Origin of the sequence: Longispora fulva (genome assembly GCF_015751905.1) — a bacterium.
Lineage (GTDB): Bacteria > Actinomycetota > Actinomycetes > Mycobacteriales > Micromonosporaceae > Longispora > Longispora fulva.
On sequence record NZ_JADOUF010000001.1, the window covers coordinates 8,168,338 to 8,283,680 of the forward strand.

The 115,343-nt window shown below is 72.7% G+C and carries 103 protein-coding genes and 1 pseudogene (2 of these 104 only partly in view); 65 read left to right on the forward strand and 39 right to left on the reverse strand.

Going from position 1 to position 115,343, the window contains the following annotated elements:
* A protein-coding gene (locus IW245_RS37855) for a GDSL-type esterase/lipase family protein (RefSeq protein WP_231399072.1) crosses the window boundary here: on the reverse strand, positions 1–463 show its start. 668 nt of this gene lie to the left of the window's left edge; only the first 463 of its 1,131 coding nucleotides appear in the window; its start codon is at positions 461–463; its stop codon lies beyond the left edge, outside the window.
* A gap of 176 nt (positions 464–639) precedes the next feature.
* Here IW245_RS37855 and sigK point away from each other — a divergent pair, with 176 nt between their 5' ends.
* The 5 genes from sigK to IW245_RS37880 all read left to right on the forward strand — a co-directional run bounded on the left by sigK (position 640) and on the right by IW245_RS37880 (position 6,883).
* Positions 640–1,242, forward strand: coding sequence for an ECF RNA polymerase sigma factor SigK (gene sigK / locus IW245_RS37860; RefSeq protein WP_307788949.1), 603 nt, complete (start codon positions 640–642; stop codon positions 1,240–1,242).
* Entirely contained in the window at positions 1,239–1,973 is a 735-nt protein-coding gene (locus IW245_RS37865) for an anti-sigma factor (RefSeq protein ID WP_197007859.1), read from the forward strand. Before sigK ends, IW245_RS37865 begins: the two co-directional genes overlap by 4 nt.
* Before the next feature lie 168 nt (positions 1,974–2,141).
* Positions 2,142–3,542 carry a molybdopterin-dependent oxidoreductase gene (locus tag IW245_RS37870; RefSeq protein WP_443673929.1) on the forward strand — a complete coding sequence of 467 codons (1,401 nt, stop codon included), beginning with the start codon at positions 2,142–2,144 and terminating at the stop codon, positions 3,540–3,542.
* Between the two features lie 14 nt (positions 3,543–3,556).
* Positions 3,557–4,168, forward strand: a complete 612-nt coding sequence (locus IW245_RS37875; RefSeq protein WP_197007860.1) for a fasciclin domain-containing protein — start codon at positions 3,557–3,559, stop codon at positions 4,166–4,168.
* Positions 4,169–4,408: 240 nt separating this feature from the next.
* Positions 4,409–6,883, forward strand: coding sequence for a collagenase (locus IW245_RS37880; RefSeq protein WP_197007861.1), 2,475 nt, complete (start codon positions 4,409–4,411; stop codon positions 6,881–6,883).
* Between the two features lie 75 nt (positions 6,884–6,958).
* Here the strand turns inward: IW245_RS37880 and IW245_RS37885 are convergent, their stop codons facing one another.
* Both IW245_RS37885 and IW245_RS37890 read right to left on the reverse strand, forming a co-directional pair.
* Complete coding sequence (locus IW245_RS37885) at positions 6,959–7,480, reverse strand: flavoprotein (RefSeq protein WP_197007862.1); 522 nt, start codon at positions 7,478–7,480, stop codon at positions 6,959–6,961.
* Positions 7,477–8,745, reverse strand: coding sequence for a helix-turn-helix domain-containing protein (locus IW245_RS37890; protein WP_197007863.1), 1,269 nt, complete (start codon positions 8,743–8,745; stop codon positions 7,477–7,479). Before IW245_RS37890 ends, IW245_RS37885 begins: the two co-directional genes overlap by 4 nt.
* A 144-nt stretch (positions 8,746–8,889) precedes the next feature.
* On the opposite strand from IW245_RS37890, the gene IW245_RS37895 reads away from it, so the two are divergent.
* Positions 8,890–9,084 (forward strand): hypothetical protein, encoded by a 195-nt coding sequence (locus IW245_RS37895; RefSeq protein ID WP_197007864.1) that lies wholly within the window; start codon positions 8,890–8,892, stop codon positions 9,082–9,084.
* A 96-nt stretch (positions 9,085–9,180) separates the two neighbouring features.
* Here the strand turns inward: IW245_RS37895 and IW245_RS37900 are convergent, their stop codons facing one another.
* Positions 9,181–9,555, reverse strand: a complete 375-nt coding sequence (locus IW245_RS37900) for an FKBP-type peptidyl-prolyl cis-trans isomerase (protein WP_197007865.1) — start codon at positions 9,553–9,555, stop codon at positions 9,181–9,183.
* 221 nt (positions 9,556–9,776) lie between these two features.
* On the opposite strand from IW245_RS37900, the gene IW245_RS37905 reads away from it, so the two are divergent.
* The 6 genes from IW245_RS37905 (at position 9,777) to IW245_RS37930 (ending at position 14,669) form a co-directional block, all read left to right on the forward strand.
* Entirely contained in the window at positions 9,777–10,454 is a 678-nt protein-coding gene (locus IW245_RS37905) for a response regulator (protein WP_197007866.1), read from the forward strand.
* The gene (locus IW245_RS37910; protein WP_197007867.1) at positions 10,451–11,851 is read left to right on the forward strand and encodes an ATP-binding protein; all 1,401 of its coding nucleotides are present in this window, start codon (positions 10,451–10,453) and stop codon (positions 11,849–11,851) included. The genes IW245_RS37905 and IW245_RS37910 overlap by 4 nt, the downstream gene beginning before the upstream one ends.
* Entirely contained in the window at positions 11,848–12,339 is a 492-nt protein-coding gene (locus IW245_RS37915; protein WP_197007868.1) for a hypothetical protein, read from the forward strand. The genes IW245_RS37910 and IW245_RS37915 overlap by 4 nt, the downstream gene beginning before the upstream one ends.
* Before the next feature lie 218 nt (positions 12,340–12,557).
* On the forward strand, positions 12,558–13,202 hold the full coding sequence (locus IW245_RS37920; protein WP_197007869.1) for a phosphatase PAP2 family protein: 645 nt from the start codon (positions 12,558–12,560) through the stop codon (positions 13,200–13,202).
* Between the two features lie 203 nt (positions 13,203–13,405).
* Entirely contained in the window at positions 13,406–13,978 is a 573-nt protein-coding gene (locus tag IW245_RS37925; RefSeq protein ID WP_197007870.1) for a GNAT family N-acetyltransferase, read from the forward strand.
* Between the two features lie 82 nt (positions 13,979–14,060).
* Complete coding sequence (locus tag IW245_RS37930) at positions 14,061–14,669, forward strand: LysE family translocator (RefSeq protein WP_197007871.1); 609 nt, start codon at positions 14,061–14,063, stop codon at positions 14,667–14,669.
* A gap of 273 nt (positions 14,670–14,942) precedes the next feature.
* Here the strand turns inward: IW245_RS37930 and IW245_RS42515 are convergent, their stop codons facing one another.
* Entirely contained in the window at positions 14,943–16,073 is a 1,131-nt protein-coding gene (locus IW245_RS42515) for a thioredoxin family protein (protein ID WP_197007872.1), read from the reverse strand.
* Between the two features lie 464 nt (positions 16,074–16,537).
* Between IW245_RS42515 and IW245_RS42770 the strand changes: the two genes are divergently transcribed.
* Together IW245_RS42770 and IW245_RS37940 are read left to right on the forward strand one after the other, a co-directional pair.
* Positions 16,538–16,837, forward strand: a complete 300-nt coding sequence (locus tag IW245_RS42770) for a class I SAM-dependent methyltransferase (protein ID WP_372445293.1) — start codon at positions 16,538–16,540, stop codon at positions 16,835–16,837.
* A gap of 295 nt (positions 16,838–17,132) precedes the next feature.
* A complete protein-coding gene (locus IW245_RS37940; RefSeq protein ID WP_197007873.1) occupies positions 17,133–17,813 on the forward strand; it encodes a DUF4230 domain-containing protein in 681 nt (226 codons plus the stop codon).
* An 87-nt stretch (positions 17,814–17,900) separates the two neighbouring features.
* Here IW245_RS37940 and IW245_RS37945 read toward each other — a convergent pair whose 3' ends face one another.
* The 5 genes from IW245_RS37945 to IW245_RS37965 are packed head-to-tail and all read right to left on the reverse strand — an operon-like array spanning position 17,901 to position 24,925.
* Positions 17,901–19,967: an MGH1-like glycoside hydrolase domain-containing protein gene (locus IW245_RS37945; RefSeq protein ID WP_197007874.1), complete on the reverse strand. Its 2,067-nt coding sequence runs from the start codon at positions 19,965–19,967 to the stop codon at positions 17,901–17,903.
* Positions 19,968–20,011: 44 nt separating this feature from the next.
* Positions 20,012–21,976, reverse strand: a complete 1,965-nt coding sequence (locus IW245_RS37950) for a beta-galactosidase (RefSeq protein WP_197007875.1) — start codon at positions 21,974–21,976, stop codon at positions 20,012–20,014.
* Entirely contained in the window at positions 21,973–22,779 is an 807-nt protein-coding gene (locus IW245_RS41295) for a carbohydrate ABC transporter permease (RefSeq protein ID WP_197007876.1), read from the reverse strand. Before IW245_RS41295 ends, IW245_RS37950 begins: the two co-directional genes overlap by 4 nt.
* Positions 22,776–23,615: a carbohydrate ABC transporter permease gene (locus tag IW245_RS37960; RefSeq protein WP_197007877.1), complete on the reverse strand. Its 840-nt coding sequence runs from the start codon at positions 23,613–23,615 to the stop codon at positions 22,776–22,778. Before IW245_RS37960 ends, IW245_RS41295 begins: the two co-directional genes overlap by 4 nt.
* The gene (locus tag IW245_RS37965; RefSeq protein WP_197007878.1) at positions 23,612–24,925 is read right to left on the reverse strand and encodes an ABC transporter substrate-binding protein; all 1,314 of its coding nucleotides are present in this window, start codon (positions 24,923–24,925) and stop codon (positions 23,612–23,614) included. Before IW245_RS37965 ends, IW245_RS37960 begins: the two co-directional genes overlap by 4 nt.
* Before the next feature lie 101 nt (positions 24,926–25,026).
* Here IW245_RS37965 and gcvPA point away from each other — a divergent pair, with 101 nt between their 5' ends.
* From gcvPA to add, 6 genes are all read left to right on the forward strand, one after another.
* On the forward strand, positions 25,027–26,325 hold the full coding sequence (gene gcvPA / locus IW245_RS37970) for an aminomethyl-transferring glycine dehydrogenase subunit GcvPA (RefSeq protein ID WP_197007879.1): 1,299 nt from the start codon (positions 25,027–25,029) through the stop codon (positions 26,323–26,325).
* Complete coding sequence (gene gcvPB / locus IW245_RS37975; RefSeq protein WP_197007880.1) at positions 26,322–27,917, forward strand: aminomethyl-transferring glycine dehydrogenase subunit GcvPB; 1,596 nt, start codon at positions 26,322–26,324, stop codon at positions 27,915–27,917. The genes gcvPA and gcvPB overlap by 4 nt, the downstream gene beginning before the upstream one ends.
* Positions 27,918–28,002: 85 nt before the next feature.
* Positions 28,003–29,526 (forward strand): ATP-NAD kinase family protein, encoded by a 1,524-nt coding sequence (locus IW245_RS42870; RefSeq protein ID WP_504739618.1) that lies wholly within the window; start codon positions 28,003–28,005, stop codon positions 29,524–29,526.
* Between the two features lie 54 nt (positions 29,527–29,580).
* Entirely contained in the window at positions 29,581–30,321 is a 741-nt protein-coding gene (locus tag IW245_RS37985) for an SDR family NAD(P)-dependent oxidoreductase (protein WP_231399075.1), read from the forward strand.
* Positions 30,322–30,363: 42 nt separating this feature from the next.
* Positions 30,364–31,164, forward strand: coding sequence for a GntR family transcriptional regulator (locus IW245_RS37990; RefSeq protein ID WP_197007882.1), 801 nt, complete (start codon positions 30,364–30,366; stop codon positions 31,162–31,164).
* Positions 31,165–31,624: 460 nt separating this feature from the next.
* Complete coding sequence (add, locus tag IW245_RS37995) at positions 31,625–32,578, forward strand: adenosine deaminase (RefSeq protein WP_233472976.1); 954 nt, start codon at positions 31,625–31,627, stop codon at positions 32,576–32,578.
* A 159-nt stretch (positions 32,579–32,737) separates the two neighbouring features.
* Here add and IW245_RS41305 read toward each other — a convergent pair whose 3' ends face one another.
* Positions 32,738–33,535 (reverse strand): phosphotransferase, encoded by a 798-nt coding sequence (locus tag IW245_RS41305; protein ID WP_231399076.1) that lies wholly within the window; start codon positions 33,533–33,535, stop codon positions 32,738–32,740.
* Positions 33,536–33,745: 210 nt separating this feature from the next.
* Between IW245_RS41305 and IW245_RS38005 the strand changes: the two genes are divergently transcribed.
* On the forward strand, positions 33,746–34,762 hold the full coding sequence (locus tag IW245_RS38005; RefSeq protein ID WP_233472975.1) for an aldo/keto reductase: 1,017 nt from the start codon (positions 33,746–33,748) through the stop codon (positions 34,760–34,762).
* A 198-nt stretch (positions 34,763–34,960) separates the two neighbouring features.
* On the opposite strand, the gene IW245_RS38010 is transcribed toward IW245_RS38005, so the two are convergent.
* Complete coding sequence (locus IW245_RS38010; protein ID WP_197007884.1) at positions 34,961–35,632, reverse strand: GNAT family N-acetyltransferase; 672 nt, start codon at positions 35,630–35,632, stop codon at positions 34,961–34,963.
* 70 nt (positions 35,633–35,702) lie between these two features.
* Between IW245_RS38010 and IW245_RS38015 the strand changes: the two genes are divergently transcribed.
* From IW245_RS38015 to IW245_RS38030, 4 genes are all read left to right on the forward strand, one after another.
* The gene (locus IW245_RS38015) at positions 35,703–36,098 is read left to right on the forward strand and encodes a hypothetical protein (protein ID WP_197007885.1); all 396 of its coding nucleotides are present in this window, start codon (positions 35,703–35,705) and stop codon (positions 36,096–36,098) included.
* Positions 36,095–38,575: an AAA family ATPase gene (locus tag IW245_RS38020; protein WP_197007886.1), complete on the forward strand. Its 2,481-nt coding sequence runs from the start codon at positions 36,095–36,097 to the stop codon at positions 38,573–38,575. Before IW245_RS38015 ends, IW245_RS38020 begins: the two co-directional genes overlap by 4 nt.
* 63 nt (positions 38,576–38,638) lie before the next feature.
* Positions 38,639–39,001, forward strand: a complete 363-nt coding sequence (locus IW245_RS38025) for a hypothetical protein (protein WP_197007887.1) — start codon at positions 38,639–38,641, stop codon at positions 38,999–39,001.
* Positions 39,002–39,011: 10 nt separating this feature from the next.
* Positions 39,012–40,094 (forward strand): S-(hydroxymethyl)mycothiol dehydrogenase, encoded by a 1,083-nt coding sequence (locus tag IW245_RS38030; protein ID WP_197007888.1) that lies wholly within the window; start codon positions 39,012–39,014, stop codon positions 40,092–40,094.
* Positions 40,095–40,243: 149 nt separating this feature from the next.
* Here the strand turns inward: IW245_RS38030 and IW245_RS38035 are convergent, their stop codons facing one another.
* The 8 genes from IW245_RS38035 to IW245_RS38070 all read right to left on the reverse strand — a co-directional run bounded on the left by IW245_RS38035 (position 40,244) and on the right by IW245_RS38070 (position 50,201).
* Positions 40,244–40,450 carry a hypothetical protein gene (locus IW245_RS38035; RefSeq protein WP_197007889.1) on the reverse strand — a complete coding sequence of 69 codons (207 nt, stop codon included), beginning with the start codon at positions 40,448–40,450 and terminating at the stop codon, positions 40,244–40,246.
* Entirely contained in the window at positions 40,450–41,022 is a 573-nt protein-coding gene (locus tag IW245_RS38040; RefSeq protein ID WP_197007890.1) for a hypothetical protein, read from the reverse strand. Before IW245_RS38040 ends, IW245_RS38035 begins: the two co-directional genes overlap by 1 nt.
* 103 nt (positions 41,023–41,125) lie before the next feature.
* On the reverse strand, positions 41,126–42,421 hold the full coding sequence (locus tag IW245_RS41310) for a uroporphyrinogen-III synthase (protein WP_233472974.1): 1,296 nt from the start codon (positions 42,419–42,421) through the stop codon (positions 41,126–41,128).
* Between the two features lie 211 nt (positions 42,422–42,632).
* On the reverse strand, positions 42,633–42,983 hold the full coding sequence (nirD, locus tag IW245_RS38050) for a nitrite reductase small subunit NirD (RefSeq protein ID WP_197008916.1): 351 nt from the start codon (positions 42,981–42,983) through the stop codon (positions 42,633–42,635).
* 37 nt (positions 42,984–43,020) lie between these two features.
* On the reverse strand, positions 43,021–45,384 hold the full coding sequence (nirB, locus tag IW245_RS38055; RefSeq protein ID WP_231400790.1) for a nitrite reductase large subunit NirB: 2,364 nt from the start codon (positions 45,382–45,384) through the stop codon (positions 43,021–43,023).
* Between the two features lie 29 nt (positions 45,385–45,413).
* A complete protein-coding gene (locus IW245_RS38060) occupies positions 45,414–46,811 on the reverse strand; it encodes an FAD-dependent oxidoreductase (RefSeq protein ID WP_197007891.1) in 1,398 nt (465 codons plus the stop codon).
* The gene (locus IW245_RS38065; RefSeq protein WP_197007892.1) at positions 46,808–48,808 is read right to left on the reverse strand and encodes a molybdopterin oxidoreductase family protein; all 2,001 of its coding nucleotides are present in this window, start codon (positions 48,806–48,808) and stop codon (positions 46,808–46,810) included. The genes IW245_RS38060 and IW245_RS38065 overlap by 4 nt, the downstream gene beginning before the upstream one ends.
* Before the next feature lie 79 nt (positions 48,809–48,887).
* Positions 48,888–50,201: an MFS transporter gene (locus IW245_RS38070; protein WP_197007893.1), complete on the reverse strand. Its 1,314-nt coding sequence runs from the start codon at positions 50,199–50,201 to the stop codon at positions 48,888–48,890.
* A gap of 216 nt (positions 50,202–50,417) precedes the next feature.
* Here IW245_RS38070 and IW245_RS38075 point away from each other — a divergent pair, with 216 nt between their 5' ends.
* On the forward strand, positions 50,418–52,295 hold the full coding sequence (locus IW245_RS38075) for an ATP-dependent nuclease (protein WP_197007894.1): 1,878 nt from the start codon (positions 50,418–50,420) through the stop codon (positions 52,293–52,295).
* Between the two features lie 232 nt (positions 52,296–52,527).
* Positions 52,528–53,826: a citrate synthase gene (locus IW245_RS38080; protein WP_197007895.1), complete on the forward strand. Its 1,299-nt coding sequence runs from the start codon at positions 52,528–52,530 to the stop codon at positions 53,824–53,826.
* Positions 53,827–53,870: 44 nt separating this feature from the next.
* Here the strand turns inward: IW245_RS38080 and IW245_RS38085 are convergent, their stop codons facing one another.
* The 4 genes from IW245_RS38085 to IW245_RS38100 form a co-directional block, all read right to left on the reverse strand.
* Entirely contained in the window at positions 53,871–54,119 is a 249-nt protein-coding gene (locus IW245_RS38085) for a LysR family transcriptional regulator (protein WP_197007896.1), read from the reverse strand.
* Positions 54,116–55,081: a LysR family transcriptional regulator gene (locus tag IW245_RS38090; RefSeq protein ID WP_197007897.1), complete on the reverse strand. Its 966-nt coding sequence runs from the start codon at positions 55,079–55,081 to the stop codon at positions 54,116–54,118. The genes IW245_RS38085 and IW245_RS38090 overlap by 4 nt, the downstream gene beginning before the upstream one ends.
* A gap of 134 nt (positions 55,082–55,215) precedes the next feature.
* Positions 55,216–55,953: a S1 family peptidase gene (locus tag IW245_RS38095; protein WP_197007898.1), complete on the reverse strand. Its 738-nt coding sequence runs from the start codon at positions 55,951–55,953 to the stop codon at positions 55,216–55,218.
* A gap of 122 nt (positions 55,954–56,075) precedes the next feature.
* Positions 56,076–56,765, reverse strand: a complete 690-nt coding sequence (locus IW245_RS38100) for a TetR/AcrR family transcriptional regulator (RefSeq protein WP_197007899.1) — start codon at positions 56,763–56,765, stop codon at positions 56,076–56,078.
* A gap of 69 nt (positions 56,766–56,834) precedes the next feature.
* Between IW245_RS38100 and IW245_RS38105 the strand changes: the two genes are divergently transcribed.
* From IW245_RS38105 to IW245_RS38155, 11 genes are all read left to right on the forward strand, one after another.
* On the forward strand, positions 56,835–57,572 hold the full coding sequence (locus tag IW245_RS38105) for an SDR family oxidoreductase (RefSeq protein ID WP_197007900.1): 738 nt from the start codon (positions 56,835–56,837) through the stop codon (positions 57,570–57,572).
* The gene (locus tag IW245_RS38110) at positions 57,569–58,321 is read left to right on the forward strand and encodes an SDR family oxidoreductase (protein ID WP_197007901.1); all 753 of its coding nucleotides are present in this window, start codon (positions 57,569–57,571) and stop codon (positions 58,319–58,321) included. The genes IW245_RS38105 and IW245_RS38110 overlap by 4 nt, the downstream gene beginning before the upstream one ends.
* Positions 58,318–58,794 (forward strand): MaoC family dehydratase, encoded by a 477-nt coding sequence (locus IW245_RS38115; RefSeq protein ID WP_197007902.1) that lies wholly within the window; start codon positions 58,318–58,320, stop codon positions 58,792–58,794. Before IW245_RS38110 ends, IW245_RS38115 begins: the two co-directional genes overlap by 4 nt.
* A complete protein-coding gene (locus tag IW245_RS38120) occupies positions 58,791–59,627 on the forward strand; it encodes an SDR family NAD(P)-dependent oxidoreductase (RefSeq protein WP_197007903.1) in 837 nt (278 codons plus the stop codon). The genes IW245_RS38115 and IW245_RS38120 overlap by 4 nt, the downstream gene beginning before the upstream one ends.
* Complete coding sequence (locus IW245_RS38125) at positions 59,624–60,598, forward strand: NADPH:quinone oxidoreductase family protein (RefSeq protein ID WP_197007904.1); 975 nt, start codon at positions 59,624–59,626, stop codon at positions 60,596–60,598. The genes IW245_RS38120 and IW245_RS38125 overlap by 4 nt, the downstream gene beginning before the upstream one ends.
* The gene (locus IW245_RS38130; RefSeq protein WP_197007905.1) at positions 60,595–61,629 is read left to right on the forward strand and encodes a phosphotransferase family protein; all 1,035 of its coding nucleotides are present in this window, start codon (positions 60,595–60,597) and stop codon (positions 61,627–61,629) included. The genes IW245_RS38125 and IW245_RS38130 overlap by 4 nt, the downstream gene beginning before the upstream one ends.
* Positions 61,630–62,811: an acyl-CoA dehydrogenase family protein gene (locus IW245_RS38135; RefSeq protein ID WP_197007906.1), complete on the forward strand. Its 1,182-nt coding sequence runs from the start codon at positions 61,630–61,632 to the stop codon at positions 62,809–62,811.
* The gene (locus tag IW245_RS38140) at positions 62,808–63,455 is read left to right on the forward strand and encodes an HAD family hydrolase (RefSeq protein WP_197007907.1); all 648 of its coding nucleotides are present in this window, start codon (positions 62,808–62,810) and stop codon (positions 63,453–63,455) included. The genes IW245_RS38135 and IW245_RS38140 overlap by 4 nt, the downstream gene beginning before the upstream one ends.
* On the forward strand, positions 63,452–65,239 hold the full coding sequence (locus IW245_RS38145) for an acyl-CoA dehydrogenase (RefSeq protein ID WP_197007908.1): 1,788 nt from the start codon (positions 63,452–63,454) through the stop codon (positions 65,237–65,239). The genes IW245_RS38140 and IW245_RS38145 overlap by 4 nt, the downstream gene beginning before the upstream one ends.
* A gap of 151 nt (positions 65,240–65,390) precedes the next feature.
* A complete protein-coding gene (locus tag IW245_RS38150; protein WP_197007909.1) occupies positions 65,391–66,341 on the forward strand; it encodes a glycoside hydrolase family 18 protein in 951 nt (316 codons plus the stop codon).
* 156 nt (positions 66,342–66,497) lie between these two features.
* Positions 66,498–66,923 carry a hypothetical protein gene (locus IW245_RS38155; protein WP_197007910.1) on the forward strand — a complete coding sequence of 142 codons (426 nt, stop codon included), beginning with the start codon at positions 66,498–66,500 and terminating at the stop codon, positions 66,921–66,923.
* Positions 66,924–66,981: 58 nt separating this feature from the next.
* Here the strand turns inward: IW245_RS38155 and IW245_RS38160 are convergent, their stop codons facing one another.
* Positions 66,982–67,302: a DMT family transporter gene (locus tag IW245_RS38160; protein ID WP_197007911.1), complete on the reverse strand. Its 321-nt coding sequence runs from the start codon at positions 67,300–67,302 to the stop codon at positions 66,982–66,984.
* A complete protein-coding gene (locus tag IW245_RS38165) occupies positions 67,299–67,958 on the reverse strand; it encodes an FMN-dependent NADH-azoreductase (protein WP_197007912.1) in 660 nt (219 codons plus the stop codon). The genes IW245_RS38160 and IW245_RS38165 overlap by 4 nt, the downstream gene beginning before the upstream one ends.
* An 89-nt stretch (positions 67,959–68,047) precedes the next feature.
* On the opposite strand from IW245_RS38165, the gene IW245_RS38170 reads away from it, so the two are divergent.
* From IW245_RS38170 to rnhA, 7 genes are all read left to right on the forward strand, one after another.
* Positions 68,048–68,638 carry a helix-turn-helix domain-containing protein gene (locus IW245_RS38170; protein ID WP_233472973.1) on the forward strand — a complete coding sequence of 197 codons (591 nt, stop codon included), beginning with the start codon at positions 68,048–68,050 and terminating at the stop codon, positions 68,636–68,638.
* 170 nt (positions 68,639–68,808) lie between these two features.
* A complete protein-coding gene (locus IW245_RS38175; protein ID WP_231399077.1) occupies positions 68,809–70,377 on the forward strand; it encodes a methionine--tRNA ligase in 1,569 nt (522 codons plus the stop codon).
* 142 nt (positions 70,378–70,519) lie between these two features.
* The gene (locus tag IW245_RS42520) at positions 70,520–71,014 is read left to right on the forward strand and encodes a MarR family winged helix-turn-helix transcriptional regulator (RefSeq protein ID WP_197007914.1); all 495 of its coding nucleotides are present in this window, start codon (positions 70,520–70,522) and stop codon (positions 71,012–71,014) included.
* A 117-nt stretch (positions 71,015–71,131) separates the two neighbouring features.
* A complete protein-coding gene (locus tag IW245_RS38185) occupies positions 71,132–71,734 on the forward strand; it encodes a DsbA family protein (RefSeq protein WP_197007915.1) in 603 nt (200 codons plus the stop codon).
* 52 nt (positions 71,735–71,786) lie between these two features.
* Positions 71,787–72,593 carry an MBL fold metallo-hydrolase gene (locus IW245_RS38190; protein ID WP_197007916.1) on the forward strand — a complete coding sequence of 269 codons (807 nt, stop codon included), beginning with the start codon at positions 71,787–71,789 and terminating at the stop codon, positions 72,591–72,593.
* Positions 72,584–72,988, forward strand: coding sequence for a nuclear transport factor 2 family protein (locus IW245_RS38195; RefSeq protein WP_197007917.1), 405 nt, complete (start codon positions 72,584–72,586; stop codon positions 72,986–72,988). Before IW245_RS38190 ends, IW245_RS38195 begins: the two co-directional genes overlap by 10 nt.
* A gap of 56 nt (positions 72,989–73,044) precedes the next feature.
* Complete coding sequence (gene rnhA, locus IW245_RS38200) at positions 73,045–73,611, forward strand: ribonuclease HI (RefSeq protein ID WP_197007918.1); 567 nt, start codon at positions 73,045–73,047, stop codon at positions 73,609–73,611.
* Between the two features lie 75 nt (positions 73,612–73,686).
* Here rnhA and IW245_RS38205 read toward each other — a convergent pair whose 3' ends face one another.
* Together IW245_RS38205 and pabB are read right to left on the reverse strand one after the other, a co-directional pair.
* Complete coding sequence (locus IW245_RS38205) at positions 73,687–74,325, reverse strand: 3'-5' exonuclease (protein ID WP_197007919.1); 639 nt, start codon at positions 74,323–74,325, stop codon at positions 73,687–73,689.
* Positions 74,326–74,427: 102 nt separating this feature from the next.
* The gene (gene pabB / locus IW245_RS38210) at positions 74,428–76,494 is read right to left on the reverse strand and encodes an aminodeoxychorismate synthase component I (RefSeq protein ID WP_197007920.1); all 2,067 of its coding nucleotides are present in this window, start codon (positions 76,492–76,494) and stop codon (positions 74,428–74,430) included.
* Positions 76,495–76,814: 320 nt separating this feature from the next.
* Between pabB and IW245_RS38215 the strand changes: the two genes are divergently transcribed.
* The 12 genes and pseudogenes from IW245_RS38215 (at position 76,815) to IW245_RS38270 (ending at position 86,320) form a co-directional block, all read left to right on the forward strand.
* The gene (locus tag IW245_RS38215) at positions 76,815–78,173 is read left to right on the forward strand and encodes a class I adenylate-forming enzyme family protein (protein ID WP_197007921.1); all 1,359 of its coding nucleotides are present in this window, start codon (positions 76,815–76,817) and stop codon (positions 78,171–78,173) included.
* A gap of 38 nt (positions 78,174–78,211) precedes the next feature.
* Positions 78,212–78,484: an acyl carrier protein gene (locus IW245_RS38220; protein ID WP_197007922.1), complete on the forward strand. Its 273-nt coding sequence runs from the start codon at positions 78,212–78,214 to the stop codon at positions 78,482–78,484.
* Entirely contained in the window at positions 78,484–78,723 is a 240-nt protein-coding gene (locus IW245_RS38225; protein WP_231400796.1) for a hypothetical protein, read from the forward strand. The genes IW245_RS38220 and IW245_RS38225 overlap by 1 nt, the downstream gene beginning before the upstream one ends.
* Before the next feature lie 193 nt (positions 78,724–78,916).
* The gene (locus IW245_RS38230; protein ID WP_197008917.1) at positions 78,917–79,951 is read left to right on the forward strand and encodes a beta-ketoacyl-[acyl-carrier-protein] synthase family protein; all 1,035 of its coding nucleotides are present in this window, start codon (positions 78,917–78,919) and stop codon (positions 79,949–79,951) included.
* Complete coding sequence (locus IW245_RS38235; RefSeq protein ID WP_197007924.1) at positions 79,948–80,448, forward strand: beta-ketoacyl-[acyl-carrier-protein] synthase family protein; 501 nt, start codon at positions 79,948–79,950, stop codon at positions 80,446–80,448. Before IW245_RS38230 ends, IW245_RS38235 begins: the two co-directional genes overlap by 4 nt.
* On the forward strand, positions 80,445–82,148 hold the full coding sequence (locus IW245_RS38240; protein ID WP_197007925.1) for a class I adenylate-forming enzyme family protein: 1,704 nt from the start codon (positions 80,445–80,447) through the stop codon (positions 82,146–82,148). Before IW245_RS38235 ends, IW245_RS38240 begins: the two co-directional genes overlap by 4 nt.
* On the forward strand, positions 82,145–83,398 hold the full coding sequence (locus IW245_RS38245; protein WP_197007926.1) for a beta-ketoacyl-[acyl-carrier-protein] synthase family protein: 1,254 nt from the start codon (positions 82,145–82,147) through the stop codon (positions 83,396–83,398). Before IW245_RS38240 ends, IW245_RS38245 begins: the two co-directional genes overlap by 4 nt.
* A complete protein-coding gene (locus tag IW245_RS38250; RefSeq protein ID WP_197007927.1) occupies positions 83,388–83,951 on the forward strand; it encodes a hypothetical protein in 564 nt (187 codons plus the stop codon). Before IW245_RS38245 ends, IW245_RS38250 begins: the two co-directional genes overlap by 11 nt.
* On the forward strand, positions 83,944–84,546 hold the full coding sequence (locus IW245_RS38255) for a mycothiol-dependent nitroreductase Rv2466c family protein (RefSeq protein ID WP_197007928.1): 603 nt from the start codon (positions 83,944–83,946) through the stop codon (positions 84,544–84,546). Before IW245_RS38250 ends, IW245_RS38255 begins: the two co-directional genes overlap by 8 nt.
* The gene (locus IW245_RS41925; protein WP_197007929.1) at positions 84,543–85,346 is read left to right on the forward strand and encodes a methyltransferase domain-containing protein; all 804 of its coding nucleotides are present in this window, start codon (positions 84,543–84,545) and stop codon (positions 85,344–85,346) included. Before IW245_RS38255 ends, IW245_RS41925 begins: the two co-directional genes overlap by 4 nt.
* A 70-nt stretch (positions 85,347–85,416) precedes the next feature.
* Positions 85,417–85,521: pseudogene (locus IW245_RS41325) on the forward strand (DALR anticodon-binding domain-containing protein); the annotation flags it as partial.
* A 19-nt stretch (positions 85,522–85,540) separates the two neighbouring features.
* Positions 85,541–86,320 carry a class I SAM-dependent methyltransferase gene (locus tag IW245_RS38270; protein ID WP_197007930.1) on the forward strand — a complete coding sequence of 260 codons (780 nt, stop codon included), beginning with the start codon at positions 85,541–85,543 and terminating at the stop codon, positions 86,318–86,320.
* On the opposite strand, the gene IW245_RS38275 is transcribed toward IW245_RS38270, so the two are convergent.
* From IW245_RS38275 to IW245_RS38300, 6 genes are all read right to left on the reverse strand, one after another.
* On the reverse strand, positions 86,243–87,130 hold the full coding sequence (locus tag IW245_RS38275) for a hypothetical protein (RefSeq protein WP_197007931.1): 888 nt from the start codon (positions 87,128–87,130) through the stop codon (positions 86,243–86,245). The two genes, IW245_RS38270 and IW245_RS38275, sit on opposite strands and share 78 nt — an antisense overlap.
* A 19-nt stretch (positions 87,131–87,149) precedes the next feature.
* Entirely contained in the window at positions 87,150–89,669 is a 2,520-nt protein-coding gene (locus tag IW245_RS38280; protein WP_197007932.1) for a polynucleotide kinase-phosphatase, read from the reverse strand.
* Positions 89,666–91,087, reverse strand: a complete 1,422-nt coding sequence (locus tag IW245_RS38285; protein WP_197007933.1) for a 3' terminal RNA ribose 2'-O-methyltransferase Hen1 — start codon at positions 91,085–91,087, stop codon at positions 89,666–89,668. Before IW245_RS38285 ends, IW245_RS38280 begins: the two co-directional genes overlap by 4 nt.
* A 64-nt stretch (positions 91,088–91,151) precedes the next feature.
* The gene (locus IW245_RS38290; protein WP_197007934.1) at positions 91,152–91,655 is read right to left on the reverse strand and encodes a hypothetical protein; all 504 of its coding nucleotides are present in this window, start codon (positions 91,653–91,655) and stop codon (positions 91,152–91,154) included.
* Positions 91,652–93,310: an alpha/beta hydrolase gene (locus IW245_RS38295; RefSeq protein WP_197007935.1), complete on the reverse strand. Its 1,659-nt coding sequence runs from the start codon at positions 93,308–93,310 to the stop codon at positions 91,652–91,654. Before IW245_RS38295 ends, IW245_RS38290 begins: the two co-directional genes overlap by 4 nt.
* 5 nt (positions 93,311–93,315) lie before the next feature.
* Positions 93,316–93,642, reverse strand: a complete 327-nt coding sequence (locus IW245_RS38300; RefSeq protein ID WP_197007936.1) for a hypothetical protein — start codon at positions 93,640–93,642, stop codon at positions 93,316–93,318.
* Between the two features lie 213 nt (positions 93,643–93,855).
* On the opposite strand from IW245_RS38300, the gene IW245_RS38305 reads away from it, so the two are divergent.
* From IW245_RS38305 to IW245_RS38320, 4 genes are all read left to right on the forward strand, one after another.
* Positions 93,856–94,212 carry a hypothetical protein gene (locus IW245_RS38305; protein WP_197007937.1) on the forward strand — a complete coding sequence of 119 codons (357 nt, stop codon included), beginning with the start codon at positions 93,856–93,858 and terminating at the stop codon, positions 94,210–94,212.
* A 4-nt stretch (positions 94,213–94,216) separates the two neighbouring features.
* Positions 94,217–95,593, forward strand: a complete 1,377-nt coding sequence (locus IW245_RS38310; protein ID WP_197007938.1) for a hypothetical protein — start codon at positions 94,217–94,219, stop codon at positions 95,591–95,593.
* Complete coding sequence (locus IW245_RS38315) at positions 95,586–96,710, forward strand: S8 family serine peptidase (protein WP_197007939.1); 1,125 nt, start codon at positions 95,586–95,588, stop codon at positions 96,708–96,710. The genes IW245_RS38310 and IW245_RS38315 overlap by 8 nt, the downstream gene beginning before the upstream one ends.
* A 101-nt stretch (positions 96,711–96,811) precedes the next feature.
* On the forward strand, positions 96,812–98,389 hold the full coding sequence (locus tag IW245_RS38320) for a GGDEF domain-containing protein (RefSeq protein ID WP_197007940.1): 1,578 nt from the start codon (positions 96,812–96,814) through the stop codon (positions 98,387–98,389).
* A gap of 63 nt (positions 98,390–98,452) precedes the next feature.
* Here the strand turns inward: IW245_RS38320 and IW245_RS38325 are convergent, their stop codons facing one another.
* Positions 98,453–99,475 carry an NADPH:quinone reductase gene (locus tag IW245_RS38325; RefSeq protein WP_197007941.1) on the reverse strand — a complete coding sequence of 341 codons (1,023 nt, stop codon included), beginning with the start codon at positions 99,473–99,475 and terminating at the stop codon, positions 98,453–98,455.
* Between the two features lie 517 nt (positions 99,476–99,992).
* Between IW245_RS38325 and IW245_RS38330 the strand changes: the two genes are divergently transcribed.
* Both IW245_RS38330 and IW245_RS38335 read left to right on the forward strand, forming a co-directional pair.
* Entirely contained in the window at positions 99,993–100,784 is a 792-nt protein-coding gene (locus IW245_RS38330) for an arylamine N-acetyltransferase family protein (RefSeq protein WP_197007942.1), read from the forward strand.
* Between the two features lie 43 nt (positions 100,785–100,827).
* Positions 100,828–102,105 carry a phthiocerol/phthiodiolone dimycocerosyl transferase family protein gene (locus IW245_RS38335; protein WP_197007943.1) on the forward strand — a complete coding sequence of 426 codons (1,278 nt, stop codon included), beginning with the start codon at positions 100,828–100,830 and terminating at the stop codon, positions 102,103–102,105.
* 43 nt (positions 102,106–102,148) lie between these two features.
* Here IW245_RS38335 and IW245_RS38340 read toward each other — a convergent pair whose 3' ends face one another.
* The 4 genes from IW245_RS38340 to IW245_RS38355 all read right to left on the reverse strand — a co-directional run bounded on the left by IW245_RS38340 (position 102,149) and on the right by IW245_RS38355 (position 107,895).
* Positions 102,149–103,369 (reverse strand): cytochrome P450, encoded by a 1,221-nt coding sequence (locus IW245_RS38340; protein ID WP_197007944.1) that lies wholly within the window; start codon positions 103,367–103,369, stop codon positions 102,149–102,151.
* Positions 103,362–105,017, reverse strand: a complete 1,656-nt coding sequence (locus tag IW245_RS38345; protein WP_197007945.1) for a class I adenylate-forming enzyme family protein — start codon at positions 105,015–105,017, stop codon at positions 103,362–103,364. Before IW245_RS38345 ends, IW245_RS38340 begins: the two co-directional genes overlap by 8 nt.
* Positions 105,018–105,070: 53 nt before the next feature.
* The gene (locus IW245_RS38350) at positions 105,071–106,648 is read right to left on the reverse strand and encodes a class I adenylate-forming enzyme family protein (RefSeq protein WP_197007946.1); all 1,578 of its coding nucleotides are present in this window, start codon (positions 106,646–106,648) and stop codon (positions 105,071–105,073) included.
* A 251-nt stretch (positions 106,649–106,899) separates the two neighbouring features.
* Entirely contained in the window at positions 106,900–107,895 is a 996-nt protein-coding gene (locus IW245_RS38355; RefSeq protein WP_231400802.1) for an acetamidase/formamidase family protein, read from the reverse strand.
* Positions 107,896–108,106: 211 nt separating this feature from the next.
* Between IW245_RS38355 and IW245_RS38360 the strand changes: the two genes are divergently transcribed.
* Positions 108,107–108,742 (forward strand): NADPH-dependent FMN reductase, encoded by a 636-nt coding sequence (locus IW245_RS38360; protein ID WP_197007948.1) that lies wholly within the window; start codon positions 108,107–108,109, stop codon positions 108,740–108,742.
* Positions 108,743–109,035: 293 nt separating this feature from the next.
* Positions 109,036–115,343, forward strand: partial view of a type I polyketide synthase gene (locus IW245_RS38365; RefSeq protein ID WP_197007949.1) — the start only. 9,823 nt of this gene lie beyond the right edge of the window; the window shows 6,308 of its 16,131 coding nt (coding positions 1–6,308); the start codon lies at positions 109,036–109,038; its stop codon lies off the right edge, out of view.

Sequence of the window (115,343 nt, forward strand, 5' to 3'; positions counted from 1 at the left end):
GGGACAGCACGATGACCTTGACCCTGTTCGCGCCGGCCACGGTCGCCAACTGGTCGATCTGCGGGGCCTCGCCCTTGAACGGCACCCCGCCCATCGCCGCCGGCAGCACGTTGGCGGAGGTTGCCCCCGAGCACGCCAGGTTGACGAGCCGGTCGGTGCCCAGCGACGCGCCCGACAGCGGGGACACGTCGGAACGGTGGCAGCCGGAGGAGTAGGTGGGGCCGTACACCCGGGTGGGGTCGACGGTCGAGCCGTTCCACGCCCGGTCGGTGCCGGCCGAGCTGCCGCCGACCGTGTCGGTGTTGCCGAGCCACCGCCCAGCCTCGCCGGAGATGTAACTGTCGCCGAGCGCCACGGCGACCGTGGGCTGGGCCCCGCCGGGCTGTGCCGCCCCCGCCGCCGGTGCGTAGCCGATGATCGAGGCCGCCGTGGCGAGCGCGATCACCAGTGCCTTTCCTCTCATCCGTGCCTCCCTGTCCGAGTCGACCGGTGGCTACCGGCCGGTAGCCAGAGCGTGGCGGAACCGGAACCGGCCGGACAACGGATCGACGGCAGGCAGTATGTGAGGGCATACCAATCCGGTACCGGCGCGGCTCCGAATCCCAGGTGTCGGACCGGATCGAACCGTGGAGGGCCGTGGTGGAAGGCGACAGCGCGCGAACCCCGCATCTGAGGGCCGCGCCCCCGCCCGACGGGTCACCGTCGGCCGACGAGCTGCTGGTCCTGGTGGCCCGCGGCGACGAGAACGCGTTCGGCGCGCTCTACGAACAGGTGTCGGCCAAGGTGTACGGCCTGTGCCTGCGGGTCGTCCGCGACCCGGCCCAGGCCGAGGAGGTCGCCCAGGAGGCGCTCGTCGAGGTCTGGCGGACGGCGAGCCGGTTCGACCCGGCGCGCGGGGCGGCGACGAGCTGGGTGCTGACCCTGGCGCACCGCCGGGCCGTGGACCGGGTCCGCTCGGCCCAGGCGGCGTCCGAGCGGGACCGGCGGGCGGCGGCGACCGCGACGGTGGCGCCGTACGACGAGGTGGCCGAGGAGGTGGCCGGCAACCTGGAACGCCAGGCCGTCCGGCGCTGTCTGAAGCGGCTCACGGAGCTGCAGAACGAGGCCATCGGGTTGGCCTACTACGGCGGGTACACCTACCGGCAGGTCTCCGATCTGCTCGGCATCGGCCTGCCAACGGTGAAGACGAGGATCCGGGACGGACTCATCCGGCTACGGGACTGCCTGGAGGTGACCGGATGAACACGACCGACGTGCACACCCTCGTCGGGGCCTACGTGCTCGACGCCGTCGACGACCTGGAACGCGCCGCCGTGGAGCGGCACCTGGCCGGTTGTGCCGAGTGCACGACCGAGGTGGCGGAGCTGAGGGCCACCGCGGCGCGGCTGGGCAGCGCCGCGGCAGCCCCGCCACCGCCCGGCCTGCGCGAGCGGGTGCTGGCCGAGGCGCACCGGACCCGGCAGCTCGCCCCCGCCGCCCGCCACGCCGAGCCGGTGTCGAGCCCGGCCGTGGTGCGCCGGTGGCGGGCCTGGACCGCGGCGGCGGTCGCCGCGGCCGTGATCGCCGTCGGGGTGGGCACGACGACCTACGTCGTGCAGGAGCGGCGGGTGTCCAGCGAGCGGCAGCAGGCGGCCGACATCCGGGCCGTGCTCGCCGCGCCCGACGCGCGGGTGATCCTCGCGGACGTCGCGGGCGGCGGCCGGGTCTCGGTGATCAAGTCGGACCAGCGGGGCGAGGCGGTGGTCGTGATGACCGACCTGCCGGAGGTCGACAAGCAGAAGGCCTACCAGTTGTGGACGATCGTCGGCTCGCAGGCCACGGCGTCCAACGTGATGGCGGGCGGCGAGCGTTCCGGGGTGACCCTCCTGAAGGGACTGTCGTCGGTGGACGCTCTGGGCCTGACCCGGGAGCCGGCTGGCGGCTCGAAGGAGCCGACGAAGCCGGTGCTGGCGGCGGTGCCGATCCGCCGTTAGACACCCGACGAGGATGGGCGACCTGCACAGGTCGCCCATCTTTTTTGGGGAAACACCCATCCTTCTGGTACTTGGCCCCGAATCATCCACGTGAGAGTGAAACTGACCGGGGCGTTGGCCGGAGTGGGATGCGCGGCCCTCGCGCTCGGAGTGGCGGAGCTGGTCTCCCTGCTCACCGGGCCCCGCAGCAGCCCCCTGGTCGCCGTCGGCGGCGCGGTCGTGGACGCCACCCCGGAGTGGGCGAAGGAGTTCGCGATCCGGACGTTCGGCCAGAACGACAAGCTCGCGCTTCTCGCCGGCACCGGCACGTTCCTCCTCCTCTTCTCCGTCGTCCTGGGCGTGGTGGCCGTACGCAGGCCCCGGCTCGGGTACGCGGGCCTGGCGCTGTTCGGCCTGCTGGGGCTGGCCGCGGCCGTCACCCGGCCCGGCGCGGGACCGGCCGCGGCACTCCCGACCCTGCTCGGGGTCGCCGCGGCCGGGATCGCCCTCCGGCTGATCCTGCGGGCACCCGCGCCGACCGGCCCGGGCCGCGACGTCGACCGCCGGGGCGTGCTGCTCGCCTTCGGGGCGGCGGCGCTGACCGGCGGGGCCGGCTTCACCCTGGCCCGGCGCGACTCGGCGGTGCCGAAGGTGACGCTGCCGAAGCCGGTGTCCCCGGCGGCGACGGCCACCGACCTGGGCATCCCCGAGCTGTCCACCTTCGTGACGTCCAACCGGGACTTCTACCGGGTCGACACCGCGCTCGTGGTGCCCCGGCTCAACCCCGACACCTACCGGCTGAGGATCAAGGGCCGGGTGGGCAAGGCGATGACCCTGAGCTACCAGGACCTGCTCGACCGGCCGCTGGTGGAGCGCGAGATCACCCTGACCTGCGTGTCCAACGAGGTCGGCGGGGAGCTTGCGGGCACGGCGCGCTGGCTCGGCGTACCCGTCGCGGAGTTGTTGCGCGAAGCGGCGCCGCAGCCCGGCGCGGACCAGGTGGTCAGCAGATCCTCGGACGGTTGGACCGCCGGCACTCCGACCAGCGTCCTGCTGGACGGCCGCGACGCGCTGCTCGCGGTGGGCATGAACGGCCAGCCGCTGCCCCTGGAGCACGGCTTCCCGGTCCGGATGATCGTGCCGGGACTCTACGGCTACGTCTCCGCGACCAAGTGGCTGACCGAACTGGAGCTGTCCACGTTCGCCGACTTCGACCCCTACTGGGTGCGGCGCGGCTGGGCGAAGCAGGCTCCGATCAAGACGTTCTCCCGGATCGACACGCCCCGGCCGCTGTCCCGCCCGAAGTCCGGGATGGTCACGGTCGCCGGGGTGGCCTGGGCGCAGCACCGGGGCGTCGACCGGGTGGAGGTACGCGTCGACGGTGGCGCGTGGCACGAAGCGACGTTGGGTGCGGTCGTGTCGACCGATACCTGGCGGCAGTGGGTGTGGCGTTGGGAAGCCACCCCGGGTCGGCACACGCTCGAGGTCCGGGCGACCGACCACACCGGGGCTGTCCAGCCCGAGGAGCGGCGACCGCCGTTCCCGGACGGGGCGACCGGTTGGCACTCGGTGGTAGTCACCGCCGGTTAACTCAGGGAGAGATCATGTTTCGCAAGTTCGTGATGGCGGCTGCCCTCGTACCGCTCGCCATCGGCATGGCGGCCTGTTCCAAGGACGACTCGTCGAGTTCGGCTCCGACCCCGGCGCCGGCGGCGGCCACCTCCGCTCCGGCCATGGCGAACGGCCCGTTCGGCGCGGCGTGCACCGCGGTGCCGAAGGACGGCGCCGGCAGCTTCGACGGGATGGCCAAGGACCCGGTCGCGACAGCGGCCAGCAACAACCCGGTGCTGTCCACTCTCGTCGCCGCCGTCAAGGCCGCCGGTCTGGTGGACACCCTCAACGGGGCCAAGGGCATCACCGTGTTCGCGCCGACCAACGACGCGTTCGCCAAGATCCCGAAGGCGGACCTCGACGCCGTGCTCGCCGACAAGGACAAGCTCACCAAGATCCTGACCTACCACGTGGTCGGACAGACCGTCACGCCGAGCCAGCTCGGCACCGCCGGCCCGTTCAAGACCCTGCAGGGCGGCACCGTGGCGGCCAGTGGCAGCGGCGCGGACTACATGGTCGGCGGGACTGCGAAGGTGGTCTGCGGCAACGTGCAGACCGCGAACGCGACCGTCTACATCATCGACACGGTGCTGATGCCGATGTAAGTGCCATGTTAGAGATGGCATTTCCAGGACTGTAATTTCCGGATTAGTGGCGACAACGGCCGGGGCTTTTGCCCCGGCCGTTTTGCTGTCCGTAGCCGGGTGTTCACCCATCGAATTGACAGGCATCGAGTTCTTGCCGGCGTCAGTAAGGTATGACACTCTTCACCTCACGCCTCACTGTCCCTGAGGCGTACCGGGCAACACGCGCCCGGGCCCCGCTATCTCCACAGAGGAGTGGTGATGCGAAAACCCCTCGCCATCTTGTGTACCGCCGCCGCGTTGGCCCTGACGGGAGGCGTGGCCTCCCCGGCCTCCGCCGCCCCCACGGCCCCGGCCCCGGTGACCGGAGGCCCCTCGGTCCCCGGCGTCAGCGCACTGACGCCGGCCCACGAGCAGACCAGCTCGCTCCCGCCGAACCTGCTGCCCCCGCAGTCCTCGGCGGAGAACACCCGGACCGACAAGAGCACACCGGCCCCGCGCGGGCTCGCCGCGGCGGCCGCCGCCTCGTGCACCCCGGCCGACTTCGCCTCGAAGACCGGAGCAGCACTCGTCACGTTCGTGAAGTCCTCGACGGTGAGCTGCGTGAACACGCTGTTCACCCTGCCGGAGGCCAACGCCAACGCCGTGTTCCGCGAGGCCCAGATGGCCACGGTCGCCACCGCGCTCCGCGACACCGGCTACCCCGGTGACAACTCGGCGAGCACCCTGCAGCTGGTGATGTTCCTCCGCGCCGGCTACTACATCCAGTACGGCTACCCGGGCACCGTCGGCAGCTACGGCACCGCGCTGCAGACCGCCATCCGGGGCGGCCTGGACGCGTTCTTCGCCAGCTCGCACATGATGGACGTCAACGACGCGCACGGGCAGACCCTGTCCGAGGTGATGATCCTGGTCGACAGCGCCGACGAGCAGGCCCGCTACCTGCCCGTGGTCCAGCGGGTGCTCAACGGCTACAACAGCGGCTACGACGCCTTCTACTACATGAAGGCCTCGGTCAACAACGCGTTCACGCCGCTGTTCCGGGGGCACTACCACCCGGAGTTCCTGGCGGCCGTCGTGGCGGACCCGAGCATCATCGACACGCTCAACTCCTTCGCAATGAACCACCTGGACCTGCTCGGCACGGACCGGTCGTACCTGACCTCCAACGCCGGCCGGGAACTGTCCCGGTTCGTCCAGTACCCGGCGCTGCAGGCCAAGGTGCGTCCCCTGATGAAGGGGCTGCTCGCCGCCACCTCGATGACCGGCCCGACGGCCCGACTGTGGGTCGGCGTCGCCGAGATGGCCGACTACTTCGACAAGGCCCAGTGCGCGTACTACGACGTGTGCGACCTGGCCACGAAGCTCGGCGCCGCCGCGCTGCCCATCACCCACCAGTGCGACCCCGGGCACACGATCCGCGCCCAGTCGATGACGGCCGCCGAACTCGCCGCGACCTGCACCAGCGTGCAGAACCAGGACGCGTACTTCCACAGCGTCGTCGCCGACAACGGTCCGGTCGCCAATGACAACAACACGAACATCCAGATCAACGTGTTCGACAGCTCCACGGACTACCAGACCTACGCCGGCGCGATCTTCGGGATCAGCACCGACAACGGCGGCATGTACCTCGAGGGCAACCCGGCGGCAGCCGGCAACCAGCCGCGCTTCATCGCCTACGAGGCCGAGTGGCTGCGCCCCACGTTCGCGATCTGGAACCTCAACCACGAGTACACCCACTACCTCGACGGCCGGTTCGACACCTACGGCGACTTCACCGCCGGCACCTCGGTGCCGAACATCTGGTGGATCGAGGGCTTCGCGGAGTACATCTCCTACAGCTACCGTGGCGTGGACTACGCCGCGGCGATCACCGAGGCGGGCAACCACACCTACAACCTGAGCACGCTGTGGCAGACCACCTACGACAACACCAACACCAACCGCACCTACCACTGGGGCTACCTGGCGGTGCGCTACATGCTGGAGAAGCACCGCGCCGACGTGCTGAACATGCTCGCCAAGTTCCGCACCGGTGACTACGCCGGCGGGTACGCCGTCTACAACACCGGCATCGGCACCAGCTACGACGCCGACTTCAACACCTGGCTCACCGCGTGCAACACCGGCGCCTGCTCCGGCACCCCGGTGCCGAACGTGCCGCCGACCGCGGCGTTCGACACGGCGGTCACCGGCCTGAACGTCGCCTTCACCGACCGGTCAGGAGACGCCGACGGCTCCATCGCGTCGCGGTCCTGGAACTTCGGCGACGGCAGCAGCTCGACCGCTGCGAACCCGACGCACGGCTACGCTGCCTCCGGCACGTACACGATCACGCTCACCGTCACCGACAACAAGGGCGCGACGGCCAGCGTGAACAAGACCGTGAGCGTGGTGGGCACCCCCGAGTGCACCGACCCCGACACCCGGGCGTTGGCCAAGGGGTGCCAGCGGAGCAACCTCTCCGCCAGCCAGGGCGGCCTGGTGTACTTCTTCGTGTATCTGCCGGCCGGCACCACCACCCTGACCATCACGACCAGCGGTGGCACGGGCAACGCCGACCTGTACTACAACTCAGGCGCGTGGGCGACGCGACAGGTCTACAGCGCCCGCTCCACCAACGCCGGCAACAGCGAGACCCTGACCGTGCGCAACTCCTCGGCCGGGTACCGCTACGTCAGCCTGTACGGCGCCTCGGCGTTCAGCGGGGTGAACATCAGCACGACGTACTGACGGAACCGACGCCGGCCCTTCCTGCCCCGACCGGGCGGGGAGGGCCGGCTCCCGTTCCGCGGGTGGCCCGAGGCGTCACCGCTCCAGGGCCGCGTCGTCGACCGCCCGCAGCGCCGCGTCCCACGGGAACTCCACCGCCGCACCCGCGCCCCGGAGGTGCGCCGGATCCGCGAGCAGCACCCGCGCCCCCTCAGCCCTGAGTGCCGCGACCGCACGGCGAAACGGGGCTCTGCCGGCCAGGACGGCATTCACGAAAGGCACGATCACGACGGGTACGTCACCCACGCACTCCGCGAGAACACCCGACGCGTAGGTGTCCGCGATCCCGGCGGCCAGCTTGTTGACGGTGTTGAACGTGGCCGGCGCGACAACGACGGCGTCGGCGGGAGCCTCTGATGTCCGGGGCGTGCCGGCCGCGCGGTAGGCGGACCGGACCGGGTGGCCGGTCTGGCGCTCCAGGGCCGGGATGTCGACGAACGACACGGCGTTCGGGGTGCAGATCACCCGGCAGGTCCAGCCTTCGGCGTGGGCGAGGGTGATGAGGGTGCCGACGTCGGAGGCCGGGCCGGCGGCGCACACCACGACGAGGAGTATCACGGACCGACCCCCAGCCGCTCGGCCAGCTGGCGACTCCGCGACCGGAGGCTCCAAGGCGCTGTGGCCGCGAGTTCACCGACCATGATGTGGACCGAGGTCCGGTGTCGGACCTCTTCGGGCGCGATCCGCTCGGCCGTGCGGACCGCCTCGTACGCGCGATGGTGCTTGCCCCATTGGAGATACGCGCGCGCGACGTCCAGCCACAGGGCCGCTCTCCGCTCCACCAACGGAAGGCCGTCGATCCTGATGGAGCGCGCGTGTTCGATGGCAGCCCCCGCGTCACCCAGGCTCACCGCCACGCTCACCCGGTGCTGGAGCACGTTGGTCGGTCCGAACGAGGTCCAGTGCAGATTCCCGTCCTGTCCGACCAGGTGCGCCGCTACGGCGGCCTCCTCCAGGAGCTGGAACGCTGTGCTTCGGTCCTCGTCGCGGGCGGCCGCCGTCGCACCGCGAAGGACGAGAGCACCAAGGACGGAGAGCTGCCGCGCGGGAGCGTCTCTCGGCATCGGATTGCCGAGAGCGCCCAGCACGACGTGCTTGGCCGCGCGATGGTGCCCGTCGGACATCAACGCATGGGTGAGGGCACGCTTGCTGGCCAGGGAAGCGACCCGCTGACCGCTGCGCTCCGCGGCCACGAGGCTCCGGTCAGCGGCGACCATCGCGAGTCCTGACGCGCCCAGCTTGATGAGGACGCTGGTCGTGAGCTGGTAAGCGTCTGCTGCGAGCGCCCACAGGTCCCCGTCGTCGTGGCGTGACGGGAGCGCCTCCAACAGGGCCGGCAGGCTCTCTACGACCTGTGCGTATCGACACGCCTGGTAGTGGCGCTTCGCGGTGGCCGTCCGTGCGTGCAGGACAAGCGGATCAGTCTCGGACGGAGGGCTGGTCGCCGTCGCCGAGCTCGGATGGAGCGCCGCGACGAAGGGCGTGAGCTCGGGTGCAGATTGTACGTCTGTCGGATCGGGGTATGGGCGTTCCACCGACGCGAGGCCGAGCGCGTGGCGGGCGGGCGCGGGGAGGCCAAGCCCACCCGCGATCCGCTCCAGAAGGTCGATGTCGCGGACCGTACGGTGGCCCGCCATGTAGGCGCTGACATCGGGTTGAGTGAGTCCTGCGGCGATCGCGATCCGCGCCTGGCTCGCGCCCAACTGGCGTCGCAACAGGTGGAACACGGCGCCGAGGTCGCGATCGGACAGGGCCGCGCGAGCGTCGGGCTGGTCCCAGAACTCTTCCGGGATCACCAGTGGCGACATTCTGTGCTCTGCCATCCGCCCAGCGTAGCCATATGGGCCGACTGTATAGACCTGTTGGATTCCCGCGGCCTGGTGTCGAGCTGGACTCTGGTGACAGCGCCACCGGTCGGAGGATTCCGCGCCCCGGCCGGTGGCTGCCCGGCCTGGAGGAGGGGAACAGTGACGTTCCATGTCGTCAGAACGCGCAGAGCCAGGGACTGCGCAGAACGTGAGCAGGTTCTGGAGGTGTCCAGCCACGCCGACCTTCAGGCGGCGATGCACGTGTTCCACATGTGGCGGCGCGCTCACGAGGGGGCGATCGCGGTCGGGGACCAGCAGGTGATGGTCGTGACCCGGGAGCGGGGTGTGTCGTAGCCGGTGTTTCGCCGGTGGAGACCGGGGTCGGTGTCCCGGTACCCGGATGATGGTTGTGGGTTGGCCGGACCCGGGGTGGGTCCGGCCGTCCCGGTGTTACTGGAGGCCGAGCAGGTCCACCACGAAGATCAGGGTCTCGCCCGGCTTGATCGCGCCGCCGGCGCCCCGGTCGCCGTAGCCCAGGTGCGCCGGGATGGTCAGCTTGCGCCGCCCGCCGACCTTCATGCCCTGCACGCCCTGGTCCCAGCCCGCGATGACCCGGCCGGCGCCCAGCGGGAACTGGAACGGCGAGCCGCGGTTCCACGACGCGTCGAACTCCTCGCCCGTGGAGAAGGCCACGCCCACGTAGTGCACGATCGCCTGGTGACCGGCCTTCGCCTCGTCGCCGTCCCCGACGACGAGGTCGACGATCTCCAGGTCCGCCGGGGCCGCGCCCTCGGGGAACTCAATTACCGGCTTTGTCAGACTCATGCGTTCGATCTTAGGCACGGCTCCGGTAGGGGTGCCCCGGTGGTCCGGCGAGCCGTGACCGAACCATGACACTCCGGCGACGCGGCGGGGAAGATCGGCCGCCAGGCTGGGGGGATGGGGCTGGTGCCGGGTGATCGGTCACGCGGTGTGACCAGGGTGTCGATCGGCACCCTGCCGTTCGACACTTCGATGGGGCCCGGGGGCGTGCGATAGTGGATGCCATGCCCCGGGTCCTGTTGATCGAAGACGACCCGGCCGTCCGTGAGGGTCTCCAGTTGGCGCTGCGCCGGCAGGGACATCTGCTGCGTACGGCCGGTACCGGTGAACAGGGTCTCGATTTGCTTCGGGCGGAGATGCCCGACATCGTGATCCTTGACCTGATGTTGCCGGGTATCGACGGTTTCGAGGTGTGTCGTCGGATCAGGGCGGCCGGGGACGTGCCGATCGTGATGCTCACCGCGCGTAACGACGACATGGACGTGGTCGCGGGCCTGGAGGCCGGGGCCGACGACTACGTGATCAAGCCCGTGCAACCCCGGGTGCTCGACGCGCGGATCCGCGCCGTCCTCCGCCGGATCGGCGCCGAGCGCTCCGAGCAGGAGCGACACGGCGACCTGGTCCTCGACCGGGCCGCGTTAACGGTCACCCGGGCCGGCGAGGCCGTCAGCCTGGCCCCCACCGAGCTGCGGCTTCTGCTCGAACTGTCGCGGGCCCCCGGTCGGGTGCTCAGCCGGCAACAGCTCCTGGAAGCCGTCTGGGAGCACGACTACCTGGGCGACTCCCGGCTCGTGGACGCGTGCGTGCAGCGGCTCCGGCTCAAGATCGAGGACGACCAGTCCACCCCGGTGTACGTGCAGACGGTGCGCGGCTTCGGCTACCGCTTCGGCCCCGTCCCGTGAGGCTCGGTCTCCGACCCCGGCTGATCCTCGCGTTCGTCCTGCTGGGCGTCGTCAGCGCCCTGGCGACCGCCGGGGCCAGCTACGTCGAGGCCCGCACGATCATCCTGCGCAACGCCCAGGACCCGGCGGTCACGGCGCTGACCACCCGGGTCGCCAACCTCGCCGGCGGCCTCAGCCTGCCGCCCACCCAGCAGCAGCTCAACGACCTGTCCACGGCCCTGATGAGCACCGACGCCTCCGTCGTCGCCGTGTTCGGCGACCTGCGCTCGGACACCGGCATGGAACTCGACGCGTTCTCGCCCGAGCTGCGCGCCGCCGTGCACGACGGCACCGACGCGGTGTGGCAACGCCAGGTCCGCGACAACGTGCCGGAGCTGGCCATCGGGGTGCCCCTGCTGCTCCAGGGTTCCGACAGCCAGACCAGACCCTCAGGCCTCGAGGTGTACGCGCTGCAGAGTCTCCAGGCCGAGAAGGCCAGCATCGAACGCCTCGCCACCGCCGCGTGGCTGACCGGCGCCCCGGCCCTGGTCCTCGCCGTCGGCCTGGCGCTGCTCGCCGCCCAGGGCGTCCTCAGCCCGGTCCGCCGGCTCGGCCAGGCCACCCGGCGCTGGGGCTCCGGCGACTTCGGCGCCCGGCTGGAGGTCAAGGGCTCCGACGAACTGGCCGACCTGTCCAAGACGTTCAACGACAGCGCCGACGCCGTCGAACACCACGTGGACGAGCTGCGCCGGATGGAGTCCGACGCCCGCCGGTTCGTCGCGGACGTGTCCCACGAGCTGCGTACCCCGCTGGCGGCGATGACCGCCGTCACCGACGTCCTCGACGAGGAGGCCGAACACCTCACCGGGGACGCCGCCGCAGCCGCCCGGTTGGTCAGCCAGGAGACCCGCAAACTCAACCGGCTGGTCAACGACCTGATCGAGGTGTCGCGGTTCGACTCCGGCACCGCCGGCCTCGTCCTCGACGACGTCGACCTCGCCCCGGCCGTCACCGCCACCCTGCGCGCCCGGGGCTGGACCGACCGGGTCGAGACCGACCTGCCCGAGGGCGTCGTGACCCGGCTCGACCCCCGCCGTCTCGACGTGATCATCGCGAACCTGGTCGGCAACGCCCTCCGGCACGGCGGCCCGCCCGTCCGGGTCCGGCTCCGGGCCACCGAGTCGTTCGTGGTCCTCGAGGTGTCCGACAGCGGGTCCGGGCTCCCCCCGGAGGTGCTCCCGCACGTCTTCGACCGGTTCTACAAGGCCGACACCGCCCGGACCAGGTCCGACGGCAGCGGGCTAGGGCTCGCCATCGCCTGGGAGAACGCCCGCCTGCACGACGGCCGGCTGGAGGCGACCAACGGCCCCGACGGCGGCGCGGTGTTCACCCTCCGGCTGCCGAGGAGGCACCGGTGAGACGGGCGGTCGTGCTGGTCCTGACCCTCGCGGCGCTCGCGGCGCTCGCGGGGTGCGGGGTGCGGCCCAGCGGGGTGGTACGGGCGGGGGAGGCGCCGCGGAAGTACACGACCGAGGTCACCGCGCTGTACTTCCAGATGCACGGGCTCCTGGCGCGGACCGAGCGGATCGATCCCAAGGCACTCAACGTGAGCCAGAAGGTGGACCTGTTGCTCGCCGGTCCGAACCCCGCGGAGCGCGGCCAGGGCTACGAGACCGCCCTGCCGGCGACGTCCGGCGGCGGAGTGCAGGTGGTCAGGGTCGCCCCGCACCGGTACGAGCTGAGAATGAACACCCCCGTGGCCACCCTGTCCGCGACGGCCCTCGACCAGCTGGTCTGCACGGTGCTGGCCGGGGAGGCGGCTGAGCACGCGATGGCCGTGGGGTCGGTGGTGGCCGTGGTCGGCACCGCCGGGCGGCGCGAGGACCGGGGCTGTCCGGTCGTGTGACCTGTCGGGGCTGCGTCCGGGGTGCTGTGGTGCGGCCCCCGGTGTGGGGGCCGGCTGTGCGGAGTGAGGCGGCGGGCTAGGCGGCGCGGAGCATGGCGTGTGCGGCGCGGAGTGTGGCTTGTGCGGTGTGGATCTGTGGTGACGTGGTGCGCTGGCTGTGACACGACGGTGACAATGCGCGGACGCGGGCGGGACATCCGTCACGCACCGTGGTGCGCATGCTGGTCGACACGAGAGCCGCCACCCACTCCGCGCCCCACCGCCCGGCCTCCGTGGGCTGGCACCTCGCCGGCGCGTTCAGCTGCCTGGCCGGCGCTGCGGCGACGTACGTCCTCGCCGTGTGGACCCCCCTGGGACAGGGCACGGAGAACCGGAACCTGAGCCAGGCCCAGGGCACCGGCGACGGCATGTGGGCCTGGGACCTGCTGGCCCGGTTCGGCTCACCGACCACCCTGGCGGGGCTCGTCGTGCTGATCCTGCTCGTCGGGTTCGCCGCCCGCCGGTTCTGGGCCGGGATGGCCGGCGTGGGGGTGGTCGCCGCCGCGCTCCTCGTGACGAGGTTCCTGAAGGAGGCACTGCCCCGCCCGCTCCTCGTGTACTCCGAGGCCGCCGGCGAGCACAACAGCTTCCCGAGCGGGCACGTCACCGTGGCCGCCGGACTGGTCCTCGCGCTGGTCCTGGCCCTGCCCGCCCGGGCTCGACCGTGGGCGCTGATCCCCGGGGGCGTGGCGGTGGCGGCGGTCGCGGCGGCGACCGTGATCGCCGGGTGGCACCGGCCGAGTGACACGGTCGGCGGCGCCCTGATCGCCGGCGCGGCGTACTGCGTCGCGGCGGCGGCGCTGCGGGCGTACGGCCGGAGGTGAGGGGCGTGGTGACGGTCGGTGGCACGAGGGTGTTGTGACCGGCTGTGGTGGTCAGTCACTGCTGGCGGCCGGCCGTCCCGGCTCCGGCCCTGGCTCGGGATCAGTGGTCCAGGCCTCGGTCCGGGTCTCAGTCCGGTCCCCGTCCCGGTCGGGGTCCGCGAAACGCGGGTGCGGCGGGGGCCGCGGCCTGCGAGGGTGATCGGATGTCAGCTGATCCCGACGAGTACCGGCCCGAGGACGAGCGGTCCTGGCTGCGGTGCCGGGTGTTGTCGTTCCTGGACACCGACTACTACGACGACGTCGTCACGTCGAAGTCGAACAGCGACGCGGCCGTCCAACTGGTCGTCCGACACTGCGGCGAGGTCGTCGGGCTGCTCGACGCCACCGTCGACGGGGCCGCGGCGACTGTGGAGTGCCTCGCGGTGCACCCCGACCACCGGGGCTGCGGCATCGCCGGTGCGCTGCTCGACGCGGCCCTGTCGAGACTCGCCGCGCTCGGCGCGCGCCGGGTCGACGCGTGGACCAGGGAGGACGCCCCGGCCCTGGTCTGGTACGCCGCGCAGGGTTTCCGCGAGACGACGCGCTACCTGCACGTGTACGCCAGCGCGTACACGGGGGACCTCGGTGGACCGCTCGCGGACACCGTGCGGTCGGCGTCCGGGTTGACTCCGATGGGGCTGTTCGCCCACGCGCCCGTCGAACGTGAAGCCGAACTTCGCGAGAGATACCGCCGGGTGTACGTGTGCCGACGCTTCGAGCGTGACATCTCCGGGTAGCGCCCGGCCCGGTCGCGGACCGAGTTGGGGTGTGGGCGGGGCCACAGGTGACACATGGACCGATGCGGGGCAAGCTGGCCCTATGCTCACCTCGCTCGCGTCCTTCGCCCTCGTCGCCGGGCTGCTCACGCTGATGCCGGGCCTCGACACGGCCCTCGTGCTGCGGACAGCCGTGGCCCAGGGCCGGGCCGCGGCGTTCGCCACGGCGCTGGGCATCAATGTCGGCGCGCTGATCTGGGGTGCCGCCGCGGCCGTCGGGGTGTCGGCGCTACTGGCGGCGTCACAGCTCGCGTACACCGTGTTGCGGTTCGTCGGGGCCGGGTACCTGGTGTGGCTCGGGGTCGGGATGCTGCGGCGCAGGGGGACTCCGGACCTGACGCCGCCCGCGCCGAACGTGCGCCGCGCCTGGGTGCGGGGGCTGACCACCAACCTGCTGAACCCGAAGATCGGCGCGTTCTACGTGGCGATGCTGCCCCAGTTCATCCCGGCCGAGTCGTCACACCTGGCCATGGGGCTGCTGCTGGCGCTCGTGCACGACCTCGAGGGCATGGCGTGGTTCACGGTACTGATCTGCGGCGCGCACGCCGTGCGCGGCTGGCTCGGCCGGCGGGCGGTGCGTCGGGCGTTGGACCGCGTGACGGGGGCGGCGCTGATCGGGTTCGGCGCGAAGCTCGCACTGATGGACCACTGACGCGGGGCGCCTCGCCCGGCCCGGGGCCGGATGTGCCGATCGCCGGATGACCCTCGGCGGGTCGCCCAGGCGCAGGTGGCCCCCAACAGCGCGGCCCCCAGCCTCTGGCGGGGTGGGGTCGGGATGCGCCGACAGCTGGTCGAGGAACGCCAGCCCGTCGACGACCTCCAGATGCGCGAACCCCACCGGTGGGTCGCCGGACACGAGAACGGCGTGCGCCGCCGCGAAGGATGAGGCCGGCACCGACGGCGGGAGCGGCATGTGCCGAAATGCCTATCTCCATCGTGGATGGCTGGCGAGCGCCGCCGTGATCCGGTCGTGCAGCGCCGCCCGGCCGTGCGCCCCGGGCAGGCGGAGCAGCTCACGGTCGCCGTCGAGAAGGAGCACGGTGGGCACGGAGCGGATCGCGTACCGGTCCGCGACGTCCGGCTCGTCCTCCACGTCCACGTGCACCGGACTCACCCGGTCCGCGAACGCGACCGCGACCTGGCCGAACACCGGACCGTACTGCCGACACGGATGGCACCACGGCGCGTGGAAGTAGACCAGCGCCGGCCTGGGGTCGCCCAGCGCGCCGGCCAGGTCCGCGCCGACCACCGGGTCGAGGTCCGTGGCGGCCATCAGCTCCTCGACGATCAGCCCAGGGCACCGTTCCCGCAGCGCGGCCACAGCCGCCGGGCTCAGCGGGCTGCGTTCGCCGTCGGGATCGGTGACCGTGAGATGCCGCAACGGGGGTACCAGCTGGGGAATCGACTCCAGCACCGAATCGTCCCAGGGCCCGATGAGGTACAGGATCCGCAGCGCCGGAGCGCCCACCAGCCCGTCGAGCGCCGCGGCCGTCAGGGCGCCGGAGGTGCCCAGCACGAGCCGGTCCAACCGGGGCAGGGTGGCCAGCGCGGCCAACCCGCGACCCGTGATCCGGTCGCCCGACACGTTGACCGCCACGACCTGGTCCTCGCCGGCCATCGCCAGCAGAGTGTCGTCGGTGAGCAACCCCGCGGCCAGGGTCAGCTCCGCCGGCAGCGGACGGGCCAGCCTTGCCATCACCGCGTCGGTGAGGCCCTCGCTGTACAACGCGAGGGTCTCCAGGTCCGGCACCACAGGCACCGCCCAGTCGGTGAACGTCCCGAACAGCATCAGCGAGCCGAGTCCGCGCAGGTCACCCAGGGTCGACAGATGCTCGTCCGTGACCTCCCCCGCGACGAGCTCGTCGAGCGAACCGGCCGGGAGATCGACCAACGCCGCCAGGTACTCGCCATCTGTGTCGAGAGTGACCCGCCAGCCGGCCGGCACCTCGACGACGCCCCTGGCGGGGGTCTCCCGCTGCTCGCCCTCGGGGGAGTCCAGGTAGAGGGTGCCCACGGGGCGGTCGGCGGGAAAGGTCAACCGACGAGGATCAGCCACAGGATCATCGTGCCACGCGGGGTGGACGATCGTGGATGATCCGGGGGTGAGTGAGTACACGGGCGGACGGGGAGTGCCATGGGCGGGATCGGGCGGCGGGACGGGGTGGCGGCGACCTGGCGCCGGATGCCCTGCGGCGGGACCCCGGGGTAGCGGGATCGTCGGACGGTGCGGGGCCTGGGACGTCGGACGCGTCGCCGGATCGCGCGGGGCGATGGGGCTCCGCCCGTGGGCTCCTTCGACCGTGCGGCCGACAACTACCGGCATGGCCGCCCCGACGACCCGCCCCGGGTGTACGAGCTGCACAGAGCACACGGCCTCGGCCCCGGATGCGGGACGTTGGAGGTCGGCACCGGCACCGGCCAGGCCACCCGTGAACGCCTCGCCCACGGCGCCACCGTCACCGCGGTCGAACCAGGCCCCAGCCTGGCCGCTCTGCTCCGCGCCGACCTGGTCGGCCCGCGTTGCGGGTACTCGACGCTGCGATCGAGCACGTGGACCTGCCCGCCGAGGCCTTCGATCTCGCCGTGTGCGCCACCGCGTTCCACTGCCTGGATCCGGCCGTCGCCGTACCGGTGTTCGCGCGTGCGCTGCGCCCTGCGGCACCCTGGCGGTGTGATGGACCGTGTTCAGGGACCCCGAGCGGCCCACGGCGTTCCGCACGGACGTCGGCGCGCTGCACGACCGGTACCTGCCCGGTTCGGTCGTGCCGACGGGGGAGACGCCACGGCCGCTGCGGATCCGGGAGCGGGTGGCCGAGCTGACCGCCAGCGGGGAGTTCGGGGCGGTGGACGTCGAGGTGATCCGCCGGGAGCACCCGTTGACGGCGGCGGGCACGGCGGCTGTTCGGCACGTTTCCGAACATCCGGGACTTGGCGGTGCGGCGGCGGGAGGAGTTCCTGGGCGCGATCGCGGGACTGGTGGAGAAGTCGGGTGGGGTGGTCGCCGAAGAATGGCGCTCCGGCCGCGTGCGGGGAGGACCCCGTCGGGGTATGAACGAGTCCGACGACGCGCCGGCCCCACAGCCCGGCACGTCCACCGTGGCGGAAGGTGCCCGACATGCCGAACACCTCGAACACCCCAGGTCCCGAACCGCGACGACGTCGGAGGGGCATGGCCGTCGCCGTCGTCGCGCTGGTCGCCATCGTGGCCGTCGTGGCCGCTACCAGCCTGTTCGGGCTGCTCCCCGGTTCGTTCAACCCGTTCGGAGAGCGGAGGACCGACCGGAGCCAGCCCGTCGTTCTGCGTTCGGTGCAGGACCTCAGCCGGTTCGTGGCCGCCGCCGGCAACTATGAACTCGTCGTCGACCTCGAGACCGAGGCGAAGAACATCCCCTCCTTCCTGTACGGCGGCCGCACCCTCTTCGTCGCCGCCGGCACGGTGGACGCCTATGTCGAGTTCGGTGGACTCCACGGGGACGCCGTCCGAGTGTCGGCCGACGGCAAGAGCGTCATCGTCACGCTGCCGCAGCCGGTGATGGGCAAGCCCAACATCGACCACACCCGCAGCTACGTGTACGCCGAGCAGCGCGGCCTGGTCAACCGCCTCAAGGACTTCGGCAGCGGTGACGCGAACCGTACCCAACAGCTCTACCTCCTCGCGGAACAGAAGATCAGTGCGGTGGCCAACGACGGCACGCTGGCCGAGCGGGCCCGGACGAACGCCCGGTCCACGTTGACGGGGTTGTTGCGGTCGTTGGGTTTCGTGACGGTGACGGTGGAGTTCGTGCCGGCTTCGTGAGGCCCGGGCTGGAGCGGGGTCCCGAGCCGCCCTCGGCCGCCGCAGCCCGGTCCGTTGAGGCCGCCGCCCAGGCCTTCCAGGCCGGTGTCAGGCGCGCACCAACCGGAGCAGCAGTGCCGCCGACCAGCTGAAGTTCGGGGCGTTGAGCCGGGCCCCGGTCAGCGGCTGGTAGTTCTCGTGGATCGGGGTGTCTCCGAGCAGCCCGTCGGCGTTGCGCAGCAGCTTGTCCCGGACGGCGGTGGCGTCGGCGGTGAAACCGGACCTCCGGAGACCCTCGATCGCGAAGTACGCCTGGTCGAGCCACACCGGGCCCCTCCAGTACGCCGCCGGGTCGAAGAACGGGCTGTCGGCCGCCACGGTCGGACACGGTACGTGGGTGCCGAACGCGCCGGGGTCGAGGAGGGTCGCCCGGACCGCGAGTGCCTGGGCGGGGGAGGCGATCCCGGCCCACACCGGGATGACGCCCTCGATGCCCTTGCCCCGCTCGACGAGGAGCCGGCCGGTGTCGAGCGCCACGTCGTAGAACCAACCGGTGGCCGGGTCGAACATCCGGTCCCGGACATAGGCGCCGACGAGGGCCGACGTGTCCTGGTATGGCTCGCGGAGCACCTTGGCGATCTTCGCGAGGTACGTCTTCTCCGCGAACAGGTACGCGTTGAGGTCCACCGACTCCTGGTCGATCGACCAGCCGGCCCCGCCGTTGGAGCGCACGGCCGCCGCGTCGAACCGGGGCGCGTTGTCCATCCCGGACTCCCAGGCCGCGGCCTCGATCACCGCGCCGTCGGAGTCGTTGGCCGGGTCGATCGTCGCCCCGTACTCGCAGATGCCGTTGCCGTCGTGGTCCCGGGCCGTGTACCACCACTGGTGGTAGGCGACCAGGCGCGGGAAGAGGCGGCGGAGGAAGTCCTTGTCGCCACCAGCCGAGTACACCTCCCAGGCGGCCCAGGCCGCGAGCGGGGGCTTGGTGTTGCGCTCGTTCCAGTTGCCGCCGCCGTGCGCCGGGTCGTTGTAGAAGATGCAGTCGGGGATCATGCCGTCGGCGCGCTGGTAGTCGAACAGGGCCTCGATCACGGAGCCGGCGAGTGCGGGTGAGAAGGCCGCGACGCCGACGGCCTGCTTCCACGAGTCCCAGGACCACATGCCGTTGAACCAGACGTAGGAGATCGACGGGGTGATCCCGCCGTGCCGGAGCGCGCCGGCCGCGCTGCGCCAGTTCGTCACGAGGGTCCCGATCGCCTTGACGGCGAGCCGGCGGTGTTCGGGGGCCACGCCCTCGAGTCCGCAGCGCAGGTAGGTGGCCCAGCGACGGTCGGTGGCCGCGGCGAGGCTGCCCGGCTTGCGCAGCGCCTCGGCGATCGTGCCGGCGTCCCGGTCGTCGGCCGTGAACGAGTAGGTCTCCGTCCAGGTCAGGGGCCGCTCGCCGTTCGGGGACACGCTCAGCGGCGTGGTCATGGTCGTCCGGTAGGAGTCACCGTCGACGGTCGTGGTCACCGGCGCGGCGTGCCGGACCTCGAACCGCTGGGTCGGCGTGGACAGGAACTTCCACACCTCCCTCACCTCGGTGAACTCGACGGCCACCCCGGTGCCCGTCGCCCGGAGTCGCGGCGCGGACCGGATCGGCTCCGTCTCGTGCCGTAACAGGGTGCCCGACCAGGACACGGCCACCCGGCGGACCTTCGCGCTCTCGTTGCGGACACTGGCCTGCACGAGTGCCGTGCGGCCGGAGACGAACCGCAGTTCCAGGGTGACGGTGAGCCCGTCGCCGGTGGAGGAGACCTGCCGGAGGAGGCCGGGCAGCGAGTCGGCGGAGACCAGCGTCAGTGGGACCGGCGCGCCGGTGGTGGTGTCGGTCAACGTGAGACGACTGAACACCTGGGACAGCCACCACGGGTACTCCTCGGCGATGTACAGCGGGCCGGAGAACCCGCCGGCGACCCCGAGGCCGTACCCGTGCCACGAGCCGCTGTCGGCGAACACGTTCAGCGGGTTGTCACCCGGTGGCCGGGCGGTGGTGGGCAGACCGCGCAGGTCGAGCACGTTGCGGAACTCGTCCGTGGGGGCTGATGTCGCCGTCGGGGTGGCCGACGCGACTCCGGGGAGGGCGACGGCGGCCGTGGTGGCCAGGCCCGCCGCGACGAAGGTTCTCCTGCGCATGAAAACTCCAGACTGGTCGACCATGCCGACGCGTTGAGGGGGGATTACGGGGCGAGCACTGCGGCGTCCGAGCCGGCCAGGTGCAGGGTGCCGTCGACGCGTCGATCGGTGAGCAGGTCGTGTCCGGTGACGTCGATGGTCACCGGGTCGGGGGTGTGGTTGAGGACGAAGAGGAAGTCGCCGCGCCGGCACAGCTCGACCCCGGGCGGGGCCGTGACCGGACCGTGGTCGGGGCCGACCAGGGGCACGGCGGCGGCCTCGAGTATCGGGCGGAACACGCTGTCGAGCCCGTCGGCCCCGAGGTGGGTGGAGATGTACCACGCGGTGCCCGCGCCGAACCGGTTCCGGGTGATCGCGGGCCGGCCCGCGAGCGGCGCGTCGAGGTAACTGGCCTCGACCTGCGCCGTGGTGGTGCTGAGCCACTCCCGCCACAGGGTGACCGGGTAGCGGCCGTCGAGGCTCACGTCCGAGGACTCGCCGGCCGGCAGTGGCCAGAACTCGTCGATGGCGACGCCCAGCAGTTCGCGGAGCGCACCGGGATACCCTCCGGGGTGCAGGTGGTCGTTGGCGTCGACCAGCCCGGAGAAGAACCCGACCACGAGTCGACCGCCGCCGGCCACGTAGGACTCGAGGTTGGCGCGGGTCGTGTCGGTGACCAGGTAGAGGTTGGGCGCGAGCACCAGCTTGTACGACGCCAGGTCCGCGTCCACGGGCACGAAGTCGACGGCGATGTTCCTGTTCCACAGCGGCTCGTACCACGCCCGGACCAGCTCCCGCCAGCGCAGCAACTGGGAAGGGTGCTCGTCGAGCTCCAGGGCCCACCAGGAGTCCCAGTCGAGCACGATCGCGACGTGCGCCGTGCTCCTCGCGCCCACCACCGGGGCCAGGCGGGTCAGCTCGCGGCCGAACGCCACGGTCCGCTGGTACCCCCGGGACGTCTCCCCGCCGTGCGGGAGCATCGCGGAGTGCCACTTCTCCGCGCCGGCCACCGAGGCGCGCCACTGGAAGTGCAGCACCCCGTCGGCGCCCCGGGCGATGGCCTGCAGGCTCCCCAGCCGGTACTGCGCGTCGGTCTTGGGCATGTTCACCTCGCGCCAGCTCACCGCTGACGGGGCCTGTTCGAGGAGGAGCCACGGCTGGCCGCCGCGCAGGGAACGCATCAGGTCGTAGTTCATCGCTGCTGTGACGTGCGCGGCGGGGTCGGCCGGGTCCGGGTACGCGTCGTCGGAGACCACGTCCTCCTCGGCGGCCCACTTCCAGTAGTCGAGGTCGCGCATCATCGACATGAAGTTCGTGGTGACCGGCACGCCGGGCGGCAGGACGGCCCGCTCGGCCCGGTAACACTCCAGCAGCGCGTCCGAGCAGAACCGCCGCCAGTCCAGGCGCTGAGTCGGGTTCGTCGGTCCGGGTGCCGCCCGGGGCGCCTCGATCTCCTCGAACGCCGTGTACCGCTGGGCCCAGAAATCGGTGCCCCAGGCGTGGTTCAGCCGTTCCAACGTGCCGTAGCGGGCGGTGAGCCACCGGCGGAAGTCCGCAGCCGAGGTGGGACAGAAGCACTCGGTGACATGGTCGCCGTACTCGTTGGAGATGTGCCACATCGCCAGCGCCGGGTGGTCGGCGAACCGCTCCGCCATCCGGGTCGCCAACGCGACCGTCGCGGTCCGGAACTCGGGGGACGACGGGCAGTAGTGCTGGCGGGAGCCGAATTCCAGCCGGATGCCCTCAGCGGTCACCGGCAGCGCCTGCGGGTACTTCCGGACGAACCACGCGGGCGGTGAGGCCGTGCCCGTGGCCAGGTCAACGCTGATCCCGTGCGACCACAACAGGTCGATGATCTCGGCCAACCAGTCCAGCTCGTAGACGCCTTCGGCAGGCTCCAGCCGGGCCCACGAGAACACCCCGAGCGTGATCATGTTGACCCCGGCCTGTCGCATCAGCCGGACGTCCTCGCGCCAGGTGTCGGGTCCCCACTGTTCGGGGTTCCAGTCGCCGCCGTACCTCATCGTCATCCCTTCACCGAGCCGCCGAGCAGGCCGGACACGAACTGCTTCTGGAACGCCAGGAACACCGCCATGATCGGCAACGTCGCGATGAACGCGCCGAGCATCAGACCGGAGTAGTCGACGTGTGACTGGCCGATCATCCGGGACAGGGCCACCGGGATCGTGTATTTCTCCTCGGAGTTGAGCATCAGCAACGGCCAGATGAAGGCGCTCCATTGCGAGATGAACGTGAAGATCACGACGGCGGCGAGCTGGGGTCGGGCGGCCGGCAGCACGATCCGGTAGAAGATCCGCGCCTCGGAGCAGCCGTCCAGGCGGCCCGCCTCGATCAGCTCGTCGGGGAACTCCAGGAACGCCTGGCGCATCAGGAAGATGCCGAAGGAGTTGGCCAGGAAGGGCAGCAGCACCGCCTGGTACGTGTCGATCCAGCCCACGTTCGCCATCATCTGGAACAAGGGAACGAGCAGCACCTGGAACGGGATCATCATGGTCGCCAGCAGCACCGCGAGCAGCATCCCCCGGCCGCGGAACCGGAATTTCGCCAGCCCGTAACCGCACATGGCGCTGATCAGGCTCGACAGCGCCGTGTACACCACCGTCAGGCCGACGGTGTTGACCGTGACCCGGGTGAAGCCGACCGTGTCCTCCAGGCGGCGCAGGTTCTCCCAGAGCTGGTCGCCCGGCAGGAACGGCGGCGGGGAGTGCAGCAGGTCCCGGGTGCGGTGGGTGGCAGCGACGATCATCCAGTAGAACGGGAACAGGCTGACCACCGCGCCGGCCGCCAGCGGCAGGTGCGCGAGCCGCTTCACGACTTCGTCCGCAGCGCGCGGAACTGCACGAGGGAGAGCAGACCGGTCAGCGCGACGACGAGCCAGGCGATCGCCGCCGCGTACCCGAAGTCGAGCTGTTGGAAGCCGTTCTCGTACAGGTAGAGCACCGGGGTCAGGGTCGCGTTGTCCGGCCCGCCCGAGGTGAGCACGAAACTCTCGTCGAACAGCTGCAGCGTGCCGATCGTCGAGGTGATCAGGCAGAACAGCAGCACAGGGCGCAGTTGGGGCACGATGACGCTCAGATACGTGCGCAGGGAGCCGGCCCCGTCGATCGCCGCCGCCTCGTACTGCTCCTTGGGGATGGCCTGCAACCCGGCCAACAGGATCACCATGTTGTACCCGCTCCAGCGCCACGTGATCGAGCCGATCAGGGCGACCCGGGCCATCGTCGGGTCGTTCAGCCAGTCGATATGGGTGCCGAGCAGCTGGTTGAGCAGGCCGGGGTCGGTGTTGAGGAGCACCCGGAACACGACGGCGTAGGCGACGAGGGTGGTGACGGCCGGGAGGAAGTAGGCCACCCGGTAGCCGGAGCGGAACCGCAGCCAGCTCAGGTTCAGCACCTGGGCCAGGCCGAGGGCGATCACGAGCATCAGCGGCACCTGGACCGTGAGGATCAGCGCGATGTTGACCAGGGACCGTCCGACCAGCGGATCCTCGAACAGCCGGGTGTAGTTGTCGAGGCCCGCCCACACCGTCTCGCCGTCGGAGTCCGTCTGGAAGCTCTGCACGAGGCTGGCCACGAGCGGGTACCCGAAGAAGACCGCGAAGAGCGCGGCGGCGGGTGCCGTGAAGAACCAGCCGGCGCGCCCTCTCACGCCAGCTTCCGCTTGGTCTGACCGGCGAGCTGGGCGGCCGCGCCCTTCAGCTCGGCCTTGGGATCCTTGCCCCGCAACAGCACGCCGGGCACCACCGAGTCCAGCAGGTCACCTGCCTTGGCGTAGTCGTCCGTGTAGGTGATCGTCGGGATCTTCGGGGTCTGCTCGCGGAACATCCGGTAGATCGTGGCGTCGCCGAAGTACTTCTGCGGGGCGTCGAAGAACGGGTCGCGCAGAGCCGGCAGATAGGCGGGGAACAGGCCCTCCGCCTTCATCATCGACACCTGGTTGCCGACATCGGCGAGACAGAACCTCACGAACGCCCATGCCGCGTCCGGGTTCTTCGACTGGGACGGCACCGCCAGGGTGGAGCCGCCGTTGTTGGCGGTCCGGCCACCGCCGCCGGCCACCGCCGGCAGCGGCATCACGCCGAACTTGCCGGACAGCTCCGGCATCTCGGTGGCGAGCGTTCCGGCCCACCAGACTCCGGACGGGGCGCAGGCCACCTTGCCGTCCTTGTTGGCGCTGACCAGGGCGTCCCAGCCCTTGACGTTGAGGATCAGCCCGGCGTCGTTCAACCGCTTCACGATGTCGATCGCCGCGAGGGTCGCCGACGAGTCCAGGGTGATGTCGCCGGACGCGTTGAAGTAGCCGGCGCCCTGCTGCTGCATGATCATCGGCACCGGACCTGCGCCATTGGACACGTCGCTGACCAGCAGCTTCGCCCCGGTACGCGCCAGGATGGCCGTGCCGGCAGTGATCAGGTCGTCCCAGGTGGCGAGGGACCTCGGGTCGATCCCGGCGGTCGCGAACAGGTCCGTGCGGTAGAACAGCCCTGCCGTGCCCGAGTCCCACGGCAGGCTGAACAGCTTGCCGGTCCTGTCGCTCGACGCTGACCACTTCGAGGGGTCGAAATCGGCCTTCATGGAGCTGGCGACGCTGGTCAGGTCCAGGAACCCGGTCGGGAACTGGGCCGCATAGGTCTGCATGTGGTCGGTCTCGACCGTGAGCACGTCGGCCAGCCCGCTGCCCGACTTGAGGCCGATGGCCATCTTGTCGTAGGCGTTGTCGTAGCCGATGTCGGTGACCTCGATCGTGACCTTCGGGTGCAGGGCCGTGAACTGCGGTCCCAGGCGCTTGAGCGCGGTGGCCGCGACGTCCCACGCCCAGATCGTGACGGTGCCCGTCAGCTCCCTGCCCTCGGTGGCCTGCTTCGCGGACTTCTTGGGCGAGCCGGTGGCGCAACCGGCCGCCGCACCGAGAAGGCCGAGCGCGGTGAGGGACAGGGTGTGTCGTCGGGTGAGGGTCACGGCAGCCTCCGATGGCGTGGATCGATGCTTCGATAGTGAACACGATCCAACATCGAAGTCAAGTCTTTTGAATTTTGAATACAATGTGCATACTGGTGGGCATGGACCACGCCCACCCCTACATCCCGAACTCCGTTCCTGAGGTCAGGGCCGCGATGCTCGTCTCGGTCGGGGCGGTCGATGTCGAGGAGTTCTACGCCGACATCCCCGCCGACCTGCGCCTGCACCGACCGCTGCTGCTGCCGGAGCCGATGCGGAGCGAGGCGGAACTCGTCCGGCACGTCGGCGGCCTGCTCGACCGCAACGTCGACGGGCTGAGCTTCCTGGGCGGCGGCTGCTACCCGCACCACGTGCCCGCCGTCTGCGACGAGGTCAACGGCCGGGCGGAGTTTCTCACCGCCTACGCCGGCGAGCCGTATGAGGACCACGGTCGGTTCCAGGCCCTCTGGGAGTACCAGAGCCTGATGGGCGAGCTGCTCGAGCTCGACGTCGTCAACGTGCCGACATACGACGGCTACCAGGCGGCGGCGACCTCGATCCGGATGGCCGGTCGGGTCACCGGTCGGTCGAAGGTGCTGCTCGGCGGGCCGGTGTCGCCCGACAAGCTGTCGAAGATCACCGACTACCTGCGCGGTGCCATGACCTTCACCGATGCCCTCGACGAGGACACGGCCTGCGTCTTCCTGGAGTATCCGAACCACCACGGCGTGATCGACGTCGAAGCGCCGACGCTGGTGGCCGCAGCGCACGCCGCCGGGGCCCTCGCCGTCGTCAGCTGCAACCCGATGGCGCTCGGGGTGCTCGCCTCACCGGCGAGCTTCGGCGCCGACATCGTCTGCGGGGACATCCAGCCGCTCGGCATGCACATGCAGTACGGCGGGGGGCAGGCGGGTTTCATCGCCACCCGTGACGACGAGCGCCTGGTCATGGAGTTCCCCTCCCGCCTGTTCGGCCTGGTCCCGACCGTGGTCGACGGGGAGTACGGCTTCGGCGACGTCGCCTACGACCGCACCTCGTTCGGAGTCCGCGAGGAGGGCAAGGAGTGGGTCGGCACCGCCGCGGCGCTCTGGGGCATCACCGCAGGGGTCTACCTGTCGCTGATGGGGCCGACCGGCATGCGGGAGATCGGCTCGACCATCATGGCCCGCACGGCCTACGCCATGCGCCTCCTGGGGGCGATTCCGGGCGTGACGCTCCCGAACGCAGACGATCCACACTTCTGTGAGTTCGTGGTGGAATTTGTTCGACCCGTCGGGGAGATTCTCGACGCGCTTCGTGACCGCGGCATTTTCGCCGGGTTGCCCCTCGACGGGCACCGAGCCCTCGTCTGCGTGACCGAGGTGCACACCCAGGCCGACATCGAGCTCCTGGCCGCTTCCGTGAGAGAGGTGCTGGCATGAAGGCCACCAACACCGGTCCCGTCGACCCCTCCGCGGCCCTGATCGGGGGCAAGCCACCGCTGCGCCGGTTCCGGCAGGCCAGCTGGGACGAGCCGCTGGTCTTCGAACTGACCCAGCCAGGGGAGCGCGGCATCCTGCCCCCGCTCGCGGAGCCACAGGTCACGGCCCTCGTCGGGGACCCCGCCGCCGCGCTGCCCGACGGCATCCGGCGCGCGACCCCTCCCGCGCTGCCGGAGATCTCGCAGAACCGGGTGCTGCGCCACTACCTGCGGTTGTCCCAGGAGACCCTGGGTGCCGACCTGAACGTCGATGTCGGCCAGGGCACCTGCACGATGAAATACAGCCCCAAGGTCAACGACGTGTTGATCCGGCGGATCGCGGAGCTGCACCCCGCCCGTGACCCGGCCACCGTCCAGGGCGTGCTGGCCATCATCCACGGCCTGCAGGGCATGCTCGCCGAGGTGTCCGGCATGGACGCCGTCACGGTCCAGCCCGGGGCCGGATCGGCCGCGATCTGGACCAACGTCGCCATGATCCGCGCGTACCACGCCTCTCGGGGGGAGGCGGACCAGCGCGACGAGATCATCACGACGATCTTCTCGCACCCGTCCAACGCGGCCTGCGCGGCAACGGCTGGCTACAAGGTCGTCACGCTGTACCCGGACGCGGACGGCTACCCCGACATCGACGCCCTGAAGGCCGCCGTCTCCGAGCGCACCGCCGCGTTGCTGATCACCAATCCCGAGGACACGGGCATCTTCAACCCGCGGATCGCGGAGTTCGTGGACATCGTGCACTCCGTCGGTGGTCTGGCCAGCTACGACCAGGCCAACGCCAACGGGATCCTCGGCATCACCCGCGCCCGCGAGGCCGGCTTCGACCTGTGCCACTTCAACCTGCACAAGACGTTCTCCACCCCGCACGCGTGCGGCGGGCCGGCGGCTGGCGCGTGCGGGGTGACCGCGGAGCTGGCGCCGTTCCTGCCCGGACCATTGGTCACCTTCGACGGCGTACGCTACGACCTGACCGACCCCGGCCCGCTGTCCATCGGCAAGGTCCGGCCCTACCAGGGCGTGGCAGGCAACATCGTCCGTGCCTACTCCTGGATCATGGCCCTGGGTGCCGAGGGTCTGCGTGAGGTGGCCGAGATCGCCGTCCTGAACAACAACTACCTGCTCACCGAGATGCTGAAGATCCGGGGCGTGTCCGCGCCGTACGCGGACGGCAGACGTCGCATCGAGCAGGTGCGCTACTCGTGGGAGCAGTTGCACGCCGACACGGGGGTGCACTCCGAGGACCTCGGCCTGCGGGCAGCCGACTTCGGCGTGCACTACTGGACGAGCCACCACCCGTACGTCGTCGCGGAGCCGGCCACCCTGGAGCCCACCGAGTCCTACTCGCGGACGGACCTGGACGAGTACATCGGGGTGATGCGCGAGGTCGCCAGGGAGGCGTACGAGTCCCCGGACACCGTCCGCACCGCGCCCCACAACTCCACGGTGCACCGCAACCGCGAGGACACCCTCGACGACCCGGGTACCTGGGCTGTCACCTGGAGGGCCTACCGCCGGAAGATCGCCGATGCCCGCTGACCCGACGAGGGTCGAGGTCTCCGCGGGGACGTCGATCCCCCCACAGGCCAAGCACGCCAAGCAGTCCGCAGCGGCCGCAGCGGCCATGGAGGCTGCCGCGGTCCAGGGAGAGACAGGGGCGTTTCCTGTGCCCCGGCCCCTCCCGGGCCGGCCACTCGTCGGGCTCGTCGTCAATCCTGTCGCCGGGCTCGGTGGTCCCGGCGCGCTGCACGGCAGTGACGCGCCGGACATCCGGAGCCTCGCGGCAGGAGTGGCCCCGCGATCTGCCGACCGGGCCGCGCTCGCGGTGGCCGCGCTCGTGGCGCACCGGCCCGATGTCCGGGTGCTGACGGTGGCCGGAGACATGGGGGAGACGGCTGCGGCCCTGGCCGGGGTGTCCGCCACCGTTGTCGTGGGCCGACCAGAGGTGACGTCGGGGGCTGACACCGCGCGAGCCGTGTTGGCGCTGCTCTCCGCCGGGGTCGAACTACTCCTGTTCGCGGGGGGCGACGGCACGGCCCGTGATGTGCTGGCTGCGGTGTCCGAGGGGTGCTCCCAGCCGGTGAATAGGGCGGGGGTGGCGGTTCGGCTGACCGCTGGAGAGACCGGGACGGCACCGGGATCCGCGAGAAAACCGGAGGCAAGAGCCGTGTCGACGGCTGCGCCGACCGGCATGGCGCCGGTTCGGGTGAGCATTGCGCCGCCGGGCACGCCTCGGGTTCAGACGGGCATCGTGTCGCCGGGCATGAGTCCGGCTCGGACGAGCGATGCGTCGTCAGGGACGAGTCCGATTCGGGCGGGCGATGCGTCGCTGGGGGCGAGTCCGGCTCGGGCGGGCGATGCGTCGCCCGGTCCGACGGAGGCTTGGCCGAGCGCTGACGGTTCCGGGTGGTTTCCCCGGGAGCCGTTTCACGACGGGGTGCTGACAGAAGGGCGTCGTCCGGCCGTGCTCGGTATCCCCACCGGGGTCAAGGTGCACTCCGCCGTCTACGCCGTGGGGCCCCGCGCCGCCGGGGAAGTCGCGGCGGCGTACCTCGACGGTCGGGCGCCGGTCCGGGAGTGCGAGGTCGTCGACCGGTCCGACCCGGCCAGGGTGTCGGCCCGGCTGTACGGCCACCTGCCGGTCCCGGTGCTCGCCCGCCGGGTCCAGCACCGCAAGATCGGATCCACGGTCACCGAGGGGGAAGACCTCGCTGGCATCGCGGCGTCCGTCGACCTCGAGCCCGGTGTGCTGCACGTGTTCGGCCCCGGCACCACCACCCGGGCGATCCTGCGCCGGCACGGGCTGCGCGCCCCCGTCACGGGAGTCACCGCCGTGCTCGACGACGAGGTCCACCCCGACATCGACGCGCGGACGGCGACGGCGCTCGCGGGCAGAGCCATCGCCGTGCGGCTGATCCTCTCGCCCGTCGGCGGTCAGGGTTTCCTGCTCGGCCGTGGCAACCAGCAACTCCTCGATCTCGTTCCGCGCGCGGAGCTGACCGTGGTGGCCACCGAGGCCAAACTCGCCGCGCTGGGTGGGCGGCCACTCCTGGTCGACACCGGGGACGAAGAACTCGACGCCAGACTGCGTGGGCACCTGCCGGTGCTCACCGGTTGGCGGCGGCGCACGATGTACCGGCTGGTATGACCCGCCGGGCGCACGGACGGCACCATGATGGAACGGACCAGGGAGCGCAGAGACATGTTGCAGGGTAAGCGGGCCATCGTCACCGGAGCGGCGTCCGGCATCGGCCTGGCCACGGCCGAGCTGTTCGCGGAGTTGGGCGCCGGGGTCGTCCTCGCGGACGTGGACCTTGACCGGGCCCGGGAGCACGCTGACCGGATCGGCGGCGTCGCGGTGCGCTGCGACGTCTCGAAGGCCGCCGACTGCGAGGGGGCCGTCGCGGCGGCGGTCGCGGCGTTCGGCGGATTGGACACGGTGTTCAACAACGCCGGCATCATCCGGCGTTCGACGGTCGAGGACATCACGGAAGATGACTGGGATCTCGTGATGGCGGTCAACATCAAGTCCATCATGCTGATGAGTCGGTACGCGGTTCCGCACCTTCGAGCGGCCGGCGGCGGGAGCATCATCAACACCGGCTCCGGCTGGGGCATGTCCGGCGGCGGCCGCGCGGTGTCCTACTGCGCTTCGAAGGGCGCCGTCGTGAACATGACCCGCGCGATGGCCATCGACCACGGGCCGGACAATATCCGGGTCAACTGCGTGTGCCCCGGAGACACCGCTACGGGAATGCTCGCGGATGAGGCCGCCCAGCTGGGCGCGACGGTGGAGAGTTTCTACGTGGATGCCGCAGACCGGCCGTTGGGGCGGATCGGGCAGCCGCGCGAGATCGCCCAGGCGGTGGCGTACCTGGCGAGTGACGCCGCCAGCTTCGTCTCGGGCGCTATCCTGCCGGTCGACGGCGGCGGTACCGCATAGATGGCCGCGAGAGCGCACACTGACGGGTGGGGGAGGCGGACCATGGCGATCGAGCGACGCCCACTGCGGGACCAGATCAAGGCCGAAGTGCTGGCCAGGTCGAGGCGGGGCGACTTCCCGGCCGGGCACAACATCAACGAGGCCAGGCTCGCCGCCGAACTCGGGGTGAGCCGCACGCCCCTGCGGGAGGCCCTGATCGCCCTGGAGATCGAGGGGTTGATCGAGAGCTCACCGGGCAAGGGGTTCCGGTTCGCGCCGGTGACGCCCCGGGAGTACGAGGAGCTGTCCCCGGTCGTGGCGGCCCTCGAGGCTCTGGCACTGGAGTCGTCAGGCGCCGCGTACCTGGAGCGGACCGCCCCGCGTCTCCTGGAGCTCGCCGAGGAGTTCGCCGCCTCCGAAGCCACCCAGGCCGAGGTCGAGCAGCGCGACGACGAGTGGCACGAACTGCTCCTCGGCGGCTGCCCCAACGAGCGGCTGATGGACCTGATCACGACGGTGAAAGCGAGCCTGCGGAGGTACGTGCACCTCAAGCTGGGCGACGAGACCCAGGTCAGCCGGTCAGCCGACGAGCATCGACTGATCGCCCAGCGGCTGATCGCCGGTGACCTGTCCGGTGCGGTGCTGGCGCTGAAGGCGAACTGGACGTCGGGTACCGATCAGGTGCTGACCCGGATCGACTCGGCCTGGCCGAACGCGGGCGGTGGGCGCGGTGGCTTGGAGATCATCGTCGAGGGTGGCCGGCATGCGGAGCCCGCAGCCGGCCAGAGCCGCGACGGTGTCCGCAGTCTTCGCGAGGAGCACCGGACCGGTGGGCCCGGTGGGGCGAGGTCCGGGGGCGCGTAGCCGGTGGACCGGGCGAAGGGCGAGGACCGGTCACGGCGAGGAGACGGCCGCGTGTCTGCGGACTCCGATCCCAGCGGGGGCGCTGTCCGACGTGCGGAGGCTGATGGACGACGGTGGGAGGATTGGCCGGTCCGGCGGGCGGTGGAGTTGACTGGCTGGTGAGCTGGTGAGCTGGTGAGCTGGTGAGCTGGTGAGCTGGGGCTGTGGAATCGGCGGGTGAGCCGATGTGACAGCTGGAACCGCAGTTGAGCCGGTGCGACAGAGCGGTGAGAGTGACGTCGAGTGAGCCCGTGCGACATGGCCGGCGGCGGACAAGCCTGGCGGTTGATGGATCCGTCAGCAGATGAACGGGGCGGTTGATGTGGTGGATATCGGTGGAACCGGTGACCGGCGGACACCGGACCGCGGCTCCTGGGCCGGCCGATCGGGAGGGCCGGTTGGTTCCCGTCGGGCGGTTCCGGTGAGGGACCTGTACGCGCTGCCCAAGGCGCATCTCCACCTGCACCTCACCGGCTCCATGCGTCCCGACACCCTCGCCGAGTGGGCCGCCCGCGACGGACTCCGGCTCCCGGCCCCGATGCCCGCGGACCAGGTGCACGGCTGGGCGGACTTCCAGGACAGGTACGACACCGCGCGGGCCGTGGTGCGCTCCGCCCCGGACATCGCCCGGCTGGTCCGCGAGGCGGCGGAGACCGACGCGGCGGACGGGGCCGGTTGGCTGGAGCTGCAGGTCGACCCGACGTCGTACGCTGCCCGGCTCGGTTCCGCCGAGGCGGTGCTCGAGGCGGTGCTCGCTGGCGTGTCCGAGGCCCCGATCCCGGTGGGAGTGGTGATCGCGGCCAGCTGGGGCGCGGACCCCGGGCACGCGGAGCGGTTGGCTCGACTCGCGGCGGCGACCCCGGGTGTGGTCGGATTCGGTCTGTCCAACGACGAGCGGCTCGGCAAAGTCGGGGACTTCGCCGCAGCCTGCCGGATCGCGGCTGATGCCGGACTTCGGATCGTGCCGCACGCCGGATTCTACGAGCCGGCCGCGCATGTCCGCGACTGTGTCGAGGTGCTGGGCGCACACCGGGTGGGCCACGCTGTCACGGCTGCCACCTGCGCGGACACCCTCGCCGTGCTCGCCGAGCGACGGGTGGCCGTCGAGTTGTGTCCGACGTCGTATCCGCCCCTGGGCGTCGCCTGGGACCTGTTCGCGCTGCTCGACGCGGGAGTGCCGGTCGCGTTGGGCACGGATGATCCGTTGTTGTTCGAGGTGGGGCTGGCGGGGGAGTACCAGATCGCGCGTGATCTTGGATGTGACGACGTGACGCTCGCTCAGCTGGCTCGGGACTCGATCGTGCACTCGGCAGCTCCGGGAGAGGTGCGGCAGGTGCTGCTGGAGGGGGTGGACGCCTGGCTGTCGGAGGGCTGAGCGGAGCGAGTCGATTGGCGTTCGACATCGGCCAGCGTGTTCGCGACGCCCTTCCTCGGCCTTGCCCCAGACACCCGGACCTGGCCCCGGCCCCGGCCCGAACCTGGGCGCGGACTCGGACCCGGACCCGGACCCCGACCGGCACCCGGACCGTGCCCCTTACCCCAACCCCTGCTCCAACTCACCTCGATGCCTCGCCGTCCACCCCCAGGCAGCCTGAACCTCCCCCACCACCCCGGCCTCCCGCAGCCTCCCCATCGCCACATCCCCACCGTCCGCGGCCCGCTCGATCCCCTGCCAACAGCGGTCCTGCCACCACAGCACCGTCCGGACCAGCCCGGCCCTGTCCTCCAACCCGTACGCGTCCGCGACCACCCGGATCAGTCGCCCCGCCAGCACGGGGTCGAGGACCTCCGCACCGAGCCCCGCGTACTGCCAACACACGTGTGCCACGTCCTGCACCCGCAGCCCCGGTGCCGCGGTGTCCCAGTCGATGAACGCGACAGGACTCCCGTCCCGGTAGATCGTGTTCCTCGGCGACAGGTCGTTGTGGCAGACCACCTCGTGATCACCAGCCAGGTCCGTGCCAGCAGTCAGGTCGTGGAACTCGCGGACCAGCGCGGCGACCCGGGCCAAGCTCTCCTCGCTGCGTAACCAGGCCGGCCTCGGGGGCTTCCACGGCACATGTCCGGCGACGAAGGTGAGGATGTCGCGTCCCTGGTCGTCGGTGCCGAGATGGTTGGGCGCGCCGGCCCAGCCGTGCTGTTCGAGGTGGTGCAGCAGATCGTGTGCGAATCCCGGCGCCGGCGGTCGGCGCACGGTGTCCCCGACGCGTACCACGGCGTTCACGAACCCGCCGGGCAGTGCACGTTCCTGCGACCGCTCGCCCGGGCCCGACGCCTGACTCTGTCCAGCGACGTCGTCGTCCACGAGTTCCATCCTGTCGTCTCGGAACATGAGCCCTTCCCTCGGGCAGCCCCGGTTCCACAGGGCCGACCTGACCCCACAGGCCACCAGGTCCCACCGGACATACATCCCACACCCAGATCGCCACGCCCGCTCGCCGGAAGCCGCGCGCGTGCGACAGTTGATCGGCAGGCCCGGCGTGGCGCGGACACCGCGCCTCGCAGGCACCCCGGAGGAGAGCCGGCACCCAGAGGAGAGACAGTGTCCGACTACCGCGTCCTCGGCCGTACCGGCGTCCGGCTCAGCCCGCTGACCCTCGGCGCGATGAATTTCGGGCGGATCGGTAACGCTGACCACGCCGACGGCATCCGGATCATCCACCGTGCCCTCGACGAGGGCATCACCGTCATCGACACCGCCGACGTCTACTCGCAGGGCGAGTCCGAGGAGGTCGTCGGCAAGGCGCTCGTCGACGGGCGGCGCGACGAGGTGTTCCTCGCGACCAAGTTCCACGGCCAGATGGGCGACAACCCCCACCATCGGGGCAACTCGCGGCGGTGGATCATGCGCGAGGTCGAGAACAGCCTGCGGCGGCTGCGGACCGACCATATCGACCTGTACCAGGTGCACCGCCCCGACCCGAGCGTCGACTTCGACGATACCCTCAGCGCGTTGAGTGACCTGGTCCACCAAGGCAAGATCCACTATGTGGGTACGTCCACGTTCTCCGCCGCCCAGATCGTCGAGGGCCAGTGGACGGCCGAGCGGCGTGGTCGGGAGCGGGTCGTGGCCGAACAGCCGCCGTACTCGATCCTGGCCCGCGGCATCGAGCGCGACGTGCTCCCGGTCGCCCAGCGCTACGGTCTGGGCATCCTGCCGTGGAGCCCCCTGGCCGGCGGCTGGCTGTCCGGCTCGTACCTGAACGGCGGCTCCCGCCGGGTCGAGCGGTTCCCCGCGCGCTACGACGCGGCGCTGCCGGCCAACGCGCCGAAGATCGAGGCGGTGACGAAGCTGGCGGCGCTCGCCGACGAGGCAGGACTGTCCCTGATCCACCTGGCGATCGGGTTCGTGCTCGCGCATCCGGCGGTCACGTCGGCGATCATCGGGCCCCGGACGCTGGAGCACCTGGAGTCGCAGCTGGGGGCCGCGACGGTGGTGCTGTCCGCCGACGTCCTCGACCGAATCGACGAGATCGTGCCGCCCGGGGTGAACCTGAACCCGGCGGACGCCGGCTACGAGCCGCCGTCGATCACGGATTCCCGGCTGCGCCGCCGCTGAGCTGTGCCACGCGGCAGGCGGGGAGGGGGAGGCTCGGCTCCTCGGCCCAGTGCACAGGAGGGACCAGAGACAAGTCCGTCCGGGCGGCTGTGGCACCCACCCCGCCGGGCTGGGCCGAGGCACGGGAGCCCGGTTTGACCCCGCTGGGCGGGGCCGGCGCGTGCCGGGTCGGGCCCCACCGTAACCGGATGATGGTTTTCAGTGCAGTGGGACGCCACCCGGGCGGTCCAGGGCACGCCACAGGGCCATCGCCTGGTCGTCGACCGCCACGTCGCCCTCGCAGTCGCGCTGGTAGATCTCGATGTACTCGCGGAGCACGTCGGCGTTGATCGTGTCCGGCTCGGCCCCGGCGAACTCCGGGTCGGCGTGCAGTACGAGCAGCAGCAGGTCGGGCACCCTTTCACCCTCGGGGCCCAGCGCCGGCTGGAAGTAGGGCACGTCCAGGGCCCTCGCGCCGCGCCGCTGGTAGAACCGGAGCCGCGCGTCGGCGTACCCGTGCCGCTCGTTGCCCGTGTGGCATGTCGGGTCCTCCACCTCGGCGAGGATCAGGCACGGCTCGTAGGCGGTGCGCCACGCGTCCAGGGCCGCGTCGAGCAGCGGCCCGCCGACCCGGCCGCCGCGGTGCCCGGGTCGCACCGCCAGCCAGGACAGCAGCAGTACCCGGGGGCCGGGTTCCCAGTCGCCGATGGCGCCGGCCAGGACCGTGCCCGCGTCGTCCGTGGCGATCCACACCGGACCCCGGCCGGAGCCGAGTGCGGCGCGGATCCCGCCGAGGGAGCTCAGCTCGGCGGGCGGGAACGACGCGACCAGGATCTCCTCGTACAGCGCGTCGAGTTGGGGCCCCGGGGTGAGCAGTTCCGTGATCCGCATGTCGCTCAGTGTACAGTTCAGCGCTCCCCGAATCGCCTAGTCTGAATGTCTACATGCGACAGGAGGCACGGTGTCTGAGCAGCAGGGACTCTTCGGTGGGGTGCTCCGGCAGGTGGCCAGAGGGCTGGCGGGGGACCGGCCGCTGCTCCTCGGCCTGGCGGGGGTCGTGGTCGTGGGCGCGATCGGGTTGGCGACCCCGGGGGGCGCGCGGCTCGCGGTGTTCGCGGTCGCCGGGGTGGTGCTGGTGCTGTGTCTGGCGCGGATCGTGGTGACCGCCCGGGTGGAGGGCGCGCGGGCCCGGCGGCGGCGGGACAACGTGGCCCGGTTGGGCGCGGACGCGAAGCTCGGCAACGCCCGGCTGTCGGCCCCGGGCAGTAACGAGTTCGTGGCCGGTGACGGGTTGCAGATGAAGGATCTGACGATGACCGCCGGCGTGGAGCCGGACCACCGCCGGGACACCCGGTGACCGCCCCCGCCCGCTTCATCGGCCGCCGCGCCGAGATCGCCCGCGCCCTCGGCCTCCTCACCCCCGCCCCGCACGGCTCCGTGCTCGACGTCGTCGGCATGCACGGCATCGGCAAGACCTTCTTCCTCCAGGAGATGGTCTCCGAGGCCCGGGCCGCGGGTTCCCGGGTGTTCTACAAGGATCTGGCCGACGACCTCACAGGCCTGGGCTTCGACGAGCGGCACGGCACCGGCCCCGACGCCGGCCTCGCGGTCCTGGTGGAGACCCTGGTGTTCGCCGGCAAGCTGGCCCGCTCGCTGCTGGAGGCGTTCGGCCGGTCGGGGCGGGAGCTGCGCGAGGTCGTGAAGCTGCACGCGCAGCTGCGGGCCCGGCTGGAGGAGGGATCGGGCAACACGGTCACCCTTGGTGCGCACAGCAGCGTGGAGAACATGAATCTGCGGGTCGTCGAGGACGTCGCCCGGGTGATGGCCCTGCAGGCGGAGTTCGACGAGGCGTTCGTGGGGGCGTGGCCGGCGGCGACCGGTGGCCGGCCTGTGCTGCTGGCGATCGACTCGTTCGAGCGGGTGGTCGACGACGAGATCGGCCGGTGGCTGCTCAAGACGGTCACGTCGCTGCCGAACACGCTGACCCTGCTGGCCCGGACGCCGACCGGGCACTCGCTGGTGAGCGATTCCGCGCACGTGCACCGGGAGCCGCTGGCGCCGTTCGAGCCGGCTGAGGTCGCCGAGTACCTCCAGGAGCAGGTCGGGCCCGAGCTGGTCGACGGGGACATCGCCGAGATCGTCTACACGTTCACCCACGGCCACCCGGGCGGCGTGGACCTGGCCGGCCGGTACCTCCTGGAGCACGGTGCCGCCCGGCAGGGCCGGATGACGCCGGCGGAGCTGCGCCGCGAGTTCGCCCGGCTGCCCGAGCGCGAGGGCGACAGGTGGGGCGGGATGGTCGACCTGATCCTCGGGGTACTGCGCGGGGAGCGGCGGTCGTCGCTGACCCCGGCGGTGGAGTGCGCTGCGGTCGTGGGCCGGTTCGACGCGCCGATGATGGTGGACCTGCTGGGGCTCACCGACACCGGGGAGGCCGACCGGGTGCTCAAGGGCCTGGAGGGGCTGCGGCTGGCGTGGAACGTGCCCGACGAGGTCGGCGAGCGCAGCGACTGGTACCGGCTGCACGAGTTCATCCGGATCTCCCTGGCCGAGCAGTTGCGCACCGGCAACCAGGACCGCTGGCTGCACCTGCACGACCTGGCGGCCCGGCACTGCTACGACAGGCTGCTGAACTGGGAGGACGACCGGGGCGAGTACGGCACCTGGCACTGCTACGAGAACCCGCACTGGCAGGAGTACAAACAGGCGTGGCTGCACCACACCGGACAGACGACGCCCGACCCGCGGCTGACGTTCGTCCGGTTCCTCGTGGTGTTCCTCGAGGCGTTCTGGTGGTGGGGCTGCTACCACCCGTTCCCGTTCAACCGGCAGCTGATCGACGACTGGGAGAGGTTCCTCGGCGCGTGGGGGACCAGGCCGACGTGGAACGCCCGCGGCGGCTCGCCGAAGGTGGCGGGTCAGCGGCTGTCCGACGCGCTGGTGTTCCTGATCGACCACTATCCGCACGGGCACGACAAGAGCCGCCCGTCGCAGCCGTGGGAGGCGATCCGGCGCAAGCTGCTCCAGGCGCAGGACATCTGCGGCCTGGCCCCGGGCGGCCGGCTGCGGGTGTCCGAGGAGGACACCGTGGCGGTCGCCCGGGCCCGGGGCCTGCTGGACATCTTCCTGGCGCACACCCGCCGGTTCGCAGATCCGGCGGACCCGGGCGCTGTCCGGTACTACGACAGCGCGCTGACAGCCTTCGTCGACGACCACTGGGTCACCGAGTGGCTGCTGTTCGAGCGGGCGGACCTGGATCTGGAGCGGGGCCTGCTCGACGAGGCCCTCGCGGGCGTCGACCGGGCGGCCCGGGCGGTGCTGGAGCTGGCGGACACCGACGACGAGTGGGACCACGAGCTGGCGGCCAACCTGCACCGGGTCCGCGCGGACGTGCTGTGGGCGCGCGGCGAACCCGACCGGGCCGCTGAGGCCTACCGACTGGCCCTGGTGGACGCGTACTGGTTCCAGGGCAGCCCGCACGAGCCGGACGCGTACTCCGCCCGGTTCTACAAGGAGATCACCTCGCGGGCGGTGGACCGGATCGTGTCCCTCGCGGCGACCGACCCCGACGCGGCCGTCCGGTTCGCGATGGCGGTGCGGCCGCTGGCGGAGGAGGCCGGCGGGGTGGCCGCCGACGGCGTGCGGGAGCTGATCCTGACCGGTTCGCCGGAGGCGCTGGCCGACCGCCTGCTGCCGCGCGGGCCGGCCGAGCACGAGCTGTCCGACCCGCAGAGCGAGTTCCTCGACGAGCTGCGCGACCGGCGCGAGTTCGCCCCGGAGCCCCGGGAGAACATCACGGTGCTGCTGAGGATTGAAGAGGATTCGCCCGAATAGTCCTTGGTGGCGGACTGTGAAAGCGACGAGCACTTCAGGTCACCGTGCCGCGAGACTAGGCGGATGGTCGCTGAGTGGATCGTCGCGTTGGCAACGGCTGGTGGCTCCGAACTCGTCGGTGCGAGGGGCACCGCGGACTGGAAGGCGGTCCGGGCACGCTTCGCCCGGTTGCTCGCCCGGGGCGACGAGTCCCGGGTCGTCGGGGAGATCGAGCGGTTCGACGCCGAGGCCAGCAGCCTGGCCCGGGTGGACGCCGCGCTGCGCCCCCGGCTGGGGATGGCCGTGGAGTACACCTGGCAGGTCCGGCTCGTCGCGCTGCTGGAGGACCACCCGGACGCCGCCAGCGACCTGTGCACGCTTCTCCTCGCCGCGCACGACCCGGTGACCGTACGATCGGAGTCGATGCCGTTCGCCCCTTCGCCCTGAGGAGCCGTGAGTGCACGAGGTCCGCGGAGTCGTCGCCCGTTCCGCCCACGCTCCGGTGACCCTGGAGACGGTCCTGGTGCCCGACCCCGGCCCCGGCGAGGCGTTGGTCGCGGTGCGGGCGTGCGGGGTGTGCCACACGGACCTGCACTACCGCGAGGGCGGGATCAACGACGAGTTCCCGTTCCTGCTCGGCCACGAGGCGGCCGGGACCGTGGAGGCCGTCGGACCCGACGTCACAGGGCTCGCCCCGGGCGACTACGTGATCCTCAACTGGCGCGCGGTGTGCGGCCGGTGCCGGGCGTGCCTGCGCGGTCGGCCGCAGTACTGCTTCGCCACCCACAACGCCCTCCAGAAGATGACCCTGGCCGACGGCACCCCGCTGTCCCCGGCCCTCGGGATCGGCGCGTTCGCCGACAAGACGCTCGTCGCCGCCGGCCAGTGCACGAAGGTCGACCCGGCAGCCGAGCCCGCCGTCGCCGGCCTGCTCGGCTGCGGCGTGATGGCCGGGCTCGGCGCGGCGCTGAACACCGGCGCTGTGTCGCGGGGCGACTCGGTGGCCGTGATCGGCTGCGGCGGGGTCGGCAACGCGGCCATCGCCGGGGCCCGGCTGGCCGGCGCGGCCACGATCATCGGGGTCGACGTCGACGCCCGCAAGCTCGACTGGGCCCGGCAGCTCGGCGCGACGCACACCGTCCTGTCCGGAGCCACGGACGTGGTCGAGGCCATCCGGGAGCTGACCGGCGGCTTCGGCGCGGACGTGGTGATCGACGCCGTGGGCCGCCCGGAGACCTACACCCAGGCGTTCTACGCCCGTGACCTCGCCGGCACCGTCGTCCTCGTCGGTGTCCCCACCCCGGACATGCGCGTCGACCTGCCGCTCCTCGACGTCTTCGGCCGCGGAGGCGCCCTGAAGTCCTCCTGGTACGGCGACTGTCTGCCGTCCCGCGACTTCCCCACCCTGATCGACCTGTACCTGCAGGGCCGCCTCGACCTCGGCGCGTTCGTCTCGGAGCGGATCGCCCCGGACGGCGTCGAGGAGGCGTTCGCCCGGATGTCCCGGGGCGAGGTCCTGCGCTCGGTCGTCGAGTTCTGAAAGACCATCATTCGGTTACGGTGGGGCCCGACCCGGGTTCCGCCGGCCGAAGCCCAGCGGGCCGGCCCCTCGGAGCCCTGGGCGGGGTGACCGGGCCGCCCGGCGCTCTGCGCCGACCGGCCCGGCCCGGCCCGGTCGGCTCCCGCTCCCTACCGGCTCGCCGGCGTCACGAACGGCCCCTCCGGCAGCCGCTCCACCGGCACCGGCCGGACGAACTCCGGATCGAACACCCCGAACAGCCACAGCACCAGCCAACAGGCGCCCGCCAGCAGGCAGATCCCGAACAGCACCCCGAACCAGTGGTCCCGCAGCCGCCACGGCCGCTGGACCGGGCTGTCCACCTCGACCTCGTCCATCACAGCCTCGCCCACACGTTGTTGGCCACGGCCGCCGCGGCCTGGACCGCGAGCTTCTCCGTCGACGGCCACGCGTCGTACTGCACCGTGACCACGTCGCCGGCCACCTGGCTGATCAGGTGCACCGAGACGTGTCCCGTCCGCGGGTCGGTGATCGCTGTCGCGCACGACCGTTCGCCTACCGAGACCCTGACCTCGGCGCCCTGGGTCTCCGGGTTGAGCCGCCAATGGTCGCAGACAGGTTCGTACGCCCGGTCCGCCTCGATCCGGCGGGTGTTGCACGCGGTTCCGCCGTCGGAGGGGAAACACGGGCTGAGCCGGGACAGTGCGACATGCAGCGACCCGAACCGGGGCTCACCGCCAGGGGTCGTGGCCGTGCAGTCCACGTCGTTGGATTCGCTGTAGTTGCCCCTCGTCACCGTGGGAGTGCCAGCGCGAGGCGCGAGCTGCTCGATCAGCGCGCCGCCGACCAGGGAACACAGGTCGCGCGGGGCCGGGTCGGCCGAACACCCGGCCAGCAGCGGGAACAGCACCACCACCGCCAGGCCCCACCCGATGGATCTCCTCCTCATGGCCGCGAATCTACCCCGGCGGCGCTACCAGGGCCCGCCGGCGCGGACCGCGATGCCGTCCCGGCGCACGCCCCGCCGACGACTGTCCACACCCGGCGGATGGTCACTCCACCCGGAGGCGGTAGCCGCGTTTGATCACGGTCTGGACGTAGCGGGCCGAACCCAGGCCGCCCCGCAGTCGGGCCACCGCCATCTCCACGGCGTGCCCGTCCATTCCCCGGGGCAGGGCCGCCAGCAGTTCGGTGCGGGACACCACCCGGCCGGGGTGCGCGGCGAGTACCCGCAGGACGGACATCGGGGCCGGCGCGAGAGGGTGCGGGTGGCCGTCGAGGAGGACGGCGTGGCCGCGGAGTTCGAGGGTCCCGCCGCCCACGGTGAGCCGACGCGCCCGGCGGGGGAGCTCGTCGGTCACGGCCCGGACCAGGGAACCGAGCCGGGCCCGGTCGGGGAGCAGTGTCGGGGCACCGGCGGCGTGCAGCAGTCCGGCGGTGACCGGGCCGACGCACGCGGCGAGCACGGCCGGCCACCCGTGAACCCCGGGATCCCCGGGGACGTGCCCGTGACCGGGCCCGGCGGCTACCGCGCCGGGCGCACCCACATCCCCGGCACCATCCGAGCCGCCAGAGCCGCCAGAGCCGGACGGAGTGCCCAAGCCGTCAGCGCCGGCCGCGGTGCCCAAGCCGTCAGCGCCGGACGGGGTGCCCGAGCCGTCACAGCCGCCCGAGCCGGCGCGTCCGCCGAACGCCGCCAGCACGCCCGGCGCGTCCGACCCGGCGACCTGGAGCAGGGCGGCCACCGCCGGGGCGCTCGTGAACGTGACGGCGTCGACCTGGCCGGCGAGCACCAGGTCGACCAGGCGACGGACCGGGGCGGTGTCGTCGGGGAGTTCCCACCGGTACACCGGAATGATCACGACCTCGGCCCCGGCGGCCCGCAGCGCGGCCACGAACGCCTCCTGCGGCTCCCCGTGCAGCTGGACGGCGATCCGCAGGCCGGCGATCCCCTGGGCCAGCAGGTGGTCCTGCACCTCCTCGCAGCACTCCGACTCGGCGTGCCACCAGTCGACGAGCCCGGCGGCCCGGATCGCGCCCCGGGCCTTGGGGCCGCGCGCGATCAGCCGGGCCTTGCCGAGTACCGGCAGCAACGGCAGCCCCCAGCCCTCCGCGGCCTCCAGCCAGCCCCGGAACCCGATCCCGGTCGTGCACACCACGAGGTCGGGCGGGTTGTCCACGCAGTCGGCCGTGGCCGCGTGCAGCGCCGTGTCATCGGCGAGCGGCAGGATCGTGATCGCCGGCGCGCTGATCACCCGGGCGCCCCGGCGTTCGAGGAGGGCGGCGAGTTCGCCGCGCCGCCGGTCGGCCGTGACGGCGACGGTGAATCCTTCCAACGGCGCGGTCACGGCCCGGCCTCCTGACCTGGGAGCGCGGCGGTCTGATCCTGCCGGCCGGTGCGACCGAGCCAGGGGTCCCAGGTCGCGCCAGGGTCCTCGTGCGACCCGGGTCCGGCGGCCGGCGTCGCCGAACCAGGGGCCACGGTGCCCGGGGCGCGCCCCGGCACGGTCCCACGAGCGGCGGTCGCGGACCCGGGGACCCACGGTGGCACGCGGAGCGTCACGGGACCGCCACCTCGATCAGCCCGTCGCGGCACCGCGCCGGATACACGGGCACGGTCACGCCTGGCACGTCCAGGCACGCCCCGGTCCGCAGGTCGAAGGCCTGCTTGTGCATGGGGGACAGCACGACGGGCACGTCGCCCCGGGTGCCGACGATGCCCCGGGACAGCACCTGCGCGCCGCTGAGCGGGTCGCCGTTGCCGATGGCGTACAGCTGGTTGTCGTGCAGCCGGAACACGGCCACCTGGGTGTCGCCGAGCAGCGCCGCGGCCCCCCGTTCGGGCAGCAGGTGGTCGAGTTGGCAGATCGCGGTCCAGGTCACGGTCTCACCCCTAGGCTGTTCGGGCAGGTCACGGCTGACGGGCGGGTCACGGCGGGTGCCCGGGTCACGGTCGGGTCCCGATGCTGATCGGGACGGGCTGACCCCGTTCGACGGTGAACGAGATCGTGGGGTCCGGCGTGTCCGGCGCGTTGACGAAGGACACGAACCGGCGCAGCTTGGCCGGGTCGTCGAGGACGGCGCGCCACTCGTCCACGTACCCGTCGACGTGCCGGGCCATCGCGGCGTCGAGGTCCTCGGCGACCCCCAGGGTGTCCTCGACGATCACGTCGCGCAGGTAGTCCAGACCGAGGTTCTCCACCCACACGGAGGTGCGCTGGAGCCGGTCGGCGGTGCGGACGTAGAACATCAGGAACCGGTCGACGTAGCGGACCAGGTCGGCCGTCGACAGGTCCGACAGCAGCAGGTCGGCGTGCCGGGGGCGGAAGCCGCCGTTGCCGCCGACGTAGAGGTTCCAGCCGTTCTCGGTGGCGATGACGCCGAAGTCCTTGCCCCGCGCCTCGGCGCACTCCCGGGCGCAGCCGGACACCGCCGCCTTGATCTTGTGCGGGGCGCGCAGGCCCCGGTAGCGCAGCTCGAGGGCGACGGCGAGCCCGACGGAGTCCTGCACGCCGTACCGGCACCACGTGTCGCCCACGCAGGATTTCACGGTCCGCAGCGCCTTGCCGTACGCGTGCCCCGACTCGAACCCCGCGTCCACGAGCCGCCGCCAGATCGCCGGCAGCTGCTCGACCCGCGCGCCGAACAGGTCGACCCGCTGCCCCCCGGTGATCTTCGTGTACAGGCCGAAGTCACGGGCCACCTCCCCGATCACGATCAGCTTCTCCGGGGTGATCTCGCCGGCCGGTACCCGGGGGACCACCGAGTAGGTGCCGTCCTTCTGCAGGTTGGCGAGGAAGTGGTCGTTGGTGTCCTGGAGCGCGGCCTGCTCGCCGTCGAGGATGTGCCCGCCACCCAGCGAGGCGAGGATGGAGGCGACGGCGGGTTTGCACAGGTCGCAGCCCCGGCCGGTGCCGACGGCCGTGACGAGTTCGGAGAAGGTGCCGATGCCCCGGACCCGGACGATGTCGAACAGTTCCTGGCGGGAGTACGCGAAGTGTTCGCACAGGTGGGTGGACTGGACGATGCCGGCTTCGGCGAGCAGCGACTTGAGGAGCGGCACGCAGGACCCGCAGCCGGTACCGGCCTTGGTGCACGCCTTGATCGCCGGCAGGTCCACGCACCCGTCGGCGACGGCGTCGAGGAAGGACCCCTTGGTCACGGCGTGGCACGAGCAGACCTGGGCCGAGTCGGGCAGCCCGACCGGGGCGGCCCCGGAGGCCATCAGGTCCGCGAGCGTGCCCGGCAGCGGACCGCCGACGCTGGCCCGCAGCGCCGGATAGGCCGACGCGTCGCCGACGAGGATCCCGCCGAGCAGGGTCTGGGCGTCGTCGGTGAGGACGAGTTTGGCGTACACGCCGGTGGCCGGGTCGTTGTACACCACGTCGAGGGGGCCGGTCGTGGCGCCGAAGCTGGCCACGTCCACGCCGAGAAGCTTCAATTTTGTTGACATATCCGGCGTGTCCAGGGTGGAGGAGCCGCCAGTGAGCCGGTCGGCGACCACCTCGGCCATCGCGTAGCCCGGTGCGACGAGGCCGTAGGTCACCCCGTCGACCGCCGCGCACTCGCCGATGGCCCACACGGCCGGGTCGGACGTCAGGCAGGTGGGGTCCACCAGGAAGCCGCCCCGCTCGCCGCGCGCGAGGCCGGCGGAGGCCAGCTCGTCGCGGGCCCGGATCCCGGCGGCGAACACCACGACGTCGGCGTCGAGGTCGGCCACGTCCCGGACCCCCTCGCCGCAGTCCACGGCGATGTCGAGGGCCTGCACCCGGCGGCGGAGCAGTGCCCCGCCGGCCAGGTCGACCTGTAACGGCATCAGGTGCGGGGCGTGTTCGACGATCCGGACGGACAGCCCCAGCAGCCGCAGCGCGTTGGCGGCCTCCAGCCCGAGCAGCCCGCCGCCGACCACCACCCCGGTCCGTTTGCCGGCGGCGTGCGCGCGGATCGCGTCGAGGTCGTCGAGGGTGCGGTAGACGAAGCAGTGCGGGGCGTCGGCGTTCGCGACCGGGGGCACGAAGGCCCGCGAGCCGGTGGCCAGGACCAGGGCGTCGTAGCCGAACGACTGGGCCTCGGTGCGCACCGTCCTCGATGCCAGGTCCACCGACACCGCCGGCTCGCCCAGCACGAAGTCCGCCCCGGCCGGCACCCCGGGCGGGGCCAGGGTCAGCTCCTCGGCGGTGACGCCCTCGAAGTAGGCGGACAGCCGGACCCGGTCGTAGGCCCGCCTGTTCTCCTCGGCGAGTACGGTCACCGCCCAGTTCCGGTCCACGTCGCGGGCCGCGAGGGCCTCGACGAACCGCTGGCCGACCATGCCGTTGCCGATCACGACGAGTCTCACGGTCACACCTCCTCCATCACGGGGTCCACTGTGGAAAGCCAGTCGGCGATGCCGCGCACCGCGTCGGTGCAGCCGCCGCAGCCGGTGGTCGCGTTGGTCCGCTCCGCGATCTGCGGCACGGTCCGGCCGCCGCACCGGACGATGTCGCCCTTGGTGACGGTGTTGCACCGGCACACCACGGCGGCGTCGGGCATCAGGGCCGGGGTCTCGGCGGGCGCGGCCGCCGCCGAGATCCGGCCGAGGAGCAGGGAGCGCCGGTCGGCCGGGACCGGGGTGCGGCGGTCGAAGAGCTGGGTGATGGTGCCGACGGTGGGGTTGTCGCCGATCAGGATCGCGCCGCGCAGCCGGCCGTCGGTGATGGCCAGCCGGGCGTAGGTGCCCCGGGACGGGTCGGTGAAGCTGAGGTTCTCCTCGCCGTCGAGGTGGCCCATGGCGGCGAGGTCGATGCCGGCGGCCTTGAGCCGGGTGACGAGCCGCGACCCGGTGTACCGCACCGACGAGCCGTCCCCGGGCCGCGCCCCCGACGATCGGGCCGCCGCGACCTCGCCCAGCACACCCGCCAGTACCGCCGCCTGCTCCCACGCGGGCGCGACCAGGCCGTACACGGTGTTGCGGTGTTCGGCGCAGTCGCCGATGGCGTAGATGTCCGGGTCGCTGGCCCGCAGCTCGTCGTCGACGAGCACGCCCCGGCCGACGGCCAACCCGATCGACTCCGCGAGGGTGGTCTCGGCCCGGACCCCGCAGGACACGACGAGCGGGTCGGCGGGCAGTTCGGTGCCGTCCGCGAGCCGGAGCACCCCGTCGGCGTAGGCCACGGCCTGCGCGTCGACCCGGACCGTGATGCCCATCGCCGCCAGGGTGTCGGCGAGCACCGCCCCACCGGCCGGGTCGAGTTGGCGTTCGAGGAGGTGCGGCGCGCCGTGCACCAGGGTGACCGGGCCCCGGCCGGCCAGGCCCCGGGCCGCCTCGACCCCGAGCAGGCCGCCGCCGAGCACCACCGGATGCGACCCGGTCGCGGAGAGGATCCGCCGGCAGTCCTCCAGGGTGCGAAATGCCGCCACGTTCGGGTGCAGGTCCCCGTCGTCGCAGGTCAGACCCTTGATCGGCGGGATGATGGCGCGGGAGCCGGTGGCCAGCACCAGCGCGTCGTAGGGTTCGCCGTCGACGGTGCGCGCGACCCGGTCCACGTCGATCGCGGTGACGCCGAGCCGCAGGTCCACGTTCGACGCGGGCAGGGCGAGATCCGTTTCCTGGTACGCCCCGGCGAGCAGCCCCGACAACAGGATCCGGTTGTACGCGGCGTGCGGCTCGGCCCCGTACACCGTGACGTCGTGTTCGCGGGCCAGGAGCGTCGCGAGCCGCGCGCCGGCCATCCCGTACCCGATGATGGTGATCCTCATGGCTTTTCCACCCGCACGGCGCACACCTTGAACTCCGGCATCCGCGATGTCGGGTCCAGGGCCGGGTTGACCAGCGCGTTGACCCCGGCCCAGTGGAACGGCAGGAACACGGTGTCGGCCCGGATCGTCTCCGAGACCCTGGCCGGCGCGGTGACGGACCCGCGCCGGCTGCTCACGGTGACCGGCTCGCCCGCGGCGACGCCGAGCCGGGCGGCCAGGTCGGGGTGCAGCTCCACGAACAGCTCGCCGGGCAGCCGCCCGACCCGCCGGGTCTGCGCCCCGGACTGGTACTGGGTCAGCACCCGCCCGGTGGTCAGGTAGACCGGGTACTCCTCGCACACGTCCTCGGCTGGCGGCCGGTGCTCGACGGCGACGAACCGGGCGAGCCCGTCGGGGGTGGCGAAGTTCTCCTCGAACATCCGGGGGGTGCCCGGGTGGCCGGGGTCGGGGCAGGGCCAGAACACGCCCGTCTCGGCGTCGATCCGGTCGTAGGTGATGCCGGCGTAGTCGGCGGCCCCGCCGGAGCTGGCGAGCCCGAGTTCGGCGAACACCGCCTCGGGCTCTGCCAGCACCGCGACCCCTAGCCGGTCGCCGAGAGCGGCAAGGATGTCGAGGTCCGTTCGCACGCCCTCGGGAGGGTCCATGAGTTTGCGCCGGCGGATGACCCGGCCTTCGAGGTTGGTCATGGTGCCGTCCTCCTCGGCCCACTGCGCGGTGGGCAGCACGACGTCGGCGATCGCCGCGGTCTCCGACATCACCAGATCGGCGACGACGAGCAGGTCGAGGGCCCGCAGCCGGTCCGTGACATGGCGCGCCCGGGGCGCGGACACCACGGGGTTGGACCCGAACACCAGCAACGCCCTCGTCGCGGTGCCCAGCCCGTCGAGGAGTTCGTAGGCGGACGGTCCGGGGCCGGGCAGGTCCTCGGCCCGCACGCCCCAGATCCCGGCGATCCGTTCCCGGGCCGCCGGGTCGTCGATCCTGCGGTAGCCGGGCAGCTGGTCGGCCTTCTGGCCGTGTTCCCGCCCGCCCTGGCCGTTGCCCTGCCCGGTGACGCAGCCGTAGCCGCCCCTGTTGCCGGGCAGGCCGAGCGCGAGCGCCAGGTTGATGAACGCCGACACCGTGTCGGTGCCCTTCGCGTGCTGCTCGGCCCCGCGTGCCGTGAGGATGTAGGCCCTGCCTGCGCCGCCGAGCATCCGGACGGCCCGGACCATGTCCTCGATCGGCACCCCGGTGATCCGTTCCACCCTCGCCGGCCAGTAGCTTGCCACCGTCGCCCGGACCGGCTCGAAGCCGGTGGTCCTGGCGGCGATGTAGTCGGAGTCCAGCAGGCCCTCGGCGACGGCCAGGTGCAGCAGCCCGTTCGCGAGGGCCAGGTCGGTGCCGGGGGTGTTCTGCAGGTGCAGGGTGGCCCGGGCGGCCGTCGCGGTGACCCGGGGGTCGATGACGATCAGGTTCCCGGCGGCGAAGTGCCGCAGGATCGGCGGCATCGTCTCGGCCAGGTTCCCCCCGGCGAGCAGGATCGCGTCGGCCGTGCCCAGGTCGGCGAGGGGGAACGGCAGCCCCCGGTCGAGGCCGAAGGCGCGCATCCCGGCGGCGGCGGCCGAGGACATGCAGAACCGTCCGTTGTAGTCGATCGTCGACGTGCGCAGGACGATCCGGGCGAACTTGCCGAGCGTGTAGGCCTTCTCGTTCGTCAGCCCGCCGCCCCCGAACACGCCGACCGCGTCGCGGCCGTGCTCCTGTTGGGTCCTCGTGATCCCGGCCGCGACGAAGTCCAGGGCCTCGTCCCAGCTCACCGGCCGGCCGTGCAGCAGCGGGCCGGTGAGCCGTTCCGGGTGGTCCAGCAGATCCGCCGACGTCCACCCTTTCTGGCAGAGACCGCCCCGGTTCGTCGGGAACTCCCGGGGCTCGACCGTGACCGCGCCGTCGACCCGGCGGAGGGTCATCGCGCACTGCAACGCGCAGTACGGGCAGTGGGTCGCGGCCGTTGTCATGCTGGTCAGAGTGGTGGACGTCGGTTTCACTGGGGGTACCTCCCGTGTTTCCGGGGTGCTACAAGACGCGCACTTCGTGTTACACGCGGGCGTGGGCCAGGTTGGGCACCCGGGTCACCAGGACCTTGCGCAGGTAGAACCACCAGGTGGCGACCCCGCACACGGCGTAGCTGGCGAGGAAGACGTACAGGGCGGTGCGGATCGAGCCGGTGTTCGTGATCGAGATCGCGAAGCCGCGCGGGATCAGGAAACCGCCGAGCGCGCCGATCGCCGAGGCCAGCCCGATCACGGCGGCGGCCGTGCGCTTGCCCTCCAGCTCGGTGCGACCGGCATCCGCCGCCTCGGTGCGGAAGATCGCCGGGATCATCCGGTACGTCGACCCGTTGCCGACCCCGCTGGTCACGAACAGCAGCCCGAACGAGGCCAGGAACAGCCCGAAAGCATGCGAGGACAGCCCGGCGAGCACCCCGGTGACCCCGACGGCCATCACGGCGAACACGCCGAGGGTGACCCGCGCCCCGCCGACCCTGTCCGACAGCCAGCCGCCGACCGGGCGGGACACGGAGCCGACCAGGGGGCCGAGCGCCGCCCAGTACGGCCAGGCGACCTCCGCGAACTGGCCCTTGATCAAGAGGGGCAGGGCCGCGGAGTACCCGATGAAGCTGCCGAACGTGCCGATGTACAGGAACGACATGACCCAGGTGTGCCGGCTGCGCAGGGCCGTGAGCTGCTCGGACATCTTCGCCCGGGCCACGGTCAGGTTGTCCATGAACGCCCAGGCGCACGCGACGGCGACCAGCACCGGCAGCAGCCAGAGCAGCGGCGCGTTGACCAGGTGCGGAGCGGCGGCGGTCACCACGACCGCCGGCACCGCGAACTGCACGACGGCCACCCCGATGTTCCCGCCGGCGGCGTTGAGGCCGAGCGCGAAGCCCTTGCGCGCCTCCGGGTAGAAGTAGGAGATGTTGGCCATGCTGGAGGCGAAGTTGCCGCCGCCCAGGCCGGCCGTGGCGGCCGCGAACAGGAACATCGAGTACTGCGTGCCGGGCGTGCTCACGCAGTACGCCATCAGGCTCAGCGGGATCAGCAGCAGCGCGGCGGACACCGTGGTCCAGTTCCGGCCGCCGAACCGGGCGACGGCCGCGGTGTAGGGCAGCCGCATGAACGCGCCGACCAGGTTGGGCAGCGCCACGAGCCAGAACAGCTGGTCGACGGAGAACCTGAAGCCGGCCGCCGGCAGGCTGACCGCCACGACGCTCCACAGCAGCCAGATCGAGAAGCCGAAGTGCTCGGCGAGGATCGAGAACACCAGGTTGCGTCGGGCGACCTTCTGTCCGGTCGCCGCCCAGAACTCCGGTTCCTCGGGAGTCCACTGTGTGATCCACCGGCCCATGGTTCGCCCTCCTCGACAGCCCGTCCGGCACGGGTGTGCCGGATCGAAGCATGGAGAAGTCTGTCAAGGCCCTGTTGCGCTGTCGTATCGGCCATGTTGCCGAGGTTGTGAAATCGATCGCACAAAGCCCGTGACCTGCCGGTGAGCTTCCCCGTGTCGCGGCCCCGACCGGGGGATTATCATTTTGTCCCTAATTGTCGTGATCAGGAGAATTCGGTGCGGCTCATCAACGCTCGTATCACCAGCTACCGGTCGGTGGAGGACTCCGAGGAGTTCACCGTCGAACCGAACGTCACCTGCCTCGTCGGCAAGAACGAGTCCGGCAAGACCACCATCCTGCAGGCCCTGCACCGGCTCAACCCGGCCGAACCCGCCGAACCCTTCGACGAGGTCGTCGACTACCCGGCCCGGCTCACCCGGCAGCGCAAGCAGTGGGCGCAGGCCGACCGGATCCCGGTGGTCGTGGCGACCTTCGAGTACGACGACCTGGAGGTCAAGCAGATCGAGGAGGAGCTGGGGTTCGGTGCGCTGACCAGCCCGGAGGTCACCGTCACCATCGGGTACCGCGACGACTCGCGCACCGTCGCGCACGCCGTCGACGAGCCGACCGTCGTCGGCAACCTCGTCGCCGGGCTCGGCCTGCCGCCCGTGGGGACCGTGGCCGAGCTGCGCGCGATGCTGGAGGGCCGCGAGGAGCAGACGGAGGAGACCGGGGCCGTCCTCGACCGGATCCGGGCCTGGCGGGACGGCGACGTCGCCCACCACCTCGCCGACGCGTACGCCGCGCCCCGGCTGCCGGCCCTGATGTACTTCTCCGACTACGACATCATGCCCGGCAAGGTGTCGGTGCCCGACCTGATCCTCCGCCGCGACGCCGACGAGCTGGAGCCCGGCGAGCGTTCCCTGCTCAGCCTGCTGCGGATGGCCGGGGTGGCCCCGGAGGACTTCCTGGAGCCCGGCCGGCACGAGCAGCTGATCCGGGAGCTGGAGAACGCCAGCAACATCATCTCCGACGAGGTGTTCGACTACTGGTCGCAGAACGACGAGCTGGAGGTCCGCCTGGAGGTGCTCCCGGCCGCCGACGGCCCGCTGCTCCAGATCCGGGTGCACAACCGCCGCCACCGCGCGTCCGTGCCCTTCGACAACCGGTCGCGCGGCTTCGTCTGGTTCTTCTCCTTCCTGGCGTACTTCTCCGAGCTCGACGCCGGCGACCGTGACGTCATCGTGCTGCTCGACGAGCCGGGCCTGTCCCTGCACGGCCGGGCCCAGGAGGACCTGCTCCGGCTGATCGACGAACGGCTCGCCCCCACCCACCAGGTGCTCTACACCACCCACTCGCCGTTCATGATCTCCCCGGACCACCTGCACCGGGTCCGGACCGTGATCGACCACGACCGGGCCGGCACCAAGGTCAGCGCCGACCTGGCCGCCGCCGACAGCGACACCGCGTTCCCGCTGCTCGCGGGGATGGGGATCGGGATGACCGGCAGCCTGTTCGTGGGGGAGCACACCCTGCTCCTGGAGGGCCCGAGCGACCTGATCTACGTGGACGTGCTCAGCGACACCCTCGACAGCCACCGCCGCGACGGGCTCGACCCGCGCTGGACCAAGGCCCCGACCGGGGGCGCCGGTGCCCTGGCCACCTTCGCCGCCCTGCTCGGCGCGAACCGGCTGCACGTGGCCGTGATCGTCGACGCCCAGACCCGCAACTCCCGGGCCGTCCGGCGGCTGCGGGACAACGGCCAGCTCGGCAAGGGCGGCCTGATCGACATCGGCGAGTTCACCGGCACCCCGGACGCGGACATCGAGGACCTGTTCGAGGCGGACTTCTACCTCGACCTGGTCAACCTCGCCTACGCCAAGGAGCTGCCCGCCCCGCTCGGCGTGGCCGACCTGCCGGCGGTCCGGACCCGGATCGTGGACCAGGTCCGCGCGCACTTCGCCCAGCACGACCTCGCCGGGGGCCGGTTCAACCACTTCCGGCCGGCGGCGGCGCTGCTCAAGCACCAGGCGACCCTCGTACCCAAGATCAGTGTCGGCACCCTCAACCGGGCGTCGCGGCTGTTCGGGCGGCTGAACCGGCAGCTTCCCTAGGCTCCCAGGGGCCGCCGGCCCGGCGGCCCCTCCGGACAAAACGGTCAATGGCGCAGGCTCCCGCGTGTGACCAAGCACCCATCCGGGTAGGTCCCGATGGCCCCTGTCCCGAGCATGGTCGAACCTATGATGTGGCTGGCTGGCTGCACACACCGCCGACCTCACCGTTCCCGCTCGGGGCTCTCCGCAGGGGACGTACGCTGTGCCTGGACCACGAAGGAGCGAGAGCGGGATGACGAATTTCAAGCTGGACCACGCGGACGGGTCGTTCAAGCTGGAACACCCGGCCGGCTCGCTGGACCTGCCGGTCACCGGGGCGACCGACGGCCCGGGCGGCCTCGGGATCGGCAAGCTGCTCAGCAGCACCGACCACGTCACCCTCGACCCGGGTTTCGTGAACACCGCCTCCTGCACCTCCGACATCACCTTCATCGACGGTGACGCCGGCATCCTGCGCTACCGGGGCTACCCGATCGCCGAGCTGGCCGAGAAGTCGTCGTTCCTGGAGACGTCCTACCTGCTGATCTACGGCGAGCTGCCGACCCCGGCCCAGCTCACCGAGTTCACCGACAAGCTGAGCATGCACACCCTCCTGCACGAGGAGATGCGCGGCTTCTTCAACGGCTTCCCGCGCGACGCGCACCCGATGCCGGTGCTGTCCTCGGGCGTGAGCGCACTGTCCACGTGGTACCAGGACAGCCTCGACCCGTTCGACCCCGCGCAGGTGGAGCTGTCCACTATCCGCCTGATGGCGAAGCTGCCGACCATCGCGTCGTACGCGTACAAGAAGTCCATCGGCCAGCCCCTGATGTACCCGGACAACTCCCTGGGCTACGTGGAGAACTTCCTCCGCCTCACCTTCGGCGTCCCCACCACGCCGTACGAGGTCGACCCGGTCGTCGCCCGCACCCTGGACATGCTGCTCATCCTGCACGCCGACCACGAGCAGAACTGCTCCACCTCGACGGTGCGCCTCGTCGGCTCCGGCCACGCGAACCTGTTCGCCTCGGTGTCCTCCGGCATCCACGCCCTGTCCGGCCCGCTGCACGGCGGCGCGAACCAGGCCGTGCTGGAGATGCTCGCCGGCATCCAGGAGTCCGGGGGCGACGTGCGTGACTTCGTCCGCCGGGTCAAGGACAAGGAGCCGGGCGTCAAGCTGATGGGCTTCGGGCACCGGGTGTACAAGAACTTCGACCCGCGCTCGGTGATCGTGAAGAAGGCCGTCCGCGACGTGCTCGACCGGATGGCCAAGCCCGACCCGCTGCTGGACCTCGCGATGCAGCTCGAGGAGATCGCGCTCGCCGACGACTACTTCGTGTCGCGCAAGCTGTACCCGAACGTGGACTTCTACACCGGCCTGATCTACAAGGCCATGGGCTTCCCGACGAAGATGTACACCGTGCTCTTCGCCCTCGGCCGGCTGCCCGGCTGGATCGCCCAGTGGCGTGAGATGATCTCGGACCCGGCGACGAAGATCGGCCGTCCGCGCCAGGTCTACACCGGCCCGACGGAGCGCCACTACCCGGCGTAACCATCGCGCGAAACGGGCCCCGGCACACCGCCGGGGCCCGTTTCTCATCCGCCCAGATCCTCCAGTGCGTCGAGGATGCCCCGGGCGCAGCCGATCACGTACCGGCCGGCGGGCGTCGGCTCCAGGTACTGGCCGCCGTGCGCGAACAGCGCCCCGCCGAACGCCGCCTCGATCCGGGCCAGCCGCTCCAACAGGCTCTGCTGGGTGAGTTGGAGCTGGTGCGCCGCCGCGCGCACGTCCTCGGCGTCGGCGACGGCCACCACGAGCCGCAGGTGCCCCACCTCGAGGTTCACGACGGCAGGCCCGGCGACGCGTGGGAGGCGTGCCGGGCCCACCAGGCGCGGTACGCCGGCCGCCGGTGCACGATGGCCGCGTAGCTGCGGAACAGGTGCGCCATGAACTCCTCCGTCCGGCCGTCCACGAACGAGTCGCGCCGCCACGCGAGAAGCACCCGTCGGCGCAGCGGGGCCCCGGTCAGCGGCAGGGCCCGGATTCCGGGCTGCACGAACGTCGTCGGGTACAGCCCGCACACCGCCCCGGCCTCCAGCAGCGGCGCGACGGACGCCGAGTCCCCGGTCCAGTGCCGGACCCTGGCGGTGAACCCGGCGTCGGCGCAAGCCCGGTGGAAGCTGGCGTGCAGGCCGCCGTCGTCGGCGCGGGGCAGGGCCCAGTCCCGGGGCGCGAGGTCGGCGAGGTCGAGTTCCGGCCGCTGCGCGAGCGGGTGGTTCTCGTCGAGCCCGACGAAGATCGGCTCGGTGATCAGGTGCCGGGTGGCCAACGACGGCGGCAGCCGCAGCGTGAAGCCGGGGAACTCGTGCAGCACCGCCGCGTCGAGCTGACCGGCGGCGAGCGCGTCCACCAGCCGGCTGACGCTCGGGTCGCCGTGGCTGGTCACGGGCGCGTCGCCGACAGCCTCCGAGGCGGGCACCAGGGCGTCGGTGAACGCGCCGAGCACGCCGCCGACCCGGGCCGGGGGCGAGGCGAGCTGGCCGAGGATCTCCGCGGCACCGGTCCACATCCGGTCCACGTCCGCCAGTACCCGTCTGGCCCTGGTCAGGATCTCGAGGCCCGCCGGGGTGGGCAGCACACCGTGCGGGGTGCGGTCGAACACCGCGCCGCCGAGCGCCGCCTCGATCCGGTGCAGTTGCCGGGTGAGGGACGGCTGTGCCAGGCGCAGCCGGGTGGCCGAGCCCCGGATGCTGCCGGCGTCGGCGACAGCGACGAGGATCTGCAGGTGCCTGAGGTCAATGTTCATGGCGGCCTTCCGGTACGCGTCCCCGGGTTGCTCAGGGTACGTCCGGATGTACGGGCCGGGTCAAGACTATTAACTCAACGTTATGGATATCGGGCACGGCCCCCGGGGTGCTCCCGGGGGCCGCGGAGTGGTGCCTAGATCCCGGTGGTCGACCGGATCCAGCTGTTCACGGCGGTCGCGTCGCCGTAGATGGAGTTCGTCTTGCCGCAGGTGTCCGCGCCGGGGCCGTCCGCGCCGCGGCTGGTGACGCCGACGAGCTTGCCGGCGGCGATGGCCGGGCCGCCCGAGTCGCCGTAGCAGTCGGTGGCGCTGGTGGAGGTGTCGAAGCACAGCTCGACCGGGCCGCTGATCCCGCCGCAGTTGGCGTCGGAGGTGACCGTGGTGCCGACCGACTTGAGCACCGAGCTCATGTCGCCGCAGCCGTACGGGGCGCAGGTCTGGCCGAAGCCGTACAGCGTGATCGCCGAGCCGACCGCCGGGGACACCGTGCCGAGGGAGACCGGGGCCTGGCTGACGGGGCTGCTGAGCTTGTAGAGCCGGAAGTCGTACGCGCCACCGTTGTAGTTCGGGTGCTTGACCGACCTGGACACCGTGGCCAGCGTGCCGCCACTGTTCAGGTTCTTCGAACCGATCCGGATCCGGGTCGCGCCGGAACAGTGCCCGGCGGTGAGCACCCACTGTGGTGCGACGAGGGTGCCGCTGCACCACATGCCGCTGCTGTCGCCGACGGCCGCGGCCCACGACGGGGCGGTGCCGACCGCGCCACCGCCGACGATGCCCTGGGCGGGCGGGGCGGCCGACGCCGGGGCGGAGGCGGCCGCGACGGCCAGCGCCGCTCCGGCGACCACTACTGCGAATCTGAGGAACTTCATTGAGGGGCCTCCCTGTTGTGACGCCGGCCCGGGAACGCGTCGCGCGCGGCCCGGCCCGGGACGCCGATGGCTGCCGCTGCGTATGCGGCACCAATGACGGTCAATGTAGGGCAGGTCGGTCCTCAGTGGCCAGATGTCAGGGGGCGATGCTCTGGCGTCCGCAGCATCCGCAGCGCCAGGTCCGCGTACAGCGCGCCGATGTCCTCCGGCCCCAGCCGGCCGGTGGAGCGGTACCACCTGGCCACGTCGATACTGAGGCTGAGCAGGGCGAGCGCTGTCCCCGGCACGTCGGGCACGTCGAACGCCCCGCGCGCCACCCCGTAGTCGAGGGTCTCGCGGACCACCCGGTCGATCTGCCGGCGCAGGGCCGCGATCTCGGCGTGGTGGGCCTCGCTGAGCGCCCCGAGCTCGTACTGGATCACCCGGGCCGTGGTGTGGTGCCGGGCGTGCCAGGCGGCGAAGTCGCTGACCACGGCGCGCATCCTGGCCACCGGGTCGGCGTCGCTGCCGGCCGCGTCGGTGATGGTCCGCAGGGTGCGTTGGTGGCCGATCAGGCTGATCCGGTAGAGGAGTTCCTCCTTGGAGCGGAAGTAGCCGTAGACCCCGGCGGGGGAGCGGCCGACCCGGCTGGCGATGTCGCGGGTGGTGGTCGCGTGGTAGCCCCGGGTGGCGAACGCCTCGACGGCGGCGATCAGGATCTGCCGGGCCGCCGGGGGCTGGACCTCCGACCAGTTCTCGTCGAGGGCCCGGGCCTCGGCCTCGTCCAGGCCGCCCTCGACGGGCGTTCGGGGGTCGTTGACATCGTGGTACATGACCAGCATTCTAAGCAAGCGCTTGATTACTTCCGGGTAGCCCTGTGAAATCAGGAGGAAAGTCCGAATATGGGGAACCTCAGCTACGACTTCTCTGGCAGAACGGTCATCGTCACGGGCGCGGCCCGCGGCATCGGCCTCGCACTCGGCGGGTTCTTCCAACAGGCCGGCGCGACCGTCTTCCTGGTCGACTTCGACGCCGAGGAGCTGGCGAAGGCCGCAGGCAGCGTCGGCGCCACCGGCATCGCCGCCGACGTGAGCAGCACCGCGGACGTCGAGCGGGTCGTGACCGCAGCCGTCGAGGCCACCGGCCGGGTCGACATTCTGGTCAACAACGCCGGCATCCTCCGCGACAACGTGCTGTGGAAGATCTCCGACGAGGACTGGGACGCCGTGCTCGCGGTGCACGCCGGCGGCACCTTCCGGTTCACCCGGGCCTGCGTGCCGCACTTCCGGGCCCAGGGCTCCGGCCGGGTCGTCAACGTCACCTCCTACACCGGGCTGCACGGCAACACCGGCCAGGCCAACTACGCCGCGGCCAAGGCCGGCATCATCGGCTTCACGAAGACGGCGGCCAAGGAACTGGCCCACTTCGGGGTGACGGTCAACGCGATCTCCCCGAACGCGGAGACCCGCATGATCGCGTCCATCCCGGACGCCAAGCGCGCGGAGCTCACCGCGCACATCCCGATGGGCAGGTTCGCCGACCCGACGGAGATGTGCGCGGCGGTGGGCTTCCTGGCCTCCGACGAGGCCGGGTACATCACCGGGGCGGTCCTCCCGGTCGACGGCGGGATAAGCATGTGACGCGCTTCGACGGGCAGGTCGCCCTCATCACCGGATCCAGCCGGGGCATCGGCTTCGGCATCGCCGAACGGCTCGTCGCCGAGGGGGCCAGGGTCTGCCTGACCGCCCGCAAGCCCGATGCCCTCGACGAGGCGGTCAAGGCCCTCGGCCCCGACCGCGCGATGGCCGTCGCGGGGAAGGCCGACGATCCCGAGCACCAGGCCGACACGGTCGCCCGGGTGCTCGACACCTTCGGCCGGCTCGACGTGCTGGTCAACAACACCGGGATCAATCCGGTGTACGGGCCGATGGTCGACGCGGACCCGGCGGCCGTCCGCAAGGTCTTCGAGGTCAACGTGTTCGCCGCGCTCGGCTGGGTCGGGCACGCGCACCGGGCCTGGTTCGCCGAACACGGCGGTGCGGTCGTCAACGTGGCGTCCGTGGCGGGACTGCGGCCGGCCGCCGGGATCGGGATCTACGGCGCGAGCAAGGCGGCCCTGATCCACCTGACGATGCAGCTCGCCGCAGAGCTGGGGCCGGACGTCCGGGTCAACGCCGTGGCCCCGGCGATCGTGAAGACGGTGTTCGCCGCGGCGCTGTACGAGGGACGCGAGCAGCGGGTGACCGACACGTACCCGTTGAAGCGGTTGGGGATTCCCGAGGACGTGGCCGGGGCGGTGGCGTTCCTGGCCTCGGCGGACGCGGGGTGGATGACCGGGCAGACGGTGGTCGTGGACGGCGGGCTGACCCTGTCGGGCGGCCTGGGATGACGGCCGGGCCCGCGCGGCGGTTCGGTTCCCTCGACGAGCTGCGCGCCGCGGCACCGGTCGACCTCGGCCACAGCGACTGGGTCGTCGTCGACCAGGAACGGATCGACCGGTTCGCGGCGGCCACCGGCGACGACCAGTGGATCCACGTCGACCCGGTCCGGGCGGCCGACGGCCCCTTCGGGTCGACGATCGCGCACGGCTTCCTCGTGCTGTCCCTGCTGCCGGTGATCACCCTGGACCGGCTGCTCGTGGACCGGGTCCGGATGGCCGTCAACTACGGGCTGAACAAGGTCCGGTTCCCGGCGCCGGTGCCCGTCGACTCCCGGTTGCGCGGCCGGGTGCGGGTCACCGAGGTGACGGAGGTCGCCGGCGGCACCCAGGTGACGTGTCTCGTGACGGTCGAGCGCGAGGGCGGCGACCGGCCGGTCTGCGTCGCGGAGTCCGTGGCCCGCTTCTACGGGGAGGCCCCGTGACCACCCTCGCCGGTGCCGGCGTCGTGATCACCGGCGGCGGCTCGGGGATCGGGGCGGCCCTCGCCCGCCGGTTCGCCGCCGAGGGCGCCCGGATCGTGGTCAACGACCTCGACGCGACCGCCGCCGCCCGGATCGCCGCCGAGGTCGACGGCTGGGCCGCACCCGGCGACGCGTCCACTCCGGACGGTGCCGCCGCTCTGGTCGGCACGGCGGTCGACCACCTGGGCGCGGTCGACCTGTTCTGCGCCAACGCCGGCGTCGGCACGGCCGGCGGCCCCGAGGCCCCCGACTCCGACTGGGACCTGGCCTGGCAGGTCAACGTGATGGCCCACGTCCGGGCCGCCCGGGCGCTGCTGCCGGGCTGGCTGGACCGCGGCCGGGGCCACTTCCTGTCGACGGTGTCGGCGGCCGGGCTCCTGACCATGCTCGGCTCCGCGCCCTACTCGGTGACCAAGCACGGCGCGCTGGCGTTCGCCGAGTGGCTGGCGGCCACGTACGCCGACCGGGGGATCACCGTGCAGGCGCTGTGCCCGCAGGGGGTGCGCACCCCGATGCTGGAGGCCTCCGGGCGGGCCGGCCGGCTGATGCTCGACGAGACGGCGCTGACCCCGGAGCAGGTCGCCGACGCCGTGGTCGAGGCGCTGGCCGACGGCCGGTTCCTGATCCTGCCGCACCCGGAGGTCGCCGGGTACCACGCGGCGAAGGCCGCCGACCCGGAACGCTGGCTGACGGCGATGCGCCGGCTCCAGTCCCACCTGGACACCCCGGGGAGCGGCTCCACCCCGGCACGCCGGGACCGCGCGACCCACGACGACACGGAGGAGACCCGATGAGGGCCTGGCAGGTGACGCGGCTCGGGGAGCCGGTCGACGTGATGGAACTGGCCGACGTCCCCACGCCCGCCCCCGGCCCGGGACAGATCCTCGTCCGGGTGCTGGCCGTGGCGCTGAACTTCCCGGACGCGCTGATGTGCCGGGGCCAGTACCAGGTGCGGCCGCCGCTGCCGTTCACGCCCGGGGTGGAGCTGTGCGGCGAGGTGGTGACGGCGGGCGACGGCTTCGCGGTCGGGCAGCGGGTGATCGGCACGCCGGCCGCCACCTCCGGCGCGTTGGCCGACTACGCGCTGATGGACACGGCGGACACCTTCCCCGCGCCGGACGTTCTCGACGACGCGCGGGCGGCGGCGTTCCACATCGGCTACCAGACGGCGTGGTTCGCCCTGCACCGCCGGGCCGGCCTGCGCGCGGGGGAGACCCTGCTCGTGCACGCGGCGAGCGGCGGGGTCGGCAGTGCCGCCGTCGAGCTCGGCCTCGCGGCGGGGGCGTACGTCATCGGCGTCGTGGGTGGCCCGGACAAGGTGCGGGTGGCTCATGACCTGGGCGTCGACCTGGTCATCGACCGGCATGCCGGGGACTTCGTGTTCCAGGTCAAGGAGGCCACCGGCGGCCGGGGCGCGGATGTCGTCTTCGACCCGGTGGGCGGGTCGGCGTTCGAGCGGTCCACGAAGTGCGTCGCGTTCGAAGGGCGGATCGTGGTGGTCGGATTCGCCAGCGGCGTGATCCCTTCGCAGGCCATGAGCCACGTGCTGATCAAGAACTACTCGGTACTGGGCCTGCACTGGGGCCTCTACCGCCAGCAGGACCCCGACGCCGTCCGCGAGGCGCACCGCGAGCTGACGAAACTCGCCGAGGCCGAACTGGCCCGCCCGCTGATCGGCGAGCGGATCTCGTTCGACCAGGCCGCCGAGGGCATCGCCCGGCTCGCCGCCGGGGACACGGTCGGCCGGGTGGTGGTGACGCCGTGAGCACGGCGGAACCGCGGCGCGGCGTGGACCTCGCGGCCCTGCGCGGCTGGCTCGACGCGTCCCACCCGGGCCTCGTCACCGGGGACCTGACCGCCGAACGGATCGTGGGCGGCAAGTCGAACCTGACCTACGTGCTCGGCGACGGCACGCACCGCTGGGTGCTGCGCCGGCCCCCGATCGGGCACGTGCTGGCGACGGCGCACGACATGGGCCGGGAGTACACGGTGCTCGGCGCCCTGCGAGCCACGGCGGTGCCCGTGCCGGGGACCGTGGCGCACTGCCCGGACCCGGCGGTGCTGGGCGCGCCGTTCTACCTGATGTCCTACGTGGACGGCACGGTGTACCGCTCGGCGGCCCAGACGGCGGTGCTGGACCCGGCGCGGGCGAGGACCGTGGCGCACGCGCTGATGGACACCCTCGCCGACCTGCACGACGTGGAACCGGGCGCCGTCGGGCTCGAAGGCTTCGGCCGCCCAGACGGGTTCCTCGGACGCCAGCTGCGCCGGTGGAAAACCCAGCTCGACGCGTCCAGGGGGCGGGAGATACCGGGCATCGACGAGCTGCACGCCGCCCTGGCCGCCGACGTGCCCGACAGCGGCCGGCCGGCGATCGTGCACGGCGACTACCGGCTCGACAACGTGCTGGTCGCCGCCGACGACACCATCGCGGCCGTCCTGGACTGGGAGATGGCCACCCTGGGCGACCCCCTCACGGACCTGGGCGTCTTCCTCGTCTACTGGACCGGCCTGGCGCACCTGCCCGCCAACGCGGTGTCCGACGCCGTCACGGACAACTTCCCGGGCGGCCCCGAGCTGATCGAACGGTACGCGGCCCGGCGCGCGGTGGACCTGTCGCGGCTGCACTGGTACACGGCGTTCGGGTTCTTCAAGCTCGCGGTGATCGCCGAGGGCATCCACCACCGGTACACGGCGGGTCAGACCGTCGGCGGGGGCTTCGACAGGATCGGCGAGGTGGTCGCGCCGCTCGTCGGGCTGGGGCACGCCGCGCTGGCCGAGGACAAGGGGCACTGAATGGACTTCTCGTACGACGCGGAGACCGAGGAGCTGCGCGGGAGGCTGCTCGCGTTCATGGACTCGCACGTGTACCCGGCAGAGCCGGTGTTCGCCGAACAGGTCGCGGCCGGCGAGCGCTGGACCACCCCGCCGGTCATCGAGGACCTGAAGGCCGAGGCCCGCAGGCGCGGACTTTGGAACCTGTTCCTCCTGTCCAACCAGACGTACGCGCCCCTCGCCGAGATCACCGGCCGCAGCCCCTACCTGGCCCCCGAGGCGCTGAACTGCTCGGCACCGGACACCGGGAACATGGAAGTGCTGCACATGTTCGGCACCGGGGCGCAGAAGGAACGCTGGCTGACGCCCTTGATGGCCGGCGAGATCCGGTCCGCGATCTGCATGACTGAGCCCGACGTGGCCTCCTCCGACGCCACGAACATCGCGACCAGCATCGTCCGCGACGGCGACGACTACGTCATCAACGGCCGCAAGTGGTGGTCCTCCGGCGCGATGAACCCGCGCTGCGAACTCCTGGTCGTGATGGGCCGCACCGGTGGCGAGGACCGGCACCGCCAACAGAGCATGATCCTGGTACCCCGCGACACTCCCGGCGTCGACGTCCGGCGCGGCCTGCACGTGTTCGGCTTCGACGACGGGCCGCACGGCGGGCACGCCGAGATCGCGTTCACCGACGTCCGGGTGCCGGCGGCGAACCTGGTCGCGGGCGAGGGCGAGGGGTTCGCGATCGCGCAGGCCCGCCTGGGGCCCGGCCGGATCCACCACTGCATGCGCCTGATCGGGATGGCCGAACGCGGCCTGGAACTGATGTGCCGCCGGGCTCAGGAGCGCACCACCTTCGGGAAACCGATCGCCCAGCACGGCGTCGTCGCCGACTGGATCGCCGAGGCCAGGGTCCGGATCGAGCAGGCCAGACTCCTGGTCCTCAAGACGGCGTGGCTGATGGACACCGTCGGCAACAAGGGCGCGCACACCGAGATCCAGGCCATCAAGATCGTGACGCCGCGGATGGCCGAATGGGTGCTGGACAAGGCGATCCAGACCCACGGCGGCGGCGGGGTCAGCCAGGACTTCCCCCTCGCCGGGCTGTGGGCGGCGGCACGTTCGCTGCGGCTGGCCGACGGGCCCGACGAGGTGCACCGGATGTCGCTGGCCCGGCGGGAGCTGCGGCGGTACCCATGAGAAAGGGTCTGCTGATCGACTGGGGCGGGGTGCTGACCTCCGACGTCTTCGCGTCCTTCGCCGGGTTCTGCGCCCGCGAGGGGCTGCCGGCGGACCGGGTGGCCACCCTGTTGCGAACCGAGGCCCACCCGCTCCTCGCCGGCCTGGAACTCGGCACACTGCCGGTGAACACCTTCGAAACCCGTTTCGCGGTACTCCTCGGCGTGCCCGCCGCCGGCCTCGTCCCCCGCCTGATGGCCGACCTGCGCCCCGACCCGGCGATGCGCGCGGCCGTGCGCCGGGCCCGGGCGCTCGGCGTCCGCACCGGCCTGGTCTCCAACTCCTGGGGCCCCGACGGCTACACCGACCTGGCGGCGCTCTTCGACGGGGTGGTCCTCTCCGGCACGGTCGGCGTCCGCAAGCCCGACCCGGCGATCTACGAACTCGGCGCGGCGGCCATCGGCCTGACCCCGGCGGAGTGCGTGTTCGTCGACGACCTCGCCGGGAACCTGAGGCCGGCCCGAGCGCTGGGCATGGCGACCGTGCACCACAGCGACGCGGCCGACACGATCCGCGCCCTCGACACCCTGCTCGACCTCGACCTGTCCGGCCGCGACCGTGCCGGCACCGACCTTGCCAGCCTCGACCCGGGGGAGCCCCGATGAGCCACTACCGCGCCAACCTCCGTGACCTGCGGTTCAACCTGTTCGAGGTGTTCGACCTGGATCTGGGCCGCTACCCGGACCTCGACCCCGACACCGTCGGCGACATCCTCGCCGAGGTCGAGCGGCTGGCCACCGGTCCGGTCGCCGAGTCCTTCGTGGAGTCCGACCGCACCCCGCCGGTCTACGACCCGGCCACCCACTCGGTGACGATGCCCGAGGGCTTCCGCCGCTCGTACCGCGCGTACATGGACGCCGAGTGGTGGCGCCTCGACCTGCCCGTCGGCCTCGGCGGCACGGCGGCGCCCCGGATGCTGTGGTGGGCCCTCGTCGAGATGGTCCAGGGTGCCCAGGCCCCCGTCTTCATGTACGGCGGCGGCCCGGCCTTCGCCGGCCTGCTCTACAACCTCGGCACCCCGGAGCAGCGCCGGATGGGCGAGGTGATGCTGGAGAAGCGCTGGGCCGGCACGATGGTGCTCACCGAACCCGACGCGGGCTCCGACGTCGGCGCGGGCCGGACCAGGGCCCTCCCGCAGCCCGACGGCACCTGGCACGTCGAGGGCGTCAAACGGTTCATCACCTCCGGCGAACACGACCTGGAGGACAACATCGTGCACTTCGTCCTGGCCCGCCCGGACGGGGCCGGCCCGGGCACGAAGGGCCTCTCCCTGTTCGTGGTGCCGAAGTTCCGCTTCGACCCGGCCACGGGCGAACTCGGCGAGCGCAACGGCGTGTACGCGACGAACGTCGAGAAGAAGATGGGAATCCGGGTGTCCACGACCTGCGAGCTGCGGTTCGGCGAGCACGAACCGGCCGTGGGCTGGCTGCTCGGCGAGGTGCACGAGGGCATCGCCCAGATGTTCAAGGTGATCGAGTCCGCCCGCATGCAGGTCGGCGTGAAGGCCATCGCGACCCTGTCGACCGGCTACCTCAACGCCCTGGACTACGCCCGTTCCCGGGTGCAGGGGCCGGACCTGACCCGGGCGGCCGACAAGTCCGCGCCCCGGGTGACGATCGACCGGCACCCGGACGTGCGCCGGATGCTGATGCTGCAGAAGGCGTACGCCGAGGGGCTGCGCGCCGTCTACCTCTACACGGCCGGCTGGCTGGACCGGCCCGGCGACCCCGAACTCGCGGCCGGCCTGAACGACCTGCTGCTGCCGGTCGTGAAGGGCGTCGGCTCCGAGCGGTCCTACGAGATGCTGGCCCTGTCGTTGCAGACCCTCGGCGGCTCGGGGTTCCTCCAGGACTACCCGATCGAACAGTACGTCCGCGACACGAAGATCGACTCGCTGTACGAGGGCACCACCGGCATCCAGGGCCAGGACTTCTTCTTCCGCAAGATAGCCCGCGACAGCGGCGAGGCGTTCGCCGTGCTCACCGGGGAGATCGAGGAGTTCCTGGCAGGGCTCACGGGGTTCCCGACGGAGCGCGACGCGCTGGCCGCGGCGCTGGCGGACGTGCGCGGCATGGTGGACACGATGCTCGGCTGGCGGGACAAGGCCGGCGGCGACGCGAGCGAGGTGTACCGGATCGGCCAGAACACCACCCGACTCCTGATCAGCGTGGGGGACCTGGTGATCGGGTGGCTGCTGATCCGGCAGGCCCAGGTGGCGTCGGCGGCGCTGGCCACCGGGTCGGGGCAGGCCGACGCCGACTTCTATGCCGGCAAGCTGGCCGTCGCCCGGTTCTTCGCGACGACGGTCCTCCCGGAGCTGGGCGTCCGCCGCGCGGTGCTGGACGGCACGGACAACGCCCTGATGGACATCCCGGACGGCGCGTTCTGAGCATCCTGGCCGGCGCGGCGGGGCCGCGCCGGCCAGGTGGCTCCCTGGAGGTGCCGGAATCCTTCCCGGTGGGCGGAAAGTGGCTCCTTCCGGGCCGGTCCCGATGCGCAGACTCGTGGGCACCACTTCCCCTCGAGTGTTCGGAGCTGCCATGAGACGTCACAGGATCCTCGCGGTGGGCCTGGCCGCCCTGCTCCTCGGCGCGCTGTCCGGCGCCGGCCAGGCCGAGGCCACCCCGGTGGCCACCCAAGCCGCGCCCCAGGCCGGCGCACTGGCCGCGCCCGGTGGCGGCGCGCCCTACATCTACCCGGTCCTCGGCGGCAAGGACCCCGTGACCGTGATGCACCAGACCGGGGTGAAGGCGTTCACGCTCGCGTTCATCCTGGCGAGCAACGGGTGCAACCCGGTGTGGGACCAGGCCGGCGCGCTGTCCAACTCCGCGGTGAAGAACCGGATCGCCGCGATCCGGGGCGCGGGCGGCGACGTGGTCATCTCCTTCGGCGGCTACTCGGGCAACAAGCTCGGCAACGCGTGTTCGAGCGCGTCGGCGCTGGCGGGGGCGTACCAGAAGGTGATCGACGCCTACCAGCTCAAGACCATCGACATCGACCTGGAGGCCGGCGAGGTGTCCCAGGCGGCGAAGGTGCTCGGCGCACTGAAGATCACCAAACAGAAGAACCCGAACATCCAGATCGTCATGACCCTGGGTACCGGCGTCAACGGCCTCGAAGGCGCCGAGGCGAAGATCCCCGGCCAGGCGGTGTCCCTCGGCGCGACGGTGCACGTGTGGACGATCATGCCGTTCGACTTCGGCGGCCAGAGCGGCAGCGACATGGGCAAGCTCAGCCTGCAGGCCAGTGAGGGTCTGCACAGGCAGCTCAAGGCGGCCTACAAGACGAAGAGCGACGCGGAGATCTACGCCATGCAGGGCATCTCCTCGATGAACGGCAAGACCGACGAGGGCGAGACCGTGACCGTGGCCAACTTCCGCACGATGCTCGGGTACGCCAACTCCCACCACCTCGCCCGCTACACCTTCTGGGAGCTCAACCGGGACGGCAAGCTCGACTACACGAAGGTGATCGCCCAGTTCACCGGCTGACCGAGGCCCTGGCCGGGACCAGAGGCCCCGGCCAGGGCTCCTGGTCCCGGCCCCGGCTCGGCCCCGGCGGACCCGTCCCGGGCCCCGAGGAGTCGGTGCCCCCGTGCCCTCGCGGCCCTGTCCGGCACCGTGATCGACTCGCTATGATTCCGGATCATGTTCGACGATTTCGGGCCGCTGGCCGACCGCGACCACGGGCTGGGTTGGATGGGCGAGGACCCGGCCGGGGCCGTCCGGACCGCGATCGGCACCATGCTGGCCAGCCAGAACGAGACCGCCGCGCTGATGTGGCTCCGCCTGGTCGGCGAGCCGTACCTGCTGACCGGTGGCCGGCGGGTGCCCGAGGACCCCGACCGGGTGGTGCCGACCCGCGCGGGCCTGGCGGTGGGCTTCGAACTGTGCGTGGCGAGCGCCGACGCGGTGGGCGAGCTGCGCGGCGTGTTCTCCTGGGTGGCGACGGGCCTGGACGACGGCCTCGGTGGCGCGCCGCGCCGGGACCGCACCTACCTGGACCTCGACGAGGAACTGCCCCGCGCGTCCGAACTCCTCGAGGAACGCGTCTACGAGCTGGACGACGAGTAGCCCCGCCTGTCGCGCTACCGGCCCTCGGCCCTCGGTGCGCGGCGGTGGTCGGCGGTGCTCAGGTCTCCGAGGTGACCCGGGCCAGGACCACGCCCCCGACGATCAGGGACAGCGCCGCGAGCCGGGCGGCGCTCACCGGATCGCGGTGCACCACGATGCCGAGCACGATCGTGCCGACCGCGCCGATCCCGGTGAACACCGCGTACGCCGTCCCCACCGGCAGCCCGTTCATCGCCCGCGACAGCAGGTACACCGACGCCGCGCCCAGGACGAAGCACACCAGGGTCGGCCACGGCCGGCTGAAGTTCTCCGTCGGCTTGACGCTCTGCGCCCACACCACCTCCACGAGGCCGGCGAGGACGAGGACCACCCAGCTCACGGCGCGGACGTGAACCGGGCGACCAGTTCGTCCACCTGAGCCAGGGCGGCGGCGTGCGAGGCCTCCTGATCCGGGCGGAGGTCGGCGAGCACGGGGTCGACGAGGGCGTTGGTCAGCTCCGTGGTCACGAACGTGACGTCGGTGACCGCGTAGTGCCCGGCGAAGAAGTCGCGCAGGTAGCGCTCCTGGTGGTCGAACGGCGCCCGCGGCGCCCCGGGCTGGTACGACCCGCCCCGCGCGCTCGCCACCACGAACGACCGCCCGGACAGGTCCATCCGGGGGAACGTCACCTGGTCGAGCCACGCCTTGAGCGCCGCGGGGACCGAGTAGTTGTACATCGGCGCGCCGATCAGGACCACGTCGGCGGCGACCAGCTCGTCGAGCAGCGGGGCGACGGTGGCCCACGCCGCGCGGCGGGCGGGGGTGGTGACGGCTTCGGCGTACCGGTCGATGTCCGTGATCCGGTGGGTGAGGAGGTGGTCGCAGATCTCGGTCCAGGCCTCGCCGATCGGGGGCACGGGGCTGGCGACGAGGTCGCGGTGGGTGTAGGTCGACGCGGGGTTGGCGGCGCGCCAGGCAGTGGCGAACAGGCCGGTCAGGGTGCGCGAGAACGACCGGCTCCTGGCGCTGGAGTCGAGGTGCAGCAGGTGGGTCATCGGAAGCCTCCGGGGTAAGTGGACACCGTGTCCGGTTATCACCGTAGCCATAAGTGGACGGGGCGTCCAGTTGTAGTAGGGTGATGCGCGTGACCACCGACGTGCCCGGTCGGCCGGAGCCAGCCAGAGAGCGGGCCGACGCCGCCCGCAACCGCGCCCGGGTGCTCGCCGCCGCCGAGGAGCTGTTCGCCACGAAGGGCCCGGCGGCGGTCACGATGGAGGACATCGCCCGCGCGGCCGGCGTCGGCCGCGGCACCCTCTACCGGCGCTACCCCGACCGGGCCGCGATCGCCGTCGCGCTCCTCGACGAGCACGAGCGCGCCCTCCAGGAGCTCCTGCTGGGCGGCGAACCCCCGCTCGGCCCCGGCGCGCCCCCGGCGGCCCGACTCGCGGCCTTCTACGCCGCCATGACCGCCCTGCTGGAACGGCACCACCACCTGGTGCTCGGCGCGGAGACCGGCCACTCCCGCTTCGCCACCGGGGCGTACGGCTTCTGGCGCGCCCACGTCCGTTCCCTGGTGGCGGCGGCCGGGGTCGCCGGTCCCGACGCGCTCACGGACGCGCTGCTGGCGCCCCTGGCTCCGGAGGTGTTCGACTACCAGCGCGCACGGGGCATCGGGGTCGCGGAGATCACGGCGGCTCTGACCCGTCTGGCGCACGGGGTCCTCACGGAACCGTGACGCCCGGGGGGAATTCGTTCGGCGGCCGGACGGGTGCCGCGTAGCCTGTCGGCATGAACCTGTCGCGCCCCGTCATGATGCCCCGCTCCCGGGGCCGCTGACGCGCGCGCGAGGCCCTGGTTTCCCAGGGCCGCGTCCGGAGCCCTGGGCCGTCGTCCCGGAGGTTACCGATGACCACGATCTTCCTCACCACGACCATCCCCTACGTCAACGCCGCCCCGCACCTCGGCTTCGCCCTCGAGGCGGTGCAGGCCGACGTCCTCGCCCGGCACCACCGCCGCCGGGGCGACGACGTCCGGCTGCTCACCGGCACCGACGACAACTCACTGAAGAACGTGCTCGCCGCCGAGGCTTCGGGGGTACCGGTCCGCCAGCTCGTCGACCGCAACGCCGCGGCGTTCGAGGCGTTGCGTACCCCGCTGGACCTGTCCTTCGACGACTTCCTCCGCACGAGCGCCGACCCCCGGCACCCGGCCGGCGTCGAGCGGCTGTGGCGGGACTGCGCCCACGACCTGTACCGCTCCCGCTACGAGGGCCTGTACTGCGTCGGCTGCGAACACTACGTCGTCGACAGCTGCCCGGAGCACCCCGATCCGCCCCAGCTGATCGCCGAGGACAACTGGTTCTTCCGCCTGTCCCGGTACGCCGACCCGGTCCGCGACGCCATCACCTCCGGCCGGCTGCGGATCGAACCCGCCGCGCGCCGCAACGAGGTGCTCGCCTTCCTCGACGGTGGACTGCGCGACCTGTCCGTCTCCCGTTCCACAGACCGGGCCCGGGGCTGGGGGATCCCGGTCCCCGGCGACCCCGACCAGGTCGTCTACGTCTGGTGGGACGCGCTCGGCAACTACGTTTCCAGTCTCGACTACGGCACGGGCGGCGCGGCGTACGAGCGGTGGTGGGCCGGCGCGGACCGAAGGGTACACCTGGTGGGCAAGGGCGTGCTGCGGTTCCACGCCGTCTACTGGCCGGCGTTGCTGTTGTCGGCGGGGCTCCCGCTGCCCACCGAGATCCTCGTGCACGACTACCTGACGGTCGACGGCCACAAGATCAGCAAGTCGTCGGGCGTGGGGGTCGACCCGGTGGCCCTCGCGTCCCGGTACGGCACGGACGCCGTGCGCTGGTGGCTGCTGCGCGAGGTGCCCCGGGTCGGCGACGCGGACTTCACCGAGGCCCGCCTCATCGCCCGCGCGAACGGCGACCTGGCCGGCGGCGTCGGCAACCTCGTCCACCGCGTCACCACCCTGGCCCGCCGCCACGGCCTGACCTGGCCCGGGGCAGCGGGCCCGGGCCCGTCCGACGCCGGTGGGGTCGGGGCGGGCGCGCCGGACCCGGGTGCGTCGGGGGCCGGTGGGCTCGGGGTCGGCGCGGCGGGTCCGGGCGGGTCGGTGCCCGATGGGGTCGGGGATCCGGCCGCGCTGCTCCGCGCTTGTCGGGACGCGCCGGGCCTGGTCGACGCCGCGTTGGGGCTGGCGGACTTCCGCCGGGCCGTCGGGGCGGTGTGGACGATCGTCGAGGAGGCCAACCGCTACCTGGAGCAGACCAGACCCTGGGAGCTGGCCCGGGCCGGGGTCCCGGTCGGCGGCATCCTCGCGGTGCTCCTGGACGCGTGCCGGGTACTCGGCGCGGAGCTGGCCCCCTTCGTGCCGGCGACGGCCGCCCGGGTCCTGGAGAGCTGCGCGCCCGTCGACGGCCGGCTCCCGGCCCCGCGCCCGGTGTACCCCCGACTCGAGCCCTGACCGGCCGCCCGCGGTGCCGGCCGGCGGCCCCGTGCCTCCCGCCCAGCGTCGTGGCGTGCGACTCGTGCCTCCCGTCCGGCGCCGTGGCGCTCGGAGCCGTGCCGCCCGCCCGATCGCGGCCCCGGCAGGGATGATGGACCCCGTGACGGACGACGCGGACATCTCGACGGCGGAGCAGGCGGCCAACGACGCCAGGGTGCTGGGCTTCGGCCGTTTGCTCGGCGCGGCCAACCGGCTGGAGTACATCCTCGGCCGGGCCATCGAGGAGGAGTGCGGGATCAGCCACCTGATGTTCGAGGTGCTGCTGATCCTGGGCCGGGCCGGCGCCCCGGGCATGACGATGCGGGCCGTCGCCCAGGAGCAGGTGCTCACCACGGGCGGCGCGACCCGGTTGGTGGACCGGATGGTCGACGCCGGGCTCGTGGTGCGGGCCGCCGACCCGGGCGACCGCCGCGTGCAGGTCGTCCGGCTGACCCCGCTGGGCGAGGAGACGACGGTGCGCGCGGCCCGGTCGCACGTGGAGAACATCCGGCGGTACTTCCTCGAGCCGTTGCCGGCCGACCACCGCGACCAGTTCGTCGAGGACCTGCGGATCCTCAGTTTCGCCGCGCGCGACGCGCTGCCCCGCCTACGCTGAGTCCGCCCCCGGGGGACGCCCTGCGGGGCGGTGTGCGTCACATCCGGAATGCCTGACGCGTCAGATACTGTTGTGTCAGGCAGACCGCTCCGGATTCAGCACCGAAAGGCACGTCCCATGAAGCTCGTGTACGTCTTCGACGCCTACTGCGGCTGGTCGTACGGGTTCGCGCCCACCATGGCCGAGGTCACCCGACGCCACCCGGGACTCCCGGTCGAGGTCGTGTCCGGTGGCCTGTTCACCGGCGCGCGGCGGGTGCCCATCCGCCAGTTCGGCTATGTCCAGGAGGCGAACGCGAAGATCGGCGACCTGACCGGCGTACCCTTCGGAAAAGGGTATGAAAGCCTCATCGCCGACGGAAGTTTCGTGATGGACTCCGAGGCGGCGGCCCGTGGCATGGCCGCCCTCCGCGCGCTCGCCCTGGACCGGGCCGTCGAACTCGCCGACGCCCTGCAGACCGCCTTCTACGTCGACGGCCTCAGCCTCTCCGACCCCGGGACCTACCGGGTGCTCGCCGCCCGGCACGGCCTGGACGCCGACGCGCTCGTCGCCGCCTTCGAGGGCCCGGCGGCCCGGGCCGCCGCGGCCACCGACTTCCGCCGCTCCCGGGAACTGGGGGTCGAGGGCTTCCCGACCCTGCTCGCCGTCGACGGCGACCGCGCCACGGTCCTCGCGGTCGGGCACGCCGACGCCGACGCCGTCGACCGCCGCCTCCGATGACCACCCGGACCGACGGCGCGGCCTCCGACCACCACGACAGACAGGACACACCATGGCACCGCTGACCTTCACCGTGATCGACCTGGACTTCCCGGTCGCCAGTTTGAACAAGACCGCGACCCTCGTCACCGGCGAGCACGAAGCCATGCTGGTCGACGCCGGTTTCACCCGCGCGGACGGCCACCGCCTGGTCGCCGCGATCCTCGACTCCGGCAAGACCCTGACCACGGTGTTCGTCAGCCACGGCGACCCCGACTACTACTGGGGCCTGGAGGTCGTCGCCGACGCGTTCCCCGACGCGCGGATCCTCGCCACCCCGCTGGTCATCGAGCACATCACCGCCAGCTACGAGGCCAAGCTCGCCGCCTGGGAGCCGGTCGGCGTCAACCGACCGACCCGGCTGGTCGTGCTGGCCCCGCTGACCACGGACATCGTGTTCGAGGGGTACACGTTCGCGCTGCGCGGCGGGCACCCCACCCTGCCGGACCGGCACTACCTGTGGCAGGCCGAGCACCGCGCGATCATCGGCGGGGTGCTGGTGTTCCAGGCCGAGCACGTCTGGGTCGCCGACACCGCGAAACCGGAGCAGCGCGCGGCGTGGATCGCGCTCCTGGACGAGATGGCGGCCCTCGACCCGGCGCTGGTCGTCCCGGGACACCGCCTTCCGGGTACCGCCACCGACGTCACCGCCCTGGCCCACACCAAGGGGTACCTGGAGGCGTTCGACGACGAGCTGTCGGTGGCCGGGACGGGGGCCGAGCTGACGGCGGCGATGGTCCGGCGGTACCCGCACGCCGGGATGCTGATCGCCGCGCAGATCGGCGCGAAGGTCGCCAAGGGGGAGATGACATGGGGCTGACCCCGGAGTCCCCGGCCGACGTCGTGCGGCGGCAGTACCTGGCGTCGGCGGCCGGGGACCTCGACGCGCTGCGGGCCACGCTCGCCCCGGACGTCGAGTGGACCGAGATGGCCGGCTTCCCGCTCGCCGGGACGTACCGCACCCCGGTCGGTGTCACCACCCACGTGATGGAGGCGCTCGGCGCGGACTGGGACGACTGGGCGGCCCACGACGACACGTACGTCGTCGACGGGGAGAACGTGGTGGTCCTCGCGCGCTACACGGCGAAGAACAGGGTGACCGGCAAGGCGCTCGCGGCGCGGGTGGCGCACCACTTCGTCGTCCGGGGCGGGCTGATCGTGCGCTTCGAACAGTTCGTGGACACGGCACTCGTCCGCGACGCGATGACCCCGTGACCCGGTTCGGCCTCGCGAGGCGATGACTCCCGGGCCGGGTTGCGCGTCGGGAGGCGATGACCGGGCGGCGGGTCGGCCGGGGCTATCCTGCGTCGGTGACGGAACAGGTCGTGGACATCTACACCGACGGCGCGTGCGTGCCCAACCCGGGGCCGGGCGGCTGGGGCGCGCTGCTCCGGTACGGGGGGCACGAGAAGGAGCTGTGCGGCGGCGAGGCCACGGAGACCACCAACAACCGGATGGAGCTGATGGCCCCGATCCGCGCGTTGGAGAGCCTGAGGCGGCCGGTGACGGTCCGACTGTTCACGGACAGCACGTACGTGCGCAACGGGATCACCGGCTGGGTGGCGAAGTGGAAGCGCAACGGCTGGCAGACCAGCGCCCGCCAGCCGGTGAAGAACGTCGACCTGTGGCAGCGCCTGGACGCCGCCGTGGCCGTGCACCAGGTGGAGTGGCACTGGGTCAAGGGCCACGCCGGGCACCCGGAGAACGAGCGCGCCGACCGGCTCGCCAACCAGGGGCTGGAGGAGACGCTGCGCGCGGCGGGCATCGACCCGCACTCGGCGGCGGTCCGGATCCGCCGCCCGGCGGCCCCGGTGACCGGGCCCCCGGCCCTGTTCTGACAGAACCGGGCGGCACGCCGCCGCCGACGCGTGCCGGGTCGGCCCCTCCGTAACCGGCTGATGGGTTTCCGCTCTTCAGCGGATGGTCGTGATCCGGTCCAGGAAGTGCGAGGTGGCGCCGCGCCGCACGGGGCGGGCGGACCGGCGGGGCAGGATGGGCCAGCGGGCCGCGGCGGCGGTGGCGAGGTGGCCGTTCCAGTCCAGGGCCGTGGAGCGGTGCAGGTAGTGCCGCAGCAGCCCTGCGGCGGCGCGGGCGTCGTCGAGCGCGCGGTGCTGGTCGGTCAGGAGCACCCCGGCGGCGGCGCAGCAGCCGGCCAGCGACCGCGACGACGTGGCGAGGAACTGCCCGGCCAGCTCCATCGTGCACAGGCCCGGGGCCTCGTCGAACGGCAGCCGGATGCCGAGCCGGTCGAACTCGGCCCGCACGAAAGCGCGGTCGTAGGGCAGGCTGTGCGCGACGAACACCCGGCCGGCCAGCAGCTCGGCGACCCTGGGCGCCAGGTCGCGGAACGTCGGCGCGTACTGCACGTCCGACGCCCTGATCCCGTGGATCTCCTGGGTGCCGAGGTCGCGTTCGGGGTTGACCAGGCTGTCCCACTCGTCGACGATCTGGCCGCCGGGGCCGACGTGCACGACCGCGATCTCGGTGATCCGGTCCTGGCGGCCGGGGAGCGGTCCGGTGGTCTCGACGTCCACCACGGCAAAGCCGGTCACGACACCTCCAACGGGGTTTGACTCCACCGTAGGAGTTCGGGGGGTGACCGCGCCCTCCCCCGAAGTGTTGACGCGGTGTCACCGTTCGGACACTGTGGACGGCTATCGGCGGTCCGGGAACTCGGTGCCGACCAGGCGGAGCAGGGGGGCCGCCTTGACCGCCGTCTCCTCGAACTCCTCCTCCGGATCCGACAGCGCGACGATCGCGCCGCCCACGCCGTACCGGGTCCGGTCGCCGCGGACGACAGCGGTGCGGATCGCGATGCTCAGGTCGGCGGCCCCGGTCAGCGACAGGTACCCGATGGCCCCGGCGTACACCCCGCGCGGCCCGCCCTCCAGGGCGTCGATGATCCGCATCGTCCGCTCCTTGGGCGCGCCGGTCATCGACCCGCCGGGAAACGCCGCCCGGACACAGTCCACGGCGGACGCGTCGGCCCTGCGGCGGGCCACGATCGTGCTGACCAACTGGTGCACCGTCGCGTAGCTCTCCACGTCGAACAGTTTCGGCACCCGGACCGACCCGACGACGGCGCACCGGCCGAGGTCGTTGCGGACCAGGTCGACGATCATCAGGTTCTCGGAGCGGTCCTTCTCGCTGGTGGCGAGGTCCTTGCGGAGCAGCTCGTCCTCCTCGGCGGACGCGCCCCGGGGCCGGGTGCCCTTGATCGGGCGGGACTCCAGGGACCCGTCGGCGCCGATCCGGAGGAACCGTTCCGGGGAGGTGCTCAGCACGGACAGGTCCCCGAAGTCGAGGAGCGCGCCGAACGGGGCCGGGCTGAACCGGCGCATCAGCCGGTAGCCGAGCCACGGGTCGACCGGCACCCGGGCCTCGACCATCGTGGTCAGGCACACCTCGTAGGTCTCCCCGGCGGCGATGTCGGCCTGGCAGCTGGCGATCAGGTCGAGGTACTCGTCCCGGTTGTGCCGGGGGTACACGAGCTGCGGGAACGGCGGGTCGGGGGTGAGCGGGTGCCAGCCGGCGAGGCCAGCCAGCCGGTCGGCCGTGGCCCGCAGCCAGTCGCGGGCCGGCTCCTCGTCGTCGGCCGCGAGGGCCAGCAGGTAGGTGACCTGTTCGACGTGGTCGAAGACCAGCGCCCGGTCGGCGAACACCATGGCGGCGTCGGGGTACGGCGAGCGGTGCGCGCGGTCGCCGCCGGACTGGGCCTTGAGCTCGTAGCCCAGGTAGCCGACCCAGCCCAGCGCGAAGTCGAACGGCAGCGCCGGCACGTCGACCGCGAGCCCCGCGAGGTCCCGGTCGAGCCAGTCCCAGAAACCAACCCCCACTTTCCGGGTACCCGCGGAGCCGGTCACGGTCACCGTCCCGTCCCACACGTCGGCCGTCACGACCCGGGCGAGCGGCCCGGTGGCGTCGCCCATCACCGAGAACCGGCCGGTGCCGTCGCCCGGCCGGCTCGCGTCCAGCCAGAAGGAGTGTCCGGCGGCCCGGAACAGCTGGTCGTAGACGACCTCGTCGTTCCACCGGGTCGGACACGCCTCGACCAGGACCTTCAGCTTCGTGGTCGGCGCGGGGCGGGGCGTCCCGAGCCGATCACGCCGGGCGGCCCGGCCCGGCGTGACGTCGTGGGCGCGCTGCCACTCGGCCGTCAGCCGGGTGAAGTTCGCCAGCAGCTGGTGGCCGTGCTCCGTGCAGATCGACTCGGGGTGGAACTGCACGCCCCACTGGGGGCGGGTCCGGTGCCGCAGGCCCATCAGTACCCCGTCACGGGTGTGCGCCGTGGCCACCAACGACGCCGGCAGGTCGGTGACCGCCAGGGAGTGGTAGCGGACGGCTTCGAAGGGGTTGGGCAGGCCGGCGAACAGGCCGGCGCCGTCGTGCAGCACCTCCGACACCCGGCCGTGCCGCGGCTCCGGGGCCCGGTCCACGCACGCGCCGGACAGGTGCGCGATGGCCTGGTGGCCGAGGCACACGCCGAGCAGTGGGATGTCGCAGTGTTCGACCAGGTCCCGGGACAGGCCGAGGTCCGCGGCGCGCCGGGGCGTGCCCGGGCCGGGGGAGATCACCACGTTGTCGAACCCGCGGAGCCGCTCGGGTCGCCAGTGGGGATCGTCGTTGCGGACGACCTCCGGCTCGTGCCCGGTGACCTCGGCCAGGTGGTGGAAGAGGTTGTAGGTGAACGAGTCGTGGTTGTCGACCAGCAGGGTGCGCATCGGTCCTCCTGGGTACGGGAACGGGCGACGGCGACGACTATATGCGAACGGCCCTGGAGAATGCTCCGTCGCGAAAGGGTGCGAGGGAACTCTGCATTGCATGAAATCCGGTTCGCATATAGAGCAGCTATATTCTCAATATCGGGCTATGAGGCCTTTGAACTGCGAAAACATCGGTCGGTAATGGGATGGTGGACCGTCGCATTTGCTGTGATGCGCATCACTTTCACAATTCCTGATTGTCACTTGTGGAGGCCGTCGGGAGCTTATAGCTTTCAGGGCCAGTAGAGCGCGCTCCCTATTTCGGAGGCGAGAATCCCATGACTCCCGACTGGGTCGACCATGCCCTCCTCGCCGGTCCCGACGACGAGGTGTGCCTGTGGTTCGCCGGTCCCGTCCGGCGGTCGGCGCTGCGCGCGGCCGTCGCCGAACGGCACGCGGCACTCTCCGCCGCGGGCCTGCGCCCCGGGGGCACCCTGGCGCTCCGGCTGCCCCCCTCACCGGCCTATGTGGAATGCCTGTTGGCCGCCTGGCGAGTCGGCGCGCAGGTGCTGCTCCTCGACCACCGGCTCACGCCGCACGAGGTCGACGACGCGCTCGCCCGGCTGGAGCCGCAACTGCTGGTCAGGCCCCTGGTCGAACCGGACCGGGCACTGCGCGGCCACCACGACGCCGTCGCGGTGGCCGAGACCCTCGCGGGTCGGCCGACGGCATCGGAACACGCGCTCGTGCAGCTCAGCTCCGGGTCGACCGGCCCGTCGAAGGTGATCGGCCGCTCCGCTGTCGACCTGGTCGCCGAGCTCGAGCGGTACGCCGCGATCGACGGCATGCCCGCGCGCGGCGATCGGATCGTGGTGCTCAACTCGCTCGCGCACACGTTCGGGCTGGTCGGGGCGCTGCTGCACGGCCTGCACGTCGGCGCCCGGGTGGTGGTCCCGGAGCGGACGACCGTGGACGGCATCCTCGACACCCTGGCCGCCGGGTCCGAGCCCACGACCCTGTTCTGCGTGCCGTTCCACCTCGAACTCCTGGCCCGGGTCGCCGCGCCGCCCGTCCTGCCGCTGGTCCGGGCGATCACCGGTGGCGAGCTGATCCGGCCGGGCCTGGCCGAGGCGTTCACGTCCGCGTACGGCGTGCCGCTCGGCGAGTGCTACGGCATGACCGAGCTGGGCGTGATCGCGATGGACACCGCCGGCACGCTGCGGCCCTCGGTCGGGCCGCCCGCGCCCGGGGTCGAGGTCCGGGTGGACGACGGGGAACTGCTGGTCCGGGCACCGGCGAACCCCTACCTGGGACCGGCGGACCCGGAGCGGTGGTCCGCCGGCTGGCTGCGCACCCGCGACGCGGCGACCGTGGTGGACGGCCGGGTGACCGTGCTCGGCCGGCTCGACTCGCAGGTGTCCGTCGGCGGCCTGAAGGTCGACCTGTCCGAGGTGGAGCACACCGTGGCAGCCCTGCCGGGCGTCACCGAGGCAGTCGTCGTGCACGACCGGGGGATCGAGGCGTTCGTGGCCCTCGCCGAGGGGGTGCCGGCCGGAGACGTCGAACGCGACCTGGCGGCCCGGCTCGCCCCGTTCAAGCGGCCCCGGCGGGTGCACGTGCTGGCGGCGTTGCCCCGGACCTCCAGCGGCAAGTGCAGCCGGGACCCGGCCGCGCTGCGGGCCGCGACACAGCGATGACCCGGCAACCCGGCCGGACAGAACCGAAGGAGTCACCGATGATCGACGAACTGCGCGCGTTCTCGCTGAACGCGATGACGATGATGAACTACGACGTCAGCGACGTCACCGACGACACCCCGCTCGGCCCGGCCGGCATCGACCTGGAGTCCCTGGGGATCGCGGAGCTCGGCCTGCGGCTCCAGGACCAGTACGGCGTGGTCCTCGCCGACGAGGAGCTGGAGAAGATGGCGTACCTGACCTTCGGCGACTTCCTCGCCGACGTCGCCGTCCGGGTCGAGCTGGCCCGCGCGGGCGGTCAGGCGGCGTGATGCTCGACCGCGACGCCGTCCTGGCCATGCTCGCCAGCTACGGGGAACGCCCCCTCGACACCGTGGACGACCGGATCGACTCCCTCGACCTGGCGTGGCTGCTGTACGAGATCGAGCGGCGGTTCGCCGTCCCGGTCCGGCTCGGCGACGCCGACCTGGCCAGGATCGCGACCGTGGACGACGCGGTGACGGTCCTCGGCCCGGTGGTCGGCGGGGCGGCGGCGGTGACCGGTGGTTGACGACACCCCCGGCGGGACGGCCGCGCGGGCCGCCGGGCAGGGGGACCGGGCGGCGGCATCGGGCCTCGCGCACCTCGAGCGCCGTGTCCTCGGCCCGGGCGGCCGGCTGGCCACGACGGGGGCGGCCGGCCGCCAGGGGACCCGGACCGTCGGGATCACCGGGCTCGCCGTCGCCTCCGCCTTCGGGCGGGGGATGACGGCCCTCGCCGACGGCGTGTTCGCCGGGGTGCCGGCGTTCGCACCGGTCACCCGGTTCGGCGTGGACAAGTACCGGATCGGGGTCGCCGCCCAGCTGCCGGGGGCCGGCCCGCTGCTCGACGAGCTGGTCGCGGTCATCGACGACGCGTGCGCGGAGGCTGGCGTTGACCGGGCCGGCACCCCGTTGCTCGTCGGCCTGCACCGCGAACCCGGCCTGGCCCGGTTGCCCCGCTGGGGGCGACAGCCGGCCGACAGTTCCGCTGGCCTGGCCGCGGCGCTCGCGGAGACGTGCGGGCTGGCGGGGGCGCCGCGGGCGTACACGACGGCGTGCGTGTCCGCGAGCACCGCGCTGATCGACGCCGCGGCGATGCTGCGGACCGGGCGGGCCGACCGGGTCGTGGTGGCCGCGGGTTCGCTGGTCACCGAGGACGACTTCGCGATGTTCGACGCCGGCCGCGCGCTCGCCGCCGACGGGGTCGTCCGGCCGTTCAGCGCCGGACGCAAGGGGCTGCTCCTCGGCGACGGGGTCGCTGCGGTCGTCCTGGAGGCGGACCACGAGAGTCCACTGGCGACACTCGTCGGCTGGGGCCGGGCCGGGGACGGCTACCACGTCTGCCAGCCGCACCCCGACGGCACCGGCATGGCCCGCGCCATCACGACGGCGCTGCACCGGGCGGGACTCGCCCCGGCGGAGGTGGGGTACGTGAACGCGCACGGCACCGGTACCCCCCACAACGACGCGGCCGAGGCGGCGGCGCTGCACCGGGCCCTCGGCCCGGACGTGGCACGGATCCCGGTCAGTTCCACCAAGGCGCTGCACGGGCACGTGCTGGAGGCCTCCGGGCTGCTCGAACTCGCCGTCACCGTCGCGGCCCTGCGCGCCGGCCGGCTGCCGGTCAACACCGGCCACCTCGGCCCGGACTGCGACCTCGACCTGGTCCTGACCCCGCGCGCGACCGACGCCCGGTACGCCCTGAGCCTCAACGCCGCGTTCGGCGGCGCCAACACCGCCCTGGTGGTGCGGGTATGAAGGTGCTCGCCCGCGCGGAGTGGCCCGGCGCCGGCGAACCCCCGGCGCTGGCCCGGTTCGTCGTGTCCTCGTTCAGCCCGCTGGTCGCGGAGGCCGCCCGGCTGTGCCTGACCGACCACTTCGGACAGGCGCCCGTCCCGCCGGACGTCGGCGAGCGCACCGCCATCGTCCTGGTCAGCGCCGCCGGCGACGTCGTCAGCGGCCGGGAGGTCGCGGACCTCGTCGACTCCGGCGGCAACGTGTCGCCGCTGCTGTTCTTCCAGTCCGTCCCCAACGCCGTCCTCGGGCACGTCGCGACCCGCTGGGGCCTGACCGGGCCGGTGGTGTGCACCAGCCCCGCCGGCGATCCGACGGCCGACGCGATGGACCTGGTGGACCTGATGTTCGCCGCCGACGACGCGGACCTGGCCCTCGTCCTGCTGGTGGAACAGTCCACCGTCGCCGGGGCGCCGGACCGGGCCGCCGCCCTGCTCGTCGCCCCTGGAGGCCACCCGTGACCAGCATCCGCGCCCGGCTCGCCGGGGACCCCGACCTGGGGGCCGGAAACACCCTCGAGACCCTCATCCGGTACGGCGTGCGCCCCGACGAGCCGACCATCGCCTTCGACACCGACGTCGACGGGTACCCGGCCGGGCGCCTGCTCACCCTCGGCGAACTGGACCGCGCGGTCGCCGCCCGGGCCCACTGGCTGCACGAGGCCGGCGTCAGGCCCCGCGATCCCGTGGCCGTCATCGCGGCCACGGCGGCGGACAACGTGCTCACCTTCCTGGCGCTGGCCCGGCTCGGCGCGATCGCCGCGCTGGTCAACGCCCGCCTCACGCCGGAGGTGGCGGCCGGATACATCGACCGGCTCGGGGCCACGGCGCTGCTCGGCCCACGTTCCCTGCTGGGTCACACGCCCGCTCCGCGCGGCGGCCACGGGTCGTCCGCTCCGCGCGGCGGCGGGGAACAGGGAGTGCGGTGGCTCGGGGAGAACGCGCCCGCCGGCGATCCGGACCAGGCACCGTCGCACTACCGGCACCACGGCTCCGACCCGGTCGCCATCACGCACTCCTCCGGGACCACCGGCGTGCCCAAGGCCGTCACCGGCACCCACGACAGCCTGTTCGCCGCCATCCGGCACCGGCTGACGGCGCCCAGGGCCCAGGGCCTCGACCGCTGGCTGAGTGCCCTGCCCGCCGCGCACAACTCCACCCTGACGATCCTCAACCTCGCCCTGTGCAACCGCACGGAACTCCTCGCACTGTCTACTCAGGATGGTATGGCCGCCCTGACGGCGATCGAGGAGTTCCGGCCCGGCACGGTGCTCGGATTCGCCGGCACCTGGTCGCAACTCGCCGGCGTCGACCTCGCCACCAGGGACCTCGACTCCGTCCGGGTGTGGTGGAACACCGGGGACAGCGCGCACGAGGCGCACATCCGGCACCTGACCGCCACCGGCCGGCACCAGGTGCCCGGCGTCGACGGCCCGACCTGGCGGTCGGGTTCGGTGTTCGTGGACAACCTCGGCTCCTCCGAACTCGGCCACTCCGTCTTCTCGATCACCCACCGCCCCGACACGTCCCGCTACGGCCGGTGCGTGGGCCGCCCGGACCCGTACGCCGAGGCGGCGGTCCTGGACCCGACCGGCACGCCGGTGCCCGACGGCGAACCCGGCATGCTCGCCGTGCGCACCCCGTCGATGTCCCCGGGCTACTGGAACGACTCCGCGGCCACGTACCGCTCCCGGGTCGGCGGCTGGCTGCTGACCGGCGACGTCGTGTACCGCGACCCCGACGGCTGGTACTACCACCTCGACCGGGTCCCCGACGCGATCACCCTCGCCGACGGCACCCGGGTCTACACGGTCCTCACCGAGGAACGGATCCTCGCCGGCTGCCCGGAGGTGACCGACTGCACGGTGGCCCCGACCCCGGACGCCGGCATCCAGATCCTCGTCCACCTCACCGCGAATCCGGGCCGGGCCGGGACGCCCGGCCAGACGCTCCCCGTCGAGGCCGGCAGTGACCTGCTGGAGGTCGTGCGGGCCGTGCTCGATCCGGTCGTGGCCGCGGCCGTGCGGCGGGTCGTCGTGGCCGCCGCCGGACAGATCCCCCTCGGAGCCACCGGCAAGGTCCGCAAGATCGCCCTACGCACCGGCGACGCCCCGGACGCCGCCGCGCGCGTGGTGCTCACGAGCCCGGGGGAGTTGTCGTGAACCGGTCCGCCACGGTCACCGGGATCGGACTGGTCACCCCGCTCGGTACCACGGTCGAGGGGTTCTGGAAGGGTCTGTGCGCCGGCCCGTCCGGGCTCGGCCCGCCCGACGGCCGCGGCGGCCCCCTGCTGGAGGTCGCCGGCCTGGCCCCGGCCGTCGAACCGCTCGACCTGCTGCCGCCCAAGGGCGCGGTCTCCGTCGACCGGTTCGTCCTGCTGGCCGTCGCCGCCGCCGACGCGGCGCTCGCCGACGCCGGCATCGTCGTCGGCCGCGACGTCGCCCCCGACCGGGTCGCCGTGCTCGTGTCCAGCGCCGGCGGCGGCATGGCCACCTATGAGGCACAGGTCCTCGGCTTCGCGGCGCGCGGCCGGGTGGCCGTGAGCCCGTACCTGTTGCCGGGCATGATGATGAACCAGGCCGCCGCGCGGATCGCCATCCGGTTCGGCGTCGGCGGTCCCAGCACCGCCATCTCCTCCGCCTGCGCCGGCGGCGGGCAGGCCGTGGGCGAGGCGCTCCGCCTGCTCCGGGCCGGCGAGGCGGACGTGGTGCTCTGCGGCGGCACGGAGGCCCCGTTCGCGGCGACCACCGTCGCCGGGTTCGCCAACGCCGGCACCCTCGCGCACGGCTGGGCCGACCCGGCGGCCGCGAGCCGGCCGTTCGACGCCCGCCGCAACGGGCTCGTCCTCAGCGAGGGCGCGGGCATGCTCGTCCTGGAACGCGCGGCGCACGCCGACTCCCGCCGGGCGGCCGGCTACGCCGACGTCCTCGGCTGGGGAGCCACCACCGACGCGCACCACCCGACGATGCCCCGCCCGGACGGCGCGGGCGCCGCGGCGTGCATGCGCCGGGCCCTTGCCGACGCCGGACTGCCGCCCGAAGCCGTCGGCTACCTCAACGCGCACGCGACCGGTACCCGACTCGGGGACCTCGCCGAGGCCCGCGCCGTCCGCGAGGTGTTCGGCGCCGCCGGCCCGGCGGTCAGCTCGACCAAGGGCGTCACCGGCCACCTGCTCGGCGCGGCCGGCGCCGTCGAGGCCGCGGCCACGGCCCTGGCCCTGGGCAGGGGGCTCCTGCCGCCCACCCGCAACCTCGACGACCCCGACCCGGGATGCGCCCTCGACCACGTCCTGGACGTGCCGAGGGCCGCGGAGGTCGCGGTGGCCATGTCCAACTCGTTCGCGTTCGGCGGACACAACGTGAGCCTGGTCCTGGGGCTGCCCGGGACCCGGGAGGGGCGCCATGCGCACTGACGACATTCCCTACCAGCAGTTCTGGTGGCTGCACGACGCGCGCTGGTACCAGGGCGTCGCCCGCAGGTACGGCCAGCAGGCCGCCAACGAGATCAACGCCGAGGCGCTGCGGTTCGTGTCCCGGCGGGTCGCGGCGTGGTGCGCCCGCCGGTACGGGATCGCGCTCACCGACCAGTCGATGGCACAGTTCCTGACGGAGTTCGCGCGGATCCCGCAGACCATGTGGGCCGACGGTGCGATCACGGTCGAGGAGATCCCGCGCGGCGAGAACGCCTGGGAGTCCGTGCTCACCAACAGCTTCGTGCTCAGGATGCTGCGCGCGGCACGCTCCCTCGACGGGTACGAGTGCCCCTGCCTCGAGATGCGCGCCGGCTGGTGGGAGGCCCTGGGCCTGACGGTCCGCGACAGGGTCGTCGACTGCGCCCGCACGGGCGGCGACGCGTGCCGCTTCCACGCGGAGGTCGACCGTCCCGGCACCGCGACGGGCGGCGACGCGGGTCGCCTCCACCCGCCCGGCACCGCGACAGCACCGGCGGAGGTGACACATGCCTGAACGGGGAACCACAGTGGACCTGTGGGTTGACCCGGTGTGCCCGTGGGCGTGGCGGGCCGCGCGGTGGCTGCTGGAGGTGGAACGGGTGCGGGACGTGACCGTGCGGTTCCGGGTGATGAGCCTGTCCGTGCTCAACCAGGGCCGCGTCGACCTCGACGCCCGGTACCGGCTGCTGCTCAACCGGGGGTGGGGCCCCGCGAGGGTCTGCGCCGTGGCCGAGGGGAAGGGCGCGCTGCGGCCGTTGTACCTGGCCATGGCCGAGCGGATCCACGAAGCCCGCGCCGGCCTCGGCGAACCGATGCTCCGCGCGTCCCTCGCCACGGCCGGCCTGCCGGAGGACTGGGCGGCGCACGCCGCCGACGACACGCTCGACACGGCGCTGCGCACCAGCCACGAGGAGGTCACGGGACTGGTGGGCGGGGAACTCGGTACCCCCGTGGTCCGGGTTTCGGGGTTGCCGGCCTTCTTCGGGCCGGTCGTGTCACCCGCCCCCACCGGCGAGGACGCCGGGCGACTCTGGGACGGCACCCTGCTCGTGGCGGGCACGCCGGGATTCTTCGAGATGAAACGATCACGTGAGGTGGGTACCCGATGACACGCTCCTACGCCCTGGGCCACGCCGACGAGGAACTCGCCCGCCTCGAACACCAGGCGGCGATGCTCGCCCCGGCCACCGGCCTGATCCTCCGCCAGGCCGGCATCGCCCCCGGCATGCGCGTCCTCGACCTCGGCACCGGGACCGGCGACGTCGCCCGCCTGGTGGCCGACCTGGTCGGCCCGACCGGCGCCGTCGTCGGCCTCGACCGGTCCCCGGACGCGCTCGTCGCGGCGGAACGACTCAGCGCGGACGTCCCCAACATATCCTTTGTGGAGGGTGACGTGGCGATGTGGCGGGACGGCGAGTTCGACGCCGTCGTCGGCCGGCTGGTGCTCGTGCACACCACCGACCCGACCGCCGTGCTGCGCCACCACGCCGGCGCACTGCGGCCCGGCGGGGTGGCGGTGGCCATGGAGTTCGACATGACCGGGGCGCGCACCGTGCCGCCCACGCCCGTCGCGGCGCAGGCCCGGGACTGGATCTGCGGGGCCATCGAGCGGGCCGGGATGGATCCCGGGTTGGGGGCGCGGCTGGGCGCGGTGTTCGGTGGTGCGGGGCTGGGGGAGCCGACGATGGTGGGGGTGCAGGGATACCACCCGGCGGGGGACGTGAACGGGCCGTTGGTGCTGGCGGGGGTGTTGCGGGCGATGCTGCCCTTGGTGGTGGCCACCGGGACGGCCACGGCGGAGCAGGTGGACGTGGGGACGGTGCGGGAGCGGGTGGAGCGGGAGTTGGCGGAGGCCGGGGCGGTGTTCGTGCCGCCGACGCTGGTGGGAGCCTGGGCCCGACGGCGGTGAGCGCGCTGGGTGTGTCTGGCGGACGGCCGCTGGAGTCGTGGATCCCGACGGGAGCGTGGCTGGGGCTGGAATGCCACGGGCCCGCCGGCCAGCTGCCAGGAAGAGCAGGCTGGTGTTGTGCGACGTGACGGCGCGTACCCTCCAAAAAGGTCTTGATCTGCTGGGGGTCGACGCGCCGGAACGGATGTGGACGGATGGCACTGGTACGCGACGAGGCGTTGGAGCGGTCCTCCGTCGTCGCCAACTGCGCGATGAACCGCGAGCGTGGCCTGTCCGGCTCCAACGGCTACGCCCGGGAACTCGGCCTCGACCCGCTTGCCGAACTCCTCGGTCGCCTGGCGCGCACCACCGGCCCGGTCCGGTGGCTCGACCTGTGCTGCGGATCCGGCCGGGCGCTGTTCCAGGCCGCCGAGCGGTTGGCGGCCACGGGCCTGGCCGATCGGGTCCGGATCGTGGGCGTGGACCTGGTCGACCACTTCGTGCCCGGGTCGGGCGTGGACCTGGTCACCGCATCGGTCACCGGGTGGGCCCCGCCGGCAGGGCAGGTGTTCGACCTGGTCACGTGCGTGCACGGGCTGCACTACGTGGGCGACAAGCTCCTCGCCCTGCGCCGGGCAGCGTCCTGGCTGGCGGCGGACGGCGTGTTCGCCGCGAGTTTCGACGCGACCAGCGTCCGGGACGAGGCGGGGGCACCGGTCGGGCGCCGGCTCACGGCGGCCCTCCGGTCGGCAGGGTTCGGGTACGACACCCGCAACCGGAGGATCACCCGTCGGGGCAGGGCCGACGTCACGCTGCCGTTCGCTTACCTGGGCGCGGACGACGCGGCCGGGCCCAACTACACGGGCCAGCCCGCCGTGCACTCCCACTACGTGTCGACGGCCACCGGAAGCGGGCCGTCAGCCAGCCGGACGGCGACGGCTCTGAATCCTCAGGCGGCGCTGCCAGATCAGCCGGCGCAGGTGCCTGGGCGATAGTTCCCCGTGGGCGGGGCCGGGCTGTCGACTGCCGGTCGGCGCGTTCTCGTCCAGCCGGGGTGGACGGGGCGCCTCGGACAGGAGGCCGGCCCGGACCTGGCCGGTGAGCGCGACCTGCCGGTGGTAGTCCCGCAGGATCTGGACCTCGCCGCCCGGCCACAGGTCCTCCGTGGCGCACTGCCCGGCGTGCCACCAATCGCCGAGCCGGTAGACGTCCACGGCCCACTGTCGCAGCAGTGCCGGCGGCCCGGCGAACACGATCAGTCCGCCGATCCGGTCGCAGCGTCTGCCGGTCTCCGGGGCGGGCGCGCGCCACGGACGTTCCTCGTGCCGACGGTGCTCCCACCAGCCGGCCTGGGCCCGGACCTCGGCCATCGCGGTGTCCAGGCCGTGGGTCCGCCAACCGACAGTGCCGTCCGAGGACCTGGTCAGGGGAAGCTGGCGGCGCAGTCGCCGGGCGGCCTGCGGGGACAACGGGGTCAGGGTGGACGCCATCAACGCGATCGGATCGGACGGCTCGGCATCGAAGGGGTTCGGGTCGAGAAACGGCCGGTCGATCAGGACCAGGGTGTTCGGCCGGGGCTGGAATGCCAGGCCCCACAGCAGTCTGCCAAGCAGTCTGGCACCGTGCAGGTCGGACAACACGTGCCAGCACTCGTGGTGCAGGTTGGTGGCGAACCGCGCCGGGCCGCCCGGCCGCAGGCCCAGCACGGTGTACTCCCTGCCGTCCAGCCACATCCGGCGGCGGTGCAGCTTGAGCCGGGCGCCGGTGTCCGCAGCCGTCGCCGGTCGTTGGCGCCGGGCCGTCACGCGCACCACCGGACGCCGGTCACAGGCGCGGGTCCGTGGGTTCGGACTCCAGGGCGAGGATCGCGAACACCAGCTCGTGCACCCGCCACAACGGCGCGTTGTCCGCGACGGCGTCGAGCGCCGCCAGGCCCAGCCCGTGTTCCCGCAGCGCCAGGTTGCGCTTGCGGTTGAGTCCGCGGTCCCGCAGCCGGTCGAGGTGTTCCGGCGCGGTGTAGTCCGGCCCGTAGATGATCCGCAGGTACTCCCGGCCCCGGCACTTGACGCCCGGCTGCACGAGCCGGCCCCGGGCGCGGTGCAGCAGCCCGGCGTGCGGCTTGATCACCATGCCCTCGCCGCCCGCGCCGGTCAGCTCCAGCCACCAGTCGGTGGCGTCGGCCTCGGACGCGGGGTCGGCCAGGTCGACCACGCGGCGGCCGGTGGCGCGGAAGGTGACCGGGTCGGCGGCCACGAGTCGGTCGCAGACGGCGAGGTGCCAGTCGTGATCGCGGGCCGCGTGCGAGGCGCCCTCGGAGGCAAGGAGCATGAACGGGGCGAGCTGCAGGCCGTCGAGGCCGTCCACCGGCCAGCAGTACTGGCGGTAGGCGTGCACGAAGTCCTCGGCGCGGTGCGACCGCTCCCAGGTCTTGTCCCGCAGCGCCGCGATGTCCAGGCCGCGCTGGTACGCCGCCTCCACGGCCCACGTCGCCGAGGTCAGGGCGGATCGGGCCGCCGCGCCGACGGAGGCGTACTGGGACCGGATCAGGGGGCCGGCCTTGGCCGACCAGGGCAGCAGTTCGCAGTCGAGGAGCAGCCAGTCGGTGGCCAGTTCGTCGAAGAGGGGGGCCGCCGCCGCGCGTACCCGGTCGAGCAGGGCCTCGGTCTGGGAGGGGTCGGTGAGGAACGGTCGGCCGGTGCGGGTGTGGATCGCGCCGGAGGATCCGTCGGGCACGCCGAACCGGGCCAGCGCCGCCGCCTGGTCGCGGCAGACGAGCACGACGGCCCGGGAGCCCATGTGCTTCTCCTCGCACACGACCCGGTCCACGCCGGCGGCCCGGTAGTCGGCGAACGCCTCGGTCGGGTACTCCAGGTACCCGTCGACCTTCGACGTGGACGACGGGGACATCGTCGGCGGCAGCCACAGCAGGTAGCGCGGGTCGATCGCGAACCGGCTCATCACCTCCAGGGCCGCCGCGGCGTTCTCGGCCTCGACGAGGACCGTGCCGTAGTCGGTGCGCAGGTGCCGGCGGCCGGTGATGTCGGCGAGGTTGAGGGCGGCGTCGTCGCGCGCCGGGGCGTCGAGCGGCTTGACCGGCTCGTAGTGCACCCGTTCCGCCGCCACGGAGACCACCGCTTTCTCCGGGTACCGCAGCGCGGTCAGCGAGCCGCCGAACACGGCACCGGTGTCCAGGCAGATCGTGTTGTTGAGCCACTCGGCCCTCGGCGTCGGGACGTGGCCGTAGACGACGGTCGCGTCGCCCCGGTACTCGTCGGCCCACGGGTGGCGGACCGGCAGGCCGTACTCGTCGGTCTCGCCCGTGGACTCGCCGTACAGGCAGAAGTCGCGCACCCGGGCGGATGCCCGGCCCTGGTACTCCTCCTTGAGCCCGGCGTGCGCCACGACCAGCCGGCCGCCGTCCAGCCGGAGGTGGCTGACCAGCCCGTCGATCCACCGGGCCGCCTCCTCGACCCAGGCAGGGTCCTCGCGGGAGAGCTGCTCGAGGGTCTCGGCCAGGCCGTGGGAGACGGTGACCTTGCGGCCGCGCAGCTGGCGCAGCAGCTTCTGCTCGTGGTTGCCGGGCACGCACAGCGCGGTGCCGGCGGCGGTCATGCCCATCACGAGGCGCAGCACCCCGGGGGAGTCGGGTCCCCGGTCGACGAGGTCTCCGACGAAGACGGCCAGCCGGCCCTCGGGGTGGGTGGCGTTCACCGGCCGGCCGGCGGGGTCGCGGAGCAGCGTCCAGCCGAGCTTCGTCAGCAGGGTCTCCAGCTCCGACCGGCAGCCGTGCACGTCGCCGATGATGTCGAACGGGCCGGTGACGTCGCGGCGGTCGTTCCACGCCTTCTCGTAGGAGATGGCGACGTCGGCGGGGTCGCGCACCACGTGCACCTTGCGGAAGCCCTCCCGGCCGAGGTCGCGCAGCGAACGGCGCAGGTCCTGGGCCTGACGCTGCAGCACCTTGCGGCCGAAGTCGCGGTCGGCGCGGGCCTGGGTCCGCTCCCACGCCACGGACTCCGGCGTGTCCAGGACGATCGCCACCGGCAGCACGTCGAACTGCCGGGCGAGCTTCACCAGTTCCGCGCGGGCGTGCCGCTGCACGTTCGTGGCGTCCACGACGACCCGGCGGCCGGCGCGCAGCCGGATGCCGGCGACATGGTGCAGCGCGGCGAACGCGTCCTTCGTCGCGGACTGGTCGTTCTCGTCGTCGGCGACCAGGCCCCGGAACGCGTCCGAGGACAGCACCTCCGTCGGCAGGAAGTGCTCGCGGGCGAAGGTGGACTTGCCGGAGCCGGAGATGCCGACCAGGGCGATGAGCGACAGCTCGGGAATGTCGAGGTTCATGCGCCGGCCTCTCCGGTCAGTGCGGTCGTGGTGTCCTGGTGGAAGATGGCGAGCTGGGTGGGGGAGCCGACCTGCGGGTCGTCCTCGCCGACCGGCCGGAGTTCGGCGGTGTAGCCGTACGCCGCGCAGACCCGGGCGGTCCAGGCGGCGAACTCCGCCCGGGTCCACTCGAACCGGTGGTCGTCGTGCCGGTGCCCGTCGAGGGACTCGTAGCGCACGTTGTACTCCACGTTCGGCGTCGTCACGATCACCGTGCGCGGGGCGGCGTGCCCGAACACGGCCCGCTCCAGGGCCGGCAGCCGGACCTCGTCGACGTGTTCGACGACCTCCATCAACACGGCGGCGTCAAAACCCTTCAACCGGTCATCGTGGTACGTCAGCGCCGACTGGATCAGCGTGATCCGGGCCCGCTGCCGGTCGGGCATCCGGTCGAACCGCAGCCGCCGCTCGGCGAGGGCGAGGCTCACGCTGGACACGTCGGCGCCGACGATCTCGGCGTACCGGCGGTCGGCCAGCAGGTCCTCCAGCAGCGCGCCCGGCCCGCAGCCCAGGTCGAGCACCCGGGAGGCGCCGGACCCGGCGAGCGCGGCCAGCACGGCCTCCTTGCGCAGCGTGACCAGCGGCTTCTTCCGCTCGACCTCCTCGGGGTGCCCGTCGTCGGCCTCCTCAGCGACGCCATCGGCCGCCTGGAGCCGTTCGAGGGCGCTCTGCGCCAGGCTCCGCCGGCCGGCCAGGTACCGGCGCGCGATCAGCTCCCGCTCCGGGTGCCCGCCGAGCCAGCCGTCCCCGGCGCGCAGCAGCTTGTCGACCTCGTCCTCGGCCACCCAGTAGTGCTTGGCGTCGTCGAGGACCGGCAGCAGGACGTAGAGGTGGTTGAGCGCCTCGGCCAGCCGCAGGGTGCCGGTGAGCCGCAGCCGGACGTACCGGGAGTCGCCCCAGTCGGGGAACGCCGGATCCAGCGGCACCGGGACGGCGTCCACGGTCCAGCCCAGCGGGGCGAACAGCCGTCCGACGACGTCGGCGCCGCCCCGGCACGGCAGCGCCGGCACCTCGATCTCCAACGGGATCGCCGTGTCGACCAGGTCCGCGCGGTCCCGGCTCGCGCCCTTGAGCGCCGACCGGAACACCCGGCCCATGGCCACGGTCAGCAGGCTGGAGGCGGCGTAGGGCCGGTCGTTGACGTACCGGCCCAGCGAGAAGCCGTCCGGGGACTTCTGGCCCTTCGACGGTCGGGCGAGTTCCACCGGGTCCACGTCGAGGAGGAGCGCGGCCGTGCACCGGTCGGCGGTCGCCTCGGGGTAGAAGACGTACGCCGTCCCGCCGGTCGTCGCGAAGGACTGCACCCGGTCGGGATGCTTGACCAGCAGGTACCCGAGGTCGGTCGCCGGGGTGTGGGTGGTGGAGATCGTCAGCAGCACCCGTCGATCATCCCAGCCCGTGACCACTGGTTTTCCGGGCCGGCGGGACACCGGCCCCGGCCGGCTAGCGGGGTGGCAGGTAGCAGGGGGAGAAGATCAGGAGGCGCAGGATGTGGTCGTACCCGGTGACGGAGATCTTGTAGCCGTCGGTCGGGTTGCGTGCGGTCAGCGACCAGTCGCCGCTGGGGAGTTTGTTGAGGGGTTCGGTGAACTCGTAGCCCTGGGCTTTCCAGGTGTCGTGGAGGGTCTGGAAGACCGTGTGCTGGTCGCGGTCGGCGGCGAAGGGCAGGTCGTAGGTGCCCTGGATGTAGTAGCGGTCGTCGGTCGCCGTCTCGCCGCCCCTCCCCTCGCACGGGGCCGGGCCCAGGCCGACCTGCTTGCCGTGTTCCTGCTGGCCGGTGACGGTGGCCGCGACACCGCGGAAGTACGTCTGGACCTGCTGGCTGGCGTCGGAGCTGCTGCGGGTCAGCAACGGTGCCTCCTTGTCGGTGCCGCCGCCGCAGCCGGCGAGCAGAACGAGAGCGATCGCGACTGTCGCGGACAGTCGCGCGGGGCCGGGAAGTCTCATGGTCTGGCCTTCGCGGTGAGCTTGACGTGGTCGTAGTCGCCGGCGATGACAGCCGCCTGGTTGCGGAGGCTGTCGCTGCCCTGGCTCCAGTACCCGCTGTGGCCGCTGGTGTCGACCCGGTACACGTTGCCGCCGAACTGCGGCTCGCTGGGCGGGACCAGGTGGGCCAGCCCGCCGACAACGGTGACCTTGTCGTCGGCCGCCGCGCCGGCGTACACGTGCCGCGGGTCGATGTGCAGGTCCCGGGCGTTGGTGACGTCCATCCCGGGGCTGCCGGCCGTCACGATGTCGTCGACCGCCAGGTGCCCGACCTGGGTGGCCTGCCCGATCACGGTCGAGCCGTAGCTGTGCCCGACGGCCGTGAGGTGGGCGGTCGGGCCGTCGTGGGTGGCGCGCAGCCCCGACACGAACCGGTCGAGGGCCGCTCCGCCGACCTCCGCCCGGTGCGAGCCCGCGGCGGTCTGGTCCACCTCCGGCGCGTCGTAGCCGAGCCAGGCCACCACGGCGACACCGCCGGGGCCGCCGCCGGCCGGGGTCGCGGCCTCCTGCAGCCGCGCGGACCGGTCGATGTTGCCCAGCATGCCGCTCGTCAGGGAGGTACCGACCCCGGGCACGAAGACGGCCGTGTGCGCGGCCGTGTCGGGGTTGCCCACCGACACGAGGAGCCTGCCGTCGCCGGTGGTGTCCAGGCCGAGCAGGAGGACCGGCGGCTCGGCGGCCTCGTTGATCCTGCCGTACACCCGGTCCAGGGTCGCGAGCTTGGGCTCCAGGCCGGTGATCTCGCCCTGCAGGGCCGCCAGTTCGCGACCGGAGGCCCAGGTGGTGTCGTAGGCCGAGGGGTAGAGCGAGTGCAGGGTTCCGTCGCGTTCGGCGGCGTGGACGAGCTCCAGGCGGGCCCGGAGCTCCGCCAACCGGGCGGCCATCGCGGCGCGCTCCTGGGCCAGGCTGATCCGGTTCGCCTGGTCGCGGTCGAGGGCCGGCACGCCGTCGAGCCAGCCGACCAGTTCCGGGTACGCGGCGATCGCGTACCCCCGTTGCTCCGGGCTGAGGCCCGACCACCAGGCGCGGACGGCCGCCGGGTCCCTGCCCCGCTGCCCCGCGACCACCGACCGGTCGACGAGCGCGGCCGGGAGCCGCCGGGGCAGCGTGCCGTCCGCTCCGGGGGTGTTGGCGGCGAGGCGCGCGGCCGTCGCGTCGTCGAGGGTACGGGCCTGGGTGGTGATCTCCGCCAGGCTCTGCAGCAGCGTCCGGGCCGACATGAGGGGACCCTGCCGCGGGTGGGTGGCGGCGTCCGGCGGGGTGATCCGACCGGTCGCCCGGTCGACGACGTAGCCGTTGTCCTCAGCCTCGGCGATCACCTGCATCGCCCGGCGGCGCAGTGCCGTCATGCCGTGGGCGTAGGCGTCCAGCGCCAGGCTGATCTGCCGGACCCCGGTCTCGGCCGCCCCGAGGTCGTCGCCGAGCGCGGACAGTGCGCCGCCCGCCGCCGACGCCGCCGGGCCGGCGGTCCAGGCGTCCGGCAGTCTCCGGGACGCCCGGGAGTGCTCCTGTGCGGCGTCCGCGAGCCGCCCGGCCACGGCGGCCCACCCGCCCGGCAGCTGGTGCACCTCCTCGGGAACGAGGGCCAGCAGGTCCGGAATCGTCAACTCGCTCATCCGGATCAGCCGTCCGCGTCGGACGACAGCCGCTGGCGGATCACCCGCGCGTGCGCGGCCGCGGCCTGGTCGGTGGCGGCGTAGGAGTTGGCGGCGGCGGTCAGCCCCGTGCCCGCACCCGTCAGCCGCGTGGCCAGGACGGCCAGCGCCGTGTACCAGCGGGACTCCGCCGTGCGGGCCGCCGCGGCCGTCGCCGACCCGGTACCGTGGCCGCCCGGCGGGGCTAGATGGTGGTTGCCCGCGCCGTGCGCGTTGCCGACCGTGCCGCCCACCGCGCCGACCTGCCCACCGAGAGTGCGCAACGCCGGAGGGTCGACGCCGGTCCTGTCCATGCCAGTGTTCTGTTCCCGCACGATGGCCGCCCGTCCCGGACCTACTCGTCGTCAGCGCCTGGGACGAGCCTGTCGGATCGGACGAACGAAGACAACACTCCTGTCGAATCGCTGACGGCACACTTGGCTCGATTCGGGCACTCCTCCTACACTCGGTGACGCCAACTTCACCCGCACTGGTGAATGGATGGCACGGGGAGGTGGCGACGTCCGATGGCGGGAACCGAGGACATCCGGCTGGACCCGGCCGCGGCCGGCGCGGTGCTGCGACGGTTGGGCGGACTGCCCGGCGTGATCTCCGCCGTCATGGCGGTCGACGACGCGTCCGGGCGCCGGCGGCACCGGTTCGACCACGCCGCCCACCACTTCGTCGGCGCGTCCGGGCTGGCGTCGGCGCTGCGCCTCGCGACCCGGACGTCGACAGGGGTGCGCGACGCCCGGTCCGTGGTGGAGGCTCTCGACCGCGACCTCGGCCGGCTCCTCGCGCGGACCATGATGGCCCTGGGCGCCACGACCGGCGCGGACGCCACGGCGTCCGACCTGGTCGACCGCACCGGTCAGGCATGGTGAACCGGTGGCGGAGGACAACGGTCCCAGCCCGGACCACAGGGCACTCTTCGCGCAGCTGGCCACAATGATCCGCGCCGACGACCCGCAGCACCTGCACGACAACGCCGACGCCTGGCTGGCCGCCTCCCAGGGGCTGTACGAACGGGCCGGGACCCTGCGCAAGGAGGCCGAGTCGCTCGCCGCGGCGTGGCCGGACCGCACCGGAGCGGCCGTCGTCGCCGCGTTGCGCGCGCACGCCTTCGACCTCGAACGCGAGGCCGGCAAGTACGAGCACAACCACCAGACCATGACGAGTGCCGCCGGGGCGCTGGCCGAGGCGCAGGCGCGGCTCGACCGGGTGGTGGCCGGGCCGCCGCTCACCGATCAGGACCGGGTGGCCGCGGCGGAGGAGATCCTCGCGGACCTGGACGGGGAGTACCAGACGAGCCATGCCCGGATCGTGAGCCCGACGGTGTGGGCCGACGTGCAGGCCGAGCGCAGGTGGGTGGACACGGGCGGCTCCGGGGCCGCGCCGAGGGCCGGTGGGTCCGCCCCGGAGTTGGGCCCTGCTCCGGGCCCGGGGGCGGGGGGCCAGGCCGGGACCGGAACCCGCGATGAGGTTGGGACGGGGGCTGGCGAGCCTGCCGGGACGGGAACACCTCCGGGTGCGGCGTCCGCAGGTGGTGGGTCGGCCGCTGGACTGGCCGGCGGTGGCACCGGCGGTTTCGGCCGCGCTCCGGTGCCGGGTGCGCCTTCGACCGGCCTGTGGCTCGAGGCGGGACTCCCGAACGGTGCGGCACCCGGATCCGCAGCACCGGCCGGCTCCGCCTGGTCCGCATGGTCCGCCGGCTCCGCGTGGTCCGCCGGGCCCGCCGGCTCCGCGGGATCCGCGGCGTCTGCCGGGTTCGCCGGATCGGTCCCGGGTGGAGCCGCCGGGGTCGCCCCACCGCCCTCCGACATCCGGCGCGCGGAGTCCTCCGGCACCGGCGGTCCGACCCCGGGAGCGCCCGGTCCGGGGTCCCGCCGGCACGGCGGTTCCCGCAGGGCACCGGCCCTGCCCGGGGCGGACTGGCTCGACACCGAGGACGCGGCCCCCGGGGTCCTGGGCGGCCGACGCCGCGCGGGGGAGGAGGACGACCCCCGGGCGCACGCCTGGGAGACCGACGACGACGGGTTCGCGCCGCCCGGCGACGCGGCCGACGACGATTTTCCGGGTACCGCGTCCGCCCCGCCCGCCACCGACCCCTTCGACGAGTCCTGGCAGGTCGTCGAGTCCGACGACGTCCCCGATGAGCCGCCGGCCGGATCCCGGGACTGGCGGGCGGGGCTGACCGAGAAGGAGCTGCGGGCATGGTCACGGGTCTCCGGCGTGGAACTGGCACCGGGTGCCGGCTGTGACTGACCGCGCGGTGCGCTGGCTCGGCCGGTCCGGGACCGTCGTCCTCCTCGGCCTCGCGCTGACCGCCACCGCCGCCGGCCCGGCCCGGGCGGACGCGATCCGCGACCGGCAGTGGCATCTCGCGGCGCTGCACGCCAGTGAGGCGCACGCCGTCAACCAGGGCGAGGGGGTCACGGTCGCCGTCGTCGACTCCGGCGTCGCCGCCGGTCACCCGGACCTCGAGGGGAACGTGCTCCCCGGCGTCGACCTGACCGGTACGACGCCGGACGGCCGCACGGACACCCACGGCCACGGCACCTCGATGGCCTCCGACATCGCCGCGCACGGTCACGGCCCCGACGGCCGGGACGGGGTGCTCGGGCTCGCGCCCCGGGCCAGCATCCTCCCCGTCCGGGTCAGCACCGACGGGCGCGGTGGCGACGTCGGCGCCGGAATCCGGTGGGCCGCCGACCACGGGGCACGGATCATCAACGTGTCCAGCGTGTCCCCGGACCTGTCCACGGTCCGTGAGGCGACCAGCTACGCCCTGGACAAGGGCGCGGTCCTCGTGGCCGGCACCGGCAACGACGGCACGTCGGGCGTCGGCGCCCCGGCGATGTACCCGGGCGTGGTCGCGGTCGGCGGACTGGACCGCACCGGCGCCCTGTGGGCCAGGTCGAGCCGGGGCCCGGAGACCGTGATCACGGCCCCGGCGGTGGACATCGTGTCGACGGACCCCGGCGGCCGGTACGCGATCGCCAACGGCACGAGTGACGCGACGGCCCTGGTGTCGGCGACGGTGGCGCTGATCTGGTCGCGGTACCCGCAGCTCGACGCCCACAATGTGATCCACCGGCTGGTGGCCACCGCTGACCACCGGGGCGAGTCCGGCCGCAACGGCTCCTACGGGTTCGGCGCCGTCAACCCGTACCGGGCGTTGACGGAGTCCGTGCAGGCGGTCGCGGTCAGCCCGTTGGCTGCGCCGACCTCGGCCCCGCTGACCGGGGCCCCACCCGTCGAGGCGGTCACCGCCGCGCGGCCCGCCGGAGGCCCGGTCCGCGTGCTGGCAGCCCTGGCCGGCGGCGGTGCGCTGCTCCTCGCGCTGGGGACGGTCGTGGCCGTCCGTCGCCGCCGGCGCTGACCACGCACACCTCTGTACATCGCATTTCCCCTGAAAAAGCACTTTTGCGGGGGTACGCTGCGACTGCCGGGGGCCGTGACCATGGCGGAGGGAGCTGGCTGATGACGGTGCCCGTCGCGGGTCCCGGTCAGCGGTGGACCTCCCGCTGGTGGAGCGACTGGCGGCTCGGCCCTCTCGCGGTCGGCGTCCTCGCCCTCACCTCGTGGTACCTGACCGACAGCGCGGGCCTGCCGGTGCAGAGCCGGGTGGGCTGGCTGGCGCTGCTCGTCCTGCACGGGTGGGCCCTGGCCCTCGCGCCGGGGATCGCCCGTCGGGCCGTGGCACCCGGTCATCGCCGGTTGTGGTGGGCGGCGACCGTGGCCCTGGCCTGCTTCCTGCTCGGCGACGTGGTCCAGCTCGTCGCGATCGCGACCGGCCCGATGACGACCGAGACCGTGACCGGGGTACCGGGGCAGGCGGCCCTGGTGACCGCGGGAGTCGTGCTCTTCCTGGCCGGGATGGTGGCCACCCCGCTCGGCTTCTCCACGCCCGGGGAGCGGCTGCGGTTCTGGTTCGACCTGGGCACGGTGATGGCCGCGGGGCTCGCCTGGGGGTTCTACCTCGCCGCCCGGCCTACCCTGGACGCGCGCTCGGCGACCGGACTCGTCGGGACGCCGGTGTTGTTCCTGCTCGAACTGTTCGCGATCACCCGACTCGCCTTCAGCCGGGTGCCACCGTTCACCCGGGCCGCTGGGACGCTGTCGGTGTCCGCGGCGGTGCTGGAGACCGTGATCCAGGGCGCCTCCGACGTGTACTGGTGGGAGAACGGCCGACTGCACCTGCTCCTGGCCGTGACCGTGATCGCCAACGCGCTGGTGACGGCGGGGGTCGTGGTCCAGTACCACGAGCTGTCGGTCGTCGTGGACCGCCGGGGCCGGCCACCCCGCCGGCGGTTCAGCCTGCTGCCCTACGCCGCCGTCGCCAGCGTGTACGTCGTCCTGGTGCTGACTCTGGCGGACAACGGCCTGGACGTGCGCGCCTGGGCGGCCGTCGCCGGCGCGTTCCTGTGCACCCTGCTGGTGGTCGTGCGCCAGGTCCTGGCTTTCCGGGACAACGAGCGCCTGGTCGACGAGCTCAGCGCCGAGGTCGGACGACGCCAGCGGCTGGCCGCCGAGCTGCACCACCAGGCCTTCCACGACCGGTTGACGGGCCTGGGTAACCGGGCACTGTTCACCGAGTACCTGGAGGAGATCGTCGCCGGGGACGGTCGGGCTGGCGAGACCGCGGTGATCATCATCGACCTGGACGACTTCAAACCGGTCAACGACCGGTTCGGCCACCGCGCCGGTGACGAGCTGCTGGTCGCGATCGCCGCCCGGCTGCGGGGCTGCGTCCGCGACACCGATGTGCTGGCGCGCCTCGGCGGGGACGAGTTCGGGGTCGTGGTCACCCACCCGGACCACACGGTGGTCACCGCCATCGCCGAGCGGATCGTGGCCGCGGTCGCCGACCCGTTCCAGGTCGCCGGTCAGCGGGTCGTGGTGGGCGCGAGCGTCGGCGCCGCGATCGACCGCGCCGGGCGGCGGACCGCCGACGCGCTGCTGCACGCGGCCGACTCGGCGATGTACGCGGCGAAGAAGGGCGGCAAGAACTCCGCCCGGGTGGTCACCCTCGACGAGCCGGACCCGCCGCGGGCGTGACGACAGGGGCGGGGTGCCCGGACCCGCCGCGGGTGAGGCGGGTCCGGCCCGTCGGTGATGTGGCTAGCCGATGTCGATCAGGACCTTGCCGACGACCCCGGCCTGCACGGCGTCGTGCGCGTCGCCGGTCCGCTCCAGCGGGAACCGGCGCAGCGGCAGCCCGGCCTCCTCGCCCACCGCCAGGACTCCGGCGGCCGCGGCGTCGGAGAGGTCGGCCACGGCGAGATCCTTGTCGGCCGCCGGCATGGTCAGCACCAGCACGAACTGGTAGCGCACGTTGCGCCCGACCACCAGCCGGGTCGGGATCGTCAACTTGCCGTCGCTCTCGGTGCCGTACGCGGCGACCGTGCCGTTCGGGGCGAGGACCTCCAGGTCGGTGTCGACGTTCATGCTCGGCGCCAGTTCGACGATGAGGTCCACCCCGCCCGGTGCGACGGTGCGGATGTCCGCCACCACCGTGTCCGACCGGTAGTCGACGGTGTGCGCCGCCCCGGCCGCGCGGGCCAGCGCCGCCTTCTCCGGACTGCTCACCGTCGCGATCATGGTCGCCCCGGACCAGGTGCCGAGCTGGATCGCGGCGTGCCCGACGGCTCCGGCTCCGCCGGCCACGAGCACCGTCCGCCCGGCCAGGGCACCGGGGCCGAGCCGGTCAGGACCGTTCTGCACGGCGAGCAGGCAGCGGTGGGCAGCGATCGCCGGGATGCCCAGGCTCGCGCCGACCTCGAAGGAGACGTCCGCCGGCAACGGCACCGCCTGGCGCGACGGCACGACGACGTACTCCGCGGCGGTGCCGTGCGGACGGTGCCACGCCGCCTCCCAGATCCACACCCGCTGCCCGAGCCTGTCCCGGTCGACGCCCTCGCCGACGGCGTCGATCACCCCGCTGCCGTCGTGGTGCGGGATCACCTCGGGGAACATCAGGGCGCCGTTGCGGTGGCCGAACTGCCGGGACTTCCAGTCGGCCTGGTTCACCCCGGAGATCACCACCCGGATGCGGACCTCACCGGGGCCCGGCTCGGGCACCTGTCGGTCAACGAACTCCAGCACGTCGCGGCTGCCAGCCGACGAATACACGATGGCCTTCATGCCGGGAGGCTATCCACCAATCCACCGCTCGACAATGGACCGGGAGCAGCGCCGTCAGCATGGAGGATGGGCGCCACAGAGCCCGTTCGCCATCCGCCGGAGGCGCTACCCAGCCCGAGCGTCGACTTCAGCGGCCCGCCGTGGACCGTCCGGGCGGACCCCGGGCGCCGCCGCCGGACTTCCAGCCCACGGTGAACGGACTCCGGGTGCCGCAGCCGGACGTCCGGCCCGTCGTGAGCGGTCCCGGCTGCCGCGGCCGGCGACCCATGAGCTGTCAGAGTGAGGGATGCCCGGCCGCGGACGGCCGCAATACGCTCCGCACGGAGCGGTGGTGGGCACGCCCGGAATCGTCGGCACGTCGCGGCCACGGGAACGTGGTCCGTGCGGCCGACGGGATCGGCGTTCCAGGCGATCGCCGGGCCGTCACTCACGGGAGTTCGTCGCGGGCCACCTTGTCGGCCCCGAACGCCGGATACCGGCGGGGAGGCCGATCGTCCCGATCAGAGAGGCACAGACCATGTACGACACCGATGTTTACCTGCGGCGGCTGGGGCTCGACGGTCGTCCGGCCCCCGACCTGGCGACGCTCGTCACGCTGCACAAACGGCACATGGAGTCGATCCCGTTCAGCAGCGTCGGCTCGCTGGCCGTGCCGACAGCCAGCGGCGAGCTGGTCGATCTGGTCGACTTCGACGAGGACGCGACCTTCGACGCGGTGGTGGCCGCCGGCAACGGCGGAGGCTGCGTCCAGATGACCCGGCTGTTCCTGCGGCTGCTGCGCGACCTCGGATTCGCCGCGGACCTGATCGCCGGCACGACGGCCGAGGGGCTGGAGTCCTACGGCGTCGAGGTCGAGCACATGGCCATCCTGGCCCGGGTGGACGGCGGGTCCTGGCTGGTGGACATCGGGTACGCCGGGCCGTCGTTCCTCGAACCGCTCCGCCTCGACGGGGTCACCCGGGACCAGGCGCAGTACGGCTGCCGGTACCGCCTGGTCGAGGACGGCGACGGCGCGCTGCTGCAACGCCGGCCGAAGCTCGGCCAGTGGAGCACGGTCTTCCGGTTCACCACGAAGACCCGCGAACGGTCGGACTGGGCCCCGGCCCACCGGGCGGTGAACGCCGCGGTGGCGGCCGCCGGCGAGGGCGGGCCCGAGCTGTACAGCCGGGCGGTGGCCGACGGCCAGGTGGTGTTGAAGGGCCGGCGGTACCTGACCGTGCGGTCCGGCATCGAGAAGGCCCGGACCGTCGTCGACGACGCCGAATGGCACGCGTTGCGCACCGCCATCCTGGCCGGCGACGTCCGCTGAGCCCCGCAGGGGAATCGCAGTATCAACAGAGGGAGGAATGGGCATGCGCCGGAAGATAGCCCGGTCGGAACGGATGTACGTCGGGGAGATCAGGACGCAGGCGTTGTCGACCTGCGTGGTCCGCGGCGGAGTCGACCCGGACCTGTTGGACGCCGCGTTCACCGCGGTGCTGGCCGAACAGCCGTCGTTGCGCAGCCGGATCGAGAAGGACGGCGACGACTTCTACCTGAGCCTGCTGGACCCGGGCGAGCTGCCGCGGCTGCGCGTCCGGCCGGACGAGCCCGGCGCGCGGCTGCGGGAGTACAACACTCCGCTGCATCTGGGCGGCCCGCTGGCCCGTGCGGTGCTGCTGACCGGGTCCGACGAGGACACCGTGATCTTCGGCGTCGACCACTCGATCAGCGACGGGCGCAGCTCGACCTCGTTCTGCCACCGGATCTGGCAGCGCTACATCGACATCGAGGCCGGGACGTACACGGCGCCGACCGGCCCGCAGGACTGGCATCCGGCACTCGACGACCTGTTGCCGCCGCGCACCGACGCCGAGCTGGACGCCTACGTCCAGGAGCGGCTGCGGCGGGCGGAGGGCGCGCCGGTCGCGGCGCTGCCGTACCTGGCGGCGGGGTCCGCGGCGGACGTGCCCGCCGAGGGCGTCATGACCTCGCGCCGGCTGTGGCTGACCGAGTCGGAGACCGCTGGCCTGCTCGCGTTCGCCAAGGACGTCGGGGTGTCGGTGAACGGACTGGTCGGCGCGGCGCTGCTGGCGGCCGTCCGCGACGGTCTGCCCGCCGAGATGGCCGACCACCGGCTGTCCAGCTTCTGCACCGTGGACCTGCGCGACCAGGTGGCGCCCACCCTCGGCAGGGAGGCGATGGTGCCGATGGTCTCCTGGTTCCGGGACCTGCTCGACGTGCCCGCCGACGTGGACCTGGTGAAGCTCGGCCACCGCTTCACGACCGAGCTGCGTGCGGCGATCCAGCGCGGGGACGGGGCCCTGGAGATGCAGTCGTTGGACCGGCTGTTGCAGCACCCGCAGGTGTGGCCCACCAGCCTGGTGCTCGCCAATGTCGGCAAGATCGACGGCCCGCCGTCCCCCAAGGGGCTGGAGATCGTCGACATGACCAAGTTCCCGCTGTCCAGCAGGTGGAACCCGGGGGCCGGCGAGGGCCCGCTGCTCGCCTCGCCGACGACCATCTACGGCCGGTTCAGCCTCGAGATGCCCTACAGCACGCAGTGCTTCACGGCGGGGCAGATGGACGCGATCCACGACCACGTCCGCGCGTCGCTGTTGGACTGCGCCGACCGCGCGCCGCAGCGCTGACCTCGTGGTCGGCCGGAGTCCCTTCCGGCCGACCACGGTCCGGTCAGAACCGGACCGGCAACCGCAGCACGCCCAGCACCGAGGTACGCAACCGCAGCGGCACCTTCTCCAGCGGCACGTCCAGCGCGAGACCCGGCAGGCCCAGCACCAGTGTGGACAGTGCCTCGGCCAGCACCATCCGGGCCAGGCGCTGACCGACGCACGCGTGCACGCCGTACCCGAAGGCCAGGTGCCCGGACGCGTCCTGGCTCACGTCGAGGTGCGCGGGACAGGCGAACTTGGCGGGGTCGCGGTTGGCGGCGGGCAGCGCGACGGTCACGGTGTCGCCCTCGCGGATGAGCTCCCCGCCCAGCCGCAGGTCGGCGAGCGCGGTCCGGAAGATCATGAACTGATTCACCGACGTGTACCGCAGCAGTTCCTCGACCGCGCCCTCGACACCCTTCGCGCCGCCGGCCTCCGCGGCGGCCCGGAACGCCGCGAGCTGCTCGCCATGGTGCAGCAGCGCGAGCAACGACGACGCGAGAGCGCCCTCGCAGCTGGCGAAGCCCGCCGCGAAGACGATCATCACCATGTTCGTGATCTCGCGGTCGGTCATCTCCGTCACCCCGGCCAGCCGGCCGATGATGTTGTCGCCCGGCTCGACCCGCGCTTTGCCGACCAGGTCCAGGAGGTAGAAGAAGGCCTGGGTCCCCGCGGCCCGCTCCGCCTCGAGGCTCGCGCCGTCGTCGTTGGAGGTGTCGGTCAGCGCGGTCAGGACCGGGCCGCCCTCGAACGGGACCCCGAGCACGTCGCACAGCACCCGCAACGACAGCGGCCGGATGAACTGCGGCAGCAGGTCGACCGGTGAGCCCCCCTCCCGCAACTCGGCCAGCTGCGCCGCGGCCAGCTCGGTGAGCCGCGGGGCGAACGCCTCCATGTTCCGGGTGCTGAACTCGCTGCTCAGCAGGTTGCGGTAGCCGGTGTGCTCCGGCGGGTCCATGTGGATGAACCCACCCGGCACGATCGGCACCGACGGGAACACCTCGCCCCGCTTGGTCACCGGGACGTGGGTGGTGTGGAAGTTGTGGCTGAACGCGTGGTTGCTGAGCACCTCGCGCGCCAGGTCGTGGTTGGTCGCCAGCCAGCCGACGTGGCCGTCCGGATACACCATCCGCGTCAGTGGCCGCGTACGGGTCAGCTCGGCCAGCACCTCGGGTGGATCGAACGGTTCGGTGCGATCCCAGTGCTGGAGATAGGAGATCGGTTCCGAGATCGGCTCAGTCATTGCCTGGGATCCTCTGCTGTGGAAGGACGGGGTCAGTTCCCTCGTTCACGGCCCGTTCGCGGAGTGCCTGCCGGTCCACCTTGCCGGCGGCGCCGAGCGGCAGGGCCGGCAGCAGCAGCAACCGTTCCGGGAACTTCCGGGGCTCCATCCCGGAGGCGGCGAGGTGCGCGGTCACGTCGGCCAGGGTCAGGTCCGCCGCGGTGGCCACACAGGCGCAGACCCGCTCGCCGTACAGCGGGTCGGGCACCGACACGCAGGCCACGTCGCGGATGGCGGGATGGGTGATCAGCACCGACTCGACCTCCGCCGGACTGATGTTCAGACCGCCCCGGATGACCACGTCCTTGCGCCGGCCGACGAGCGTGAGCCGGCCGTCCCCGTCGATGACGCCGAGGTCCCCGGTGCGGGTCCAGCCGTCGGGGGTGCGCAGCGAGGCGTCCAGGTCGGGGGAGTTGACGTAGCACATCGGCGACATCGGACCGCGTGCGACGACCTCACCGGTCGATCCGGTCGGCACCGTGGCCCCGTCGGAGTCGATGACCCGGATGTCCACGACGGCGGGGTCCGGGCGGCCGACGCTGCCGTCGTAGCCGCCGAGGCCGCCGTTGCACGAGACTCCGTCGGCCGAGCCGTACAGCCCCACGACGGCGCAGCCCAGTACCTCGCGGGCCCGCCGAGCGGTGTCCGGGTCGAGCGCGGAGCCGCCGAGCACGACGGCCCGCAGGCTGCTGAGGTCGGCGTCGTGGATCGCGGGGGAGTCCAGCAGCATGCGCAGCATCGTCGGCACGCCCAGCAGGTGGGTGGGGCGGGTCAGCGCGATCGCCTCGAGGGTGGCGACCGGATCGAAGGCCGGCCGCAGCACCAGGGCCCCGCCGAGGGTCGCGAGCGTGACCGGGGTACCGCTGGAGCCGAACGCCGAGGCCAACGGCACGAGGAAGAAGTTGCGCATGGCGTCGGGACCGTCGTGCAGGCCGGCCATCATGGCGCCCCGTCCGCCCGACAGGGCGTTGTGGGAGTACAGCACCATCTTCGGTTCCGCCTCCGACCCCGAGGTGACCAGGATCCGCGCCGGCCCGTCAGGGTCGATCGCCTTCTGGACGAACTCGCTGGCCTGCGGGGCGAGCAGCGCGTGGATCGGCACACAGCCCTGGACCTGTTCGTCGCCGACGACGATGACGGCGCGCAGCGCGGGCAGGGTGCCCGAGTGTTCGCGGATGCGCGCGGCGCAGGGGTAGCCGTGGTGGTCGGCGACGGTGAGGACCGCGACCGCCTCGGACCGGCGCAGCAGGCTCTCCGCGTCCCGGTCGCCCCGGCCGAGCGGGAACGGCAGCGCGATGGCGCCGACGGCGGCGACGGCGAGGTCGACGGCGCAGGCCAGGCGGTCGTTGGGCAGCTGCACGGCCACGACGTCGCCGAAGCCGATCCCGAACTGGGTCAGCCCGGCGGCCAGGCGTCGGGTCAGCTCGTCGAGTTCGGCGTAGCTGACCGTGCCCTCGGCGTCGAGCACGGCGGGCGCGCCGGGGTCGCGCTCGACATGGCCGCGGAACAGGGAGTACAGGTCCCTGTCGGGGTAGTACCCCGCCGCGGCCCAGGATCTGCGCAGGTCGGCGGGGATATGGTCGGTGTGCCGGGTGGCGGTAGGGTTCACGAGAACCTCCCTGATTCTGCGCCTCGTCGCGGACGACGGCGGCGCCCTACGGGTTACACCCGGGAGACGTCCCGGCCGAACGCTGCGCGGGCCTGGGTCCGCAACCGGGCGCGATCGGGCTTGCCCGGGCCGATCACCGGCAACTCCTGGCAGATCTCGATCACGCTCGGGACGTGGTTGTCCGACAGTGCCCCGGACACGTGGCGGCGCAGGTCGTCGAGGTCGACGACCGTGCCGGGCCGGGCGACGACCGCGGCGTAGATCCGCTCGACGCGGTCGGCGTCCTCCACACCGCACACTGCGGCCTGGGACACGCCGGGTGCCTCGCTGAGGACCCGCTCGACAGCCGCCGGATGGATCAGGATCCCCTTGACCTTCATCACGTCCGAGAGCCGGCCGGTCAGGTGCAGGTACCCGTCGTCGTCGAGGTGACCCAGGTCGCCGGTGCGGGTCCAGCCGTCCCGGGTGGCCTGTGCGGTCAGCTCCGGTTCGTGCCAGTAGCCGGCCATCGCCCAACGGGGGACGGCGCACACCTCGCCGACCTCGCCGGCGGGCAGGGCGACGCCGGTGTCCGGGTCGCGGACGCTCACCGCGTCGGGATTCAGCGGGCGGCCGACCGTGCCGCACAACCGGAGGTCGTGGTGGTCGCCCGGGAACAGCATGGTGAGCACGCCGGTCTCGGTCGTGCCGTACACCTGCATCAGGACCGGGCCGAAGATCTCGAGGGCCTCGCGCAGCCGGAGCGGCGCCGCGTGGCTGCCCGTGTAGATGAGCTCGCTCAGGCTGGACAGGTCGGTGCCGGGGCGGTCGGGGTGGGTGGCCAGCGCGTACACCTGCGGGGTGCCGAGAATGAGCCGCGTGACGCCGTGCTCGGCGACCGCCCGCAGGACCGCGCCCGGGTCGAACCCGGGGTGGAGAATGACCACGCCGCCGGTGAAGAGCGTGTCGTCGGCGCCGAACCCGCTGGAATGGGTCAACGGCGCGGTGATCAGCAGGTGCGCGTCGGCACTGCGGGTCCTGGCCGACGTGGCCATCTCGTTCTTGACGGCGAAGGGCCAGCAGACGCCCTTCGGGTGGCCGGTCGACCCGCTGGTCTGGGTGATCACCGCGAGGTCCTCGTCGGCGAAGGCTGAGGAGTCGAGGTCCTCGACGGAGCCCGAACCGGATTCGGCGGTCAGGTCGACGGTGTCGGGGCCCGCCGGGCCGTACACGGCGAGGACCGGCCCGCCGGTGCCGGCGGCGAGCAGCTCGCGCGCCCGGCCGGCGTTGGCCGCGTCGACAGCGAGCACGCGCGCGCCCACCTCGGCGACGATGGCGCGTTGCAGCTCCAGCCGCAGCTCGTCGTCGGGGCTCACGGCGTTCATGCCGCGCACGTGCGCCGCGGTCGCGCCCAGCAGGTTGGCCGCCCAGCGCAGGATCAACGTCGCGGGCGTGTTCGGCTCGGTGAGGATGCCGACCACGTCGCCGCGGCCGACGCCCTGCCCGCGCATCACCGCCCCGGCACGGCGGGTCGCCTCTGCCAGCTCCCCCGTGGTCAGTGTGACGCCGCCGCTGACCACGGCGGCGCGATCCGGATCGGCGTCGAAATGGGCCAGCAGCTGCCGGACGTAGTTCTCATGCGTCGTACTCATAGACCCGTCTCGTCCTTCTCGTGCGGGACAACAGTGCGATGGTCACGCGCAGGCCGCGACGCACTCGATCGAGTGTCCAAGGAGGGGGCCTATTCGCAGGCTAACGGGTGGATCCGGCACCCCTCCATCCCTCACCTTGACAGCACCTGACACCGCGGATCACGGAATGGGAACAGCGCCACCCACCGGATCGGAGTCCATAGTGGATGGCGCTGGGAGTGCCGGGCGTTACCCGTCGGATTGTGGTCTTGTCAGGCTTCGGGGCGCAGCCAGCGGTCGACCCGGGCCAGCAGGTCGGCCGGGAAGACATCCTTGCGCAGCAACCCATGCACACCCTTCGGCGGCATGGGCACGTCCACGTGGTGCGCCTCGGTCTGGTCCGCGTACTGGGTGATCCGGAAGCTCGTCGCCATGCTGCACAGCGCGTACGCCTCGGCGCGGGTGACCCCGGACGCGGCGCTGAACCAGCTGATCAGCCCACGCAGGCAGTCGAGCAGCGCCGCCTCGAGGCTGTCGGCCAGCCCGATCCCCACCCAGTGCGTGTCGGTCTCGGCGAGGGGCCGGGTCAGGCCGACGCCCTTGTGCAGGTCGTAGCGCATCCGCAGCCGCTCGGCGGTGGACTTCAGCGCGGTCTGGTCCACCAGGCCGTCGCCCTGCAGCGCGTGGATGTCGCCGATCCAGATCCTGGCACCCGGCTTGGCGACCGGGAGGAACAGCGACGAGCCCACGGTGAGCTCCGGCAGGGCGAGGTTGCCGCCGTGGTCGCCCGCGATCAGGGCGCTGACCTGCTCGTCACCCTCCGGCTCGACGGCGATGATGCCGGCGAACGGGTCCAGCGGCAGTGTGATGCCGTGCACGTAGTCGGCCCGGGTGCGGGTCTCGTCGAAGTGGAAGTCGTGGAAGTACGGCTCGTCGAAGTCCCGGGGCAGCGCGCCGGCCCTGGTCGGGAAGGCGTTGGCGCCCCAGTCGTGCAGCCGGAGCTCGACGAGCCGGCACTCCACGACGTCACCCGGCTCGGCGCCGCTGATCTCCACGGGGCCGACCAGTTGGAACGGGCAGCCCGGATACTCCTGCCGCAGCTTCCCGCGTTCGGCGAACGACATGCCGTACCGCAGTTGGTTCTGCCAGTTCGTCCAGGTGTCCGGGTACAGGACCTCGTCGCCGGGCTCGATCTTGGCGACCGACACCGCGCCGGGGTCGAGGATTCCCGCCCGAACCGAGGCCAGCGTGGACTCGACCGTATGCATCGTCACGCCGGCCACGTTAGGCAGCGCGACAGGGCTCCGGCAAGCAGTTCCGGGCGAGGCCGGGCAAAACTGTCAACCTGGCGGATGCCCAGCGCGACGCATTCACTACGATGGTTGCCGGAGCGACCTCTCGTCGATCGGGGAAACTCGATCCGGTGGCGTCCCTCCGCACGTCAGACCCAATCACTGAAATGAATGCGAGTGTGGTAAGTTGCGGATTCTCGGCGTTTCCGGATCGCTCCGCAAGGAGTCGTTCAACACCCGGCTGCTGGCGGCACTACAGCCGCTCGCCCCGGAGGGCATGCAGATCGACGTCTTCGACGGGCTCGGCGATCTCCCGCCGTACAACCAGGACCTGGACACCCCGGACGACACCCCGGAGTCTGTCGTCCGGTGGCGCACCGCCATCAGCGAGGCGGACGGGCTGCTCATCGTCACGCCGGAGTACAACGGCTCGATTCCCGGTGTGGTCAAGAACGCGATCGACTGGGCGTCCCGCCCGCTCAAGACCGCCGCGGTGCACGGCAAGTGCGTGGTGACCATGGTGGCCACCCCGGGCCGAGGCCTGGGCCGCAACGCCCTGTCCGACCTCGGCCGGGTGCTCAACGACTGCCACGCGCACGTCATCAGTGGACCGTGGGTGGTGGTCACCGAGGCCACCGACAAGCTCACCGACATCGAGGACGAGGCGAACGGGGAGCTGATCGCCACGATCACCGACCCCTTCACCAAGCACATCGCCACGGCCCAGCTGAACGCGCTGGCCGCGGCGGTCACCGCCGGTGCCGGGGAGCACGCCGTGGCTCCGCTGCGCGCCTTCTTCGCCGCCGGTCGGGCAGCCAGGTAGATAGATCCCCCGCACGCTCTCCTGGGCGGTGAGAGGACGGCTCCAGCCGTCCGCTCACCGCCCAGGAGTGTCTCCGGCGGGGCCGCCCGCGCCGCTGTCAGGCTGAGGGATGTTCGCCCACCAGAGCCGCGATAGCCTCCACAGGCGGGCTGAGAGGCCTCGTCCGACCCTTCCGGCACGCGTTTCCACCGGTGCTGATGCGCGCCCCAGTCCGGCGGCGTCCGCCCCGCCCGCGATCGGCGTCGCGGGTCCGGTGCCCGGTCGGGCCGCTCTAGGAGAGGACGTGGGATTCCGTGCGTGCTGCCCTGATCAAGGCTCTCCCCGCGGTGTTGCGGGAGAACGCGGACGGCCTCGGTGAGAAGGTCGCGTTCTCCGACGACCGGCGGTCGGTCACCTACCGGGATCTGGAGACGCGTACCCGTCGGCTGGCGGGGCATCTCGTCGGCCTCGGCGTCCAACGGGGCGACCGGGTGATGATCTGTCTGCGCAACAGTGTGGACATGGTCGAGAGCTACCTGGCTATCGTGCGCGCCGGAGCCGTCGGGGTGCCGGTCAATCCCGCCTCCACCCACGCCGAACTGTCCTATCTCCTCGCCGACAGCGGCGCGGTGCTCGTCATCACCGATCCCGTGCACGCGCCCGACTTCCGGCACGCGCCCCAGGTGCTGGTCACGGGGGACACCCCCGCCAGTTCCTACGACGCGCTCGCCGCGACCGAACCCGCCCATGCGGCCCCGGACGACCTTGACCTGGACGACGTGGCGTGGATGTTCTACACGTCCGGGACCACGGGAAAGCCGAAGGGCGTGTTGTCCAGCCAGCGCAACTGCCTCTACTCGGTCGCCGCGAGCTACGTGCCCATCCCGGGGCTGTCGGCCGCCGACCGGGTGCTGTGGCCGCTCCCCTTGTTCCACAGCCTGTCCCACATCGCCTGCGTGCTGTCGGTGACCGTCGTCGGCGCCACGGCGCGCATCATGGACACCCCCTCCGCCGAGGAGGTCCTGACGGCGGTGCGCGAGACCCGCGCCACATTCCTGGCCGGCGTGCCCACGACGTACCACCATCTCGTGCAGGCGCGGCAGCAGAACCCCTTCTCTCTTCCGGACCTGCGGATCGGGCTCGTCGGGGGAGCGGTCGCCGGCCCCGAGCTGTGCCGCTCGTTCCGCGAGAGCTTCGGGATCCCGCTCGTCGACGCCTACGGCAGCACCGAGACCTGCGGCGCGATCACGATGAACCCGCCCGGCGGCGCCCGCGTCGACGGGTCCTGCGGCCTCCCGGTGCCCGGAGTGGACGTCCGGCTCGTCGACCCGGACGCCGGGCGGGACGTCCCCGACGGGGTCGAGGGCGAGGTGTGGGTCAGCGGCCCGAACGTCATGGCCGGCTACCACAACAGGCCCGAGGCGACGGCGGCGGCGCTCCGGGACGGCTGGTACCGCACCGGTGACCTGGCCCGACGGGACGCCGCCGGCTACTTCACGGTCTGCGGCAGGATCTCGGACCTGATCATCCGGGGCGGGGAGAACGTACACCCCGAGGAGATCGAGGCGGCCCTCCGCGACATCCCGGGGGTCGTGGACGTCGGCGTGGCCGGCCGGCCGCACGAGGTGCTCGGCGAGGTGCCCGTCGCCTACGTCGTGCCGGGGACCTCCGGCGTCGACATGGGTGCGGTGATCGAGCGGTGTCGTCGGGAGCTGTCGGCGTTCAAGGTTCCCGAGGAGGTCTACGAGGTCGTCAGCGTGCCGCGGACGGCGTCGGGGAAGATCCAGCGGCGTCGGCTGGCCGGTCAGCCGGGCGTGCTGCGGTACACGGCGAGCGGGCGTCACGACGGGGTACTGGGCGTCGAGTGGGTTCCCGCGCCGATCCACCACCGGCCCGATGCCGGGGCGTTCGAGCGGCCCGGGGTCGCACCCGCCTCCTGGGCGTTCGTGGGTCCCCGCGCCGCCGAGGTCGCCGCCGAGTGGCAGGACGTGGTGGGGCCGTCCGCGAGCCACCCGGACCTGGGGTCGGCGGGCGCGGCGGAGGTGACGGTGCTCCTGCCGCTCGATGGCGTGGACCCTGAGGAGCTGGCCGCGTGGGCGGCCCGCACCGGGACGGGCCGGCTGGTCGTCCTCACCCGCGGCGCCGTGGCCGTATCGGCGCAGGACGGGCCGGTGGACCCGGCCCAGGCCGCCGCCGCGGCCTGTGCGGCCCGGATGGGCGGGACCGTGGACCTGGACGACGGACTGTCGGCCGAAGCCGTGCACGCCGCGATCCTCCTCGACGAGCCGCGGTCGGCGGTGCGGTCCGGCGGGATCCTCGTGCCCCGCCTGGTCCGCCAGCCGGTCGTCGACCGGCCGATGCGTGGTTCGTGGCCGGGCGCGGACGGCGTCGTGGTGGTGACCGGTGCGGGCACCGCGCGGGGTGCGGCGGTGGCGCGTCACCTCGCTTCCGTGCACCCGACCGCGCGACTGTTGCTCGTGTCCACTGCGGACACGCTGGCTCGGGCGGGGTCGGCCGACGACGCGCCTGCTCAGCCCGGGGCTGCCGCCGCCACACCTGGGCAGCTGGGGTCCGCTGCCGACACGCCCGGGCAGTGGGTGTCCGCCGACGACGCGGTGTCGGTCGCCGCGGCCGGCCAGGTGACCGCGGTGTTCCTCGCCGACGGCGACCTGGACCTGGCCCGGGCGCTGAGCGTCGCCGCGGAGTCCGATCGGACCGCGTTCATCGCGATCGCCGACTCCCCGGAGTTCACCGACGCACCGGCCGGTCCCGACGGCGTGGACACGGTCGTCCAGGAACGCCGACGGCGAGGCCTGCGCGGATCGACCCTGGCCTGGCGTGCCAAGGACTCCGGTCCGCACTGGGAACGCGACGGGCTGTTCGCGGTCGACACCCTGCTCGCCGTACCGGACTCCCCGCCCCTGTTCGCCGCCCGCCCGCGCCAGCCGGATCCGGGGGCGCGGGTGCCGGCGCTGCTCCGCGGCCTGTTCCCGGAGCCGTCCGCCCAAGCCGGCCCCGACGACACGACGACAGCGGCGCTGCTGGCCGAGCTGTCCACTCTGGATGGCCACGCTCAGCTGGCCAGGCTCGAGGCGTTGGTCCGTGCCCAGACTGCCGCCGCGCTCGACTGGCCCGACTCCGCACGCGTCCCGGCGGACAGCTCCTTCCGCGACCTCGGCCTCACCTCCGTCGCGATCGTCGAACTGCGCAGACGGCTACTGGTGGAGACGGGCCTGAAACTGCCGACGGGAGTGGCTTTCGACCACCCGACGCCGCGCGGGTTGGCCGCGCACCTGCATGCCGTGCTCCTCGGGGACGCGCCGCTGGCGACGGAGGCTGACACGGTGTCCGATCCGGATGAACTGGTGGCGATCGTCGGGATGGCCTGCCGGCTGCCGGGCGGGATCGCCGGGCCGGACGACCTGTGGCGCCTGGTCAGCGAGGGGCGCGACGCTTCGGTGCCGTTCCCGGCCGACCGTGGCTGGGACCTGGGGCGGCTCTTCGACGCCGACGCCGACCGGGCCGGTACCTCGTACGTCGACCGGGGCGGGTTCCTCGAGGGCGCCGCGGAGTTCGACGCGGACTTCTTCGGCATCTCCCCCCGCGAGGCGCTGGCCATGGACCCCCAGCAGCGGCTGCTGCTGGAGACCTCGTGGGAGGCGCTGGAGCACGCCGGGATCGACGCGTCCCGGTTGAAGGGCACCGACGTCGGCGTCTTCTCCGGCGTGATGGACCAGGGATACGGCACCGCCGGCGCGGTGCCGGAGGAGCTGGAGGCCTTCGTGACGACGGGTACCGCCTCCAGCGTCGCGTCCGGCCGGGTCTCCTACGTGTTCGGTTTCCAGGGGCCGGCGATCACCGTGGACACGGCCTGCTCCTCGTCGCTGGTCGCCCTGCACCTGGCCGCCCAGGCCCTGCGGCACGGCGAGTGCTCGCTGGCGTTGGCCGGCGGTGCCACGGTGATGGCCACGCCCCGGACGTTCGTCGAGTTCTCCCGGCAGCGGGCACTGGCCGGCGACGGCCGGTGCAAGTCCTTCGCCTCCGCCGCCGACGGCACCGGCTGGGCCGAGGGCGCCGGCGTGCTGGTTCTCGAACGCCTGCGCGACGCCCGGCGGCACGGGCACCGGATCCTGGCCGTCCTGCGCGGCTCCGCGGTGAACCAGGACGGCGCCTCCAACGGCCTCACCGCCCCCAGCGGCCAGGCGCAGCAGCGGGTCATCCGGCAGGCACTGCGCTCGGCGGGGCTGGGTCCGGCGGACATCGACGCGGTCGAGGGACACGGGACGGGGACCGTGCTGGGCGACCCGATCGAGGCCGAGGCGCTGCTGGCCACGTACGGCCAGGGCAGGGAAGAGCCGCTGTGGCTCGGTTCGCTGAAGTCGAACGTCGGCCACACCCAGGCCGCGGCCGGCGTCGTCGGCGTGATCAAGATGATCGAGGCGCTGCGGCACGCCGTCCTGCCGGCCACGCTCAACGTGGACGAGCCGACCTCGCGGGTCGACTGGTCGACCGGTGCGGTGGCGCTGCTGACCGAGAGCAGGTCGTGGCCGGACAGCGGTCGGCCGCGGCGTGCCGGGGTCTCCAGCTTCGGTCTGAGCGGGACGAACGCGCACGTGATCCTGGAGGAGGCACCGCAGCCGTCTTCCGTTCTGCCTGCCGGCCCGATCCCTTCGGCTGTACCCGTGGCGTCGCCACCGGTCGTGCCGCTCGTCGTGTCCGCCCGCGGTGCGGAGGCGCTGCGCCGGCAGGCCCGACGGCTGGCCGACGTCGTCGAGACCGCCGACGAGTGGACTGACGTCGCCAGGGCCCTGATCGACCGGCGGACGGTCATGAACGAGCGCGCGGTGGTGCTCGCCAGCTCGCGCGACGAGGCGCTGGCCGGCCTGCGGGCCCTGGCGTCGGACGAGCCCAACCCTCTCGTGGTGCGGGGCGGCGTCGCCGCCTCGGACGGATCCTCGGGTGTCGTCCTCGTCTTCCCCGGCCAGGGATCACAGTGGATCGGGATGGGGCGCGAACTGCTCGACACGTCGCCGGTGTTCGCCGAACTGGTCGGCGAGTGCGCCCGGCACGCCGAACGGTGGGTCGACTGGTCGCTGCTCGACGTCCTCCGCGGCGAGGCCGACGTCGAGCTGCTGGAGCGCGTCGACGTCGTCCAGGTCGCCAGTTTCACGATGATGGTGGGCCTCGCGGCGGTGTGGGCGGCCGCGGGGGTGCGACCCGACGCGGTCGTCGGCCACTCGCAAGGGGAGATCGCCGCGGCGTACGTGGCCGGAGCCCTCTCGCTGGCGGACGCCATGCGGGTCGTCGCGGTGCGCAGCCAGGCGATCGCCGCGACGCTGTCGGGTCGAGGCGGCATGGCCTCGGCCCCTCTCGAGGCCTCCGACGCCGAGGCCCTGGTGGAGAAGTGGGCCGGTCGGGTGCAGGTCGCCGCGGTCAACGGCCCGTCCTCGGTGGTCCTGTCCGGTGAGACGGAGGCCCTGGAGGAGGCGCTGAACGCGCTGACCGAGCGGGGCGTCGAGGTCCGGCGGGTGGCGGTCGACTACGCGTCGCACAGCAGCCAGGTGGAGATCATCCGGGAGAGCCTGGCCGTGGCGCTGGAGGGTCTGCTGCCCGGGGCGCCGACCGTGCCGTTCCATTCGACCGTCACCCTGAGCCGGGTCGAGGACGCCGGGGTGCTGGACGGCGACTACTGGTACCGCAACCTGCGCGAACCCGTCCGCTTCGGTCCCACCATCGCCCGCCTCCTGAGCCAGGGCTTCACAGCGTTCGTCGAGATCAGCGCCCATCCGGTACTCGTCCAACCGGTCGCGGCGACGGTCGACGAGGCGCGGGAGAACGCTGTCGTGGCCGGTTCGCTGCGGCGCAACGACGGCGGCCTCCGTCGCCTGGCGCTGTCCATGGCCGAGCTGTTCGTCCGGGGCGTGGCCGTGGACTGGCGCGGCATGCTCCCGACCGTCGACAGTGGCGGGTGGGTCGAGCTGCCGACGTACCCCTTCGAGCGGCAGCGCTTCTGGCTGCGCCCGGAGCCCGTCGCCGACGCGTCGCGGCTGGGCCTGGCGGAGACCGGACACCCGCTGCTCGGCGCGCTCGTGGGACTGCCAGAGTCCGGCGGCCTCGTGGCCACCGCCCGGTGGTCGGTGGCGGGGCTCCCGTGGCTCTCCGCCGACGCCCCGGCCGGCGACACCATCCCGGTGCCCGAGGCGGCCCTGGTGGAGCTGGCACTGCGGGTGGGTGACGAGGTCGACGCACCGGTCGTCGACGAGCTGACCATCGACCGGCAGGTCACGGTGCCCCGGCAGGGCGGCCGCGACGTCCGGATCGTGGTCGGCGGGCCGGACCCCTCGGGGCGGCGGCAGATCGACGTCTATTCCCGCACCGAAGCGGCCCACGAGGAGTGGACGCGTCACGCCACCGGCACTCTGGCCAGGGCCGCCGCCATGCCGGGGGCGTCGAAGACCGACGCTTCGGTCGAGGTCGCTCTCGACGACGCGGCGCTGCCGGACGCGCACAGATACGGGATCCATCCGGTACTGCTCGACGCCGCGGTCCGCACGGCGCTCTCCCCGGGCCTGCGCGCCAGGAGTTGGCGGGGCGTCCAGCTGCTGGCCTCGGGTGCGTCCGC

Bases quoted from the DNA above. Each gene is read 5' to 3' on its own strand.
- IW245_RS38065 (WP_197007892.1), bottom strand. From the start codon at position 48,808: ATGACAACGGCCGCGACCCACTGCCCGTACTGCGCGTTGCAGTGCGCG.
- pabB (WP_197007920.1), bottom strand. From the start codon at position 76,494: ATGCGCACCCTGCTGGTCGACAACCACGACTCGTTCACCTACAACCTC.
- IW245_RS38185 (WP_197007915.1), top strand. From the start codon at position 71,132: ATGAAGCTCGTGTACGTCTTCGACGCCTACTGCGGCTGGTCGTACGGG.
- IW245_RS38135 (WP_197007906.1), top strand. From the start codon at position 61,630: ATGGACTTCTCGTACGACGCGGAGACCGAGGAGCTGCGCGGGAGGCTG.
- IW245_RS38145 (WP_197007908.1), top strand. From the start codon at position 63,452: ATGAGCCACTACCGCGCCAACCTCCGTGACCTGCGGTTCAACCTGTTC.
- IW245_RS38220 (WP_197007922.1), top strand. From the start codon at position 78,212: ATGATCGACGAACTGCGCGCGTTCTCGCTGAACGCGATGACGATGATG.
- IW245_RS37940 (WP_197007873.1), top strand. From the start codon at position 17,133: ATGCCGAACACCTCGAACACCCCAGGTCCCGAACCGCGACGACGTCGG.
- IW245_RS38290 (WP_197007934.1), bottom strand. From the start codon at position 91,655: ATGAGACTTCCCGGCCCCGCGCGACTGTCCGCGACAGTCGCGATCGCT.
- nirB (WP_231400790.1), bottom strand. From the start codon at position 45,384: ATGGTCGGCCAGCGGTTCGTCGAGGCCCTCGCGGCCCGCGACGTGGAC.
- IW245_RS38115 (WP_197007902.1), top strand. From the start codon at position 58,318: ATGACGGCCGGGCCCGCGCGGCGGTTCGGTTCCCTCGACGAGCTGCGC.
- IW245_RS38355 (WP_231400802.1), bottom strand. From the start codon at position 107,895: ATGCATACGGTCGAGTCCACGCTGGCCTCGGTTCGGGCGGGAATCCTC.
- IW245_RS37945 (WP_197007874.1), bottom strand. From the start codon at position 19,967: ATGCGCAGGAGAACCTTCGTCGCGGCGGGCCTGGCCACCACGGCCGCC.
- IW245_RS37865 (WP_197007859.1), top strand. From the start codon at position 1,239: ATGAACACGACCGACGTGCACACCCTCGTCGGGGCCTACGTGCTCGAC.
- IW245_RS38165 (WP_197007912.1), bottom strand. From the start codon at position 67,958: ATGACCCACCTGCTGCACCTCGACTCCAGCGCCAGGAGCCGGTCGTTC.
- IW245_RS38105 (WP_197007900.1), top strand. From the start codon at position 56,835: ATGGGGAACCTCAGCTACGACTTCTCTGGCAGAACGGTCATCGTCACG.
- IW245_RS38080 (WP_197007895.1), top strand. From the start codon at position 52,528: ATGACGAATTTCAAGCTGGACCACGCGGACGGGTCGTTCAAGCTGGAA.
- IW245_RS38325 (WP_197007941.1), bottom strand. From the start codon at position 99,475: ATGAAGGCCATCGTGTATTCGTCGGCTGGCAGCCGCGACGTGCTGGAG.
- IW245_RS38060 (WP_197007891.1), bottom strand. From the start codon at position 46,811: ATGAGGATCACCATCATCGGGTACGGGATGGCCGGCGCGCGGCTCGCG.
- IW245_RS38300 (WP_197007936.1), bottom strand. From the start codon at position 93,642: ATGGACAGGACCGGCGTCGACCCTCCGGCGTTGCGCACTCTCGGTGGG.
- IW245_RS37925 (WP_197007870.1), top strand. From the start codon at position 13,406: ATGTCAGCTGATCCCGACGAGTACCGGCCCGAGGACGAGCGGTCCTGG.
- IW245_RS38340 (WP_197007944.1), bottom strand. From the start codon at position 103,369: ATGACTGAGCCGATCTCGGAACCGATCTCCTATCTCCAGCACTGGGAT.
- IW245_RS38255 (WP_197007928.1), top strand. From the start codon at position 83,944: ATGCCTGAACGGGGAACCACAGTGGACCTGTGGGTTGACCCGGTGTGC.
- IW245_RS37875 (WP_197007860.1), top strand. From the start codon at position 3,557: ATGTTTCGCAAGTTCGTGATGGCGGCTGCCCTCGTACCGCTCGCCATC.
- IW245_RS38250 (WP_197007927.1), top strand. From the start codon at position 83,388: ATGCGCACTGACGACATTCCCTACCAGCAGTTCTGGTGGCTGCACGAC.
- IW245_RS41925 (WP_197007929.1), top strand. From the start codon at position 84,543: ATGACACGCTCCTACGCCCTGGGCCACGCCGACGAGGAACTCGCCCGC.
- IW245_RS37880 (WP_197007861.1), top strand. From the start codon at position 4,409: ATGCGAAAACCCCTCGCCATCTTGTGTACCGCCGCCGCGTTGGCCCTG.
- IW245_RS37930 (WP_197007871.1), top strand. From the start codon at position 14,061: ATGCTCACCTCGCTCGCGTCCTTCGCCCTCGTCGCCGGGCTGCTCACG.
- IW245_RS38230 (WP_197008917.1), top strand. From the start codon at position 78,917: ATGACGGCCCTCGCCGACGGCGTGTTCGCCGGGGTGCCGGCGTTCGCA.
- IW245_RS37905 (WP_197007866.1), top strand. From the start codon at position 9,777: ATGCCCCGGGTCCTGTTGATCGAAGACGACCCGGCCGTCCGTGAGGGT.
- IW245_RS38305 (WP_197007937.1), top strand. From the start codon at position 93,856: ATGGCGGGAACCGAGGACATCCGGCTGGACCCGGCCGCGGCCGGCGCG.
- IW245_RS38190 (WP_197007916.1), top strand. From the start codon at position 71,787: ATGGCACCGCTGACCTTCACCGTGATCGACCTGGACTTCCCGGTCGCC.
- IW245_RS38025 (WP_197007887.1), top strand. From the start codon at position 38,639: ATGGTCGCTGAGTGGATCGTCGCGTTGGCAACGGCTGGTGGCTCCGAA.
- IW245_RS38235 (WP_197007924.1), top strand. From the start codon at position 79,948: ATGAAGGTGCTCGCCCGCGCGGAGTGGCCCGGCGCCGGCGAACCCCCG.
- gcvPB (WP_197007880.1), top strand. From the start codon at position 26,322: ATGAAGGCCACCAACACCGGTCCCGTCGACCCCTCCGCGGCCCTGATC.
- IW245_RS37985 (WP_231399075.1), top strand. From the start codon at position 29,581: ATGTTGCAGGGTAAGCGGGCCATCGTCACCGGAGCGGCGTCCGGCATC.
- IW245_RS41305 (WP_231399076.1), bottom strand. From the start codon at position 33,535: ATGTTCCGAGACGACAGGATGGAACTCGTGGACGACGACGTCGCTGGA.
- IW245_RS38320 (WP_197007940.1), top strand. From the start codon at position 96,812: ATGACGGTGCCCGTCGCGGGTCCCGGTCAGCGGTGGACCTCCCGCTGG.
- IW245_RS38280 (WP_197007932.1), bottom strand. From the start codon at position 89,669: ATGAACCTCGACATTCCCGAGCTGTCGCTCATCGCCCTGGTCGGCATC.
- IW245_RS38295 (WP_197007935.1), bottom strand. From the start codon at position 93,310: ATGAGCGAGTTGACGATTCCGGACCTGCTGGCCCTCGTTCCCGAGGAG.
- IW245_RS38100 (WP_197007899.1), bottom strand. From the start codon at position 56,765: ATGTACCACGATGTCAACGACCCCCGAACGCCCGTCGAGGGCGGCCTG.
- IW245_RS38270 (WP_197007930.1), top strand. From the start codon at position 85,541: ATGGCACTGGTACGCGACGAGGCGTTGGAGCGGTCCTCCGTCGTCGCC.
- IW245_RS37890 (WP_197007863.1), bottom strand. From the start codon at position 8,745: ATGGCAGAGCACAGAATGTCGCCACTGGTGATCCCGGAAGAGTTCTGG.
- IW245_RS38035 (WP_197007889.1), bottom strand. From the start codon at position 40,450: ATGGACGAGGTCGAGGTGGACAGCCCGGTCCAGCGGCCGTGGCGGCTG.
- IW245_RS37950 (WP_197007875.1), bottom strand. From the start codon at position 21,976: ATGACGATGAGGTACGGCGGCGACTGGAACCCCGAACAGTGGGGACCC.
- IW245_RS38215 (WP_197007921.1), top strand. From the start codon at position 76,815: ATGACTCCCGACTGGGTCGACCATGCCCTCCTCGCCGGTCCCGACGAC.
- IW245_RS38150 (WP_197007909.1), top strand. From the start codon at position 65,391: ATGAGACGTCACAGGATCCTCGCGGTGGGCCTGGCCGCCCTGCTCCTC.
- IW245_RS37900 (WP_197007865.1), bottom strand. From the start codon at position 9,555: ATGAGTCTGACAAAGCCGGTAATTGAGTTCCCCGAGGGCGCGGCCCCG.
- IW245_RS38155 (WP_197007910.1), top strand. From the start codon at position 66,498: ATGTTCGACGATTTCGGGCCGCTGGCCGACCGCGACCACGGGCTGGGT.
- IW245_RS37920 (WP_197007869.1), top strand. From the start codon at position 12,558: ATGCTGGTCGACACGAGAGCCGCCACCCACTCCGCGCCCCACCGCCCG.
- IW245_RS38175 (WP_231399077.1), top strand. From the start codon at position 68,809: ATGACCACGATCTTCCTCACCACGACCATCCCCTACGTCAACGCCGCC.
- IW245_RS38090 (WP_197007897.1), bottom strand. From the start codon at position 55,081: ATGAACATTGACCTCAGGCACCTGCAGATCCTCGTCGCTGTCGCCGAC.
- IW245_RS38330 (WP_197007942.1), top strand. From the start codon at position 99,993: ATGTACGACACCGATGTTTACCTGCGGCGGCTGGGGCTCGACGGTCGT.
- IW245_RS38335 (WP_197007943.1), top strand. From the start codon at position 100,828: ATGCGCCGGAAGATAGCCCGGTCGGAACGGATGTACGTCGGGGAGATC.
- IW245_RS38070 (WP_197007893.1), bottom strand. From the start codon at position 50,201: ATGGGCCGGTGGATCACACAGTGGACTCCCGAGGAACCGGAGTTCTGG.
- IW245_RS38350 (WP_197007946.1), bottom strand. From the start codon at position 106,648: ATGAGTACGACGCATGAGAACTACGTCCGGCAGCTGCTGGCCCATTTC.
- IW245_RS38095 (WP_197007898.1), bottom strand. From the start codon at position 55,953: ATGAAGTTCCTCAGATTCGCAGTAGTGGTCGCCGGAGCGGCGCTGGCC.
- gcvPA (WP_197007879.1), top strand. From the start codon at position 25,027: ATGGACCACGCCCACCCCTACATCCCGAACTCCGTTCCTGAGGTCAGG.
- IW245_RS42870 (WP_504739618.1), top strand. From the start codon at position 28,003: ATGGAGGCTGCCGCGGTCCAGGGAGAGACAGGGGCGTTTCCTGTGCCC.
- IW245_RS38140 (WP_197007907.1), top strand. From the start codon at position 62,808: ATGAGAAAGGGTCTGCTGATCGACTGGGGCGGGGTGCTGACCTCCGAC.
- IW245_RS38125 (WP_197007904.1), top strand. From the start codon at position 59,624: ATGAGGGCCTGGCAGGTGACGCGGCTCGGGGAGCCGGTCGACGTGATG.
- IW245_RS38040 (WP_197007890.1), bottom strand. From the start codon at position 41,022: ATGAGGAGGAGATCCATCGGGTGGGGCCTGGCGGTGGTGGTGCTGTTC.
- IW245_RS38010 (WP_197007884.1), bottom strand. From the start codon at position 35,632: ATGCGGATCACGGAACTGCTCACCCCGGGGCCCCAACTCGACGCGCTG.
- IW245_RS38195 (WP_197007917.1), top strand. From the start codon at position 72,584: ATGGGGCTGACCCCGGAGTCCCCGGCCGACGTCGTGCGGCGGCAGTAC.
- IW245_RS38225 (WP_231400796.1), top strand. From the start codon at position 78,484: ATGCTCGACCGCGACGCCGTCCTGGCCATGCTCGCCAGCTACGGGGAA.
- rnhA (WP_197007918.1), top strand. From the start codon at position 73,045: ATGACCGGGCGGCGGGTCGGCCGGGGCTATCCTGCGTCGGTGACGGAA.
- IW245_RS37990 (WP_197007882.1), top strand. From the start codon at position 30,364: ATGGCGATCGAGCGACGCCCACTGCGGGACCAGATCAAGGCCGAAGTG.